This is a genomic window from Candidatus Chloroploca asiatica, assembly GCF_002532075.1.
In the GTDB taxonomy this organism is placed as follows: Bacteria; Chloroflexota; Chloroflexia; order Chloroflexales; family Chloroflexaceae; genus Chloroploca; species Chloroploca asiatica.
Genome location: NZ_LYXE01000110.1, coordinates 115,344 through 225,198, shown reverse-complemented (window position 1 = coordinate 225,198; position 109,855 = coordinate 115,344). Strand labels below are relative to the sequence as shown.

Sequence of the window (109,855 nt, the reverse complement as noted above, 5' to 3'; positions counted from 1 at the left end):
ACCGGATGCGGCCCTCGGCCCGGTAGGGGCACCCGCAAGGGCACCCGCAAGGGGTGCCCGTACACCGGATGCGGCCCTCGGCCCGGTAGGGGCACCCGCAAGGGCACCCGCAAGGGGTGCCCGTACACCGGATGCGGCCCCCGGCCCGGTAGGGGCACCCGCAAGGGCACCCGTAAGGGCACCCGCAAGGGGTGCCCGTACACCGGATGCGGCCCCCGGCCCGGTAGGGGCACCCGTAAGGGCACCCGCAAGGGGTGCCCGTACACCGGATGCGGCCCTCGGCCCGGTAGGGGCACCCCTTGCGGGTGCCCCGTTGTATCCGATTTCGTATGATGCAATCGCCCTGGTGGCAGGGGCACGCGGCAAGCTGTGCTTGCCGCGTGCCCCTGCCACAGCTAGGGTTTCACGCATAAGCAGCGCCAAAAGACCCGGCGTCTGATTTGGTATAATGGGGCGATGCAAGCCGAATCATTCACTTCCTGGCGCACGACTGGTGTTGCGCTATTCGTTGCCCTTGTCTTGACGACGCTCTGGTGTGGCTTGGTGTATCGTGAGCCACGTGCGCTTCATGTCCCTAGCGAGGCTTTGACCGAGACAATGGGTCTGCATAGCGTTGAACAGTTTACCGATCGCGATGAACGCTTTCGCTGGACAAAGAGTACCCTAAACCTGATCCTCCCCAATCCTGGGGGGCAGGTGCATCTTCGGATGCAGCTTTCGTCTGGCTTCCCCGAGCGCTTTGTGCCCGTACAACTTGCGACGACGCCGGTTACCGCATTTACGGTTGGGCCTGCGTTGCGCACGTACCATCTCTTGCTTGGCCCTGATCCCCGCGAACCGCTCGTGTTGGGGCTGACGACACCGCCTTTTTCACCGGCGAACGATCCACGTGAACTGGGCCTTGTGTTTGCGGATGTGCGCCTCGATGGGGGCGCGTCGCCTGCGTTGGTGATCTGGCTAGCGGCCCTTGCGACAACCGCGGGCCTTTTTTTCGCTGGACGGATGCTGGTCAAGCCGCTTCCTGCTGCGCTCGCGGCAACACTCGGTACAGGCGCACTGCTCTTGTGGCACGCCAATGGCGGGTGGCTGATCACACCCCTGGCCCCGGTAGCCGCTGTCACCGTGATGGCCGTTGCGCTCTTGAGCCTAACTGGGTTCCTTGGGCGAATGCTGTTTGCCGACGAGCGCCTGCTGGGGCAGCGTAAGCCTCGCACGAGCACAATACGTCAGCCGGCACGCTCATGGCACGCTGGTGAGCCAGGCTACCGCTTTGGTGAGAAGGTCAAGCGACCAACGTTCAGCGGGGACGCGGCTGCACAACGGGTCTTGCCCATCGTTGCCGGTGGACTCATCGTGCTGGTGATGCTGCCCATCGTCATCTGGAACGTCACGACCGTCAATCCCGAGTTCACGTCAGACCTGGGCATCTATCTAGCGGCAACTCGCGATGCGCTCGCGGGCGGCAATCCCTACGAGCCGTTCGTTATCGGTGTCTCGTATATCTATCCGCCGGCCTCGCTGCCGGTCTTTCTCCCCTTTGCGCTCTTGCCTCCCCCAACCTACGATCTGCTCTGGCGAACATTGAGCCTAGTGGCAGCCCTGGCCGCGCTGCTGGCACTCTGGCGTACCTTTGGTCAAGCAGAGCGGGTGGCGTGGATCGGGGCGAGCTTTGTTGCGCTCTGGGCGGTCTCTGGTTCACTCTGGGAGACGTTGAGCGTCGGGCAGGTCAATGCGGTGGTGTTGCTTGGCATTGCGCTCTTTCTGCTCGGGTATCGCTATCCGCAGTTGGCATGGGTCGGCGACCTGGGTCTGGCACTGGCGATTGTGCTGAAGCTGTCGCCTGCGTTGCTCCTGGCGGTGCCCTTGGTGCGCGGTGAGATCGGGCGTCTGGTGCGCGTTGCGGTAGGGGCCGTTGCCCTGGGCGTACTTGCGCTCATCTGGTTTCCGGCGCACCTCTGGGTTGATTTTGCGACCATTGCGCCAATGTTGCTGGGTGGGGCCGATGCTAATCCCTATAACTATGCGCTGGGGGCCTTTGCCGAGCGGGTCATCCCCGGGTTTGGCTGGATTGGCAGGCTCGTGGCAATAGCCTTGATCGCGGCCTGGCTCGTTTTCATCGTGATGCGTCGCCGTGCTGAACCAACCTTGCTGCTTGCGCTGGGGGTACTGGTGATGACTATCGCTCCCGGGCTTGTCTGGTATCATCATCTGATTTTTCTCGCGGTGCCGACCGCGCTGGTCATCCTGAACGGCACCTCACGGGCGGGTTGGCTCGCCCTCGGTTCAGTGGGCTTGCTCCAGTTGCTACGCCCACTCGACGTGTTGCTTGGCTTGCCACCATGGATTGTGCTTGTGGCCTATCTGTGCTTGCTCTGGGCTGTTGTCGAGACGATGGCAGAGCTTGCATCTTCAGATGTGGGGGCACAGTTCCATACGCATGGGAGATAGGGCTTGGATCTGATCTTTTTAGCTGGTCTTTTGTTGCTCCCACTGCTCTACCTGCCAGGGTGGGCGGTTAGTTTTCTTGCGGGGAGTCCGGCTGATCCGCTGAAGCGCCATTTCGAGCGTGTTCTGGTCGGGTCGCTTTGGCATGGCTGGCTGGCGCTTGTGCTCGCCTCGCTTGGTATCTTTTCGCTTTGGCTGCAACTCGGGGTGAGCCTGGTCGTCGGGGTGCTCGTGGTGCTGTGGGGTGTGCAGGTGCGACGGGGCCGCGAACCCCTGCGACGGCAACGTGCGTCGCGTGACGAGCGCAGGCGGCAGTTGTACGAGGGGCTTGCCTATGGCGCAGTGTTGCTGGTGACGCTGGCAACCGTCGTGCGCCCCTTCGAGACCGTGGTCGGCGTACGCGACGCCGGGGTCTATGCGACGACAGGGCTGGCAATTGCACGCACAGGCACACTGGTACAGGACGACGCAGTTGTCGCCGGGTGGGGCCAGGATGCGGCTAGTCCCGACGAGACTGTGGCCGGCCCGGCGCGACAGGCCATTACCAACTACATGATCAGTCAGCCCCGCGAACGCTTCATTGCCTCGCGCCTACGGGCCGCTGGCTTCTTTATCTACGAAGGCGCGCTCGAAGAGGGCCGTGTGGTGCCGCAGGGATTGCACCTGTTGCCTGCATGGATTGCGCTGCTCGCCAGCATCGGCGGACCGTACCTGGGTATGTTTGCCCCAGGATTGCTCGGTCTGCTGGCCGTCTGGAGTGTCGGCATGCTCGGACGCCACCTGGCAGGCTTCTGGGTTGGGCTGCTGGCGATGGCGTTGCTGGCCCTGAACGGAGTGCAGGTCTGGTTTGCACGCTACTCGACCGCCGAGACAAGTGCGCAACTCTTGATCTGGGCCGGGCTCTATTTCTTCGCCACCATGCAGACGGCCAGGGCAAATGCTGTGACCGGGCTGCGCACCAATTATGAACCAACCCCGGTCTTCTACGGGTTGCTCGCCGGCCTGGCCATCGGCCAGGTTGCGTTGACCCGCATTGACTTCTTTCTGCTGGGGCCAGTTGTGCTCTACCTGCTCTACTGCTGGCTCAGCCAGCGCTGGACGCGGGCGCAGACGGCGCTGGCGGTTGGGCTGGGACTCATGTTGCTACACGCCGGATTGCATATTGGCCTGATCGCCCGGGCCTATTTCTTTGACACCGGACACGACCGATTCAAAGATTCGGCCCTGATCGCCCTGTTTAGTTTGCCCTTTTTGAGTGAGCCGGTGCGCGAGACGTTTCTTACCAGCAGTGCGCTCGCCCGTCCGTGGCGCATCTGGATCGAACTTGGTCTCGCCCTGGCTGGCGCTGCACTCCTGATTGCTCTGCGCCTCTATCCAGCGCCACTGCATCGCTTTGAGGCCTGGCTGATCAAACGGCGCAAGGGGCTCTTGCAAGGCGTGATGATTGGCGTCTTGCTGCTCGGGGCTTATGGGTATCTGATCCGCCCGCAGATCATCACTGCCGATCTGCTCTTCAACACCAATGGTGGCTGGAACGATCCCCTGACGCGCGACCCCGAACTGGTTGCCGAAGATATCCGCGCTGGCCGTCTGACCCACAACGAGGCGCGCACGCTGGCCGGGGTGGTGATGGAGCCGCATCCTCAGTGGTGGATCGTGACGCCCAACCTTGACGCAACTGCCGCCACCCGCGAGCGCCTGGCGGCGGAACGTGGGCCGTGGGCTGGCCCCTTTAGCAACCAAACGATCAACTGGCTCCGGCTGCAGGGCTATGTTGGCGCCCCGATCCGCCCACCGGTCTCCTACTGGTATGCCGAGTTTGCTGAAATGAACTGGCTTGAACAGAGGCTCGTTGACCGCTCAACGCTCACCTCAGAGCCGGTGCCGCTCAAGGACAAATACACGATCCCGCTTGCCAACATGGTACGCATGGGCTGGTATCTCTCGCCGCTTGGCATCTTGCTTGGCATCATTGGCTACGCGCTCTGGTGGCGCCGCGACCTCAATGCCGCCTCGTGGCTCTGGCTCACCGTGGCCTTCATCGGCACCTTCTTTTTTATCCGGCAGACATATGGCACATCAGATCAGCATTACATCTATATTTTGCGCCGTTTTGTGCCGATTGCCTACCCGGCGTTTAGCCTGAGCATCGCGTATGCGCTGGTAGCCCTGGCAAGTCTAGGAAGAGACATGCTAGGGCGCAGGGTGAGCGTCGCCTTTGCCGGAGGGCTGGCGGGGTTGCTACTCATCTTCCTGATCTGGACAAATCGCCCGATCTTCGCCCATGTGGAGTATCGCGGGGCACTTGCCCAACTCGAAGCCGCAGCCAGCCAGTTTACCCCTGGGCGCGACGTATTGCTGATGCGCGGGGGCGCCCCGATCCACGCCGAGTCACGCGATATCCCTGATATGGTTGCGACGCCATTGCGCTTTATCTACGGGATCGACGCCTTTGCCGTCAAGAGTAGCCAACCCGGCAATTATGCGGAAGATCTGGCCGCAGCGGCGCAGCGCCTGCGCGACCAAGGCCGCGAGGTCTATCTGTTGCTCAGCGCCTCGGGAGGGAGCTTTGTCTTGCCGGGGTTTGCGCTCGAACCGGCAGGCGGATTCAGCCTCGATCTCCCCGAATTCGAGCAACTGAGCGACCAGAAACCACGCAACGTCTCGTCATTGCAGCTACCCTTCAACATCTACCGGCTCGTTCCAGCCGCACCAGGCGTGCTTGGCGTGCAACCGCCGCCCCTTGCCCCCGACGCCTTCAGTGCCCAGGTCGTTGGCTTCTACCGCCCCGAACGCGACCGCGACGGCACCGCGTTTGTCTGGACGAATGGCAAGGCCACACTGCGCATACCGTGGAGCGACGTTGGTTCACCTGGCACGCTTACACTCGACCTGAGCGCTGGCTCGCGCCCGGCGCACCTTGGGCCAGCCGAAGTCTGCCTGAGCGCCGTGCCCGAACGTGCGCCGTGGCCGGTCACAACTGGCGAGCCCGTTGAGCTAGGCTGTCATACGGTGGAAGAACGCCCCGGCACCGTGACAATCCAGCTTGATCCAACGCAACTCCCGCCCGCACCCGATGGCACCCTACTGTTGCACCTCAATAGCCCCGGATGGGTACCTGCCGCCGAAGATCCCCGCCAGAGCGATCAGCGCACCGTGGGCGTGCGGTTCCATCGGGTCTGGATCGCAGGGGCAGCGGTGCCTTGAGTCGCGTTTCGGTGGGGCCGCAGGCCCACGACGGCCAGGGCGCGGTCGATGCAGCGCTCGACGGCACAGCCAAAGGGTAAGTGTACAGGCGCTTATGTTATACTGAGATGGCTTTGTTGCGGATTTCACGAACACAGGAGTTTAACCGCTATGGCGAAGATGATCGCGCCGGGCCACGCCTGGCCGGATCTTTTCGGTGAGCTCAGGGCTGCCGTGCCCGAAGCCTTCGGTGCCGATGGTCACGCGCTCAACCTCATCGAGGGCGACTGGGGCTACCCTGGCCACGGCAAGCACTATGCTACCCCGGTAGACGGCAACGAGCTTGGGCGCATACCGATGATCGACCTCGATCTCGCCAAGCGCGCCGTGCGCTTCGCCGCCCACGAACACGCCCGCTGGTCGCTCATCGACCTCGACGAGCGCAAGGTTCGCGTCGCCGCATGTCTCGATCAACTGCGCGCTCACCGTGAACTGATCGCCCGACTGCTGATGTGGGAGATCGGCAAGCCCTACGCCCTCGCCTGCGACGATATTGACCGCTGTATCTCTGGCGTCGAGTGGTATCTGGGTGCAATTGAACCCATGCTGGCCGGGCGCTCACCACTTGGCGTGATCTCCAATATCGCCTCGTGGAACTACCCCTACTCCGTGCTTATGCACTCCGTACTGGTTCAGGCCCTCGCCGGCAACGCTGTGATCGCCAAGACGCCTACCGACGGCGGCATCTTCTCGCTTACGCTCGGCTTCGCCCTGGCCCGCCGCGTCGGCCTGCCCGTCTCACTGGTCAGCGGTTCGGGCGGCCTGCTCTCCGACGCCCTCGTACGCAATCCTGATGTGGCCTGCCTCGCCTTCGTCGGCGGCAAGTCGAACGGGCGCGATATCGCCGCCAGCCTCTACGACCGTGAAAAACGCTACATGCTCGAGATGGAGGGCGTCAACTGCTACGGGATCTGGGACTTCTCCGACTGGCCGACCCTGGCTGCCCAAATCAAGAAGGGCTTCGCCTACGGCAAGCAGCGCTGCACCGCCTATATCCGCTTCATCGTCCAGCGCCGCCTCTTCCCCAAGTTCCTCGACACCTATCTGCCGGCGGTCAAGGCGCTTAAGATCGGCCACCCGCTGCTGGTGGACGGCCCAGAGGATGCGCTGCCCACGCTGGATTTTGGCCCGCTGATCAATAGCCGCAAAGTCGAGGAACTGCGCGTCATGTACTCCGAAGCGGTCGGCCTAGGCGCAATCAGCCTTTTCGAGGGCGAGCTCGATCCGGCGCGCTTCCTCCCCGGCCAGGATATCTCGGCTTATCTCACGCCAATTGCGCTGCTCAATGTGCCGCGCAACGCCCGCCTGCACCACAACGAGCCCTTCGGCCCGGTGGATACGATCGTCGTCGTTGACCGCATCGAGGAACTGGTCAGCGAGATGAACATCTCTAACGGCAACCTCGTCTCCTCGATCGCCACCGATGACCCTGAGATTGCGCGCATGGTCACCGGCGAGTTGCGCTCCTTCAAGGTCGGCGTCAACCAGGTGCGCTCGCGCGGCGACCGCGAAGAGGTCTTCGGCGGTATGGGCGCCTCCTGGAAGGGCTGCTTCGTCGGCGGCACATATCTGGTTCAGTCAGTTACCCGTGGCGCGGATGGCGAGCGCTTCTTTGGCAATTTCCCCGACTATACGCTCCTGCCAGAGACGCGCTAGAACTCTATCCGAGCATGCTTGAAGAGTTGGGTTGGGTTTTCTTCGATGCCAATCTGCCCACCCAGAAAACGCACCTCCAGGCAAGTAATCCTTGCCTGGAGGTGCGTGCTTTGGCCTTACGGTCAACTTGCTACGGGCACGCTGGCTAGCGTGCCCGTACGAGAGGGAGATAGATCCTTTCTCGCTCTGGCGTCGGGCCTGGCGTCGCGCTCGGGCCTGGCGTCGCGCTCGGGCCTGGCGTCACACTCGGGCCTGGGCTTGGCGTTGTAGTCGCAGTCGCGCTCGGGCCTGGCGTTGCGGTTGCCGTCGCGCTCGGCTCCGGATCAGGCGTCTCTGGCGCAATCGTCAGGGCCAGGTCCGAGGCGAGGTTCGTGATGGTCAAGGTGATTTCGCCATTGGCAGCGCTGGTGACAAGCTCGCGCCGAAGCACGGTGCCGGCATAGGTGTCCCACCAGGCGACTTCGTAGCGCCGATTGGGTTGCAGGGTGAGGCTGAGTGTTCCCGACTGCGGCGTGATTGCAACTGCCCCTGCGCCACCCATCACGTTGCGCCAGGTGTGCAGGCGATTCTGTACCCAGAGATGGGCCTTGCCACGAGCCACGTTGCGCTGCCCATAGGCCCGCAACTGGCTGTTGCTCAGACGTGCTTCGGCATCCACATAGCCGCCACGCTGCACATCCAGGGTTGCAACAAACGCAGCAAATGGAACGGCGTGCGCCTGCGCATCAATCACATTGAAATGTTCACTGAACCAGTAGCCAGGGTCAAAGACCGCCCCAGGGTTGAGTTGCGCCCAGAGCAGGTTGTGGAACCAGATCCCCGGATTAGCCTGTGAAAGCATCGCAAAGACTGGCTCGCCACTCAGGCCAACCTCGCCACGGATGATCGGGCGCCCAATGTTGTCGGCAGCGTAGGCCATGCTGGTCTCGGCCTGGAACCCTGCCACATCATAGACGGCAGGCGAGCCGTCGGCCAAGCGTACATCGAGCGTCGGATATTCGTGAATATCGGCATACGCTACATCAGGGAAACGCACCCGATCGCCCCAGAACGTCGGTTCCCAGCAACACCAGAATGAGGTGCTTGCCATATGCGGATGGGCATTCTGCTCACGGATAAAGCGTGCAAAGTCTTGCGTCATCTGCGCGTGCGTGCCGCTCCCATCATCAGGTGGACCCTCGTTATTCAATTCCCACGAATGCACAGCGGTCGTGTAGCCCCAGCGCGCCACGAGATAACGCCACCACTGCTCGAGCAACCAGCGTGCCCGGGTGCCCTCAGGCTGATAATAGCCATCGCCAGAAGCCACAAAGATGCCATCACGCGACAGGTGGTTCTGAATCCAATCGTTTTTGTCGTGTACAACATAGCGGTAATAGATGCCATCAGCTTCGCCCCGCACCAACTGGTCGTCAAGAAACGCGGCTGGCCGTTGTTCAACGTAGGTGTGCAGATCAGCCCGCGGGTTACGGATCAACTCGGGGCCACGCGTCTCGCCAGGCAGAATCTCGCGCACCGAAAGCTCGTCAACATATGCGCGTCCAGCCGTGACATTGTCGAGATAGAGGCTCAGGTCGCCACGGGCTTGGCCGGCACCTTCATCGCTCCCGGTGCGATAACGGGCCACCACGGTATGCCAATCGCGATCCACCCTGATCGGCGGAATCAGCGAAGCATAGTCACGGTGGGCCTCTGCGAAGCCTGGCTCCTGAGGCCAGCCATGGAATTTCAAAACGAGCCCATACGGATGGGCGGCGTTGCGTGGGCCAGCCAGTTCAACCACCTTGACCCGTAGTTTCACTTCGTAATCGGTATTTGCCTTGAAGCGCGGACAAAACGCTTCATCGCCAAAACAGCCAATCCAGAGTCGATAGCCCTCGGGATAGGTCAATTCCTGGGCGAGCTCGTGACCGGGGTAGTGCTCAAGGAACGTCAGACGCGACGAGAAGCCTTCGTTGCCAAGCGTCTCGGCGGTCGATTTCCAGCGTGCCCAGTTGGTACTGTAGATGCCCAGACCGCCGAGCCAGGGCCGTTCAAAATTGAAGCCCCGGCCCCCCTGGAGATTGACTGCCCAGGCGGGACCAATGGGCCAGAAGAGACTGCCATCACTAAATTGAAAGTAGCGTGAGTCTGCACTGCTGACCCCGATAAACCCAGCACGCCGTGGCGTACCTGCCTCGAAGCTGCCCACATCAACCATCGTCTCACCACTGGCATCGCGAACGCGCAGATAGACCTGGTGGCGACCGGTTTCAAGCGGGGCATACCGCAGCGCCCAGCCACTCGTTGTCCCCGGTGCATACGAAGCCGACGAACCCTGCCCCTGGCGAATGGCACTGGTAAAGAAGAATGCCGGATGCGTCACCGTCGCCCCTGAAGGTGTCGTAATGACCCCTTCGACCGTCACCCCGCTCTCTGGGGCCACCCCTGGTGGCGGCTGGTCGGTATAACTGAAGAGCGGCGAGGAAGCAACGGTATCAACCTGAAACCGCGCCTCATAGCGCTCGTAGACCGCGACTGCCGATGTTTGCACCTGCACATCATAGATGCGCGGTGCCTCAAGTTGACGCTGTACCACCAGGCGCGCACTATGCGCACGGCCACGTGAGTCAACAACGCTGACCTGCAGATCATTGCGCCCGGGGGCAAGCGCGATGGAAGGCGTCGCCCAGTTCATCGTCGCCGCTGTCGGCACCGCCAGATTCCCTGCGGCACCGGTGCGTAGATTATCCCAGGCAAGCATCGCGAGCGTTCCCGCAGGCGTGGACGCTTGCCCTTCGAGCATCAGACTCGCGGCACTCGTCGTCCAGATTTGCTGCGTCGTTGGGGCATTGATCGTGATCGCAGGATTGACCGCATCGGTCACGGTGATCGTCAGCGTCTGGCTCTGTGAGGCCCCATCGTTATCCCAGACGGTCAGCTTCACGGGATAAGATCCGCGGGAACGAAAGATGTGGGTCGGGTCAGGGCTCCGACTCTCCGTCCCATCACCAAACTCCCAGCGATAGCTACGCACTGCGCCATCGGGATCATCGGCGCGCGCCTCAAACGCAACCGTCAGCGGGGCCACCCCCGACAGCGTGCTTGCGACCGGATCAAGCGTCGGGGCAAGATTCGCGTCGCGGGAACGCAATTGCAGATCGTCAAAATAGAGTTCAACATCATCCTGCGGACCATAAAGCCCAAAGCGCACGCGAACACCGCCAGTCGGTGCGGTAAACGTAAGCGCCAGCTTATGCCAACGATCCCGTTCATAGCTCGTCTGCGGATTGATGATCGCCCCAAGCTCGCGATAGGCCGTATCCTCAACCGTCAGATGCGCATAGCCCCACTGATTGCCAGCAAACCTGGACCAGCGAAACCAGGCCGTCAAGACATACTCCTGCCCGGCCTGGACATTAATCCAGCCCTGCGACGCCTCCTGCGACGTAATCCGCACACTAGACTGCCCGGAAGCAGCATAATCCGTGGTCAATTGGGCCGAGGTAATCCCTTGCCACGGAGCCGTTGTGCCTTGCTCGAAATCACCGTTGCTCAAGAGATTAGCGGTGGTAGGTTGGGCAGCGATGGGAAAAATCAGAGGAAAAAGGAACGTGAGGAGAAGAGCAAAGACAGCGAGTAGGGCAAGAGGGCGAAGCCTCTGTGCAACCATGTCGGAGTCCTTTCACGAAGGGGTTGTTATCGATTGCCTATACTATACCATCATTGGTCTATCAACTACATTTTCTGATACTTCGCGCCCTGGGTACGCGGGCGTTGCGCTCGCTTCAGGAGCACAAGCGGGCGTGACGCCCGCGTACCCAGGCGTGCCAGAAAACTTACGGTACCGTTTAGGCTCATCGGAGTGCCGACTTCAGTCGGTTTCCCGCTCAGCCGACTGAAGTCGGCATTCCACGTCGAGGGTCAAACTGATCTGGTCTTGCTGAAACCATGTCCTGCGAGAAAAGTGCGGTACAATAGAAAGAGACCAGGATCAAACTAGAAAGTACATGGCATGTCCGAACTGATCCCATTGACGCCTGTGCAGACGCCGGCCTCGGCAACGCCGGTGCGCCCCCGGCGCCCCGAGTGGCTCAAGGCGCGAGCGCCGTCAGGCGAGAATTATAGCGATGTTCATCGTCTCATGCGCGAAAAGGGCCTCAATACGGTCTGCGAAGAGGCCCGCTGCCCAAATCTGGGCGAGTGCTGGAACAATCGCACGGCAACTTTTTTATTGCTCGGTGATACGTGTACCCGCGGGTGCCGCTATTGCGCGATTGGCAAGGGCAAGCCCCAGCCGATTGATGAAGCTGAACCCGAGCGCGTCGCTGCATCGGTAGCCCATCTCCGCCTGCATTTCGCGGTGCTCACCTCGGTCAACCGCGACGATGCGCCCGATGGCGGGGCGCATATCTTCGCCCGTACGATTGAATTGATCCGCGAGCGTGTGCCCGAATGCAAGATCGAGGTGCTGATTCCTGATTTTGATGGCAATTGGGACGCCCTGCAACTCGTGCTTGAGGCGCGGCCCGATGTGCTCAACCATAATATCGAAACCGTGCCCCGCATCTTTCGCCGCTTCCGCCCCCGCGCCGGGTTCCAGCAGAGCCTCGAATTGCTCGGGCGAGCGCGAGCCTTCGACCCAGACCTGGTCACCAAAAGCGGGATGATGGTCGGGGCCGGTGAGACGAATGGTGAAGTGCTGGAAGTGATGGATGCACTGCGTTCGGTTGATGTGAACGTGATGACCATCGGTCAATATCTTGCGCCCGATAGCAGCTACTGGCCTATTGATCGGTATGTTACCCCTGACGAGTTTGCTACCTTCAAGGCCGAGGGGCTACAGCGCGGTTTTCGCCACGTCGAAAGCGGGCCAATGGTGCGCTCAAGCTATCATGCCCACCTGCACGTCGGTGCGCATCAGCATAGTTAATCCTCCACGTGCCATCACATCACGGCCCGTATTCAGCCGCCACTGCGCGCAACGCATGCACCAGTTCGATCGAGGCTTCGATTTCGTCGTGATGGATCGAGACGCTTTCGATGTTGATGCCCAGGGCCAGGTCTTCGCGGTAGGCCTGGTCGAGAATGGTGCGTAGATTGGCACAACAGATCGCGATCGAGCGCTGGAAAGGGGCCGGATCTTCGCAGAGCATGCGCTCGGTTGCAGGTGGAATCGCGATGCCAAGCCATTTGATGAAGGTGAGCGTCTGCGGGCGACCGCACGGCGAGAAGGTGAGCACCAGCCGCTGCGGGTTGGCATCGGCCCGTCTGCACGCCTCGCGATAATCGCGCAACAGACGAATCGTCGGCGCAGGATCGTAGACAACCTGCGAAATAAAGTAGCGACAGCCTCGCTCAGCCTTGGCGATGAGCCGCTGACTTTCGTCAAAATCAGGACTGTGGCGCTCGGCGATCATGATGCCACCAAGCACAAAGCCTTCGCCATGCCCGGCAGTCAGTTCGAGCGCCCGGTCAACCGGCAAAGCCCTTGGATCGGGTGTTGGCGTTGAAGCCCCGACCAGCGAGAGGTGCTCGATGCCATAGTTGGCCGCCGTCTCATCGAGCCAGGCCAGCCATGCCTCTTCGGTAAAATTGACCACGCACTTGTACGTCACCGCAGGCAATCCCGTCAATTTGCGCAGACGCCGGGCGTGGTCACGCGGATCACGCGTCGGCAAAAACGGGAACGGCCGCGGCTCGCTCGTGCGCTCGTGTTCGTCCTGGACATCATAGACAACGAGGCCATCTAGGTCGAGCCCCGCGACGCGTCCGGCTAACTTCGCCGCCGCCGTCTCCACTCGCTCAAGCGGGCTGTCGGCACGCGGTGGCGTCGTACCATACAGGGTTACAAACTGATGCGAATGGATCAATTTGTCGTTGAAGGGTGTATGATCGTGCATAGATTTTTTCTACTTCAGGGCTAGCGCCCTGTAACCCAACTTCTTTCGCTGGAACAACAGCGAAAAAACAATCGTGGGGGCCTTATGGCCCCCACGATTGTACCATACAGCCTCAACGTGCCGATCAGAGCATAGTGCGCAGCAGGTTGCGCCGGAGTTTCCCTGCGGCCGTACGTGGTAATTCGTTGACCAGGGTGATCCTGCGCGGGATTTTGTAGCCCGCCAGGCTCGCTCGGCAATGCTCAAGCAGTGCGTTTACCTCGGGTGTGCTCCCTTCACGGGCCACCACAAACGCGACCGGCACCTCACCCCAGGTCGCATCGGGCATGCCAACCACGCCTGCCTCGGCCACCGCAGGATGGGCAAGCAACGCCGCCTCGACTTCAGCGGGATAGATATTTTCGCCCCCCGAGATGATCAGGTCGCTCCGACGGTCAACGATATAGAGATAGCCTTCTTCATCGAGATAGCCAAGATCGCCGGTATGCAGCCATCCATCGCGCAGCGCTTTGGCCGTTGCCTCGGGACGATTGTAGTAACCTGGGGTCACCATCGGCCCACGCACGCATATCTCGCCCACCTCGCCCGTTGGCGCCTCCACCCGCAGTTCCATCGGCAACAATGGCTGCCCCGCCGAACCGAGTTTGCGCAGGGCATCGGCAGGCGCCAGCGTTGCGACCTGCGACGCCGTTTCGGTCATGCCGTACGTCTGGGCCACAGGAAGATCACGTGCCGCACACGCTTCAAGCAGCGGGCGCGGCGCTGGCCCACCGCCCAGCAGGACACAGCGCAGCGAAGCAGGCAGAACTCCGGCCTGATCATGGTCAAGCAGCCGTTGCAGCATCACCGCCACCAGCGACACAAGCGTCACTCGTTCTTCCACCAGCGCCTGCAATACCGCCGTCGGCTCGAACCGCTCGTGCAATACCACCGGCATTCCGTAAATGGCACCGCGCATCAGGATCGAGAGGCCACCAACATGAAAGAGGGGCAAAACCGCAAGCCAGCGGTCAGCCTCGTTCAGGCCCAGGTTGAGCATCGAGGCCGTCGCGCTCCACCAATGATTGCCCGCCGTCAGCAAGGCCCCCTTGGGTTGCCCGGTGGTTCCCGAAGTGTAGATCAGCGTATGCGGTGCGGCAAGATCAATCTGTTGATCTGAAGAGCTTGTTGGAGAAGTAGGAGAATCAAAAGTGGGAGAGCGAGCCATGCCCAGGTTTTCCAGGGCGACCGAGCGTACCGGCAGTGAGGCCACTTGCGCGGCGTACGCTTCATCATAGATAAGCAGACGAGGCCGGCAATCCGCAAGTTGCCAGGCGAGTTCCTGCTCGCTCAAGCGCGTATTCAAGGGCACAAGCACCATCCCGCAGCGCGGGGTTGCGTGCAGGATTGCCGCATACCCAGGACTATTCCGCGCCAGCAGCGCCACCCGATCACCGGGTTGCACGCCAAGCTCACGCAAGCACAACGCAACCAAGTCAGCGTCACGATGCAACGACGCAAACGACCACGTTTGCCCTGCGCAGATCAACGCCGGGCGTTCGGGATGCAGCGCGGCACGGCGCGCCAGCCAATCGGGAAGATGCATATTCTTTGCGGCTACAACAATAATCCGACTGCAAGCAAAAGACCAAAAACCATATGCAGACGACCGGTACCACGCAGGGCGAGGTTCAACTCACGTCCGTGACCACGGCTCATCAGGCGCAGCATTGGCACGGCAAGCGGCAGACTCAACCAGGCGAGCAGCACAAAAGGCGAGGCCCCGCCCACGACCCACAACAAGGGCACCAGCAGATAGGCCCCGATCACCAGTACCGCATACTCAATCCGCGCAAACCGCTCACCAAAAATGACCGCCAGCGTCCGCTTACCTGCTTTGCGATCAGTTGGTGCATCACGCAGATTATTGACCACAATGATCGCCGTCACCAGCATCGCCACGGGCAAACTCGCCAGCAAAGCTAGTGCTCCCCAGGTTCCGGTATGCACATAATCGGTACCCATCACCGCGACCAGGCCAAAGAAGACAAAGGTAAAGAGATCGCCCAGGCCATTGTAGCCAAGCGGAAACGGCCCCCCCGTATAGAGGATGCCCGAGGCAATCGAGAGCACGCCAATTAGCAGGATCGGCCAACCGCCTACCAGAATCAAATAGGCCCCACAGAGCGCAGCCAACCCAAAACAGATCAGCATCGCCGTGCGCACCGTTGCCGCAGGTACCAGGCCACTCTGGGTGACCCGTGTTGGCCCGAGCCGCTCGGCGGTATCGGCCCCCTTCTTGTAATCAAAATAATCATTCGCAAGATTGGTGCCAATCTGGATCAACAACGACGCCAGCAGCGCCGCAAGAAAGACCAGCGGTTGAAAAAGACCACTCGCAAACGCGGTTGCCGAACCAACCAGCACAGGTACCACCGCCGCCGGCAGGGTCGGCACCCTGATCGCCATCAACCAGACTTTAAGCGGCCCCGGAGGAGCCGATGAGAGATCAGTCGTCATACCATCTTCTTTTATAACTCGGAAGGGTCAATGCCCAGTTCACGCAGTTTCGCCCAGGCTGCCTCTTTTGCCGCTCGCTCCGCCTCTTTTGCCGCCCGTTCCGCCTCTTTTGCCGCCCGTTCCGCCTCTTTCGCCGCCCGTTCCGCCTCAGCCTGGGTGAGCCGACGCATCCCGTCACGGTCATAGAAGCGCAGCCACGCCCCATCAGCGACGAGATAACTCGCTAACTCGGCACTCCAGATCCGTCCTGTCGCATCAGGCGCTAGCGGCACCGCCTTGCCATGCTCGATCCGCCACCCATACAGGCGGCCCCCCAGGCGGCGCGTATATGGCGGGTCATTCGGGTCATAGACAAAGTACTCGCGCACCCCCAGCGCCGCATACTGACGCGGTTTCTGCTGCAGATCATCGCGCCAGGTCGACTCTGAACAGAACTCAAAGACCACCTGAGGCGGCGGACGATCCGGGAGATAAAGCCGCCAACTTCGGAAGCGGTGCCGGTTATGCCCCTCAAGCACCACGCCCTTAAAGACCGCCACATCAGGGGCGACCGGATACTCATACCGCGAGCGGGTGCGATAAATATTCAGATCATTCACCACAAACCAGCGCTCGGCCCCATACAACCACGCGAGCACCTGCTGCACATAAGCAATCAACCACGAATGGGCCACACTCTCACCCATCAGATCCTCCCGTGTCGGGTGGTGGTCATAGTAATGCAACGACGCCTCGTCGGGATCATCGAGCGGCGCATCCGTGTAGACCACATCGGCCTTCACCTCTGCCATCGGTACCTCCTCAGCGCTCACTTTCGGTCACCTGTCACCTGGTCTGCGCCAGGGTTCTGCTGGCGAACGAGACCAACGTTGCCGACCTCGTTCGCCAGAGCAACCTTTGCGCCTTTGCGCCTTTGCGTCAAAACAACCAGTCTCTTACGGGAAGCGCCGGAAACGTCGGAAGTTGGGGCGTCGCTTCTCAAGATACGCCTGCTTGCCCTCTTTTGCCTCTTCGCTCAGATAGTAGAGCAGCGTCGCATCACCGGCAAGTTGTTGCAACCCGGCATGCCCGTCGGCGGCCGCATTGATCGCTGCCTTGAGAAAACGGAGCGCCATCGGGCTCTTTTCGAGCATCTCACGCGCCCATTGCACCGCCTCATCTTCCAGGCGCTCAAGGGGGACGACAGTATTGACCAGGCCCATCTCAAGCGCCTGCTGCGCATTGTACTGGCGGCAGAGGTACCAGATTTCGCGGGCTTTTTTGTCACCTACCATGCGGGCAAGTAGGTTCGAGCCATAGCCACCATCAAAACTACCGACCCGCGGCCCCGTCTGCCCAAAGATGGCATTCTCGGCGGCAATCGTCAGGTCACACACAATGTGCAGCACATGCCCGCCACCAATCGCGTACCCCGCAACCATGGCGACCACGGGCTTGGGAATGATGCGGATCAGCCGTTGCAGATCGAGTACGTTGAGCCGCGGCACCGTGTCTTTGCCAACATAGCCACCATCGCCGCGCACCGCCTGATCACCGCCCGAGCAAAAGGCCATCTCGCCTGCCCCAGTAAAGAGAATGACACCAACCCGTTCGTCATCGCGCGCCCGGCCAAACGCGTCAATCAACTCCTGTACCGTCTCGGGGCGAAAGGCATTGCGCTTTTCGGGGCGGTTAATGGTAATCTTGGCAATGCCCTCACCGGCGGCATCGTGCTCATAAATAATATCGGTATACTCAGCAACCCGTACCCATTCAATGGGCATAGCTCCTCCTTCTTCAACAAACTCAAGCACCTCAATGGTTCTTGTTGCGTCCTTGGTCTAAGAATCGTACCACAACTTCGCAAAAGGCTTGCGGCTGCTCAAGATGTACCGTATGACCAGCCTCAGCGATACGCACATGCGCAACATTGGGCAAGGCCTCCGCCATTTGCGTGTTGAGCGCCACAAACTTCTGGTCGAGGGCACCCGTGATCAGCAACGTGGGCATCGTCAGACGGGGCAATTCTTGCCAGAGACTGCGCTGATGCCCCGTGCCCATACCACGTAGACTCTGGGCGTAGCCATGGGCGGTGCCGCGCATTCTGCGTGTTCGCAACGCTGCCTTGGTAGCAGGCGGCAACCAGGCTTGGCTCGCAAAGAGCGGTATGCTTGCCCAGTAATCAACAAACCAGGCCAGGCCTTGCTGCTCAATGCGTTCAGCGAGCGCCTCGTCGCTGGCACGGCGGGCAGCGCGTTCCTGCGGATCAGCGAGGCCCGGCGAGGCGCTTGCGAGGATCAGGGCGGTGATCCGCTCGGGGGCCGCCGCCGCCAGATGCAACGCGACACGTCCGCCCATCGAGTAGCCAAGCAGGGCGACCCGCTCAAGCTGGTAGCGGTCAAGGAGAGCGAGCAGATCAGTCACGGCCTGCTCCATCCGGTATGCGTCAAGCTCGGCGGGGGCTGGCGAGCGCCCATGACCAAGCAGATCAACCTTGAGCAGCGTCGCGTGGGGCATCAGCAGAGGTGCCACCTCATCCCATTCGGCGGTGCTTCCCGTGAAACCATGCAAGATCAGCAAGGGCGGGCCGTGGCCCACCTGTTCAACATAGAGCTCATGAGGATAGCGGGGGGCGGCATGTGCTTCCCCACGATCATCACCAAACGACATCATCTCACCTCCAACACAAGCCGCCGGGCCGGCATCGCTGAGCCATTGTTGCTGTCACGCCAGCACGCCCCACTTTCAACTCAACGCGCCGGGCCGCTATCGCTGAGCCATTGTTACTACCGCGCCAGCAGGCCTCACCCTCAAAGGGGTTTCACCTTGCTTGGTCAAGGGTCGCAAAATCTACAACTCAACCCGCCGGGCCGCCATCGCCGCGAGTTCGCTGACCGACGGATGGGGGCCGTAGATCGCCGCCAGATCGCGGAGTTGCATCCCGGCACGCATCGCCATCGCGACTGGCGCAAGGATCTCGGCGGCGGCGGGGGCCACCGCCAGCGCACCGGCAACATAGCCCCCATGATCCCAGGCCAGAGTCAAAAAGCCCTCGGTTGCGCCATCGGCATGGGCGGCCATGCTCTCGTTAAGCGCAATCGTCACACTCCCGTGCGCACCTTCGGTCGTGAGCCGCCCAACCTTTGCCACCTGAGGCTGATACATAAAGGTGAGCACAATGTCGCGAATATCAGCAGGCGCACTCGACCGGCGCACGGCATGCAACGCGGCAGCTCGCCCCTGCGCCATCGCAATGCTCGCCGCATGGGGGGCCAGGATATCGCCGACCAGATAGACCCCACGCAACTTGGTCTGCCCATAGATATCAGTGTCAAGCAGATCGAGCGAGAGTCCGACCGCCATCGGATCAGGCCGACGCTCGAAGGCGAGGAGAGCGATCTCGCCACCATACCGGGTACCATCAGCAAGGGTAGCCGTCACATCCTCACCCTTATGCGCAAGGCGTTGCACCGTCGCATGCGGCACCACGCGCACCCCTTGACGCTCGAGCATCCTCGTCAGATAGCCATCAACCTCAGGTGCAACATGCGTACGAGGCGATGCCTCAGGAATGAGCCAGGAGACCTCAGCGCCAAGCAGGCTAAAGAGATGGCACAATTCAAAACCAGCGCGCCCATCACCAAGCACCATCACCCGTTCAGGACACGTCTGCAACACCCCAAGATCGCCACTCGTCAACATACGCTCGCCGTCTGGCGCAACCGCTTCAGGAAAAGCAACCTGCGCCCCAGCCGCCAGAATGATCGCATCGGCGTTGAGACTCTGCGTGGGGCCACCATCCAACGGCTCAACCAGTACTTCACCGGGCTTACCGAGGCGACCACGCCCGGCGATCGTCTCGACCTCAAGGGTTGCCAGTTCATCGGCACATCGGGTCTGCCAATCGGTAGCGACTTGCTTGGCACGGGCAACAATCTTTGCCACATCGCGTTCGCCAGCCGCTGCCGCCGCCAGCCAGACGCGCATCGTCATCGGGCGCCACTCGCCCACTGCCCCGGCTGTCACCACTTTCACCGTTGCATGCGGCGCTGCGGTACGCGCCGCCTCTATACCTGCGGGGCCTCCCCCGATAATCACAACTTGCATCATGCACGCCCTTTCCGTATCATCTTCTCGCACAATGCCCTATCGCTACTTTGTTTATAGTATTATACCTGTTTAGCATAGCGTGGCTCAGCACGAGAGCCAATGCCTTTCAATCAAGCTACGCCTCCGGTTGGGGGTTTGGGGGCCTGCGGCCCCCAAGAATCTCTGCTTTGCTCGCAAAGCAACGGGTTTTAAGGATGGGCCGCAGGCCTCCAAAAAAGTATGCCAATGACAAAGCAGCGTCCACACATTTCAGCAGTAATCCCAACCTGGCAAGGCCTGCGTTATCTGCCGGCGTGTCTCAGCGCCTTGCGTGCGCAACTTGGACCCGATGACGAGATCATTCTGGTTGACAATGCTTCCCGCGATCAGGCGGGGGCCTGGGCGCAACGATATGCGCCCGATGTACGCGTGGTCGCGTTGCCCACCAACCTCGGCTTTGCCGGCGGAACTAATGCCGGGCTCGCCGTGGCGCGGGGCGAACTTTTGCTCCTGATCAACGACGATGCCCTGGCCGAACCAGGCTGCATTGCGGCCTTATGGCACGCCCTCAGCGAACACCCGCACGCGGGGGCCGCCGCTGGGGTCCTCACCTTCAGCCGCCACCCCAAACGGATCGCATCAGCGGGGATCACCGTACGGCGCGACGGCGTCGCCACCGACCGGCATCCGGGGTTGCCCATCAACGCCCTGCCCGCCGCGACCCAGCCCATCTTTGGAGCCAGCGGTGGTCTCGCCCTCCTACGGCGAGCGATGCTCGACGATATCGGGCCATTCGAGGCCAGTTTCTTCAACTACCTGGAGGATGTCGATCTCGCCTGGCGGGCGCAACTACGTAACTGGACATGCGTACTCGCCCCGCACGCCCGGGCGCGCCACGTCTACTCAGCCACGTCGGGGCAAGGCAGCCCATTCAAACAACGCTTGCTCGGACGCAACCGCATCCGTGTACTAATCCGCTGCCTCCCGACAGCACTGCTCCGCGAATGTCTACCAGCGATCCTACGCTACGACCTGCTCGCAGCAGCCTACGCCCTGGCACGCCGCCAACCCGCAATTATCGCAGGCCGCGTGGAAGCCCTGCGCGAACTACCCGCGCTACGCCAGCAACGCCAGGCGATCCAGGCACGCCGCACAGCCTCCATCAATGACCTTGCAACCTGGATTACCCCTGCCCCCTCGCCTCTCAGCGACCTACGGATCGCCCGACAGATCCAGCGGTTGAGCGCAGCAACGTAGGGGCACGGCGGCGCCGTGCCCCTACACCCATCCCCGCGGACACATCGGTGGGCAGGGGCCATCGGGGTGCGGGCCGCGTCACCGGGGGGGCCGGTGGGCGCAGCAGCGATGACCGGGGCGTTCGGGCAACGGGCGGGCCATGGGTTGCTGCGCCCCTACACGCGGCAACGCTGCCTCTGGGCACGGCACGGCGGCACCATCTCCGTACGGGGGCACGGCGTCGCCGTGCCCCCGTATCTTTCACCCCCCTCGTGCGGTACAACACCACGAACCCGTTTTGCACGAGGAATCCCCATGGAACTCCCGTCGGCTGATTTTGATGGCGCGTGGAAATATGCGCTCGATCACTACGTCGCCCCGTTGCTCGAACTGCTCTTCCCAGAGGTGTGGCGCACCGTGGATTGGCGGCAACCCGTCATTTTCCGGGATACCGAACTACAGCAGCTTGACCCAGATGTTAATCGTGGCAAGCATCGCATTGACAAGCTTGTGCAGGTGCAGGCCCTCGATGGCACGCCGCGCACGATCTTCATGCACCTGGAAGTCCAGTCCCAGCGTGATCCTACCTTCGCCGAGCGGATGTTCTGTTACCACGCCCAGATCTTCGTCCGCGAACGCCACCCGGTCATTAGCCTCGCCGTCTTGAGCGATGACCAACCGGGCTGGCACCCGCGCTCCTTTGGTTACGCCGAGGCCGGGTGCGTGGTGCGGCTCGACTTCCCTACGGTCAAGCTGCTCGAGCTTGACCTAGCAATGCTCGAAGCAAGCCGCAATCCCATCGCGATGGTCATCTTGATCCACCGCGACGCGCAGGCAACCCGTGGGCAACCCGAGGAGCGGCTGCGGCGCAAATTGGCCCGCTTTCGCTCGTTCTTCCGTTACGGGTACGGGGCGGCCGATATGCGCCGACTCTATCGCATCCTCGATCAACTATTGCGCCTCGACCCCAGCATGCACGCGACAGTTCGTGCTACAATGCGCCTCATTGAACAGGAGGAGACCCAGATGGACACCTTTGTCACCAGTATCGAAGAGCTTGCGTTCGCCGAAGGGCTTGAGCAAGGCATCGAACAGGGCATCGAACAAGGGCGTCACCAGACGCTCCAAGAAGTCGTGCTGCGCCAACTGGCTCGGCAGTGTGGCTCACTATCCGAGCAGGTGCAGCATCAACTCCTTGCCCTGAGTCCCGCACACCTCTTGGAGTTGAGCGAGACCCTGCTCGATTTCACGAGCCTGGACGATCTCCAGGCATGGTTGGTGCGTACGTGCGCGTCGGTATAAGCGGATCTGCTGCGCGAAAGGGTCATTGCTTCATAGTTAAGCCAGAAGGAAACCCCTCTCCTTCTACAGCTTGACCCCTACCCGCTGCTTGAGCCCTACTTTCACCAGCGCAAGAACGCCAAATGAGATGACGAGCAGGATGACCGCAAGGGTCAGCGCTTGATTGAGATTTCGTTCGAAGCCGAGATAGATTGCCAGTGGCATGGTCTGGGTACGCCCCGGCAGATTGCCTGCAAAGATGATGGTCGCCCCAAACTCACCGAGTGCCCGTGCCCACGTCATCACGACGCCGCTGAAGAGCACCGGCCATGCCAGCGGTACCGTAATCAGGGCGAATACTTGCCACCCACTTGCCCCGTCGAGGGCCGCAGCTTGCTCTAATTCGCGATCCACTCCACTCAAACCAGCCGTCGCTGCCTTGACAAAATAGGGTGCGGCCACAAAACACTGCGCCATGATCACCGCGATTTCTGTGAACGAAAGCGTAATGCCGAGCGTTGCAAGGGGCGCACCTACTAGTCCCCGGCGCCCAAAGGTGATCAACAGCGCTATGCCCGCCACCGCTGGCGGTAAGACGATGGGTAGGTCGATCAGCGTGTCAATTAGGTTTCGCCCTCGAAATTGGTGCCGCGCCAGCACGTAGGCGAGCGGCGTGCCCAGTAACACGGCCAGCGTTGTTGCAATCAGCGTTGTTACCATGCTGATGCGCAAGGCCTGCGTCACCCCCGGGCTGCCCACGGTTTCCCCGAGCTGCATCCAGTCGATGCGCACGATGAGAGCCCCCAGGGGTAGCAGCAGGAAGATGAGCAAGGGCGCAGCCAGGAGCCACAGGAGGATCAGTCGCTTGCGTTGATGTAAACGGAAATGTATGTGAATTACATGTTTGTAAAGAGATGATATCATTTTTCACAGACTACTCAAGCGGAAGAAAGCCGTGATCGGCGAGGATGGCCTGCCCCTCTGCCGTGCGTGCAAAGGCTACAAATGCTTCGGCCAGCGCAAGGTTTCGACTATCCGCGACAGGCGCAATGAGGTAGTTCGCAAACACATTCAACTCGTCGGGAATGGGGATCGATTGCACCTTCTCGGCTTCGGCAGCGGCATCGGTGGTGAAAACGATGGCCGCATCACCTTCACCAAGGACGATTTTGGCGAGTACGATGCGCGCCGAGTCTTCGTAACTGACCACATTTGCGAGGACGCGCTCACGAAAATCTGCACCAAAGGCGGGCTGCGCACTCGCTTGGTCGAGAAAGTCCAGGCTGTGTTGACCAATAGGCGCGACGGGATCAGCTAGGATTAGGCGCAAACCTGGTTGTGCAAGCTCAGCTAGTTCCATCACCTTCGCCGGGTTGTCATAAGGTGTAATGACCACGAGGTTGTTACGGATAAACAAGCGTTGGTCGTTGTCGTTGAGCCGCCCACCCTCAACCGCCACACGCATCTGGGTAGCGTTCGCCGAAGCAAATACATCGGCAGGAGCACCTTCATTGATCTGTGCCGCCAGTTGCGCAGAGTTGGCAAAATTGAAGGTGACGACCGCCTCGGGATGTGCCGCCATAAAGGCTGTTCCTAGCGCTTCAAAGGCGTCGCTCAGTGAAGAGGCGGCAAACACCGTGATCTGACCACGTAGCGTTGCTCCCGCACCGACCGTCGCTGGTACGGTTGCCTCGGGTGCTCGACTACAGCCAGTAAAAACCACACAGAGCATCACCCCAGCCAGAGTGCGGATCGCACGTTGCATAAGGGTTCCCTTTGCTAAGCACCGCCCCTGTCCGTGCTCAACAACCCACCGCGACTCACGGGTGCTCGCTCCGATCATCCATGCGCAATTGGCTCATACCCGGGAACGACGGCCCGCAGGCGCTCGATCATCGGTGGCAGAACTTCGAGCACATAGTCAATCTCTTCGCGCGAGTTGCTGGCTCCAAGCGAAAAACGTACCGAGCCATTTGCCTCGTCGGGACTCATCCCCAGGGCTACCAGGACGTGCGATGGCTCCAGTGAGCCCGAAGTACACGCCGAGCCACTGCTGGCGGCGATGCCGACCTGGTCGAGCAGCAAGAGGATGCTCTCGCCCTCGACCCCGGCAAAGCCGAGGTTCGCGTTATTGGGGAGCCGCTGGTTGCGGTCGCCATTGAGCCAGCTCTGCGGTACCCGGTCGAGCACCCCCTCAATGAGGCGCTCTCGGAGCATGTGCATCTGTGCCGCATAGCTGATGCGCCGTTCTTCGGCCCGGGTGAGCGCCGCTGCCAACCCGACGATGCCTGGCACATTCTCGGTGCCTGCTCGCCGCCGTCGCTCCTGCGCTCCACCGTTGATCTGCGGGAGCAACGGTGTGCCCCGGCGTACATAGAGCAGCCCTGCCCCTTTGGGGCCATAACATTTGTGCGCTGTCAGGCTGAGCAGATCAACCTTGAGTGCCTCAACATCGAGCGGCAATGACCCCGGGGCCTGCACCGCATCGGTATGCACAAGTACCCCACGCTCACGACAGAGCGCCCCGATGGCGGCGATGGGCTGGATGGTGCCAATTTCGTTGTTCGCATACATCACCGAGACCAGGATGGTTTCGGGACGAAGTGCCTGTGCAAGCGCTTCAGGTTCAACCAGGCCGGCTGCATTGACGGGCAAGACGGTCACGTCAAAGCCATCGTGGGCCAGATACTCGGCGGCGTGCAGCACTGCGTGATGCTCAATCGCACTGACGATCACGTGAGCCCCTTTGCCACGCGCACGCTGAGCCAGGGCCGCGCCCTTGACCGCCAGATTTGCCCCCTCACTGCCCCCGCCCGTAAAGACGATCTCGCGACGGGTACATCCAAGCACCAGCGCCACCTGTTCGCGCGCATCATCAAGCGCTTGCAGCGCCATGCGCCCGGCATGATGGATGCTCGAAGGATTGCCGGCATACTGCGTAAAATAGGGCAACATCGCCTCGAGAACCTCGGGATCAACCGGGGTCGTTGAGGCATGATCGAGATATATCTGGCGCTCGCGCATAGGTTGAGTTGTCCCTTGCTATGGAGGGCTGACGCCCTAAAAACCTATGCTTATGCGAGGGTAAACGACCAGCGTCGCTGGTCGTTTACCCTCGCATAAGCGAGATTCCTGGGGGCCGTAGGCCCCAAACACCCGCCGGAAGCCTTCCTTTTCTAGTATACCATATCAATAAATCGAACACTCGTTCGTTAAATGCTTGACAATAGAACAGATGGACGTATGACGGGTCTCGTCTCCCCGATGAGGCTTTTATCCCACACAAACGAGGGATTCATGTGGGATAGTGTGGGATAGTGTGGGTATATCGGGCTGATGAGTGTAAAACGATTGTGTGGATGGGTCAGTGCCGCTCTTGCCTCATTCGTATATAATAGACGTGCAACTTACCCTCCTTGCGGCACGTCTTATGCGCAAGAAGTCGGTTGGCTTGGTTGTGAAGGAGACCCCATATGGCTATGATACGACAATCGTCGGTTCCCGAAATGCTCACCCAGAGCACGGATCTTATGACCAATCCGAGTGTTGAGAAGTTCGAGCGTTACGAGCGCTATGGCACCCTCGGTAATGCGGCGGTCTATGTGCTGGTAGCTATTGCTATCTCGGCCGTGCTGGGATTTGTTGGTTCGTTCTTGCCTGGTACGCCTCGTCCCAGTATCATGGGCGTCTTTGATACCATCCTGCGCGGCCTGGCCCAGTTCTTTATCTTTACCGGCATGGTCTACTTTATGGGCAAGAAGCTCTATGCTGGTGATGGTACCTGGGACGAAGTGGCCTATACCTTCTCCCTCTTTATTGCGCCACTGATTGCCCTTGGGGCCGCGATTACGTTCATTGTTACGCTCTTTGCCTGGATCCCGTTCGTTGGTGCCCTCGTCGGTCTCCTTGGCTTGCTGGTGAGCCTGGTCTTGATGGTGGTGCAGATCTACTACGCCTATCTGGGTGTTCAGTCGAGCATGAACCTGCGCAATTCCACTCAGACGTTGATTGTGCTTGTCTTGTCGTTTCTTGCGTCGGGTCTGATCATGGGCATTATCTCCTGGTTCTTGTAGACCTATGAAATTTCTCCATCTGGCTGATCTTCATCTTGGCGTTGAGAATTACGGGCGTGTCGATCCGGCAACGGGTCTGCACACCCGTTTCCTTGATTATCTTGATCGGCTTGATGATGCGCTTGCCTTCGGCCTTGCCGAGCAGGTCGATCTGGTCTTGATCGCCGGTGATATCTATAAAACACGCGCCCCTAATCCGACCCATCAGCGTGAGTTTGCCCGTCGGATCAATCGTGTCCGCTCAGCCGGGGTGCCGGTCTTTATTCTGACGGGCAATCACGATATCTCGCCGGCACTGGGCAAAGCCCATTCGGTTGCGATCTTCGATGCGTTGGGGGTCGAGGGGGTCACGATTGCCGATCGGCTGGCGTTGCATGTGATCCCGACGGCCTCAGGCCCGCTGCAGATTATGGCGATCCCCTGGGTGACGCGCCATATGTTGATGACCCGCGAAGAGATGCGCAATGCGTCGTTTGTCCAGATTGATTATGAACTGCGTCGTCGCCTCGAGCGCTTTGTGATCGAGACGGCCGCGAAACTCGATCCGGCTTTGCCTGCGATCATTGCCTTCCACGGGAGTCTCGATGGCGCTGAGGTTGGCGCCGAACGTGCGATGACCCTTGGGCAGGATCTTGTCTTGCCGCGCTCGGTGATGGCGCAGCCTGGCGTTGCTTATGTTGCGCTCGGCCATATCCATAAGCATCAGGCCCTCGCGCAGGATCCGCCGATGGTCTACCCTGGTAGTCTCGAACGGGTTGACTTTGGTGAATATGCCGATCCCAAGGGTTGTGTCCTCGTGACGATCGAAGGCAAGCAGGCCCGCTGGCAGTTTCATCAGTTGCCGGCCCGCCCCTTTGTCAGCATACAACACGATGTGCGCACCAGTAGCGACCCGATGGGCTTGATCCAGACGCTGATCGCCCGCCACGATCTGCGTGAAGCCGTCGTTCGCCTCAACCTCCAGGCTACCCGTGAACAGGTGCCGCTGCTCCGCGAGGATGTGCTGCGTACGATGCTCTCCGACGCGGGGGCCTTTGTCATTGCTGCGATCACCATTGATGTTGAACGCACGGGGCGGCGCCGCATCGCTGGCCTTGAGCAAGAATTGGTGGGGAGTTTGACGCCCCGTCGTGCCCTTGAACTCTACCTCAAGAGTAAGCAGCCCCCCCTTGACCCCGCACGTATTGCTGCTTTACTGGCGGCTGCTGACGAATTGATGGCTGGTGAACAGTAGATCGCCCTGAAGATCCTGCGTAAAGCGCCGCAAACCCCTTGCATTTCGCTTGTGCGCAAACAGAGCTAGCGCAGCTGCCCCTGTTTGCGCGCAACTATAGGGTTGTCAGGGCGGTAGCAGTCCGAAAGGAGGCCCGGTGCCATCCAAGAAAGCCTCTTTTGATCCCCAACAGGCGCGCCAACTCCACGCTGATCTGGTCGAACTTCTGACCCGTGATGGTCTGCTTGCTGATCCGGCGCTTGCCCGCGCCTTTCGCCTGGTGCCGCGCCACCATTTTCTGCCCGACCATACGCTTGAACAGATCTACAGTGACCAGGCACTTGCCGTCAAACGCAAAGCCGGGGCCTGGGTCAGTTCCTCGTCGCAGCCTGGCATGATGGCAATTATGCTGGCCCAACTCGGCCTGCAACCGGGACATCGTGTCCTCGAAATTGGCACCGGTACGGGGTACAATGCGGCCCTGATCGCGGCCATTGTCGGCCCGGCCGGGCAGGTACTCAGCCTTGATCTGGAAGCTGATCTGGTTAAATCCGCCCGCGTCCACCTCGACCAAGCCGGCTACCCCGAGGTTGACCTCCGTCACGCCGATGGTGCCCTGGGTGCCCCCGATGCCGCTCCTTTTGACCGGATCATCGTCACCGCCGGGGCCTGGGATCTCTTGCCGGCCTGGCGCACGCAGCTTGCCCCTGGCGGACGCATTGTTGTCCCGATGACGATCTTTCCCTCTTTGATGCTCTCACTTGCCTTCGAGCAACGCGGATCGGTCTGGGAAGCGATCTCGGCCCATCCCTGCGGTTTCGTCTTGCTCCGCGGCAGCGAAGCCCATCCCGGACGCGATTGGACCTCCCCGCGGCTCATTCTGCACCCGCGTGACGAACGCACCACCGTGACGCGCTCACACGCCACCATCGAAAAAGAGTGGAGTCAGATCGTCGTTGTCTGGGACGACAACGGGTGATCTGCGTGGCCCGGGAGTGCGGGCGTTCCGCCCGCGCTCCCGGGCCACGCAGATCATCAGAAAATGCAGTTCACAGCCGAATCACCATGCCTGCTATGGGTTCGAGCTCAGTACCTCTAATCCATAGCGGGCATGGTGATTGAGCGGATTGATCGCCAGCACGTTTTGCAGCGCAGTCCGTTGATCATCGATGTCGTCAACGGCCCCACTGAGCCAGAGCCATCCCTCTTCGTTGGTTTCATCGGCTTCAACAACGCGCAAGAGCAATTCTAGTGCTTGTTCACGGTTGCCCTCCTGCAAGGCGACCGCCCCTTCGTAGAGCCATGTGGCAATTTGATCTTGATCCATTGGAGCATTCACCCCTTTCGTAGTAGTGACAGTACTTGGCAAAAAGGTATTGGCTTTAGCTCTTTGCGCCTTTGCGTCACATTATCGACTTATTTCCCACACCAATAAGCTCGGCCAGAATGCTGACCGCAATCTCTTCCGGGGTCTTTGCCCCAATGGGAAGTCCGATCGGGCCTTTGATCCGGCCGAGATTCGCTTCATCGAAGCCTTCAGCACGCAGCCGTTCGAGCCGCCGGGCATGGGTTTTGGTGCTGCCAAGCGCACCGATATAGCGTGCCGGCGATTGCAGCGCCACCCGTAGGGCCGGGTCGTCAAGTTTGGGATCGTGGGTCAAAACGGCGACATAGCTGCGCGCATCGAGGCGTCCGGTCAGGGCTTCATCCGGCCACGCGACGATCAGTTCATCAACATCGGCAAAGCGCTCGGGGCTGGCAAAAGCTGCTCGTGCGTCAATGATGATGGTGCGCATCCCAAGCAGGCGCGCCATCGCGGCGAGCCCTACGGCAATATGTACGCCCCCTACCAGAAAAAGCTTGGCCGGGGGATTGAAGCTTGCTACAAAGACCCGTGTTGCACCCTGTGCTGCTTCAATGACCCGGCTTGTTCCGTGGGCAAGCAGCTCAGTTGTCGCCGTGATGATCGCCTGATCAAGCGTCGCCTTGCCCAGGGTGCCGTGGCTTTTTCCACCTGCTTCTACCACCAGATGCGCCCCAACATGCTCGTTCCCCGCGATGACGGTCGCTATGGCAATGGCTCGTTCTTCCAGCAGCGCGGCACGAACCAAAGGATAGACGCTCGTGGTGTCTAGTGGGGCCACAAAGACCTCGATCGTGCCCCCACACGCCAACCCGACCTCCCAGGCTGTCTCGTCGCTGACGCCAAACGTAAGCAATCGCGCCTCACCGCTCGCTAGCACCGCCTGGCACTGTTCGACCACCGCCCCCTCGACGCACCCGCCGCTCACCGAGCCAGCCATGCGCCCACGTGCCGTGACGGCCATCGTCGCGCCGACTTGGCGCGGCGACGAACCCATCGTTTGTACGACCGTCGCCAGGGCTACCTGCTCGCCGTCTGCCAGCCATTGATCAAGCGTTGGGATCAATTCACGCATAACCTGGTTGCCCTCTTGTTACCCTGTTCAGGCTGCTGTCTCGAAAACCCCTGGGAGCCGCAAATCGCCAGCATAAAACCCCTGGGGGCCGCAAATCGCCAGCAGCCTCACAGAGCGGGCGTTAGCCCGCTCTGTGAGGCTCGATCAACTCAAGCATCTTCTTCACCAGGGCTTGATCAAGCTCATCGAGATGCTGGCTTAGCATGTCCAGGTTCCGTTCGCCCTGCCAGATCTGACTCACGGCCTGGCGCAGTTGCCACCCTTTGCGTTCCAGTTCAACCAGGGCCGTCTCGATATCGCCGCGTTCGCTCTCATCACCGGTTGCGACCGCAGCAATGCCCTGCAGCAACGGCTCAAACTGGCGTAGTGCCTCGGTCACATCATCATTGCTCCGGGCCGTACTGACTACCCCCGCCGTCATGAGTCGTTCAAGGATCAGCTCGCGTTCGGCCAGGGGCAGGGCATCCAGCGCAAATTGCAGGCCCTCGACATCACCGCGCTCGAGCGCACCGCGCACCGCCGGCGGTAGGCTCGTGAGCAGATCGTCGGTCAAGCCGGTATGAGCATCTTCGGCGGCAAAACGATGGCGTTCGGCAAAATCGGTCAGGCCAAGCTGCGTAAAGAGCGAGGCCGCTTCTTCGAGATAGGGCCGCGCAAGATCGGGCCGCCCGCGACGGCGCAAGGCCCACCCGTAATTGCCAATCTGAGCCGCCGCCGCATACTGTTCCCCCGCAGCCCAGTAGAGCTTGACCGCTTGATTGAGCAGATCAGTTGCCTGCGGCAAGTCACCCTGCTCAAGCAACGTATGCCCGCGCTTGATCAAGGCATCCGCTTGGGCTTTTGGATCATTCATCTCCATAACCTATGACTCGCTACCGCTGATCGGTGTATACTGAATACGAATAGTTGCATTATATATCAATCAGATGATACAACAACGGCTCTTTCTTTTGCTCACAACCTTCGTGATGATCGGTATGGTTGCGTTTGCGGTCACGCGGAGTAGCTGGGCCAATCGTCCGCAGGCGTATACGCCCCAAGGTCCAGGCGACGTCTATTTGGCTCTGGGTGATTCGTTGCCCTGGGGCTTTCGGCTCGATGATCGTCAGCAGGATGGCTTTCCTGGCTTGATTGCGGCTGACCTGGGCGCTTCTGGTCTCCCCGAACTGGTGAATCTGGCGGTGCCGGGCGAGACGAGTAGCTCGTTTGTCGCCGGTCAATTGCCGCGTGCGTTGGCCTATCTCCGCGATACGCGCCAACAGGGCCGTCGCGTGAGTCCGATTACGCTGACGATTGGGGGCAATGACCTGATCAGAGTCGAGCGTGCTCCTGCGGCTGAGCGTGAAGCGGCAATCCAGATCTTTCAGCGCAATCTTGTTGAGGCGCTGGAGGCGCTTCGTGCGGCGGTTGGTCCGCAGGCTGATCTCGCGGTGATGACCTACTATAACCCGTATGGGGGCGATCCTACCATTGAGGGTAGCGATGCTTACTGGGTTGAGCGCCTCAATCAGGTGATCCGCGCCGAGGCAGGCCGCCGTGGCGTTGCCGTGGCCGAGGTCTATACTGCCTTTGTCGGTGGCCGTGAGTATACCCATACCTTTGCCCTCTTTGATGATGTCCATGCCAATGCTCAGGGCCATCGCCTGATTGCCGAGACCTTTTTGCAGGCGCTCAGCTACGAGACCGTTCAGCGCTAAACCGTTCTTTTTCATCCCACGAGTGGTCAACGAGACTGACGAAGTCAGTCTCGTTGACCACTCGTAGCACCCTTCTGTTGCCATATGCTCAGCTACAGTTAATATTCTATTACTGCACAAAACGCTCGCTCAGCGTACAGTCAGCGTATATTGGCCCGCGAGCCTTTTCGTGGGCTCTTGGTGGCTATCTTCTTCCACTGTTGCGTGTGAGCGAGGCTGTCTATGGCAAATTCCGATGCTTTTCTGATCTATCCGCGTCAGGAGTTCCCTGCCCGTCCGGTTGCCGAGCGTCTGCAGGATTATCACGAGATCTACCAGCATGTTGAACCGGGGACGTTGATGCAGCAGGGCGAGCGTTGTCTCGACTGTGGCATTCCCTATTGTCACGTGGCCTGTCCCCTGGGTAACTATATTCCTGGCTGGAATAGTCTGGTGGCCGAGGGCGATTGGCAACGAGCGTGCGCTCAGGTGCATGCCGATAATAACTTTCCCGAGTTCACCGGCCATCTCTGCCCTGCTTTGTGCGAAGGTTCATGTACCCTCGGGCTCAACTTTGCCCCGGTCTCGATCCGGATGCTTGAGCTTGAAGCGGTTGAGCGCGGGTTTGCCGAAGGTTGGATCAAACCGCAACCCCCTCGTTTCCTCACGGGCAAGCGCGTTGCCGTGGTTGGCTCAGGGCCTGCGGGTCTGGCGGCAGCGCAGCAATTGCGGCGGATGGGTCACGAGGTGACGGTCTTTGAGCGTGACGATCGCCTTGGTGGTCTCTTGCGCTATGGGATTCCCGATTTCAAACTCGAAAAGCAGACCCTCGATCGCCGTCTGGCTCAGCTTGAAGCCGAGGGTGTGGTCTTTTGCACTGGGGTCAATGTTGGGGTTGATGTCGAGGGTGCGCAGTTGTGCCACGATTTTGATGCGATCTTGCTTGCCGGCGGTGCCCAGCAGCCACGCGATCTGATGGTTGAAGGCCGCGAGCTCAAGGGTGTCCATTTTGCGATGGAGTTTTTGAGCCAGCAGAATCGGCGCTGTGCGGGTGATGAGATTGATCCTGCCAGTGAACTGACCGCCCGGGGCAAGCACGTCCTCGTGATTGGTGGCGGCGATACAGGGGCCGATTGTGTGGGCACCTCGCTGCGCCAGGGTGCGCTTTCGGTTACCTCGTTTGAACTGTTGCCCCAACCACCAGCGCAGCGCTCGGCAAACAATCCCTGGCCCGAATGGCCGCGGGTGCAGCGAGCCTCTTCTTCGCATGAAGAGGGCGGCGAACGCCGTTATTGCGTGCTGACCCAACGCCTCCTTGGCAATGCTCAGGGCCACGTCGAGGCCGTCGAGGCCGTTGAGGTACGTTGGGTGTCGGATGCTCAAGGCGGCCAGCGCATGGAAATTGTGCCTGACTCGCAGTTTACGCTGCCCTGCGATCTTGTGTTGTTGGCGATGGGCTTTACCGGGCCTGTCCGCGGCGGTCTGCTTGAGCAACTCGGCGTTGCCCTCAACGAGCGTGGCGCCCTTGCCACCAATGCCCAGAAGATGACGTCGCGCCCCGGTGTCTTTGCTGCCGGCGATATGAGCCGTGGTCAATCGCTCGTCGTCTGGGCGATTGCTGAAGGCCGCGCCGCCGCCGAAGGGGTCAATCAGTTTCTGGCTGGGTAGTTGGCTGCTGACATTCGGCTTGAAACACAAACGCCAGCAACGCTGGCGTTTGTGTTTCAAGCGGGGGTGCTGGGCTCTTTGACGGCAGCCTGATCCGCTTCCCCCAGTTTCTCAAGACGATAGCCCCGCGAAGGGCTGAAGTTCGTCAACAATGATCTGCCACACATCGGCATAGGTTTCGTTGAGCAAGCTTGGTGCGATGATAATCATGAGCAGACAGACGCCGCCGAAGCCCAGCGAGGCATAGTCGCCGCGGCTATAGGGTTGTTGCCACGAGGTGCGCAGTGGCTCTGGTGGCTGGGTGTTCGTTGCGTTCATCGCCTCGGGTGTTGCTGGTGTTGCCACCACAAGCCCCGCCGTCACCTCGGGTTGGGCTGGTGCCACTGGTGTGGTTTTGCCACGAAGCCGCCCGGCAAACGCACGTATCGCCAGCGCGATATCATCAAGCGAAAGAAAGAAGCCCCGGATTAGGCGCTGCCACAACACCACCCGGCTGCCTGCGCGTGAGGCCTGGCCGGCTGTCTGCGCGACGGCCCGACCACCTGCCGACAAGCCTGCAATCCCAAAGATATAATCGAGATAGACCGCCAGAACGAACGCAAAGACAATGAGCGCTAGATCGAGCTTGAGCTCCCAGATCGTTTCCGCTATGGCAAATCCCCAACGCGAACTGAGGTAGTATTGGCGTGCGATTTCCAGCACCGCGTGGACGCCCACGACTGCGATCAACCAGAAGAGCCCCAGCGTCATACTGAGGATCAGGGCCAGGCCAAGATAGAGAAGATTAAAGATCAGGCTGTCATCATGTTCGAGAATCCATTTTTGTACTTGATTATAGGCCATCCTTTGCTCCATCATGTGCATGTGTAAGGACAATAGCTCATTGGTCTGTCAACGAAGCTTCCTGATACCTCTGGCACAGCTATCCGTCGCACGCTTGGCATCCAGATGCGTTCTGAACACCCTTTACGCTGTTGCGTCTTTGCGTCAAATCATCAGAAACCGCACTTCACCGACGACTCATGCCTTCTTCTGCACACGCTGCTTCATATAGGCTCGCGCCGCCAGTACCGCCAGGGTCACAGCGGTCAAGGGCAAGACAAACGCGATCATGACGCTGCTGTAGGCAGGCAATGCTTCGTGATGGGTTGCTGCGAGAATGAGATAGGTCGTATACGCAATGTAGTAGCCCAGAAAGAGGAACCCCTCCCAGCGGGCAATCATCATCCGGGTAAAAAAGATCGGCAGGCATGCCACGGCAACCGCAATCATCACCGGAATGTCAAAGACAATCGCTGATTGCGGTACCCCGATCCCATCTGGTGTTACCAGGGCCGCCACCCCCAGGATGCCCAGGATGTTGAAGATATTGCTGCCGACCACATTGCCGACCGCGAGATCACGCTGATTGCGGATCGTCGCAATTACCGAGGTGACTACTTCGGGCAGCGATGTCCCTACGGCGACAATCGTGAGCCCGATGACCACATCGCTGACCCCCAGGGCCTGCGCAAGCTCAACGGCCCCATCAACGAGCCAGCCTGCGCCCAGCACAAGCACGATGAGACCTCCGAGAACGAGCCCGATATTGATCAGGATTTGCGTTCTACTGCTCTTCGGTACCGACGGTTGGGCTTGTCCCAGTTTTTCTGCGGCAGCCTGGTTCTGGGCCGTCTCCCGGCGGCTACTGATGACAGACCAGGTGACATAACTCAGAATGCCAATGAAGAGGCCCAAGCCTTCGAGGCGCGAAATGCGTCCATCCAGCGCCAGGAAGCCAAGCAAGAAGGAAACGCCGATCATAATCGGCACATCGCGCCGCACGACTTGGAGCGACACAATCAGCGGGGCAATGAGTGCGCAGAGCCCCAGGATGAACAGGACATTGAAGATATTGCTGCCCACGACATTGCCTAGCGCAATGTCGGCGTTGCCACTGAGACCTGCCTGAAGACTGACGGCCAATTCAGGTGAACTGGTTCCAAACGAGACGACAGTTAGCCCAATCACGAGTGGTGAGATGCCTGCGACGGCGGCTAAGGCCGACGCGCCACGCACCAGCAATTCGCCCCCGATTACCAGACAAACCAGACCGACCGCAATGAGCCCGAGCGAAATCCAATCCATAGGGATGCACAACCTTTATGGTATGTACCGCGATGCTTCCAGTGTATCCAGAGGATGATACCACACATTGTTGGGTGAGCTTTGCTGCGCACATGCCCTGCCTTTGATGCTCCTATGTCTGTGGCCCAATCTGCTTGCAGGGTGCCAAGCCGAGATTTTTACGGTATTTCAATACTATCCCCTTGTGAAACGGTGTACTATGACAAGTACCGTTCAGGGTACACCCGGTCTTCTGCATTGAACTCAAAGGAGTAGTCTGTGCATCGTTTTGTTCATCTCGTCTGGCGTCGCTTTCTGCCGCTCTTGTTGCTGTTCGGTCTGCTTGCCACCGTTTCTATTCCTGCTGCTCGTGCCAATGACGAGCCTTCGCTGGCGGTGTCGCAAGCGTTGTTTACCCGCGATACTTCAGCCAATGAGGCAACACAACTCGATGAACTGGTGCCTGGCATCCGGGCCGAGCTTCGTACCACCGTTACGAATCTCACCGATGCGCCAATCTTTGTGAAGATCAGTTGGCAGGAGGTGACCTTTGGGGCGCGTACTGCCACCGAGCAAGATCCTGATGAAGACCAGGTGCTCCGCCTGACCAGTGGTGAAAGCCGCAGCTTTGCGCGTCCTGTGCCGCCGATGCCGCTGATGGAGCCGACGTTTCAGGCGACACTGGTTGATCAAGTGTTGAGCAGTACGGTTACCGCCTGTGTTTTGGCGAATCCCAATGCGGTTGATGATCCCTGTCCTGCCCCCGAGTTGGCGCCTGCTAGTTCGGTGCGTCATGTGTTGAATATTCCGCTTCGCATCAATGATCTCGGCGACGCGCCCGATAGCACCAATCACGCTGGTGTGCCTATGCTGGCGTATCCTACTATTCAGGCGAATTTTCCGACGGTCTTTGCTCCTGCGACCGGCACTCCCTCTGGGCCGTTGCATGTTGATCCTCGTCCGTTCCACCTTGGCCCACGGGTCAGCCTTGAGGCTGAAGCAGATCTTGGCCCAGATCAGGATCCGCGCAATAATCTGGTGCCATCCGCTAATCGGCCCGATAACGATCGCGCCGATGATGGCATCCGTCTTGATCCCGCTACCCTCAAGCATTGCGAGCCAGCCAGGGTTGGCGCACTGGTCTCTGTGACACCTGCGTTCAAGGCTGCTGCGCTTGAAGCTGGTGTGACCCAGGGCTACCTGAATATCTGGCTCGATGGCAATCGTGATGGCGATTGGGCTGATGCGGTCGAGTGCCCCGAGGGGAGCAGTGCCGCTGTTGCGGTTGAGCATATCCTGATTGATGCACCCATCGATCTCGCGAGCCTCAACCCCGGCCTCAATCCGTTGACTTTCACGACCGGTGCGGTGCCGTGGCCTGATGCGTTGCAAGAGCGCCCGGCCTGGCTGCGGGCAACCTTGAGTCTTGAGCCTTCCACCAAACCGTTGACGTTCGGCGAGGTGCGTTATGGCGATGGCCGTGGCCTCGAAGATGCCCAGGGTAATGCGTTGCGCTTCCGTCATGGGGAGACCGAGGATTATCTCATCAATCGCCGCGGCGCAGCGACTCAACCCGAGTTGCAGGTGCGCAAGGTGGGACGCGTTGTCTTCGATGCGGATCTTGGTGAACGCATTGCGGTCTGGCTGATCGAGTATCGCAATACGGGCAGCGCGGTTGCCGAAAATGTGGTGATCACTGATGCCATCACCGGCCAGAATATCAACGAGTTGCTCATTGATGTGCAGAGCAACCCTGAAGTTGAGCCAACTGCCGAAGAGAATCGGCTCAGTTTTGCCGTTGGCAAGCTTGATCCCGATACCGGTGGGCGCATTGTCGTCCGTACACGCCTTCCCGCGACGACCGGGCGTGCCGCGCTGATCAATACGGTCACGATGCGGGCTGACGCCACGAGCAATGCGAATGCGTCTGCGACGATCCGCATTGGCCTGCCCGCGCCAATCATTGTTGCCCCTGGCTCGGGGGTGACGTGCAATGCTGAGGTGACGGTGCGCGGCCTTGCGACTCCGGGGGCCGAGGTGCGCCTCTTCAATGCGGGCGGGGCCACCGTTGGTTCGCCGACGACGGCAGGGCCAAATGGGCGCTGGCAAATTGCTGTCACCCTGAACCAGGGGCGCAATCAACTCTATGCGCAGGCCCGGCTTGGCGAGCAAATAAGCCCTCGTTCGGCACCCCTGGCGATCTTTGTGAATCCGAATCTGCCCTTCGATCCGCTTAGCATGGTCTTTAGCGAAGAAGGCACGAATACACGGACGCGTCCGGAGGATCGGCGTGGGATTACTTCGCCCGATGGCTGGTTTGTCCATTTGCGCCCCAATACCACCTATACCTTCAGTGTCCGTTCGTGCTGCGACGCCGCCGAAGCGTCCTTGACCTTGCAAATACGGGGGCTTGATCCGATCGTGTTGACCGATGCAACCGGCAATGGCATCTATACCGGTACCTTTACCACCGGGGATCTGGCTGAGGATGTGGCGTTCCGGTTGACGGTTGTCTGTGGTGCGCAAAACACTGAAAGTAATGGGCTGCTGACGTCCTTCGAGGACGTGCAGATCCTCGATGGCCGTACCGATACGCCAATCGTCACCGCCACCGTGACGTTCTATCGCATGACGACGGATGGTTTCAGCGACGTGCCGCTCGACTATCAGGATGACGAATTCCAGAACCCGATCAATCCTGATGCCAATGGGCGCTTTGGCTTTACCGTTAACCCCCGCAGCCTTCTGGTACGTGTTCAGGCCGATGGCTTCCAACCCGTAATCATTCGGAGTAGCAATGGGTTGGGCAACTTTGAGATCCAGGATCTGCTGAGCGTGCCGCGGGTTGCCCCTTCGGGTGAGCCGGAAGATGGCCTAGGCACGATCACGCCTGCCATACACTGGCGAGAGCCATTGACGGCAACGCTCCGTCTCTCGCCCTCGTTCGGTGGGGGGGGCCGCTATCGCAAGATCATCGGTTCAGGTGGCTTTGAGGGTTCGTCACTCACTATTCAACCTGGCTCGGTCGTCGAGTTTGTCAACAGCGATATCTGGGAAAACGAGCTTTTGGTGCCGCGTCAACCCGAAGGCTCGCCCGATCCTCGCCCCCGTGTGGCGCCCCAGCACGGCGACCATGATCATGATCACGAGCAAGGAGCGTTGTTTACCACGGGCTTGATTGCCCCTGGCGGCAGCTTCTTTGCCACCTTTGACGAACCCGGCGTCTATACGATCAGTGACGCCGAAAATGGCTTCAATACGCTCACTGTGCTTGTTGAAGCCTCGGCACCCCCACCCGGAGGCCGTTTCCAGGTCTTCTTGCCCGTGCTCCAACGCTAACGTGCTTTTTCCGGCAATTCCCAGTTTTTGGTTCGTTGTGGCGGCTTCGCCGCCACAACGAACCAAAAAAATCTCGTGACGCGGCGCAGCCGCGCCACACCCTCCCGCCGGAGGCGACCTTGCCAAAGCTTTGTTACAATAAGAAAAGGTTGTAGGGCGATAGCCCTATGCGTATGCTGGCGCAAACAGCCAGCAAAGCTGGACGTTTGCGCCATAAGGGAAAAGTACATGTCAGATTTTGATGGGTTGCGCCAGAATTTGTCGCGAATGTTTGGACAGGTTTTGTCGCATGTGCCCGCTCTGGCTCAGACGTGGGGCCGCACGTTTGAGTCGGTGATCAGTGAAGAGGTGCCGTTTACCCGGTTGCCGAAGCCGTTGCGTGAGGTGCGCCTCGCCCTCGCGACGACAGGCGGTGTCCATCTGCGCAATCAGACGCCGTTTGATATGGCTGATTCGCGGGGCGATGCGACCTTTCGCCCGCTACCCGCCGCAACCCCGCGTGAGGATCTGATGATCACGCATGACTATTACGATCATACCAATGCCGTCCGTGATCTCAATATTCTCTTTCCGCTGGAACATCTACGCGATCTTGTTGCTGCCGGCCATATCGGCAGCCTGGGTACATGCTATGGTTTTATGGGCCATATCGAGCCACCCCATCTTGAGGCTTTGATCAATGAGACGGCTCCCGAGGCGGCGCGTTTGATGCGCGAGGAAGGCGTCGATGCGCTGCTGCTCACCCCTGGCTGAGGACTCTGCAATCAGTCCGTGGGACTGATCGCACGGGCCGCTGAGGCGGCTGGCATCGCAACGGTGAGCATTGTCGGGCTGCGCGAGATCGCCGAGCGGGTGCGCCCGCCGCGTACGGTGCATCTCAAGTGGCCGTTTGGGCATCCGCTCGGCGAACCAGGCAATGCCGCGCAACAGTTAAACGTGATCCACTACGCGCTCGAAAAGCTCTATACCGCCGAAGAACCGGGCCTCATTTTTGAGCCGGACTGGCGCTGGCGCCGCGAAAGATATGCGTTGCCTGAGGGCTGGGATTTTTAACTTCAACTGGAGACCGGCACCTGGCCGGTCTCCAGTTGGGATGCGTGCTCGTTCGTCACCAATTCAATCGTCTGCACTCCCCCGTCACGCAGGTGAACAATGCGGTCGGCATAACGCGCTACGCCCATGTCGTGAGTGACAAGCAACAGGGTTCGACCTTCGTTGCGGACAAGCTGGCGCAACAAGTGCATAATATCGGTGCCTGTTTTGCTGTCGAGGTTGCCGGTCGGCTCGTCGGCCAGGATCAGCCGGGGATTGTTGGCGAGGGCACGGGCAATGGCAACCCGCTGCTGCTCGCCGCCACTCAATTCGGCTGGACGATGGTCGCCGCGAGGTCCTAGCCCGAGTTGCTCCAGTAAGCCGAGGGCGCGTGTCTTGCGCTGTGATGTGGGCATGCCCGCGAGCATCAACGGCACGGCCACGTTTTCCCAGGCTGTCTTGATCGGCAACAGGTTGAAGCTCTGAAAAATAAACCCGAGCGTGTCGCGCCGGTAGGCCACGAGTTGCTCGTCGCTACTGCGGCCCAGTTCTAGCCCTGCGACCCAGACCTCGCCGCCGGTGGGGCGCACCAACCCGCCGATCAGGTGCAGTAACGTCGATTTGCCACTGCCACTTGGGCCGACAAGCGCGACAAATTCGCCGGGCGCAATCGTTAGGTCAACCCCACGGAGCGCGTCTACCGATGTTTTACCCATCTGATAACGCCGCGCCAGCGCAATTGTCTTGATCAACGGTTCCTGCATAGTAATCCTCGAAGGTTTTTTGCTGACCCACGACGCCAACAAAGTTGGCGTCGTGGGTCAGCAAGACTCTTTTACTCTAGCCCTTCGCCTACCGCGATAGCCTCATCTCCGCTCAGCGTCCCAGCAATGACATAACGAATCCCGTCTACCTCCCAGCGCAACAAGCTCCCCTGGCCGTTGTTGCCACTGATCAAGGTCGCCGGTACACCGTCAACGGTGACTTCTTCGACCACACTGCCTGTCGGCGGTTCACGGTCACGCCCGACATCTTCATTGCTTTGCACCACGCTCATGCTGCCGGTATCGCCGCTATAGTTCAGAATGACGGTTGAAGTGCCAACCACGCGTACTTCGATCAGTGTCATCCCGGCGGGAATGTAGGTCGGCTCACGCAGGACAAAACTGACGGACGTACGTGCCTCTTCGATCGTTGCTGCCGTAGGTGCCCGCTGGCTCATCTGCGCCATCAGTTCCTCGGCCTGAATGATCGTCGTGCCAGCCGGCGGGGTAAAGGCAAAGATCTCGGCATTCAGCCCGCTGTTGGTCTCAATGCTCTGCACTTCCATCGTTCCCTGCCCAAAGTCACGCGCATCCACGGCGAGCTTGAGTGGCAGGGCGAGCTCGGTATCAACCCACATTGTGCCCTCAATGATACCATCAAGTTGCAACTGGGCGGTGGTTTCGCTCTTGGGCGTCACCAAAACTTTCCAGGTCTCGTTGCCAGCGACCTGTTCGGTGCCAAGCACTTCCAGGTTTACGGCATCAAGGCCCTGCGCAATGATATCCGTCAACATCGTGGCCGCGCCAGCCGGGGTGGCTTGCATGGCATCTTTCATCTGGCCGGCTTCACCGGTGATCGCGGTATTCTCGGCGGGATTGTAGAGCCAGAACGTCGCCCCGTCGCTCACCGCGATGGTGCCAACCATGGCTGCCTCGCTTGCCTCAAGCACCTCGACGCGCATCCGGCCAACCGGCTTCCCGGCGGCATCGGTCTCCCCGGTCTTCTGCATCCAACCTTCCACCACAATCCGACCTGACTGCTCGGGCGAGGTGAAATCAAACGCCACGGTCGCGTGGGCATCATTCATCCCCTCGCGCGCCGTCTCCATCCGTTCAACAATCTCTTCAGCAGTGGGCAGCGCCTCGGTACAGGCGGCAAGGCTCAGCACACTGATCAACAAAACAAGAAACAAGCTTATCCGTCGCATGGGTATCCTCCAATGATCATATCGTCTCTTTCTGTTGTACCACCAGACGTGATCACAAGCTAGACCCAGCCTGTGATCAAATTGTTACCAAGTATGACAGCGCAAGCCAGGTTTATCAATTTGGGCAAAGCATGCTACCATAAGCCGTCATTTCTTTGGGCTCGTTTGCAATGTGTTGGGGGAAGGCTATGGAATGGTATCGGGATGGCGAGGCGCATCGCCCAGCCTACTGGCGCCGCATGATTGCATTCTATCTGTGAAGTTATTGGGTTAAAACCCAGCCCTCCGCATCACGCCCCTCCCCGCTGATGGACGCAGCAGCGATCGATCCTTCGCCCATTCACTCAAACCCATGCTACAATTGACCCACCAGAGGGGGAAAAGGGAGAAGGATCATCGCGTGGGCAAACCATTTTTCTCGATCTATCGTCATGGGTTCGCCAGAGTTGCCGTTGGGGTGCCGGCGGTGCGCGTGGCCGATCCGCTCTTCCATGCGCAGCAGACGCTTGCGCTGGCGCAGCGCGCCCACGCGGCTGGCGCTGTGGTGGTCATCTTTCCCGAACTTGGGCTCTCGGCCTATAGCAACGAGGATCTCTTTCATCAGGATGCCCTGCTCGATGCTTCCCGTGACGCGTTAGCGCAGGTGGTCGCGGCGAGTCTGGCGTTGCCGCTGCTGATCATCGTTGGTGTGCCGCTGCGTACCGAAGGACGCCTCTTCAATTGTGCGGTCGCCATCCATGCCGGGCGCATTCTTGGCGTGACCCCCAAGAGCTTTCTGCCCAATTATCGCGAGTTCTACGAGAAGCGTCAGTTTGCCGCCGCCCGCGATGCCCTTGGCACGACCATCGAAATTGGTGGCGCGTCGGTTCCTTTTGGTACCGACCTGATCTATGTCGCGCAGGGTTTGCCGGGCCTGTTGGTACATTCCGAGATCTGTGAGGATGTTTGGACCCCCATTCCGCCGAGTACCTATGCTGCCTTGGCGGGGGCGACGGTGCTCTGCAATCTGTCGGCGAGCAATATTACGATTGGCAAAGCCGATTATCGGCATGCGCTCTGTGCCGGTCAGTCGGGCCGCTGTGTGGCGGCGTACCTCTACTCGGCGGCTGGCCCTGGTGAGAGTACGACCGATCTGGCCTGGGACGGCCACGCGTTGATCTATGAAAATGGCGAATTGCTGGCCGAGTCCGAGCGCTTTGCCGATGATGAGCAACTGATCCTGGCGGATGTTGATCTCGAGCGGCTCGCCCAGGATCGCATGCGTCTCGGCAGTTTTACCGACACGGTTCACGATCACCGCGAAGCCTTGCGCCAGTTCCGCCAGATTCCCTTCGAGCTTGATCTGCCCGTAGGTGGACTCGCCCTGATCCGTACGGTCGAGCGCTTTCCCTTTGTGCCCAACGATCCGGCGACCCGCGACGCCCGTTGTTACGAAGCGTACAATATTCAGGTCCACGGTCTGATCAAGCGGCTCAAAGCCACTGGCATCAAGCATCTGGTCATCGGCGTCTCGGGAGGGCTCGACAGCACCCAGGCGCTGATTGTGGCGGCCCGGACAATGGATCGCCTGGGCTTGCCCCGCCGCAATATCCTCGCCTATACGATGCCGGGCTTTGCGACCTCTGAGCATACTCGTTCCAATGCCCATGCCTTGATGGAGGCGCTGGGCGTAACGGCGAACGAAATTGACATTCGCCCGTCGGCCTTGCAGATGCTCAACGATCTTGGACACCCTTATGCAGTAGGCGAGCCGGTCTATGACATTACCTTTGAAAATGTCCAGGCTGGCGAACGCACCTCGCACCTCTTTCGGCTCGCCAACTTCCACAACGGGCTGGTGCTTGGCACCGGCGACCTGAGCGAACTGGCCCTGGGTTGGGCCACCTATGGCGTTGGCGATCAGATGTCGCACTACAACGTCAACGCCTCGGTGCCCAAGACGCTGATTCAACACCTGATCCGCTGGGTAATCAGGTCCGGTGATTTTGACCCGGCGGCAGGCGTCATCCTGCAATCGATCCTCGATACCGAAATCTCGCCCGAGCTTGTCCCGGCGAGCGACGGCTCGACCCATGCACCAGCGCAGAGCACCGAGGCGAAGATCGGGCCATACGCGCTGCAAGATTTCAACCTCTACTACATCACGCGCTATGGCTTTCGCCCCAGCAAAGTCGCCTTTCTCTGCCATCACGCCTGGTCGGACGCCACGCGGGGTGCGTGGCCCGACGGCTTGCCTATTGCCCAGCAGATCGCCTATGATCTGCCAAGTATCAAACAGTGGCTCAACGTCTTTTTATACCGCTTTTTCCAGATCAGCCAGTTCAAACGCTCGGCCATGCCCAACGGCCCGAAAGTCGGCTCGGGCGGCTCACTTTCACCGCGTGGCGACTGGCGAGCCCCAAGCGACTCTGAGGCACGCGTCTGGTTAGATGAATTACGCGCCAACGTACCATAAGGAGCAACAATACGCCTATGCGAAGCATTCCCATTGTACAGATTGGACTCGGCGGCGTTGGCCGCGAGCTTGTTCGGCAGGTGCTTGCCACCCGTGAGGCGCTGGCAAAACACTATCGGTTGAGCCTGGTCTACCTTGCCCTGGCTGATAGTGGCGGTGTGCGTGCTACCGGTGCGGCGCTCACCAGGGATGAGATCGAGGCAGCGCTGGCGGCCAAAGCTGAAGGGCGCTCGATTGCGACCATCGCAGGCAAAAGTTCGGGCATGCCCTGGTCTTCGTTGGCCCTGCGCGAGGCGGCGATCTTCGTTGATGTCTCGGCGGCCCCTGGTCACGAGATGATGCTGGCTGAGCGCGTTGCCGCAGGGAGCCGCGTGGTGCTGGCGAATAAATTGCCGCTCAGCGCCGGGCTTGCGCAGTTTCAAGCCCTGATGTTTGATGCTGCGACGCGCTATGAGGCCACGGTTGGCGCTGGCTTGCCGATCATTGCCACCCTGCAAGCCCTGCTTGACAGCGGTGATACCGTGACGCGCATCGAGGCCGCGATGAGTGGCACGCTCGGCTACCTGTGCAGCCAACTCGAAGCGGGCGAATCGCTCTCGACCGCGCTGCGGGCCGCCCATGCCCTCGGCTATACCGAGCCTGATCCCCGCGATGATCTTAGTGGGGCCGACGTTGCCCGCAAAGCACTTATTCTTGCCCGTACCTGTGGCCTGCCGTGGAGCATCAACGACATCCCTGCCGAGCCGTGGTTCCCCCCGGCGATGGCCGGGCTCAGTCGCGATGAATTCCTGGCCCGTGCTGAAGAGCTCGATGCATCCTTTGCCGCCCGCGTCGCCGAAGCCCGCGCCGTCGGCGGGGCCCTCCGCTATGTCGCAACCGTGACCCCCCAGGGAGCAAGTGTTGGTCTGCGCATCGTCCCCGCCGAGCACCCGCTTGCCAGCCTGCGCGGGGCTGATAATCTCTTTAGTTTCACCACGGCCCGCTACGCCGAACGCCCCCTCGTGGTGCGTGGGCCCGGGGCCGGGCAGGCGTTGACTGCCGCCGGTGTCCTGGCGGATATTGTTGCCACCGCCCGGGAGATGTGAGCAGTTTTACGTAGCTTTGCGCCTTTCTAATTATCTGTGCCAGGGCTTGTGATTGATGACGCATTGTGTTATCATGACGCATAGCGGCATACAAGAAAAATCATAAGGAGTAAAGCGATGACGCTTGAGCCAGCAGAGGGTGATGTGCCCTATCATCCGTTGTATATCAATGGTGAATGGTGTGATGCCCAGGAGGAGCGCAGGTTCTTAGTGACTGAGCCTGCTACGGGTGAGCCGCTGGCTCGTGTTGCGCAGGCGAGCCATGCTGATGTTGATCGGGCGGTTGCCGCTGCGCGTCACGCATTTGATAAGGGGCCATGGCCGCATACCCCCCATTATGAGCGTGCGCATATTATTCATCAGTTGGCTCAACTCGTTCAAGAGCGCAGCTCAGAACTGGCCGAGCTTGAGTCCCGCGACGGCGGTGTGCCCATCCGCAAGACGACCTTCAACGACATCCCGCTTGGCCTCCATATGATCCACGTCTTTGGCGAACTCGCGCGCCGTTCGCCCTACGAGCCCTTGCCGTGGAATGATTTTCCAACCGTCTCGTGGAACTTTGTCTGGCGTGATCCGTTTGGGGTGTGTGCCCAGATTATTCCCTGGAATTATGCGTTTTGTATGGCCGTCTGGAAGATCTTCCCGGCCCTGGCAACCGGCAATACGGTGGTCTTCAAACCGTCGTCGCTGGCCCCGTTGAGCGCGATTGAACTGGTGCGCATTATTGATGAGTCGGGCCTCTTGCCTCGCGGTACGGTCAACCTGATCACCGGGCCTGGCGGTGACGTTGGCGAATATCTGGTCGGCCACCCCAAGATTGATAAGGTTGCCTTTACCGGCTCGACCGAGGTCGGGCGCAAGATTATGGGCATTGCCGCACCCCATATCAAGAAGGTGACGCTTGAACTTGGGGGCAAGTCACCAAGCATTATTTTGCCTGATGCCGATCTCGATAAAGCGATTGATGGCGTGCTCTTTGGTATGTTTTATCACGCCGGCCAGCTCTGTGAAGCTGGAACACGCTGCTTTGTGCCGAACTCGATGTATGATGAGGTGATTGAGCGCCTCGTGCATCGGACGCGGCAACTGCGTGTTGGTGATCCACTTGATCTCGCGACTGATATTGGCCCCTTGATTAGTTTCAAGCAGCGTGATACGGTTGAGCGTTATATTGCGCTTGGCCGTGAAGAGGGCGCAAATGTCGTGATTGGCGGTGGCCGCCCCATCGGTGAAGAGTACGAGCGCGGGCCATTCGTTGAGCCGACGATCTTTGCCAATGTTAAAAATCGATCCCGTTTGGCTCAGGAAGAGATCTTTGGCCCGGTCTTTGCGATCATTCGCTATGACGAGATCGGTGACGCCATTGAAATGGCAAATGACTCGATCTACGGTCTCGCCGCCTCGGTCTGGTCGGAAGATATTCAACAGGCGATCGAAGTTGCGAAACGGCTGCGTACTGGTACGGTTGGGATCAACGAGCACCACGTGCTCAATCCCTATGCCCCGTTTGGCGGCCATAAAGAGAGTGGCATTGGCCGCGAAATGGGTGTCGCTGGCATGCTTGAATATACCGAGCCAAAGCATATCCACGTTGATTTCCAACGCCACCGCTCGGGCAAAATCTGGTGGGATGCGTTGCTCCCACCACTCGATGAAGAAGCGTAATGCTTTTTGCTTGACAGAACAAAACGGCCAGCATTGCTGGCCGTTTTGCTATGCCAGGCGAAACCATGGTCGAGAAAGATGTGACCAGATTCCTACTCACAACGCACCTACCAACATAGTACAATGAAATGTGAACGAATCTACGTTATAAGTCTGTGAAGACTTTCATACAAGTAAGGTCAGGTCTCACCATGAAACAATGGCGTATCCCTACGGTGATCGGGGCGTTTGTGATCGCAATCCTGGGCTCCGCGCTCGCCTTCGTGCTCTGGCAGGTGCCTCAGGGGGTTGCCCAAGAGCAGCAACCTATGTTGACCTATCCTCCTCAGGACCCCACCCCGACGGTCGGGCCAAATCCTACCGTCATGCCCGCGCTGGCGAGCGTGATCCTCGCCGAGGCGACCTTTGATACCCCCGAGGCGCTGGATGCCTGGGAGGTGGTTGATCTCGAATTTGTGCTTGCGGATAACCGGGCCAACTGGCAGGTGAGCGATGGTCGCCTGGTGCAGAACCGGGCCGGTCTAGCCTTTAGCCCGTCGATCCATCAGACCGCCGCGTTGATCGGTGACGAGACGTGGCGTGATTATACCGTGCAGGTCAGCTTCTATGACCAACTCAATGGCACGGCAGGTCTGATTGCTCGCTACCAGGGTGACGATCCGCTTACCGCGACCTACTATCGCTATCGCATTATCAAAAATAGTTTCCGCGACACGCCGCGTCAGGTGCTCGAACGGGTCGAACGAGGGGTGGCTGTGCCGCTGGCGGAAGTGCAGCAGGTTGGCTTTGAGGAGCGCATGTGGCACGTCTTGAGTATGCAGGTCGTGGGCAATGCGATCGAAGTTCGCATGAATGGCGAAGTGATGCTCCAGGCGGTTGATGCTAATCCGTTGCCAGCAGGCAAAGCCGGGATCGCGACCAGGGCGGTAGGGACGATCCTCTTTGATGATGTTGTGGTGGTGACGCCATAGCGTAGGCCATGTTGCTGCGATAACCACCGTTCTTGCGTAACTTGGCTTACGCGTACCTTGTTGGAGGACACCACGATGCGACGTTTTTATCTCGTGTTAAGTGGCTTGCTCATGCTCAGTCTGCTGAGTGTGAGTAGCCCTGTTTTTGCGCAAAATCCACCGGTGCCAAACTTTGCCTTCCAATTCGAAATACCTGGCATCTCAGAACCGAAGTTTCCGAGTGTGGCCGGATTTGACCGGCAGATTCACGTCGTGACCAATTCAGGCCGTCGGGATCTGGTCTATCTGACCAAACAGGATACCGCCCAAGTCTTTTCGCCGCTCCAGGTCATCGGTCGTGCTCAAGGTACGCCTGACTATTCGCCTGGTGCTGTTGCCACGGGTGTCGATGGCACCGTCCACGTTGCGTGGATCAATGGGCCTGAACGGACGATTTACTATACCCAGAAGCCGCTCGGTGGGGTGTTTGGCCCGATCCGTACGGCTTATGTCTCACGCATTTTTCCGGCTAATTTGCACATGAATGTCGCCAGTGATGGGGGCATCTTTATTGGCTGGCGTGAAGTTGATGCTCCGATCCATGTTGTCCGCTCAGGCGATAATGGGATCAATTGGAGTTCAGCCTATCGCCTTGGTGCTTCGACGGCCCTTGGTGCCCCCACGATTGCCAGGGGTTTGCAGGGCCAGATTGCCGTTGCCTATGCTGCCGGCTTCGCTGATGGCTTACGCATCTTTGCGGCGTTTTGGAATGGCAATGGCTTTGATGCGCAACTCGTGAGTCCTTTTGATGGCGATTATGCCGATCCCGGTGCGACCTTTGCCCCAGATGGTCAACTCTATCTGCTCTGGCGGGGGATCGAAAATTCACCCAACTCGGGAATCTGGCTCGGTACGTACCAGGGCGGCACGCAATGGCAAATCAATCGCTTGACCGACCGTGTCAATTCGATCAGTATCTCGAATATCTTTGCTGATACCCGGGGCAATCTTCACGCGGCCTGGATTGCCGATTTCAATCGTACGCAACACCTCTTCTATTCAATCCGTCCTCGTGGAGGTGTCTTTGGCAATCCTTTGATGGTGCCGAGCCCTGGTGGTAGTATCTTTAATGGGCGCATTGCGACGACCCTTGGCGATGGTCAGGCCTTTACCCATACGGTTCACGAGGTCTTTGGCGGCAGTGGCCTCGCCGTCAATTATGCGCTCGTGTCGGCGAATATTGCCCAGGATGTCAATGCTTCGCCCGTTATTGAGGGTGGTGCCCCCATCGCGCGGTTTGATACGACCTCAAAGCTGGTGCAGGTGCGTTTCGATAATATTCAGGGGACGCCCGTCGAGATGCGCTGGCGTTGGGATGCGTCACTTGATGCCGCGAATGATGACTCGGGAGGCTGGCAACCTTTTGCGAATCCTGCCTTGATCGAGGTGCCCGAGCGCATTATCAATGCCCTTGCCTGTGCGCCTGTCACCCTCTATACCCAGGTGCGTGGCGATGATGGCTCGGTGAGCCCGGTGCAGAGCGATGAGATTATCCTTGATGGCGCGATTGATGCCAGTGTCTATGTGGGCAATCCCTATGGTGGCAACAAAGCGCCGATCTTTACCGCGCTGAGTGGCCTTCCGACCCTGGCTGACGATGGACGAGGCGGGGCGAGCAAGGGCCATCCGGCCTATACCCGTGCGCCGCTGGTTTATTTGGAATTGCGTGGCCTCAATGATTGCAGTCAGTTGCATTCGGTTGCTATTGGGCGTGATGCGAATAGCCTTGGTGCACCAACTGAACTGACCAATGAACGCTTTGCCAATGTGGTCGCTTATCCGGGGACGATGTCTCAGGGTGCAAACGCGCTGGTTGTGCGGGTCACCGATAAGGTTGGCAATCTCCTCGACTATCCAGCGACGATGTTCTATGATACCGTCAAACCGGTGCTGGCCTCGAGTACCGCCGAGTCGCTGACGGCGACCGTCGATCTTTCTGCTACAATTGTGACCAGTCTTACCGTGCGTGATGTCGCGGTGACGGATAATCTCTATCCGGGCCGTGGCTTCTGGGGGGTGTGGGTCGCCAATAGTCGGACACCCGTTGCTTCACCTGCAACGTCGTCGGCGCTCAACTGGATTCCGATTGAAGTGCCGGGTGGCGCAAGTAACTTTGATGTACCAGGCTGGAGCCTTGCCAACGGCCTTGAGGTGAGCGCTGTGTCGCCTGGTGATTACTATATCTATCTGCGTTTCCTTGATGGTGCCGGCAATGCGACTGATGGGGTGATCTCGACGATGATCACCGTTGAAACGATTACGCAGCCAAAGGTGCATCTGCCACTGATCCGGCGTTAAGTGGTGTGTGAAGGTTACTGGGAGCGAGGGCGTCCCGCCTTCGCTCCCAGCGCGCGAAGTTTTCGGGCATTCTGGAGGGCCGGCTTTAGCCGGCTGAAGCCGGCCCTCCCTTCGGCAGCAGAGCAGAAAACGTAGGTTACACTCTACTGAGTAAACATCCAAAAAACGTTGTTGACAGAACTGTGTTGGGGATAAGATCTGTGTTTCGTCGTGAAGCCTTGTTGACGCGCCTGAAAGATCGGGACTATGGCCCCTGGATCATTCTGGCGGTTTGTCTGTTGCTGCTCCCAATCAGTTTGCCCCGCGTCGCGTTGAGTGATGAGGTGCAATATTACGCGTACCTACGCTCGGTCTATTTTGATCGCGATCTCGATTTTCAGAATGAGTATCACTATTTTGCCGAGCAGGGGCGGCAGTTTGGTGATGAAGCCGTCGCGAATGCGTTACTCCGTGAGGATGCCGTCAATCCCAATCCAACCACCGGTCTGCTCCGCAATGTAGCGCCGGTCGGGTCGGCGATCATGTGGGCACCGGGGTTTGTGCTCGCTGATCTTGTGGTTGGTCTGGCTAACGCCTTGGGCGCATCCATTCCCCGTGATGGCTTTTCGCGCCCGTATATCGTGGCGGTCTCCCTGATGACTGTCCTCTATACCTGCCTCGGGTTGCAACTGACCTATCGGTTGGCGCGACGGTATAGCGATGATATGGTGGCAACGATCGCGACGCTGACGGTCTTCCTGGCATCGCCACTGGTCTTCTATACCTATATCGCGATGGTCTGGTCGCACGGGCCAGGCTTTTTTCTCTGGGCGCTCTTTCTCTATCTCTGGATTGATGATTGGGGTAAGGGCGAGCAGCGTAGCCTCGGGCGCTGGCTGATCCTCGGGGTGATCGGTGGGTTGATGGTGATCACCCGCGAGCAACTCGGTTTGTTGCTGATCGTACCTGCCCTTGAAGCCCTCGGACTCTACTGGCGTTTGCTGCGTGAACGCCGTTTCGCTGCTGTGCCAGGGCTTCTGGGCCGTCATGTTGCGTTTCTCCTCACGCTGGTACTGACCGTGACGCCACAGCTCGTTGCCTATCAGATCCTCAACGGTCGCCCCGGGCCGTCGGCAACCGTGGCGGGCAAACTTGACTGGACAAGTCCCAATTTCTTCAATACCCTCTTTGACCCTGGGCGGGGGGCGTTTCTTTGGGCACCTGTGCTCGCCCTTGGTCTGTTGGGCTTGATCTGGTTGGCTCGTCATGACCGGGGGTTGGCGTTACTCCTGCTGGCCGGTTTTCTCGCGCAGACCTATATCAACGGGGCGTTTGGGACAACCTGGCATTTGCGGGGGGCGTTTGGCTTTCGCCGCTTGATCGAGATGACCCCCATCTTTGTGCTGGGGTTGGCTGCGTTGTTGATGTGGCTGCGCCCACGCATCGGGCTTGGGCCGATCCTGCTTGGCGCGGCCTTGTTGATCTATTGGAATATCGGCCTGATCGCCCAGTGGACAATTATTCGTCCCGCGCTGCGGCGCGAGTTGATCTGGTCTGATATGCTCTACTACCAGTTTGTCGAGGTGCCCCGCCAGATCGTTGACCGGATCGGGGCGTTGCTCTTTGATCGCTGCCGTCTGACCACCAATCAAACCTGTTGAGGGTGGGGCCTTCTGGTGCTTGCGCGTATGCTGGCGTACGAGGCCAGCGAAGCTGGCCTCGTACGCTGGTGTTTACAACGCCTTCTGGCCTTCGCGGGTGCTGGCGAGCGTGCCAAGATGGCAGGCTTCGCTGAGGCTGACCAGGTAGGGCAGGTCGTTGCCGTATTCGATCACCGAAATGCTGGCGTTGGTGACCCAGATCCGGTTGATGCGATCCATGTTCATCCCCAGCGCATCGGCCACGAGAATTTTGACCACGACATCGTGCGTGCTGATCAAAACGGTCTGATCCATATGGGTCGCCGTGATCTGCTCACGGAAATCGAGGGTGCGCTTCAGCACATTCGAGAAACTCTCGCCCCCCGGCATCTGCGAGCGGGTTGGGTGTTCACGCCATTCACGGAGGCCATCGGCGTATTTGCTGGTGATTTCGTCAGCGTATTTGCCTTCCCACTCTCCATGATTGATCTCAAGCAAGGCTTCAGAATAGGCAAAGGGGGTGTTGGGATGGAAGCCGGCAATAGCTTCGGCTGTACGCGCAGCGCGTTGCAGGCGGCTACTGTAGATCTGATCGATCTGCTCAGCCTTGAGGCGTTCGGCAAGCGCGGCTGCCTGGCGCATACCTAGTTCTGAGAGGGCTGCATCAAGCTGGCCCTGATACCGATGAATCCGATTCCATTCGCTTTCGCCGTGACGAACAATGATGAGACGCATATCGAGCTTACCCTTTATGTTACATAGAGATCACTAAGTCTCCAGGTGCCCATTATAAAGCAATCGCGCACCTCTGTGGCTACCTGGTGTATAATTTATCACGTTATGCAACAGCCACGCAATCAGCAAGAGCAGTCGATGCCGCCCCGAGGGAATGCCTATCGTCTGAGTAGACTGATAGCGTCGTTTAAGTATGCCTTTCACGGGCTCGGGTATCTGCTGCGCACGCAGCGCAATGCGCAGATCCATTGCTTTGCTGCGCTAGTGGCGACGCTGCTCGGCGCGTTGCTGCGCATCGAGCGCTGGGAATGGCTGATTCTGGTGTTGACAATAACCCTCGTCCTTGCCGCCGAGGGGGTCAATACGGCCGTTGAGGCCACCGTTGATCTCGCCACAACGAGCTATCATCCGCTGGCGAAAATTGCCAAGGATGTTGCGGCAGGAACGGTCTTGCTCTGTGCGTGTGGGAGCATTGTTGTTGGGTGTTTGATCTTTTTGCCCCGGCTGATTGCCTGGTTTTGATAGTAAGTTACGATCATGTGGCCTCTGGTTCGCCAGGCTCGTTATCTTGGGCGCTACCGTGAAATTACCCAGGTGCTTGTTGGGCATGGGTTTGGGGCGCTGGTCGAGCAACTCGGTCTGATCTCGTTGTTGTCGCTGCCCCGCCGTGCGGTGCTGCGCGTGCCACCGACTCCGCCGCTTGGCACGGCTGGCCGCCTGCGTGAGGCGCTGGTGGCGCTGGGGCCGACCTTTGTCAAGTTGGGGCAGGCCCTTAGTACGCGCCCCGATCTTTTGCCCCCCGAGTTTGTTACCGAACTTGGCAAACTCCAGGATACTGTACCCTCGTTTCCGGCTGAGGTAGCCATTGCAACAATTGAAGAGTGCCTCGGCCGCCCGGTTGATCAGATCTTTGCCAGTTTCGATCCGGTTCCCCTGGCCGCTGCTTCGCTTGGTCAGGTTCATGCCGCGCAGTTGCATACCGGCGAAAAGGTCGTCGTCAAGGTGCAACGCCCTGATATTGCCGGGCGCATCAATACCGACCTCGCGATTCTCGCTGATCTCGCAGCCCTCGCGCAGGAACGCTTGCCCCTCGGTCAACAGTATAATTTAATTGAATTGACCTGGGAATTTACCGCGACACTCCGGGCTGAACTTGATTATCGGCGTGAGGGACGCAATGCCGATCGGTTCCGGCGTCTCTTTGCTGACCATGACTCGATCTATATTCCTCAGATCTATTGGGATTACAGTGGCAGCAAGGTTCTGACCAGTGAGCGTCTCTATGGGGTCAAGGTGACGGATCACGCCGGCCTTGACGCCGCTGGGATTGATCGGGTCGAGTTGGCACGCAATTGTCTCGCCTTGATTCTGCGCGAAATTTTTACCCTGGGCTTTTTCCATAGCGATCCGCATCCTGGCAATTTTTTCGCCATGCCCGGTGAAGTGCTTGGCGTCGTTGATTATGGGCAGATGGGGAGCCTTGATGCCCAGACGACCCACGCGCTGCTTTTGTTATTGACGGCCATCGTTAACCAGGATACCGACGGGACGATTCGCTCGCTCGAGCGCCTGGGCTTGATTACCCGGCGGGATGTCACTTCTCAGTTGCAGCGCGATCTTGAACGCTTTACCCAGGGCTTTGTTGATCGCCCGCTCTGTGAAATTTCAGCTCAAGAGACGATTAATGAATTGCTGAGCCTGCTGCGGCGCCATCACATCCGCCTCCCCGGTCCACTGGCCCTCTTGATGAAGGCGCTGGTGATGATGGAGGGCGTCGGTTTGCAGCTCGATCCGCAACTGGATGTCTTTGGCATTGCGCGCCCGTATGTCGAGCAGGCCATTCTGGAAGACTTCGCCCCGGCAAACCTGAGCAATCAAGCGCTGCGCGGAGTGCGTGATCTCGGCGAAGTTGCGGTGGAATTGCCCTACCAGGCGAGCGATCTGATCCATCGGTTGAATAGCGGTGAATTGCGCATTCAGACTGAAGAACGCGAATTGCGCCGGGTGTCTAGTGCGCTCGTTGGGGCCGCCAATCGGCTGGCGGTGGCGGTGGTGCTGGCTGCCCTCATCCTCGGTATTGGCATGCTTGCGGTCGCCATTGGCATTGGTGGGTGGACGGGTGTCTTGCCCAACCTGTTGCTTGGCTTTAGTGTGGCGGCGTTCCTCTTGACCGGGGTTGCCCTCGTTTTTGCGCTGCTGCGTCGTTGGGAATGAGATCGATTCGCCTTAACATTAGGGCACCAGCCCTAATGTTAAGGCTTGTGCTGGCGAAAATAGCTATTAGACCTGAATTTTTTGCCAGGTGCCTGCGTTGAAGCGCCACAGTACGAGGATTGCTTGCAACGTGAAATCACTGCACATCGCGAGCCAGATGCCGGCAAGCCCAAGGTTTAACCCGCCAACCAGCAGGAAGGTCAAGGGCAGACGGACGAGCCAGGTCGTCACAAGGCGGCTGTAGAGCGGCCACCGTGTATCGCCAGCCCCTCGCAACGCCCCGAGCAGGATAAAGCTCACGGCCAGCGCTGGCTGCACCAGTCCTGCGGCACGGAGCACGGGAATCGCGGCTTCGATCACAGTCGGATCGTTGGTAAAGAAGGCCAGCAGTTGTTGCGGAAAGAGGATCATCAGCCCACCGACGGCACTCATCATCAAGCCACCCTGGAGCAGCGCTTCGTAGGCAAACCGTTTCGCTTGCTGTGGCTGGCGTGCGCCGAGTGATTGCCCAACGAGGGCACTGGTTGCGGCTGCATAGCCCATCCCAGGGAGAAACGAGAGTGACTCGATCGTGATCGAGATCGTATGCGCAGCATAGGCGGCAGTGCCCAGGCCCGTCACAAAACGAACAAAGATCAACAGAGCGGCTTGAAAGACAAACTGCTCGCCTGCCGTGGGGAGCCCGACGTTGAGCAGTCGCCGCATTGTTTCAGGGTCAGGCCGGTGGTCAAAGACAAAGCGCAGACCGGCATGCCCACGGAAGAGCAGGCCTAGCATTATGAGACCCCCTAGCCCGCGGGCCAGTGCGGTGCCAACGGCGGCCCCATGGACCCCGAGGGCAGGCGCACCGAGTTGCCCATTGACCAGCAACCACGAGACCCCGATGTTCAACGCATTGACCCCCAGCATCACGAGTAACGGGGTGCGTGTATCGCCCGCCCCGCGCAAACAGGCCGTGCCAACCAGGAGCAACGTCGCGGGCAGAAAGGTGGCAGCATTGATGTGAATGTAACTCGCGCCGAGACTCTGAACCTCTGCTGGTGCTCCGACCAGCCGCAGGAACGGCTCGGCAACCAAAAAGCCCAGCAGGGTCGCTGCCAGTCCCACCAGTGAAGCGAGAAAGATCGTCTGGCGGATGATCCGTACCAGACTGGCCTCGTCTTTGGCCCCAATGGCGCGTGAGACCAGGGCCGTCGCCCCGATGCCGACCGCCATAAACAGAACCATCATAAGCCAGGTGAATTGATTGCCTAGCCCGGCTGCTGTCAACGCGGTCGCACTGCCATAGCCAAGCTGTGCGGTTGCTTCGGCGCTCAGGTTACCGACAAGATAGATATCAACCAGACCGACCAGGGTATTGAGCAGTTGTTCACCGACGGCTGGTAGGGCCAGGAGCAAGACGCGTTTGCGGATCTTGATGGTAGGAATGCGAACTTCGCCTTGAGCGGTGGTTGTTACATGCATAAAACGATCTGACCATCTCTTATCTACTCAGGCGATCTTCGCGCCAGCGGAAGACAAACTGCTTTTCGCCGGCCCGATCACGGCGGAAGCGCCAGAGTCGGGTTGGGCGTCCGCGCCCTTCGCGGGTCAACTGGGTCTCTTCGAGCAGGCCCGACTCTTTGATCTTGCGGTAAAAATTGCCTTTATCAAGCTCTTCGCCAAGAATCTGTTCATAGATATGCTTCAGTTCAAGGATCGAAAAGAGCTCGGGCAACAATTGAAACGCCAGCGTTGTATACTCCAGCTTTGAACGCAGGCGCGAGATGGCATAGGCCAGGATCTGGTCGTGGTCAAACGCAAGCTGTTCGGGTAACCCGCTGACCGGGAACCAGCGCACGTCGGTGCTCTCGTCACTTGCACGAATCTTCTGGGCATCGGCGCTGATCAAGGCAATGTAGGCGACACTGATCACCCGCGAACGCGGATCGCGGCCTACTTCGCCAAAGGTGTAGAGTTGCTCGAGGTAGACATCGCGTACCCCGGTCTCTTCGGCTAGCTCGCGGCGCGCCGACTCGACGAGCGACTCGTCCATATTGATAAATCCACCAGGGATTGCCCAGTAGCCCTCAAAAGGCCAGTGGCGCCGCTGCACAAGCAAGACGTGTAGCTCCTGGTTGATCAGGGTAAAGATTACCACATCAACTGTCACCGAGGGGCGCTGGTAGTGGGTCGGGTCATATGTGGCAGCAGACTCCTCCATAATGTGCTCCTCATGATAGTGTTACTTATACACTATGATAGGATACTCTGCGATGAGTGTCAAGCCGGGACAGAGTGTGTGCTGCGTGTTACAATGGTGCGCATGTATGCTGTCATTGTTGCCAATGCCCCTGCCTTTATGATCGAGCCATTTTATGGCTTGTTGAGTCATGCTGATCTTTTGATTGCTGCAGATGGTGGTGGCAATAGCTTGCATCGCGCTGGTTTGACCCCTGATCTGCTGGTGGGCGACCTTGACTCACTCAAGCCGCAGGCGTTACATGCGTTTCGTCAGGCCGGGGTTGTGATCCGCCAGTATCCACCCGCCAAAGACGAGACTGATCTGGAACTGGCCTTGCTCCAGGCCGTTGACGCTCACGCAACCCGCATTGATATTCTGGGTGCGCTTGGCGGGCGCTTCGATCAGAGCCTGGCGAATGTCGCGCTGCTTGCCCTGCCCGAGCTCGCCTCGTGTCGGGTTCGTCTGCTTGATGCCGAGCAAGAGGTCTATCTGGCCCATCGGTCGGTGGTGATCAATGGTGCTATCGGCGATGTTGTCTCGCTCTTGCCGCTGGGGGGGCCTGCCCGTGGCATTACGACCCGTGGTCTTGAGTATAGCCTGCATGAAGCCGACCTCTACTTTGAACACTCCCGTGGCATCAGCAATACCATCATCACAACGCCTGCGCACGTGAGTGTGCGCGAGGGTTTGTTGGTGGTTGTGCATCGTTTTACCCGCTAGAAATAAAACTCGCCTGAGACCTCACAGGCCCTTCAAGGCCTGTGAGGTCTGAAGATTCTTGGGGGTCGCAGGCCTCGTTGTATGCAATACAAGTCGCCAAAAGCGTTGTATACTTAGGCTGAAGATGTCCAGGTCGTCCTGCTTCCTGTAGGCACAAAGGTCTGGCGTTGATGGGATCTCCCCGGTGCTCCCCTCACCCTCTCCTCAACCGCTCACATGTTATCTGGTCGACCAGAAGACAGCCAGAGTTGGAGATGTTGTAGTCCGCTTTTTCTTTCTGCAAGGCCCTGATAGGAGGTTGTGATGAAGTTGAGCAGATGGTGTGTTGGGCGAAAGGTAGGGACATTCGGCTGGCTGCTTCTCGTGATCGCTATGGTAGCGCTGAGTGGATGTGGGGCTGCGATCCCTGGTGCTACCGGGCCAACCGCTGTGCCCACCGAGGCCGCAACAAGCGAACCCCCAACAGCTGAGCCGACCCCCGAGCCTGCCCGTGGCCTTGGCTCGCTGGCCGATGCGCAGCAAGCAGTCATTCAGATTGAAGCCCAAGGAACATTTGTTTCACCCGATGAAGGGATGCTCTTCAATGTTGCCGGACGCGGCTCTGGTTTCATTATTGATGAGAGTGGGATTGCGGTTACGAATAACCACGTGGTTACGGGTGCGGCGTTGCTCAAGGTCTTTGTCAATGGTGAGAGTCGTCCACGCAATGCGCGTGTCCTTGGCGTCTCGGAATGCTCCGATCTGGCCGTGATCGATATTGAGGGCGACGGTTTCGCTTATCTCGATTGGTATGACGACAATTTGCAGGTCGGGCTGGATGTCTTTGCCGCTGGTTATCCGCTTGGTGATCCTGAGTTCACCTTGACCCGTGGCATTATCTCGAAGGCTCGTACTGATGGCGAAACAAGCTGGGCCTCGGTTGATAATGTGCTCGAACACGATGCGACGATCAACCCCGGCAATTCTGGCGGGCCATTGTTGAGCAATGATGGCGCGGTCATTGGCGTCAACTATGCTGGTCGCTCGGATACGAAACAGTACTATGCGATCTCGCGTGACGAGGCGCTGCCGCTGATCGAGAAGATGCGCGATGGACAGGATGTTACCTCGATTGGGATTAACGGTGAAGCCTTTAGCAATGGTTTCGACTCGGGCATCTGGGTCTGGTCGGTCAAGTCGGGCTCACCGGCTGATAATGCTGGGGTGAAACCGGGTGATATCATCACCAAGCTCGAGCGGCTCGTGCTGGCGACGGACGGTACGATGACCGACTACTGCGATATTCTCCGCAGCCGTAACCCGAGCGATACCCTGGCAATTGAAGTTGTCCGTGGCGATACCCAGCAGGTGCTGGAGGGCCAGATCAATGGGCGTGAACTCGAAGAGACCTTCTCGTTTGCGCGCGATGAGAATATCCCTGGTTTTCAGGACGGTGGCTCGGCCACTTATGATGGCTACGAGCAGATCACCGATGTCAACGAGCTTTTGATCGTTGAAGTGCCTACCTCCTGGAGTGATGTTTCGTCGGGCACCTGGAACTTTGCTGGCCGTGAAATGGAGCGTAGCGTTGGTATGACGGCAGCCCCTGATATTGATGCGTTCATCAATACCTGGGATAGCCCCGGCGTCTTTATTGGGGCCTCGCAGCAACTCGCGCAAGAGATGAGTGTCACCGATCTACTTGATCAGAACTCCTTCAGTCAGAGTTGTACCTACGAAGGCCGTGACGATTATAGCGATGGCCTCTATACCGGGTTCTTCGACACCTGGACAAACTGTGGTGGCACCGATACGGTTTTGATCGTGGTCGCCTTTGCACCAGAAGATGGTTCGTTCCTCGGCCTGGTGCAGGTACAGGTGGTGACGGAAGCGGATCTCGAAGCACTTGATCGTATCCTCGATACGTTTATCGTGGTTGGCGAATTGTAAATTTCACTCCTTATTTCACGAAAGCGGGAACCAACGGCCAGCATCCGCTGACCGTTGGTTCCCGCTTTCGCATGAGACTTTCAGCGCCTTACCACAGTTGCCTGGACGTGTGCTACAATCTAGCCGTGGTGGTGCGCTCTGTGGCGTAATGAAATGGACAAAGGAGCCCGACAGTATGAATGGTTTCCGCATTGAGAAGGATTCGCTCGGTGAGATGCAAGTTCCGGCTGATGCGCTCTATGGGGCGCAGACGCAACGCGCCGTGCTCAATTTTCCGGTAAGTGGGCAGCGCCCCTATCCAGCGTTTGTCTGGTCGCAGGCCATGCTCAAGCGGGCGGCGGCTGAAGTCAACCGTGATCTCGGCTTGCTCGAGCCGGAATTGGCTGCGGCAATTATCCAGGCTGCCGATGAGGTGCTTGCCGGTACATGGCAGAATCAGTTTGTCGTTGATCCTTTCCAGGCCGGGGCCGGTACGTCCCACAATATGAATGTCAACGAGGTGATTGCCAATCGGGCCAATCAGATCCTCGGGTTTACGCTCGATGATCCCAAGAAGCCAGTCAATCCGAATGACCACGTCAATATGGCGCAGTCAACCAACGATACGATCCCGAGCGCAATCCGCCTCGGGTGCCTCTGGCGCTTGCCCGAGTTGCTCGCCGCGATTGATGATCTGGCCAATGCGCTGGAGGCCAAGGCCGCCGAGTTCGACGATGTGGTCAAGTCGGGCCGTACCCACTTGCAGGATGCCGTACCGGTGCGCCTTGGGCAAGAGTTTGGGGCCTATGCGCTGGCGGTGCGTAATGATATGGAGCGGATAGTGACCGCGGCTGAGCGGATGCGCCGTCTGGGCATTGGCGGTACGGCAACCGGTACCGGGCTGAATGCCCATGACGAGTACCATCAGCGCATGGTTGACAAGTTGAGTGAGTTGACCGGGCAGGGTCTACGTTCCTCGGGCAACCTCTTTGAGTCGATGCAGAGTATGGCTGATCCGGCTGATTTCTCGGCGAGTATGCGCACGTTGTGTGGGACGCTCGTGCGGATCGCCAATGATTTCCGGATGCTTAGCTCGGGTCCGGCGACGGGCTTTGACGAGATCCGCCTGCCTGCGGTGCAGCCTGGCTCTAGCATCATGCCGGGCAAGGTCAATCCCGTGCTGGCCGAGATGCTCAATATGGCCTCTTTCCACGTGCAGGGCTGTGACCTGACGGTCAATCTTGCTGCGCAGGCCGGGCAACTCGAACTCAACGTGATGATGCCGATCATTGCCCACAATCTCTTTGAGATGATGCATGTCTTGATTGGTGCGATCAATGCCTTTACGACCAAGTGTGTGGTCGGGATCACCGCCAACCGCGAAAAGGCCGAGGGTTGGTTGGCCAAGAATGCCATCCTGGTGACGGCACTCAATCCGGTGATTGGCTACAACAACGGTGCGGCGGTCGCCAAGGAGGCGATGGCTTCGGGCAGGACGATCAAAGAAGTTGTTGTCGAGAAGGGTTTGCTTTCGGGCGAAGAGGTTGACAAGCTGATTGATGCGCGTAAACTGACCGAAGGTGGCATCCAGGGGATTGCTGCCGCGGGTTAACGCCGGGGGCTGAAGCACTTGCTGGGGCCGAAGCACCCGCACCGACAACCTCGCGCTACGGCGCGAGGTTGTCGGTGCGGGTGCTTCGGCTCTGCTAGCGTCGTTTGCTGAACAGATAGACGAAAAACCCCCCGACGACAATGCTCCAGAAGTTGATCAGGCGGTCGAGCAGCGTAATCGCGATCCCCAGGCTCTGTTCAATGCCAAAGAAGAGCAGCACGACCGTGATCGCCCCCTCCACCACCCCGAGCCCGGCAGGCGTAATCGGCAGGGCCGTCAAGAGCGATGAAGCGAGCGCGACAAAGATGATCGCCGAGAGCGAGAGTTCCGAGACGGCTGGGCCAAAGGCTTCGATCACAAAAAAGAGCCGGAACCCCTCAAGCATCCAGATCATCCCAGTGAAGGCGATCAGGCGTGGCAAGACGGTTGGCTTGAACGAACTGAGGGCAGCGTGCTCGAAACGGTCATAAAACTGGTGCATGCGCTGCGGGATGATCTTGCGCACCACTGGCCCGAGCCAACGCATCCCGGCGAGCCCAGTCAGAATGGCGACCACCAGGATGGCCCCGAAGCCAAAGATGAGTTGCGTGCCTTCGGGCATGTGGACGCCAAAGGTAAACCAGGCCGAAATAAGGAGGAGCAAGAACAGGCCCAACATATCGAGCAACCGCTCGGCAAAGATGGTGCCAAAGGCCGACGAGAACGAGACGCGCCCATTATGCTTGAGCAGATACCCTCGATACGCATCGCCGAGTTTGGCCGGTACGATGCAGTTGGCAAACCACGAGAGATAGATATATTCCATCAACGCAGGAAGTGAGGCCCAGTCATGTCGTCCTTCGTGGACAGGAACCCCCGCATTGCCCAGCAAGAGCCGCCAGCGCAAGGCACGCATAGGGAAGGTTAGATAGAAGATCAGAAAGCCGAGCACGAGCATCCATGGATTGACCTGTCGGATATATTGCCAGGTCTGGCGAATGTCAATATTCAGCCCCGAAAAGACAAAGACCACGATAGCAATCGCGAGGCCAAATGAAATCAGGGTGCGTGGACTGCGTAGCCGATCCCAAAGGACAAAGCCCTTCTGCTCGACTTCTGCTTCGTCGGGCAGCGCATCTGATGTAAAATCAGACCCTTCCTCATTGGTGTTGCTCTTATCAATCATCAACTCAATTTACCCCTTGTGCTGTCGCGCTTCGCTGCCACTTCGCCACCTTCATCTCGCGCATCTCAACGCTCATACGACCAGTTTCCGACCGCCGACACCCGATCTGGCGCTGGTTGTGACGTGCCAAGGCCATGCCATTCAACCAGGACAAGCAATGCCCAGATGGAGCCGAGCTGCAGGCCCATATTCAGGACATGCAGATGCTCAAACAGATTATGGGCCGCCACGGCCCCCACGACCCCGACGCTTCCCGCTGCAATTCCCTGCCAAAACCAGCCCTCGGCCGTTTGCACGGCACGCACCGCCTGAACGATCACCGTCCCAATGAGGATCAAGTAGGCGGTTAGACCAATAATACCCGCTTCGGCGGCAATATGTAAATAGTAATTATGGGCATGACCACGTGACTGATACCAGGGCCGAATACTAATCGGTCGCTCGCCTACCCGTGGTGGGGCTTCATACGCAATGCTATAATTGCCTGGCCCAACCCCGGTCAGTGGGTAACGTTCGAGCATATGCCAGGCTGCTTGAAGATGCGCCATGCGTTCGACTACCGCAAAATTTGCCGGGGTAATGGCCACCCCGCGGGCATCAAACAGGCGCAGATTATTGGTCAGACTCGCGATCCGCTGGGTGAAGGTCGTAGGCAGCACTCCTCCCCCGCCGAGGAGGGCCAACCCGATCAGCCCAGCCGCCGCAACCAGGGCCAGTTGCCGCACTAGGCGCCGGAGTTGGGCCGGCAGCATGATCACGGTCGCAACTCCCAGGGCGAGCGTACCCCCGACCGCCCCGATCCAGCCTCCGCGCGAGAAGCTTGCCAGCAACCCGGTCAGCAACAAACCACCGGCAAGCCCCGCCCCTCCCAGGGCTATCAGGGCTGGCAGACGCCTTGCCCCACGCATCAACCCGACCCCGGCAAAGAGCGCCATCCCTACGGCGAGCGGCCATGCCTGGTTCAGATAGCCCGCAAATGAATTGGGTTGTCCTATCGTACCATACGCACGCACTCTTCCGCCACCAATCGCAAAACTTGGTGGCCCGAGACCATACCAGTATTGAACGAGGCCAACGAGCGCCGTTCCCGCAGGGGCGATGAGCAGGGCGGCTACCAGGCCCCAGATGCGCCAACTCACCCCGGCCCAGCCCCGGTCTTCGCGCAGGAGCACCGGATCGAGGATCCGCAGGGCAAAAAGATAGATCAAGGGTACCGTAGCCCAGCGCACGACCTCACGCACCGCCTCGCTACGGTTGTAGGGTGTTCCGACCGCCGATAGCGCGAGGGTCCAGACAAACAGCGCCAGTGGGGGCAAGAGCCGCCCGAAGCGCTGGGGATCATCAGGCCGGATCAGCGTATGTAGGGCAAACGAACCGATCATCAGCACGAGCGAGGCCTGGGTCAACGAAAGCCCGCCCGGCAACACCAGCAATTCTTGCACCGGTACCGAGAGGATCGCCAGGTAGATGATCCAGACCGGATTGACCACCGCCAGGGTGACGGCAACCAAGGTAAAGAGCAACAATGCTGCGGTCGCCAAAGGCAGCAGGGCGAGCGCGAGCGCACTGCTGCCGACCACCGACCAGACTACAACCTTGAACCACGGATGCGTCATACCATCAAAGCCATTGTCCTGCGTGCGCTAGATCTCATTGCGGCGGTGCAGTTCCTCCCGAAACCAGGGGATGGTCAAAGCCAGGCCCTCACTCAACGTTACCTGTGGTTCCCACCCGAGAATGCGTCGCGCCTTGCTAATATCGGGCTGGCGTACCTGTGGATCATCCAGTGTCCGCAGATCTTTCGTCACGGTCCCTGCCTCATTGCCGGTCAGTTCATTGACAATCCCGGCAAACTCCTTGATCGTAAATTCGCCCGGATTGCCAATATTGACCGGTTCGGCCTCATCAGAAAGAAGCAACCGATAGATCCCCTCGACCAGATCGCTCACATACTGAAACGAGCGGGTCTGCATCCCATCACCATAGAGGGTCAGGGGTTGGCGTTTGAGGGCCTGGGCAATGAAATTGGGTACGACTCGTCCATCACGCAGACGCATCCGGGGGCCATAGGTATTAAAGATGCGCACAATGCGTGTCTCGAGGCCGTGGTAGGTATGATAGGCCATCGTGATCGCCTCAGCGAAGCGTTTGGCCTCATCATAGACCCCACGAGGCCCGACCGGATTCACATGACCATAATAGGTTTCGGGTTGCGGATGCACCTGTGGATCGCCATAGACCTCAGAGGTTGACGCGAGCAGGAAACGGGCCCCCTTATCGCGGGCGAGACCGAGGGCTTTATGGGTACCGAGGGCACCGACCTTCAGCGTCTGGATCGGTAATTCCAGATAATCAATCGGTGACGCGGGCGAGGCAAAGTGCAGAATCGCATCAAGCGGGCCGGCGACATAGATGTAGTTGGTAACGTCGTGTTTGATAAAGCTGAAACGAGCATGATTGGCTAGATGGGCAATATTATCAGTTGTTCCGGTGATCAGATTATCCATCCCGATCACCTCATGGCCCTCGCTCAAAAACCGGTCGGATAGATGGGATCCGAGAAAGCCTGCCGCACCGGTAATTAACACACGCATCAGACCCGCTCCTCTCTTAGTAGGCACCACGCCCCCCGATCACTGCCGGGATTACCATCAACATAATACGGATATCCATGCTGACCGACCAGTTTTCGGCGTAATAGATATCGAGCCGCACTTGTTCATCAAACGACATATCGCTGCGCCCGAGGGCCTGCACAATGCCAGCGCAGCCAGGCATTACTTCCAGGCGGCGGCGATGCCACGGTTCATAGCGTGCGACCTCGTCCGGCAGGGCCGGGCGAGGCCCGATCAGGCTCATCTCGCCACGGAGTACATTCCAGAGTTGGGGCAGTTCATCGAGGCTGCTACGGCGCAGGAAGTGTCCGATCCGGGTAATGCGGGGATCGTCGCGCATTTTGAAGAGCGGACCATCGGCATCATTGTGGTGTACCAGTTCTGCTTTGCGTGCTTCGGCATCAGGCACCATGGTACGAAACTTATAGCAATTGAAGATCGTGCCCCCTCGTCCGACGCGTTGCTGACGAAAGATCACTGGCCCACGCGAGTCAAGCCGCACCAGCAGGGCTACAAGCGCCCCGATCATCAGGATCACAGGGGCAAGGACAAGCACAAGCGCGACATCCATCACCCGTTTAATGGTCAGATTAATACCCTGCAACCGGATCTCTTTGGGCCGCAAGAGGGGCACGCCACTGAGTTGATGCAGATCAACCCGATCAAAACTGAGTTGATAAAAATCGGGCGCAAGCAGATACTCGACCCCGAGGCGCTCACAGATCATGACGAACTCGGGCAACCGTCCCTGTTCCCAGAAGGGTAGTGCAAGAATGACCTGTTGCGAGTTACTTGTGCGGATCGCTTGCTCGAGGTCATCAAAATCACCCAGGTGCCGATAGACGCGGGTCGCCCGTCCATTTTCTTCAACGACCGGCCGATCATTGAGATAGCCAGCGAGTGTATAACCAAGCCCCGGCGAACTCACGATCCCATTCATCACATCCTGGCCGAGTCCGCTTCCGCCGACTACGAGTACCCGTTCCTGCCCAATCCCACGTGACCATTGCCAGTGCTGTAATCCGGTACGGATGACCCGCCACACCGCGAGGAGCAGGATGATTGTTGCCCCGGTAAAGGCAAAGATCAGCCGTGAATAGTAAAAGGGCTTATAGAGAAAGACGACCACAATCAGGAAGGCAATCACCGTGAGGGTACTGCTCACAATAATGCCTATTTGATCGAGCAAACTAAGGCGAGGAGATACCTGATAGAGCCCACGCCGACCAAACTGGAAGGCAAGCAACAGCATCATGGGCAAAAAAATCGGCAAAAAAGCCTCAAATTCGACCTGATTCTGGGTTGCTACTTCCGAAACAATGCGGTCAAAAGGTTCAGGCCAATTGGCCGTATAACGCAACCAGTAGGCAAAAACCACACTCGCGAGAATCAGGGCTAGATCCCAAAGCAACATCCCGAGTGCAGTGAAACGTCGGCTGCGACGGATACTCTTTTGTTCAGTCTCCACAACCAGTGTCGGCCCGGTAGGGTGACGGATACTTTGATCCATCCAGGCCTCCTGTCTTCGGGTTTCCACCCGCTCGCTCAACATCTTCGCTGGAAAAAAAGCCAGCATAGCTGGCTCTTTTTCCAGCGAAGGCAAGATTATTGTACCATAGCTTCTCTGGCGCACCAGAGAAGCTATGAAGCGTCGCCTTCGGGTAGATCGGATGCTTGATTGGAACGGGTTGACTCGAGATAGACGGAAATCCCAGGGAGCGCAGCAATACACACCATCAAAGCAAGCAAACCAAGCCAGGCCATACGTGTCCTTCTCTTCTCTACCACATATGAATGCTCTTCCAGGTAGACCCTACGCCAAGTCTACCTTCCCTGGAAGAGCAATCAGCAAATAGACGTGAACCCTGCATTTATACCATACAATCAGCTTCGTGTGATCAGGCTGCGCGTGCCGAGGCTGATTTAATCTCCTCGGTGCCTTCGCTCGCATTCTCGATCTTTGCCACCGCGTCGCGTGGCACGGCAACGCGGAAGAGGCTACGATAGACTTCCCAGCGGGCGAGGACTTCGGCACCCCGCGAACTTCCGGTCACCTCGACGTGGCGACGGATTAACGTCTGCACCTGGGCTTCGTCACGGGTACTCATCGAGCGCAACTCGATCAACTGGGGATTGTAGCGTTGGGCAAAATGACCGGCTTCATCAAGCACATAGGCAATGCCGCCCGTCATCCCGGCCCCAAAGTTGCGTCCGGTACCACCGAGGATGACCACGGTTCCACCCGTCATATACTCACACCCGTGATCGCCAACGCCTTCGACAACCGCAACCGCCCCTGAATTGCGTACGGCAAACCGTTCGCCCACCTGACCAGCGGCATAGAGTTCGCCCCCAGTTGCGCCATAGAGCAGCGTATTGCCTGCGATCACATTTTCGTGCGAGGCAAAGCGAGCCTTGGGGTCAGGGGCAATGACGATGCTTCCTCCGGCCATGCCTTTGCCCACATAATCGTTGGCATCGCCAGTCAGGAGTAGGTCAACCCCAGGGGCATTGAAAGCCCCAAAACTCTGCCCGGCGCTACCACGGAGGTTGATCCTGATGGTGGAGGGAGGCAGCCCTTTGTCGCCATAGATCTGCCCAATAGCCCCGGCCAACCGCGTGCCAACCGAGCGGTCGCGGCTATGGATCTGGTAGGTGAGCGTCACTGGCCCACGCGCAGCGAGGGCTGCACGGGTATCGTGCATAATGCGATCATTGAGGCTCTCGGTGGCTGGCAGGGGGTTGCGCTCGCCCCCATGCTTGAGCTCGGCCCCAGGAACGATGTGGGCGGTGCCAATCACCGGCGTCAGATCAAGCGAGTCGGGGCCAGCATGCCCGACCTGGCGCTGCCGGAGCAGGTTGCTGCGCCCGATGGCCTCATCAAGCGAACGTAACCCCAGGCTCGCGAGCCACTCACGCACCTCTTGGGCGAGATAGCGGAAGAAGGCCATGACCATCTCGGGTTTGCCTGGGAACTTCGAGCGCAGTTCAGCGCGCTGGGTCGCAATGCCTACGGGACACGTATTATTGTGGCAGGCGCGGGCCATAATGCAGCCCTCGGCGACCAGGGCGGCTGTCCCAAACGAATATTCGTCGGCCCCGAGCATTGCGGCGATCACCACATCGCGTCCAGTCTTGAGACCCCCATCGGCCCGGAGGCGCACGCGGCCACGCAACCCGTTGAGTACCAGGGTCTGCTGGGTTTCGGCGAGGCCCAGTTCCCAGGGCAACCCGGCATTCTTGATGCTGCTGAGTGGCGACGCCCCGGTACCACCCGAGTGACCACTAATCAGGATCGTATCGGCATAGCCTTTGGCGACACCGGCGGCAATGGTGCCCACCCCCGAGGTTGCCACCAACTTGACCGAGACGCGTGCGTCCGGATTAACTTGCTTGAGATCATAGATCAACTGGGCCAGGTCTTCGATGCTATAGATGTCGTGGTGGGGTGGGGGCGAAATCAAGGCCACGCCTGGCACCGTATGGCGAATCCGGGCGATCTCCTCATTGACCTTGTGGCCGGGGAGTTGTCCCCCCTCACCGGGTTTAGAACCCTGCGCCATCTTGATCTGCAATTCACTGGCACTTGCGAGGTAGCCAGGGGTTACGCCGAAACGTCCCGAGGCAACCTGCTTGATCTTGGAATTGCGCTCGTCCTTGAGGCGTTCGGCATCCTCTCCACCTTCCCCCGAATTGCTTGCCCCACCGAGGCGATTCATCGCAATCGCCAGCGTTTCGTGGGCCTCACTACTGGTTGACCCGTGGCTCATCGCTGCCGTACTGAAGCGCTGCACAATCGCCTCGATTGACTCTACTTCATCAAGGGGCACCGGCGCACCAGCAGGCACAAACTCGAGCAAATCGCGCGGATCGGTGGCCGGACGACCGTTGACCAGATCGGCATAGGTACGATAGATCGCATAGCCTTCGGCACTCACCCCCGGACCGTGGCTATCGCCGTTCAGGGCATAGGGGTTCTTGGCGGCCTTCTGCAGCGCGTGTACCACGGGCGGGCTAAAGGCGTGGTACTCGCCATCCTTCTTGTACTTGTAAAAGCCCGGATGCGGCAAAATCGTCACGCCGTCATGCTCTTCAGCCGTAAACGCCTTACGATGGCGAGCACGCACATCTTGCTCAAGGCGGGCGAAGCCAATGCCCCCAATGCGTGTTGGTGTCCCGGTAAAACAGCGATCAACCAGGGCTTGTTCAATGCCGAGCGCCTCGAAGATCTGGGCACCGCAGTAGCTATCGAGGGTCGAAATGCCCATCTTGGACATAATTTTGAGCAGGCCTTTTTCGAGGGCTTTGATCACATTGCGTTCGGCTTCGAGGCCCAGCGAATGGGCACGCGGCGCTGCAATCAGCGGATCATCGGCCCCAATGGGGGCACTGGCGCGCTGCTTGACCGCATCGCGCTCGAGGGCGAGTTGGCGCACACTGGCCAGGGCGAGATACGGATTGACTGCCTCGGCCCCATACCCAACGAGACAAGCCAGATGATGCACCTCGCGCATTTCACCGGTCTCAGCCAACAGACTACAGAGGGTACGCAACCCCGTCCGGATCAGGTGATGATGGACGGCACTCACGGCGAGCAGGGCCGGAAGCGGTGCATGCTCGGCATCGACGCCCTGATCGCTGACAATCACGACGGCGGCCCCGTCGCGCACCGCTTTTTCGGCGCTGGCACAAAGGTGCTCGACGGCCTGTTGCAACGATGCCCCAAGGGGCATCAGGGCTGACACTGTAGCCACGGGCAGCAGCGGATCGCCATTTGCCCGCAGTGCAGCGAGTTCGCGATCAGTCAGGATCGGCGAATTGAGTTCGAGGAGATGAGCGTGTTCAGGAGTGGCTTCGAGCAGATTGCGCCGACGACCAACCGCGACACTCAGCGACATCACGAGTTCTTCGCGGAGCGAGTCGATGGGTGGGTTGGTCACTTCCGCAAAACGCTGCTTGAAATACTGGAAGAGCGGGCGACCCAACTCAAACTCTGACAGCACCGCCGCAGGGGTATCATCACCCATTGAACCAACCGGCTCTTGCCCGGTGATGCCCATCGGCTTGAGCACGACATTCAACTCTTCGCTCGTATAGCCAAAGGCCTGTTGCAAGGGCTGGAGGGTTGCCGCCGAGGGATAGGGCAGCGCAGGCGTATCGCCTCCCGCATTGCGAACCTCTTCGGCCACCTGGGCCATCCGGCGCAAATGCTGCCCGACCCAGGCCTCGTACGGCTGCTGCTGGGCCAGATATTCCTTGACCTCCTCATCGGTAAAGAAGCGCCCGGTGGCTGTGTCGACGGCAATCATCTGCCCAGGGCCAAGCTTGCCCTTATGGACAACGCGCGCCTCATCAATGGCAACCGCGCCCACCTCAGATCCCGAGATCACCAGGCCATCATCGGTGATGATATAGCGGGCCGGACGCAGACCATTGCGGTCGAGGGAGGTTCCCACAATCCGCCCATCCGAGAAGGTCAGTGCCGCCGGACCGTCCCAGGGTTCAACAAGACAAGCGTGATACTGATAAAAGGCACGGAGGGCCGGGCTCATATCAGGAATCTTCTCCCAGGCCTCGGGCACAAGCATTGCCAACGCGTGGCGAACATCGCGCCCGGCGAGCACCAGCAACTCGAGCGTATTATCAAGCATCCCCGAGTCAGAGCCATTATCATCAAGCACAGGATTGAGGGCTGACGGCCCATCGACGGCTACTTCAAGAAAATCGGCGGGTAGGTGCAACACCGCCTGACGAGCGCGCATCCAGTTGGCATTGCCCTGCACCGTATTGATCTCGCCGTTATGCGAAAGCATGCGAAAGGGCTGCGCACGATCCCAGGTCGGGAAGGTATTGGTCGAATAGCGCTGATGATAGACGGCCAGGGCCGTCTTTATGCTTGGGTCGCTCAGATCGGGATAAAACTGCTTTAGCGTCGTTCCCAGCAACAGACCCTTATAGACCACAGTACGACACGAGAGAGAAGGGACATAGGCTGCGAGCCCCTCGCGGGCAAAACTCTGCTCCATTGCCTTGCGGGCAATAAAGAGGGTCCGTTCAAAAGCCAGTTCATCGAGCCCATTGGTCGGAGCGATCAACGCCTGATCAATGGCAGGCATTGCCTCGCGGGCGCGCTCACCAAGTGCCTCGGGGTCAACGGGCACCTCACGCCACCCGAGCAAGCGCAGATTATGGGCCTCGAGTTCGTGGGCAACCACCGCTCGTGCTGCTGCGTGGGCCTCAACGTCAGCCGGGAAAAAAAACATCCCCAGGGCAACTGTGGATGGATCCGCCCCGATATTCAGGCGTTGCAACTCACGTTGCACAAATTCGCGTGGAATCTGAATCAATACCCCTGCACCATCACCTGTCTTGGCATCATCTGCGACTGCCCCGCGATGCTCAAGATTACCCAACGCCTCAAGGGCCATCGCTAGAATCTCGTGACCAGGATGCCCATTAATCCGGGCAACAAAGCCGATCCCACAGGCATCACGCTCAAAGCGTGGGTCATACAGACTCTCAGTCACTCGTGCAGGGAGATTGTTCACGCTATTCACCTTACTAGTAGAGTGTCGAACCGTTGAAACGTTGAACCGAGGAAAAACCTACAAACAGGCGCTCGCCAAACTCAGATCACTGAGCAATTGACGAGCGCCATTGTCGCACTAGGATGTGGTAGTTTTGCCGGATAGTATTGTTGGCTACTATACAATGTATGCCAAAAGTTGTCAAGTCGTTTTGTACCTTTTGCACAACTCCCGTACAGGGGGTATGCAAAAGGGGGGCGGCTCCAAAAATCTTGCTTGTGCTGGCGAAATCGGCTAGCACAAGCATGGGTTTTGAGGGCGACCGCCCTTAAAAACCGTATGGTACAATGGCAACGCCATGAACATCCCACGAATTGCCTATTGCTCACCAGTCAACCCCGCCCCGTCGGGGATTTCTGATTATAGTGAAGAGTTGCTGCCCTATCTTGGGCAGTATGCTGATGTCACCCTTTTTGTTGAAGATGGGCTCAAGCCAACCAATCCGGCCTTGAACAGCCATCTCGAGGTATTGCCGATCCGTCGTCTTGAACGTGAGGCACGCCGCCGCCCGTTTGATGCGCTGGTCTATCATATGGGGAACAGTCCGGCTCACGCCGCGATCTGGCGACAGGCGCGCCGCTTGCCGGGGGTGATTGTGCTCCATGATCTTGTCTTGCACCATTTTATGCTCTGGTATGCGGCGAATGTGGGCCGTGATATTCAGCAGTATGTGCGGGCGATGGAGGCGCGCTATGGCGATGCGGGCGCACACATGGCGCAACTGATGATTCGTTCGCGGTTTACTGATGCGGCTTTTGATTTTCCTTTGTGTGAGTCCGTCCTCGCTGCGGCCCGTGGTTTGCTTGCGCATAGTCGCTATGTCCAGGAACACGTTGCCGCCTTGCGGCCCAATCTCCCGGTGGCGATTGTGCCGATGGGTGTGCCGCTGCTGCCACCGGTAGAGCGGGCTGCGGCCCGTGCGTTTCTTGGCTTGCCGCCTGATGCGCTTCTCCTGGCGAGTTTTGGGCATATCAATGCCTGGAAGCGGGTCGAGCCGACGCTGCGTGTGCTCGGTGATCTGCGTGCCCAGGGGCTTGATGTGCGGTATCTTCTGGTGGGCAGTGTTTCGCCAAACTACGATCTGATGAGCTTGATCGACCGTTTGCGCCTTGGCGATGCAGTCATTGTGACCGGTCATGTGCCACGTGAACAATTTGAGGCCTATGTGGCTGCGGCTGACCTCTGTGTGAATCTGCGCTACCCAACTGGCGGTGAGACGAGCGCAAGCCTCTTGCGCCTGCTTGGTGCGGGGCGCCCGACCCTGGTGAGTGCCGTGGGTTCGTTTGCCGAACTGCCTGCGGGCGTGGTCGCGCAGGTTGACCCCGGGCCTGCCGAATATGCTCAGATCTTCGCCTATTGCCAACTCTTGCTGGGCCAGCCGGATCTGGCGCAGGCCCTTGGTGCCCAGGCCCGTGCGTATGTTGCGACTGACCATACCTTAGAAGCTGCGGCCCTCGGCTATATCCGTACACTCGCACGCTGGTATCGGTGGCCGGTCATTCAACGCTATCGTCCCACGCCGCTCTGGGATGTGATCCCCGAGTCGGTTGATCTTTCTGGGGACCTCGCCCCTGCTGCCCCGCGCCACCCTCATCCTCCTGCCGAGGACGACGTCAATCCGCTGATCAAACGGGTTGCCACGGCAATGGCCGAGCTTGGTTTAACCGAAGATGATCAGGTTGTGCTGGCAAGCATTGCCCAACGGATCGGGTAGGGGCACGGGGGTGCCGTGGTAGGGCGATTGCATCATACGAAATCGGATACAACGGGGCACCCGCAAGGGTTGGGCCGTGCCGGGGCGGGGCACCCGCAAGGGGTGCCCGTACCGGGGCGAGGCCGCATCCGGTGTAGGGGCACCCCTTGCGGGTGCCCTTGCGGGTGCCTTGGCGGGGTGCCTACACGGAAGATGCAATCGCCCTAGGTGCCGTGGCCGGAGGGGGGGGCACGGCGGCGCCGTGCTCCTACAGGAAAATGTGATGCACGCAAACTTTTCGTTGCTTGGTGTCCCTGTCACGATACGGCCCACATCTCTCGGGGCCGGTCTCTTGTCCGCACTTGTCGTTGCCCTTGTGACCCGCGAACGCCGCGTTGCGCTGGGCATTGCCGCCGGGGGACTCTGGTATACTGCCGATTTTACCCACGTCGTCGGGCATATTGTCTCTTCCGAGGCGGTGGGCGCACCGATGGATGCAGTTGATTTTGGCTTGTATCCAATGAGTGTGTATGTCAACCATGATGTTTCGCCGCAGCAGCATATTGGCCGTGCTGGTGGTGGGGTTGCGGCCTCTTTGCTTGCCACACTGGTGTTGCTGCTGTTGCGTAGCCGTGTCACCAATTCCCTGGCGAGGCAGTTGCTTGCCATTGCTGCTACTCAGCACGGTTTGCTCTTTGTCCTGAGCATGCTGCCGGTGCAACTCGTGGATGGTGGCGTGATCTATACCAACCTGCGCAAACTCCGGCGTTGAGATGCTGTCTCTTGTGCTCACGGCCAGCGAAGCTGGCCGTGAGCACAAGCATGGGTTTTTAGGGCGACAGCCCCGCGACCACCGTCATCCCTGCTTCAAGCGCCTGTTGGTTGAGCGCTTTGAATTTGCTCGGGACGCTTGCGAGGGTCGAGGCGAGCATCGCTTCACGTGAAACGACGCCGGTCAAGGCAGTCACTGCGCCGAGCATGACGATGTTGGCGACGACGACGTTGCCTAGTTCTTCGGCGATCCTGGTTGAGGGCACCAGGTGTGCATAGGGTGCTGCCTCGTAGGTGATAACCATGTCGGGGTCAATAATGATCGTTGCTCCTGGTCTGATGTCGTTGATGTAGCGGTTGAACGCTTCTTGCGACATAGCGACGAGGATATCGGCAGCGTGAATGCCTGGATAGCCGATTGGTTCGTTGGCAATGATGACCTCGGCGCGCGCTGCGCCGCCGCGTGCTTCGGGGCCGTACGATTGCACCTGGCAGGCGATCAGGCCATCATAGACGGCGGCCGCTTTGCCGAGGATGACGGCTGCGGTGATGACTCCTTGCCCGCCAAACCCACAGATGCGGATCTCTTGTTTCATAATTTCACCTGCTCGACCAGCGTGGCCCAGCGTGCCTCGAAGCTTTCGCGTTCGCAGTCCTGGAAGACGCCGATCTTGATCGTGTCGTGCAGCGCGGCTCGTTCTTCGGGTGAGCCAAAGTGCATAATGTGTTCGTAGTCGTCAATCAGGATGGTATGCTCGCGGTACCATTGCCAGATCGTTTCGAGTTGCTTGAGCCCGTTGCGTCGGCCATAGGCGGTTGGGCAGGGAACGAGCATTTCGATCAGCGCAAAGCCGCGTTTCTGGATGCCCTGGGCAATTGATTTGATCGGTGGATAGGGCTGGTTGATCATCCAGCGTGCTACGTAGGGTGCCCCAAGCGTCTGGGCCAATGCGCAGATGTCGAGCGGGTATTCGATGTTGCCATACGGTGTCGTGGTGCTGAAGCTGTCGATCGGTGTGGTCGGGGCAGCCTGACCGCCGGTCATGCCGTAGGTGAAGTTGTTGACCAGGATGACCGTCAGATCCATATTGCGCCGGATCGTGTGCAACAGGTGGTTGCCACCAATGCCCGAGCCGTCGCCGTCGCCGGTAAAGACGATGACGTTCAAGTCGGGCTGCGCGGCTTTGATTCCCGACGCAAATGCCAGCGCCCGGCCATGCGTGGTGTGCATTCCGTCTGCGTTGACATAACCCGAGAGGCGTGATGAGCAGCCGATGCCCGAGACAAAGACGGTGCGGTCGAGGTCGAGTTGCAGTTCGTCGAGCGCCCAGAGGGTGTAGTTGAGCACATTGCCAAGGCCACACCCATCGCAAAAGATGGTTGGGAACATCTCGTGGCGCAGATAGGTTTGGCGCAACTCGGCGGCGGTTTTGAGCTTTAGCAGACCTGACATCGCAGTTCCTCCAGCGCCTCGCTTAGTTCGGTTGGTGTATGCAACTCGCCGCCGATTTTACTCTGCAACATGACCGGGCAGCGCCCGGCGACCGCTTCGCGGATTGGATGCACGATCTGGCCCAGGTTCATTTCGGGTACCAGGATGGCCTGCACCCGTGCGGCCCACCTGGCGACGACTTCGTCGGGGAAGGGCCAGATGGTGATCAGGCGCAACAGGCCGACCTTGAGGCCACGTTGGCGGCCTTCTTCAACAACATCACGGCATGCGCGGGCGGTAATGCCATAGGCGATGATCGCGATCTCGCACTCCTCGGCCCCAAACTCTTCATAACGAATGATCTGGTCAGTGTTGCGTAGAATCTTGTCGGCCAGACGGCGCACCAGTTGGTCGTGGATCGGCGCACTCGCCGAGCGAGGCAAGCCCGCTTCGTTGTGGGTTAAGCCGGTGACATAGGTGCGGAACCCGGCCCCGAAGGGGGCAAAGGCCGGCACAAGGTTCTCGCCCGCCGCAAAGGGGCGATAGCCCTCGCGTGAGGTGGCACACGTGCGTTCGACCAGTTCAAATTCGTCGTCCTCGGGAATGACGAGCCGCTCGCGCATATGGCCCAGTTCGCCGTCAATAAAGACCAGCACCGGCGTCCGGTAGGCTTCGGCCAGGTTAAACGCAACAATCGTCAACTCCATCGCCTCTTGCACCGACGCCGGACAGAGCATAATAATCTCGTGGTCGCCGTGGGTGCCCCAGCGCGCCTGCATCATATCGCCGTATGCGCCGAGCGTTGGCTGGCCGGTCGAAGGCCCCGAGCGCTGGACATTGACGATCACGCAGGGTGTCTCGGTCATGATCGCGTAGCCGAGATTCTCTTGCATCAGCGAAAAACCAGGGCCAGAGGTGGCGGTCATCGTTTTGACCCCGGTCCAACTTGCCCCGACGATGGCCCCCATGCTGGCGATCTCGTCTTCCATCTGGATATAGCACCCCTCGATTTTGGGCAAAATCTCGGCCATACGCTCGGCGACTTCGGTCGCCGGGGTAATGGGATAGCCAGCAAAGAAGGTGCAACCCGCCAGGATCGCCCCGTAGGCACAGGCATCGTCGCCCTGAACAAACTGAACCTTGTCGCCCATCGCTTGCCGAAGACGGTCTCTATGCGTTGACACTGACAGCCTCCATGACGGTAATCGCGAAATCTGGGCAGAGCAATTCGCAGAGGCGGCACCCATTGCAGCGTTCTGCCTCGACCAGTTCAGGTGGGTGAATGCCCCGCATAGTAAACCGTGATGCGATACGCAGGCTCCTGGTCGGGCAGTGGAAGACACACACTCGACACCCTTTGCACCAGTGTTCATTTAGTTCGATCACATGCATCGTTCCCTGCCTACTCTATATGCTAGTTTGTTTGTTGAGCTTGGTAGTCTGTAACGTACGTTGCTTGATCCCAGCGGGGGCTTCGACCGGCTCAGCCTGCGTTCGACAGGCTCAGCCTCCGTCCGTTCGCAATGCCCATCGTCCGCCGTTGGCTGAGCTTGTCGAAGCCAATCCCTAGAGCAGCAAACTTTTGTTACAGACTATTTAGCCCAACGAACATGCTCGCCGTGCTTTGCCTATAACGGAATATCAAGGTACCGATCCAGCGCCTCTTTGCCGCGATAGTCGGGCAAGATGCGCGGGGCCGTACGCGTCGTTTTGATGCCTGCGTCGTGCAACATGGCCTCGTAGGCGGCAACGTGGGCAAGACTGAGCTTCCCGGCGGGATGCTCGCGGGCATACGTGGCGGCGGCCATCCCCGCCCGTCGCCCGAAGACATTGAAGTCGAGCAGTGAATTGCCCATTAGCCGGTTCTTTCCATGAACTCCACCCATCACCTCGCCCGCCGCATAGAGCCCGGGCACACTGGTTGCGCCGTGCTCATCAGTTGCAATGCCGCCATTCTGGTAGTGCAGCGTTGGAAAGACGAGGATCGGGTCACGGGTCATATCAATGCCAAAGCGGGCATACATGCGGAACATGGCGGGCAGGGCTTCGCGGATCGTACCTGGCCCATGGATCAGGTCAACCATCGGCGCATCAAGCCAGACGCCACACATGTCCTGTGGCGTCTTGATGCCTTTGCCGCGTTCGGCACACTCGCGAATAAAGGCCGAGGCTTCGACATCGCGTGGTTCGAGCGGAAAGACAAATTGTTCGCCGTCGCAGTTGAGTGGTTGCGCCCCAAGGCCACGCACCTTCTCGGTAATCAGCAGGCCGGCCATTTGGGCGGGAAACGCCGCCCCCGTTGGATGGTACTGTACCGCATCAAGGTCAATCAGCCTGGCCCCGACACGATACGCGAGCACCAACCCATCGGCGGTTGCGCCATAGTGATTGGTCGTCGGGTACTGCTGCATATGCAAGCGTCCGAGGCCGCCCGTAGTAATAATTGTCGCCTTGGCGCGCACAATGTGGTAATGCCTGGTCTCCAGATTGATCAGCACCGCCCCGCTTACGCGCCCCTCGTCATCGCAAAGCAACTCGATCACCGGGGAAAACTCGATCACCGGAATGCCAAGGTTGCGAGCTTCGTCGCGCAAGACGCGCATCATTTCGAGCCCGGTATAGTCGCGGGCCGAATGCATCCGGTTGCGCGACGTGCCGCCGCCGGGGTGTTCGATGAAGTGACCGCTGGCATCTTTGTCGTACATCATCCCGAGGTGTTCGTGCCACTGGATGATCAATGGTGCATCCTGCACCAGCGCACGCACCAGTTCGGGCTGATTAGTAAAGTGGCCGCCCCCCATCACATCAAGAAAGTGTTGCGCCGGCGAGTCTTCGGGGCGGTCGGCGGCCTGAATGCCCCCCTGCGCCATCGTTGAGTTCGAGTCGCCGTGGCGCAACTTGGTGGTCACCAGGATCTTGCGCGGGTCGAGACCGGCTTTCACCGCCCAGATCGCCGCGACCGTGCCCGCACCGCCCCCGCCAATCACAAGCAGGTCAACGTCGTGGTCAATCTTGCTCAGATCGAGACTCGCACGCACTAGCGGTCGCGCCTCGAAGAGATCGGCCAGTTCGTGGTTGAGCGCCATCCCTTGGCCGGATCCAAAAAGCAGCGGGCGTTTTGCGCCGGCTTTGTAATCGGGGTGATGGCTGAGCAACAACGCTTTGCGCTCGTCCAGGCTCATCGCAGGGAAGGTGCGCCCCAGCCGCGCCGAGCGCGTCGCTTCAACCCTGGCGATACTCTGCCGCATAGCGGCGGGGTATCCGTCGCTTATTTCCATCGGAGCTTCTCCTTTTGCCTCTTGTCAGAGTATATGGCATAGTCAGCGGGCGCAGCCCGCTGACTATGCCGTCACCCACTCACCTCGAGCTCGTCCTGGTAGTCAACGGGATCCATGGCCGAGTTGTACGAGCGGGTTGCGCTGTAGGGATCTTCTTGTTCGGCGACAACTTCAAAGGTGCGCTGTTCATAGCGGCTGCGCAGTTCAGTGGCAGACAAGGCCATCAAGGTGTCAAGTTCGGCGGTAACGTCTCCGGTTTCAATGGCGGCAACGCGTTCAGCGAGATCGGGGGCGTTCGGCGTGATATATTTGCCATAGAGCCGTCGGGCGAGCAGGCCCACCGCGTAGTGTTTGATATCCGCCGGGCAACGGCTCGAACAGATGCCGCACGAGATGCAATCGAACGAGAGCAGCGCGGCCCGTTCGATGTCGCCACGCAGACTCGCCTGGATGTAGTCCATCACGGGCAACCCCTGTGGGCACGAACGGGTACAGGTATTACATGCGACGCAGCCCGCAATTTCGGGGAAGTGTTGCAACAGGGTGTTGGCCTGTGGCGTGATGGTATACAGATCGTACGGCCTGGTGATCAGGGGGACAAACGGCATCTGGACGAGGCACATTCCGTCTTCGACCAGGGTTTGGCAAGCCAGGGCAGTGAAGATCCGGTGGTTGCCTTCGCGACGATAGAGCGTTGGACACGAGCCACAGAAGCCGCCGCGACAACCGGCCCCGCGCACCAGTTTGTACCCGGCATACTCGATCGCCGCCATAAGCGTCAGGCCAGCGGGAACACGGTAATTCTTGCCCATCAATTGCATCGTGATCAGGGGGGCTTGTTCGCTCATCACCGTTCTCCTTTCGTACACATAGGCACGGCTTGCGCGTGGTGCGCGGTGGGCAACGCTTCCTCGAAAAGTGCAGTCGCATCTGGTAGCCCGAGCGTTGCGGGGGGCAACCCAAAGGCGAGGCCCATCAATTGCGTGTAGTAGAGCACAGGCAACGCATGGTCGGGGTTGCTCTGGCGGGTCGCCAAGTTGAAATGGCAGAGGGGGCACGAGAGCACGATCGCGTTGGCTCCGTTGGCCCGGGCCTGCGCAACGGTCGCCGCGACGCGCTCTGCCACCAGGTTTTCGCGGTTGACCACGTGGTACGCTCCGCAGCAGCGCGTCTGCAGGTTCCCCTCGACGACGGTCGCTCCCAGCGCTGCCATCAGATCACCGAGCACCGTGGGAACTTCGGGGTCGTCAAGGCCCACCTCGGTCGGGCGCAAGAGCTTGCACCCGTAGTAGGGGTAGACCCGCAGGTTGTGCAGTGGTTGGCGCACCCGCGCCTTGATCGCCGCCATGCCCACCCGGTCACGCAGGATCTGCAGCAGATGTAGCACCTCGGCGCTGCCATCGTAGTTGAGTTCATCGCCGCTGGTCGCCTTGATCGCGTCCATCTGCTCGGGTTGCCGCCGGGCTACTTGGTTGGCCCGCGCCAGCGTATTGAAGCACATATCGCAGAGCGTAACGACCTCGCGTTCGCCTTGCTGCTGCAGGCGGGCAAAGACCCGGACGGGAGCCATATGGCGGATCAGGTTATCGGTGGCGAGCGAATGGACCACGCCACAGCAGTTCCACTCGCGCATCTCGTGCAAGTCGAGGCCAAGCACACGCATCACCGCCAGCGCAGCAATTTCGTGCTCGGGGGCCGAGACTTTTATCGTACATCCAGGATAATATGCGATCTGCATGCCACGGTTCTTTCTTGGACAATGGTTCCGCTTTCCGCTTTCCCTCTCCTAGCCTGAGTTGCGCCGCATACTCGCAACCAGCGCAATCGGCGGCAACGCACCAAGGTCGGCGCGCTCCAACTGGGTCAGTGCGGGATGATCACCGCCTTCACGGAGGCAGATCTGGCGTAGGGCTTCCATGATCCGCGCGATATCCAGCCCCCGCGGGCAGCGGTCACTGCACGTATCGCAACCAGCACAAATCCAGAAGGTTTGTCGCTCAAGGATGCCTGGCAAGCCGAGCCGCAGGTGCTGGATCAGGGCATCAGGTAGCAGATCCATCGCCTGGTGAAACGGACAACCTGCGGCGCAGGTGCCACACTGATAGCAGTTGGCGAGGTGTTGCCCACTCAAGGCCTCGACTTTTTGCAACAACTCGTTGCGCCCACTGCCGATACGGATGCTTGTGGTCATACCTGGCTCCGATCTTGTTCGAGCTTGCGGCAGATCAGGTTCAGCGGGATATCTTCGGGGCAGACCCGGCTACACTCATCGCAGCCGGTGCAACGGTCGGCCAGGTGATAGGCGCGCATCAGATGGTACGCAAAGATGGTCATTGGCTCACGCGCCTGCCGCCGGGGATGGTCGCGTTCGAGCGTCAGGGCACACTCTTTGCAGAAGCAGAGCGGGCAGACCGTCTGACAGGCATAACAGAGCGTGCATCTGCTCAGGTGTTCACTCCAGAAAGCCAGGCGTTCGGGTGGCGCAAGCGTTGCGAGCGCCTGCACCGCCGCAAAGCGTTCGGCGGGAACTGCGGGCGGCGCGGGCGGTGCTTCACCTAGCCACTCGTCACAGAAATCAGTTGGCATCCCGGTACACGTTGCGCATTTTGTCAGGAGCAGAGTACCCCGTTCACGGCGGACAACGTCGTCCGCCGTGGTGAGCACCAGGTCAGGGCCTGCTTCGGCGAGACCAGTGACCCGCCCTGGGGCGGCGTCGGTGATCGCTGCGGGGTCAGCCATGCCTGCGCAGCCGATGCCGATGAGATAGAGGCGACTGCGTTCAAGCTGGTTCAACTTGAGCAACTCGCGGACTGACTGTGCATCACACGCTTTCAGCGCCACCCCGATGCGCTGGCCGGCATGCTTCGCCAGCGTACCCGCCAGATTCGGCACACAGACGGCATTCCAGACGAGCTTGGCCGTTTCGAGCGGCGTACGGGCGACAAAAGGGGCGACCCGCAGCGGGTTGGAACCCTGGCGGTAGCCGAGAAAGAGCTCAACAACGCCCTCGGCCAGCAGGTCGTGGGCACGACTCCGGAGTTGGGTTTCAAGCGCGGTTGTCATCACTGCACCTTCAACTCGAGTGGCCCGAGGGCACGCAATTCCTCGGTCATCTCGGCCACAATTGCGGCAAAACGAGCACCTTCTGATCCCGAGACCCAGGCCAGTTTGAAGCGACGCTGGTCAAGGCCAAAGAAGTCGAGCAACTGGGCAAATTTGGCAAAGCGCTCTTCGGCATAGTTGTTGCCCGAAAGATAGTGGCAATCACCGGGATGGCACCCCGCGACCAGCACCCCATCGGCGCCATGTTCAAACGCACGCGCCACAAAGAGTGGATCGACGCGCCCGCTGCACATCACGCGCACAATGCGAAGGTTGGGTGGGTACTGGACGCGACTGACGCCTGCGGTGTCGGCCCCCGCATACGCGCACCAGCTACAGAGCAACCCCACGATTTTTGGTTCGAACGGCTCACTCATACCAGCGCCCCCTCCCAGGCGGTCTCGATCATGGCCAGCACTTGTGCATCGGCGAAGCCACGTTGCTGCAGCGCCCCCGACGGGCAGGCCGCGACACATGTGCCACAACCCTTGCACAAGACCTCTTCGATCACCAGCACTCCCCGTTCAGGATCGAGCCTCATGGCGCCATACGGGCAGTGCGGCACGCAGAGACCACAGCCCGAGCAGCGTGCTGCCTCAACCTCGGCGACGATTGGCTCAACCTTGACTCGCCCGCGCAACAGCGGGATCGCCGCACGCGACGCAGCGCCGGCGGCCTGCGCCAGCGTATCGGGAATGCTCCGTGGGTAATGGTCGCCCCCGCAGAGGTAGATGCCCTCGGTGGTAAAGTCGAGTGGCCGGATCTTCGCATGCGCCTCGTGATAAAAATCCTGGGCATTGGCGCCAACCTTGAGCATCTGCTTGAGGCGCGGTGTTTCGCCATCGCCGCGTAACGCAGCCGTCAGCACCACCAGATCCGCTTCGACCTCAAGCTCGTCGCGCAGCAGGGTATCGTAGACCGTCACCATGATGCGCCCGTGCTCGAGGCTCACCTGGGGCGGACGCTCGGCGTCGTACCTGATCCGCTGCGGCGCGACTTCAGCGAGCATCTGGGTAAAGGCCTCTTCCTGGCCTTTGCCATAGACGCGCAGATCCTGGTAGAGCAGAAAGACCTGCGTACCGGGGGCGGCCTGGTGTACCAGGCGGGCATTTTTGACGGCGACGCTGCACCCGATGCGGCAGCACGATGGATTCGCGGCATCGAGCGAGCCGGCACAATTGATCATCACCACTGAACGTGGCTTGCCAAGCGTGCCGTCCCGCAGGTGCCGCTCGAGTTCGAGTTGCGTGATAATGCGCGGGTCATCACCGTAGCCATAGCGCCCGCGCAGGTCTACCTCACGGAAGCCTGTGGCCACAATGATCGTGCCGACCTGCACCTGTGTGATCGCCTCGCCGAGCCCGCCGTCGAGCGTCACCTGGAAATTGCCGACATGGCCGCTCACCTCGCCCACCTCGGTGCCCGTAAAGACCTTGATCTGCGGGCGGCGTTGCACCTCGTGAACCAGATGTTCGCGGAACGTACTGGCCGGCAGATCATTGGGGGCCAGTTTGCCAAGCAGATTCAGCTTGCCCCCCAGTACCGTCTCGCGTTCGACCAGAACGACCTCGATGCCCATCTCGGCCAGCGTGATCGCCGCCGTCATGCCAGCCGCGCCGCCGCCAATCACCAGGCATCCCGGGGTCACCTCGATCGTCTGGACAGGCAGTGACTTGACGTAACTAGCACGGGCAACGGCCATGCGCACCAGATCGGCGGCCTTGGTGGTCGCGGGGCCGGGCTCAGACGAATGCACCCACGAACACTGATTGCGGATATTCGCCATCTCAAAGAGGCCGGCGTTGAGCCCAACTTCGGCGCAGGTCTGTTGGAAGACCGGGCCGTGGGTAATGGGCGAGCAGGCCGCCACGACGACCCGATTGAGCCCATTGGCTTCGATGGCCCCCCTGATCTTCCGCTGGGCATCCTCCGAGCACGCGAACGTACAAGCCTCGGCGAAGGCCACCTCGGGCAACGCCCGCGCCGAGGCGGTCACGGCCTCGACATCAACAAACCCGCCAATATTCTTGCCGCAACTACAGACAAAGACGCCGGTACGCGGGGCTTCAGCGGCGACATCGCGCTCGGCGGGCGGCACCGGTTCGGCGGTGCGCTGGCGCTGACTCAGCGGGATCGCCGCGAGCCCGGCGGCACCGCTGGCCTGCGCAACGCAATCGGGGATATCGTTGGGCCCTTGGGCACCCCCGGCGAGGAAAATGCCCTCGCGGGTCGCGTGCAGCGGGGCGCGCAACGCATCACGGGCGACAAAAAAGCCATGTTCATCCACTGCAATGCCGAGCGCCTGCGCCAGTCGCCGATTCTCGGGCGGGGGCACCACGGCAGTCGAGAGCACCAGCAGATCAAACGTCTCGCTCGCCACTTTCCCCGTCAACGTATCCTCATACTCTAGCATTAAGCTCTGATCGGCATTTTCACTCACGCTGGCGGGGCGGCTCCGCACATACCGCACGCCGTGGTCGGCCGCACGGCGATAGTACTGCTGAAAATCTTTGCCATAGGCCCGCAGATCCATATAAAAGATCGTTGTTGCGGTGTCAGGGGCGTGTTCGCGGGTAATGAGCGCCTCTTTGGTCGCATACATGCAACAGATCTTCGAGCAGTAGGGGTGGCCGCCCTGGGTACTGCGCGAGCCGACGCACTGGATCCAGGCGATGCTGCGCGGCGCCTGCCCATCAGAAGGCCGGGTCACATGTCCATCAGTTGGCCCGGAAGCGGCCATCAAACGCTCGTACTGCAGCGCCGTCAACACATTCGCAAAGCGCCCATAGCCATACTCGCGCCGCAACTCGGTTGGCTCGAGCACCTCGAAACCCGTGGCGACCACGATGCTGCCAACCGTGACCGTCAGCGGTTGCGAGCGCCGCAGAAACGAAATCGCCCCGGGGCCACAGGCGCGGTCGCAGGCCCCACAGCCCGTACACTGGGCATAGTCAATCGTATAGACCGCCGGCACCGCCTGGGGAAACTGGAGATAGATCGCCTTGCGTCGCGACAGTCGCCCATTGAACGTATCGGCCACCTCGACGGGACAGGCGCGGGCGCAATCGCCACAGCCTGTACACTTCTCGGGGTCAACATAGGTCGTCTGCCGCCAGATCGTCACCTCGAAATGCCCGACCGACCCCGCGACCCGCTCGACTTGCGCCGAGGTGAGCAGCGTAATGTTGGGGTGGCGGGCCAACTCGACCATCTTGGGGGCAGTGATGCAGATCGCGCAATCATTCGTTGGGAAGGTCTTGTCAAGTTTCGCCATCGTGCCGCCAATGCTTGCCTGGCGTTCTACGACGAGTACCTGATAGCCCTTCTCGGCAAGATCCAGGGCCGCCTGCATCCCGCTAATCCCAGCCCCAATCACCAAGGCATCGTAGGCGTGTGCGTCCATAGAGTTGCAACCCTCCGCAGTGCCATCACGAGCATGGCACACGCGGGCGACGATTCGACACGGAACACAAAAAGACGCAGGGGCATGCCGTGCGTCTTTGCGTCGTGCCCCTGCGTCTATGCAAGCAGTATCAAGTTACCGCAAATGAATGGTAGAGCTGTACTTTGCGGGCTATTCTAGCATTGCCGTGTCCGTTTGCGGGTAGCAAAATCGCCACTTTGGGTGCAAACAGGCGAAAAATTCACAACTTTTAACCGGTGGCGAGCGCCTCGTTAGCCGCCCGCCGCGACCAGTGAACGCTCGACCAGGAAGATGATCGGTGCCGGCACGATGCCAAAGAGCAAGGTCAGCCCGCCTGCAATCGCGATGTCGGCTGAGAGCCCCCGGTCGAGTGTGGGTTCGAGCTCGCCCTGCGGTTCGTGCATAAACATGCGGATGACGACGCGCAGGTAAAAGAAGACGGCCAGCGCACTTGTCAATACGCCAATCAAGACGAGCCAGCCTAGGCCACCTTCGTAGGCTGTGGTGAAGACATAGAATTTCGCCATGAAGCCGGCGGTTGGCGGTACCCCGGCTAGCGAGAACATAAAGACGGCCATCGCTAGCGCGAGCAACGGTTGCCGTTTGTACAACCCCGTAAAATCATCGAGGCTCCAGGTTGCGTTGCTGCGCTGCTCGAGCGCAATCACGACCGCAAAGGCCCCCAGGTTGGTCAGCGTATACGCCAGCGTGTAGAAGAGAAACGCTTGCGCCCCGCGCTCCGAGACGACCATGATGCTCAGCAGAATGTAGCCTGCGTGCCCGACACTCGAATAGGCGAGCATGCGTTTCACGTTGGTCTGGCTCAACGCACCCAGGTTGCCGATGATCATCGTCAGCGCGGCGAGCATGCCGAGTACCGGCAGCCAGAATGGTTCGAGCGCGGGCAGGGCGGTCACCAGGATGCGCAACAGGGCGGCAAAAGACGCGCCTTTGGTGCCGACACTCATAAACGCGGCCACCGGGGTTGGCGAGCCCTCGTAGACATCGGGCGTCCACATGTGGAAGGGTACCAGCGCGACTTTGAAGGCAAAAGTGATCAGAATGAGTGACGCCCCGGCGAGTAGCAGCAACTGATTGGTCTCGGCCGCCGGGTCAGCCAGGCGCTCGGCAATCAGGGCGAGATTGGTCGTCCCCACGGCTCCGTAGGTCAGCGCGATGCCATAAATGAAAAAGCCTGCCGCAAACGCCCCGAGCACCAGATACTTCATCGCCGCCTCTTCCGAGGTGAGGCGTGGATAGGCAAAGCCGGTCAAAATATAGAGCGTGATCGAGAGCAACTCGACGCCGAGGAAGAGCACGATCAGATCGGTACCCTGCGCCATCAGGATCATGCCGGCGACGGCAAACATAATCAGCGGGTAGAACTCGCCCTGTTCGATGCCGTGCCGTGGTAGATAGTCGAGGGCCATTGTGATGGTCAGCGCCCCGATGATCAGGAAGATCCAGGTCAGGATTAGGCTATAGCGGTCAAGCACGACCATGTTACTAAAGGTGCTGCCACTCACATCCCAGAGAGGAATGGCGACCAGGCCCGCGACCACCAGCCCGGCAATGGCAAGGTAGCCCGTCAGCTTTTTGCGGTTGGCGGGAATGGCAAAGACGTCAACAAGCAGCAAGACCATAGCCCAGGTTGTCACCACGAGCAACGGTGCTATTAGTCTGAAATCAATTGGTGGAATCTGAATTGAGTCCATTACGCCTCCCGGCGAGGGTTAAGGGCCATCTGGCCCATGCACATTAACGTCCTGCAACCACAGGCACCAGCCCATTGACCACCTCGGCGACACTGCTCTGCATCGGGCCAAAGAGAAAGCCGGGATAGAGGCCGATGATCACAATCGGGATGCACAGGGCCACCAGCGTGACCAGTTCGCGCTGGTTGAGATCGGGGAGGCCCGCGCTCGCTTCGTTCACTTCGCCCATAAAGACTTCGCGGTAGAGCTTGAGCAGGTAGATCGCCGCCAGCACGACGCCGAGCACGGCAAACGCCAGAAAGGGCCAACCAAGCTCAGGCGCGAGAAATGCCCCCTGCATAATCACAAACTCGCCGATGAAACCATTGAGCCCAGGCAAACCTGCCGACGAGAGGGCCACCAGCAAGGTGATGCCCGCATAGATCGGCATCACCGTCCAGATGCCGCTGTACGCCGCCATTTCGCGGGTATGCCGTCGCTCGTAGAGCACGCCGACAATCAAGAAGAGCGCGCCGGTCGAGAGGCCGTGGTTGATCATCTGGATGATGGCGCCGGTGATGCCCTCGCTGTTGAGCGCGAAGATGCCAAGCACAATGAAGCCCATATGGCTCACCGATGAATAGGCCACCAGTTTCTTCATATCGGTCTGGGCAAAAGCAACAATTGCGCCATAGATGATGCCAATCACCGCCAGTACCCCGATCGCCGGGGCCGCCCAGCGCGACGCCTCGGGAAAGAGTGTCAGGCAGTAGCGGATCATGCCGTAGCCACCAAGTTTCAGCAGCACCCCCGCCAGCACCACCGAGCCAGCCGTGGGTGCTTCGACGTGCGCATCGGGCAACCAGGTGTGGAACGGCCAGAGCGGCACCTTGATCGCGAAGGCAAGGAAGAACGCCCCAAAGAGCAACCGCTCGGTCGCTGTCTCCAGCACGAATGCCCCGCTCCGCAGATCGGCCACAATCTCGCCAAAGTTGAGCGTACCCTGATAGCCGGGCTGACTCACAGCGATGCTCTCGCGGTGCAAGACATAGAGCCCGATCACGGCAAGCAGCATCAGTACTGACCCGGCAAAGGTATAGAGGAAAAACTTGCGGGCCGCATAGACCCGGTTGCTGCCACCCCAGATCCCGATCAAAAAGGTCATCGGAATCAGCGTGAATTCCCAGAAGATATAGAAGAGCAAGAGATCCTGGGCCATAAAGACCCCGAGCATCGCCGTGGTCAAGAGCAACAGCAGGATCTGGAAATTGCGAACTTCTTTGTGTACCGAATCCCAGGTCGAGAGCACCACAATCGGCGTCAGGAACGTGGTCAACATCACCAGCCAGAGACTGATGCCATCAATGGCAAGGCTATAGCTGATGCCCCACGACGGCAACCAGGGCAGCGTCTCGGCAAACTGCATCGTCACCGGCCCCGCGCCGAGCGCACTCGCGGGCACAAACCTGAGCGGCAGGGTCAACGAGACGAGAAAGGTGACAACAGCGACGACCAGGGCAATCCGGCGCGCTAGTTCGTCACTCCTCCGCGGCACCGTGAGCAACAAGAGTGCTCCGAGTGCGGGGAGCCAGAGCACAAGTGACAGGATCGGAACTTGCATGCGGCTTCCTTTTATCCTACCAGGCGATCATCAGCATAAAGCTGAGTACCAGCACGACACCGACCGTAAAGACGAGGGCATACATCCGGACATAGCCACTCTGGAGTTGGCGTACTCCCGTTGCGACCCAGCCAAAGAAGCGACCAGTGCCAACGACGAGGCCGTCGATGCCCTGCGGATCAAAGACTTGCGCCAGGAAATTGCCGATACTGCGGAATGGCCCGACGACGGCACGCTGATAGAGGGTATCAACATACCAGGCTGCTTCGAGTGTGTCCCAGATATCACCGGTGTAGTAGTACGCCGGATCTTGCCCGCCGACCTTGACTTTCGCGGCATTCCGGGTATAGACCGACCAGCCCAGATAGCCCATCCCCACGGCACCAAGCGTTGCAAAGAGTGCCAGCAGCGGATTGAACTTGCCCGCCTCTTCGTGCAACACCGGCTTGAGCCAGTCGGTCAGCAGGTGGGCGGCAGGCATCCCGCTAAAGAGGGTCGGCAGGTTCATCAGGCCAGCGATGGCGGCCCCGACGGCGAGGATCACCAGGGGCACCGTCATCGCCTGCCCACTCTCGTGCGCGTGGTAGTGTGGGTCGCGCTGGGTGCCAAAAAAGATCAGCGAGACCTGGCGGCCCATATAGAATGCGGTCAGTAGCGAGGCAATGAAGAGCCCGATCAGTTGCGGCCAGTACCCCGCGCTGACCGCGTGGGCCAGGATCTCATCTTTGCTCCAGAACCCCGAGAGTGGCACAATGCCGGCGAGTGCTCCCGCCCCGACCAGATAGGTCCAGTAGGTGGTCGGCATCGCCGTGCGCAGGCCCCCCATCTTGCGCATATCCTGGGTGTCGTGGGTCCCGTGGATGACCGACCCCGAACCGAGGAACAGCAGTGCTTTGAAGATACCGTGGGTAAGCAGGTGGAAGATCGCGGCGGCATAGGCCCCCATGCCACAGGCGGCAACCATAAAGCCGAGTTGCGACACGGTCGAATAGGCGAGCACGCGCTTGATATCCCACTGCGCCAGCGCCGCTGTTCCCGCAATCAGTGCCGTCAGCACCCCGATCCAGGCCACCCAGCTCTGCGTGGCTGGCGACGCCACAAAGATCGGCTCGGTGCGGGCCATCATATAGACGCCAGCGGTCACCATCGTTGCCGCGTGGATCAGGGCCGACACTGGGGTCGGGCCGGCCATCGCATCAGGCAGCCAGACAAAGAGCGGGAACTGCGCTGATTTGCCGGTTGCGCCGATCAGCAAAAGAAACGAAATGCCTGTTGCCACCGCAATCGTTTGCCACTCGGGGCCAAAGGTTTGCCCCAGGAGGTTGGGCACCTGCGCCAAAAAGCCCGGAATGATCTGCCCATCCACCTCGACATCATAGAAGGTCAGCGTCCCGAAATGCGAAAAGATCGCCAGCATCGCCAGAATAAAGGCGGCATCGCCGATCCGGTTGACCACAAACGCCTTGACCGCCGCTGCCGACGCCACCTTGCGCTCGAACCAGAAACCGATCAGCAAAAACGAACAGAGCCCCACGCCCTCCCAGCCAAGAAAGAGCAGCAGCATATTGTTCGCCATCACCAGCATCAGCATCATGGTCACAAAGAGATTCAGGTAGGCAAAATAGCGGACGACCCGCGGATCGCCGTGCATATAGCCAATCGAGTAGACATGGATCAGGCCGCCGACCCCGGTGACGAGCAGTACCATCACGGACGTCAACGGATCAAAGAGCAACCCGAAGGGAATACTCAGCGTGCCTGTGCCGATCCATTCCCAGGCGATTGTCTGCACGCGGCGCTCTTCTTCGGGCATTCCGCCGAGCATGACCGTCGCGACCACGGCCAGCAGAAACGAGCCCCCAACCAGGGCGCTCGCCACCAGACCGGCCTGGCGCTCCTGGCGGATGACAAACACATTGAGCAGAAAGCCGAGCAGCGGCAACAGCGGGATGAGCCAGATAAGCCAGTTCAGCATCACACAACCTCAATGGGCAAAGCCAAAGGAAGGGCTCTTGCGCCTCCCTTATCCTCGGAGCATACTGACCTCGTCGATATCGGCGGTTCGTTTCGATTTGAAGATCGCCACCAGCAGCGCGAGACCGACGGCCACCTCAGCCGCGGCTACCGTAATCACAAAAAAGACGAGCACCTGACCATCAACCGCGAGCCGTTCGCGTGCATAGGCAACCAGGGCTAGGTTGGCCGCATTGAGCATCAACTCAACCGACATAAAGACCACAATCGCGTTGCGGCGAATCAAGACCCCGAGCACGCCAATCGTGAATAAGGCGGCACTCAACAGAACATAAAAGGTCGTGGGAACCATGCAAGATCCTTGTACGATTGCATCAGACGACTACGGTTGCACGCTCGAACTCGGTCGCTCGCCCGGCGTCTCTTCGCTCTGGGCCTGGGTGCGCTGCTGGTTGAGCACCACGACGCCGATGACCGCGACCAGCAGAATGATCCCGGTAATCTGAAAGGGCAACAGATACTCGGTAAAGAGCAGTTCGCCCAGGCTCGCCGGGTCACCAAAGGCTTCGGCGGCTTCGCCCCCCGGCGGCGCATCGTTGGAACCACCACGTACCGCCGTGATCACCGCAATCACCAGCAAGCCCGCCCCCATTACTAGCGCTAGCGGCTGTTGCCACGGCAACTTGTCCTGTGCCGCCTCTACCTGTTCGGCCCCGAGCAGCATCACCACAAAGAGAAAGAGCACCATGATCGCGCCAGCATAGATTGAGAGCTGGATCGTAAAGAGAAATGGTGATTGCAGCAACAAAAAGAGGACGGCGATTGCCCCGAAATTCAACAACAAAAAGAGAGCGCTATGAATGGCATTGCGTGCGACGAGCATGGCAATGGCCCCTGCGAGGGCGATGGCTGCCGTAAGAAAAAAGAGCACAAAATCCATGGTCACTCCCCTACAGGTCGATCTGTGCTGGTGGGCTTGGGCGGCGCTCGAGCTGAGTCAGAATGGGTGGCGCATCGCCGTGGCCTTGATCCTCGGGAACCAGCAGCATCTCTTTGGTATAGATCGAGTCGCGCCGATCATAGAACGAAAGCTCGTACTGATGCTCAAGCACAATCGCATTGGTTGGGCAGGCATCTTCGCAATAGCCACAGAAGATGCAGCGCAGCATATTGATCTCGTAGGTAGCGGCATAGCGTTCACCGTACGAGACCTGATGATCGGGCGTATTCTCGGCGGGTACGACCAGGATCGCATCAGCCGGGCACGCCGCCGCGCAGAGCGAACAGCCAATGCAGCGCTCTTTGCCATCGGCAAACCGCTTGAGCTCGTGCCGCCCACGAAACCGCTCACGTACCGGGCGCTTGACCTCGGGGTACTGAACGGTCACCGGCTGCGTGAAGATATAGCCAAAGGTTGTGCGCAACCCCTTCAACAATTGTCCGATCATCAACTACTCCTTATCGCTCGCCCGCATCGGGGCGTTGTTGCTGCTACTGACCTGTCTCGGCCCGACTGCGTACATCACTCACATAGGTGACATTGTCAATCGGTTTGGGCACACGATTGATGCCTGCCGCAATAGCGAGGCTGAGCAGGCTAAAGGCGAGCAGCATAAACGACGCCAGCACAAAGCTCTCAATGAGCACAAAGGCCACGGCCGTCGCTGCAAGATTGATCAGTCCGAGCGGAAGCAGCCACTTCCACCCCAGATCCATCAGGCGGTCGTAGCGAATACGCGGCCACGAGGCCCGAATCCAGACCGAGAGAAAAAGAAAGCCAACGAGTTTCAACAGGAACGACCCGAGTGAGGCCAGGCCGACTGCAATGCTGGCGACCACTGGCCCCGCCAGTTCTTCCATCCCTGCCCCGAGCATTTCGAGCCCCGGAAAGCGCCAGCCACCAAAAAAGAAGGTGACGGCCATCGCGCTGACCGCAATCAGTTTGATGTATTCGGTCATAAAGAAGAGCGCGAATTTCATCGAGCCATATTCGGTATTGTAGCCACCGACCAGTTCCTGTTCGGCTTCGACCAGGTCAAACGGCGCACGCACCACCTCGGCGGTCGAGGCAATCATAAAGATTACAAAGGCGAGGAATTGCGGCACGATGCCCCAGAGCACCCCTTGATGATAGACCAGTTCGTGCGTGCTGAGTGTGCTGAAGGTCATCACCACCGCCAGCACGGCCGTGCCGAGCGCGAGTTCGTAGCTAATCAACTGCGCCGTCGACCGAATGCCGCCCATCATCGAGTATTTGTTATTGCTTGCCCAGCCTGCCAGCGTAATGCCATAGACCCCGATGCTGGTGATGGCGAGCAGATAGAGCACGCCCACATTGATGTCGGCAATCTGCAGAATATTATTGACCCCACTCGACGACTCGGCAAAGCAGGCCTGGTAGTTCCAGTCAATATTCAGACAACCAAAGGGGATCACGGCCCAGATGATGATCGCCGGGATCACCGCGATTGCCGGCGCGAGCAGATAAACCGCCTTGTCGGCTGCCGAGGGCACAATATCCTCTTTGAAAAAGAGCTTGACCGCGTCGGCGACGGGCTGGAGAAAGCCGTTCGGCCCGGCCCGATTTGGCCCCACCCGGTTCTGAAAGCGCGCCAGGAGACGCCGTTCAAAGAGGGTCAAATAGGCGAAGGCCGTGGTGACCGCCAGGGCGATCACAAAAGACTGGATAATGATGATCAAAAGGCCCAGCCAGTTCATAGCTACCCCTATCCCGTTACAACCTTCACCAGATTGACCCGTGTGCGCGGCCCGGTCTGCACGGCTGCCGCACTGAAGTTTGGCAAGTTCGCCGGGATCAGCGCTACCCCGGCGGGCACATCGTCCACAACGCGTGCGCTGAGCGTCAGTTCGCCCGCCGCCGAGTCGAGCCGTACCGTATCACCCGGTTTGATGTTGAGTTTGTCCGCATCAGTTTGGCTGAGTGCGACGTAAGGCTGCGGGATCTGGCGTTCCAGCAATGATCCGCGCAGTAGCAGATCGCCATCATAGGCCAGGCTCTGGCTGACCAACAGCAGGCTGCGCTCGTGAGCCGGTTTGCTCAATGGCCGCAAGCCGAGGCTCACCGCGGTCTTTTGTCCCTCGATCAGATTCGGCAGTTGGATCCCGATGCCTTCGCTATTTTCGTAGTTGGTACCATCATAGAAGATCGCCTCGTTGGTCTGGCGTCCCCAGTCCCCACCCTGGCCTGTGGCAGCAAGCGCACTGTAGGTGATCCCGGCATAGCCTGGTACCCGTTCGGCAATCTCGGCGGCGATCTCACTGGGGGTCAGGTAATCCCAGGTTGACGGCTCGGCCACGGTGACTGCCGTGGTCTTGCCTGGGCCTTTGCTTTTGCCTTTGCCACCGACGGGTTGGCTACTCTCTTCGACACGCTGCGTCGGCACGGCCACAGGGACACTCAGTTCGCTCAGGTGCTGGGCGACACCCTGAATGATCTGCCAGTCGGGGCGGGCCTCGCCGTGGGCCTGGCGGGCCTGGCGCGACCGTTGCACCCGGCGCTCGGCATTGGTATAGGTGCCTTCGCGTTCGGCGACGCTGGCGGCTGGCAAGACCACATCGGCCAGTTTCGCGGTTGCGGTCAAGAAGAGTTCCTGCACCACCACAAAGTCAGCCGCTTCCAGGGCCGCACGGGCCGCTGGCAACTGTGCCGCCGGATCAAGCCCGGCGATCCAGACCGCCTTGACGCGCCCTTCGCGCAGCGCCGGCCAGACTTCGCGTGCCCCCAGGCCGCGCTGCGAAAGCACGGCATAGCCGGGGCGGGCATCGGGCCGCACCCCCATATCAAGCGCCCCGCGACTGTTGCCTCCTGGCAGCAACGCGATCAATCCGCTGCCTGGCTTGCCGACTTTCCCCGTCAGCGCCGCCAGCACTCCAAGACTCTCGCTCATCCCCGCGCCAGCGCTCCGGGCCTCGGCCCCGTACATAATGAGGCCCTGTTTCGCCTCAAGCAACGCCTGCGCTACCGCCCGGATCGTTTCGGCAGGCACGCCACACAACTCGGCGGCCTGCTCAACGCTCAGGTCACTCAACGTCTTGCGCAACTGCTCAAGCCCACTATGCTTGAGGTGCAAGCGCTCGTGACCAACGCGATCAAAGACCGCCCGCAGCAACCCGCGCACAAACGCAAGTTCGCTCCCTGGTTGATAATAGAGCCTGGTTGTCGCCGAGCGATCCAGTTTGGTCGGGCGCATATTTGCCACCACCAGTTTCGCCCCGCGCTCGAGCATCGCCCGCAAGCGCAGCACATAGAGCGGGGCCTCTTCTTCGGGATCGGCCCCGATCACCAGCACCAGACTCTCGGCTCCCATCTCCATCAAATTGGTACCCTTGCCCACCCCCATCAACGCCCCGTGCTCGTCGTAATCAACATCAGCAGCACTGCCAGGCATATGGTCAAGGTTGTGGCTCCCAAAATATTCACGGAAGAGTTTCTGGAAGAGGTAAAGATCCTCATTGCTCAGGCGTGGTGAAGCAAGGCCCGCGATCGCACTGCCCCCACGACTACTCTGCACAGCCGCGAGTTTCTCGGCGACGAGAGCCAGTGCCTCGTCCCAACTTGCTTCGACCAGGTGCCCACCCTTGCGGATCAGCGGCGTCGTCAAGCGACTCTCGTGCTCGATAAAGCGATGCCCAAAGCGGCCCTTATCGCAGATCCAGATATCGTTGACCGCCCCATTCTCACGCGGCATCACCCGCATCAACTGGTCGTAGCGCATATCGAGGCTGAGATTGCAGCCTACGGGACAGAGCGTACAGACCACCGGCTTGGAACTGAGTTCCCAGACGCGGGCCTTAAAGCGGAAGTCGGCACTGGTCAGGGCGCCAACCGGGCAGATATCGGTCGTATTGCCCGAAAACTTGCTATCGAACGGCGGATCGCTCTTCGAGATAATCATCCAGTTGCGGCCACGGTTATCGAAGCCAAGCACCGGATCATCGGCGAGCTCGTCCTGGAAGCGCACACACCGCGCACAGAGGATACAGCGCTCGCGGTCGAGCAGAATCAGGTCGCCGAGATGCACTGGCTTCTCGAAGTGAACCTTGTCGTTGTAGTCAAAACGACTGTTGCCGGGCCCCCATGCCATCGTCAGGTTTTGCAACGGGCACTCGCCGCCCTTATCGCAGACCGGGCAATCGAGTGGATGCGAGGTCAGCAAAAACTCAAGCACACCCTTCTGGGCAAACTGCACCTCATCGCTCTCCGTATTGATCACCATGCCCTCACTGACCGGCGTCGTACACCCGGTCTGCAACTTGGGCATCATCGCAATCACGGGACGGCCATCCTCACCCAGCATCGGCTGGCGCGTCGCGGGATCGAGGCGGGGCGTGCCAACCTGCACCAGACACATCCGGCACATGCCGACCGGCTTCATCCGCGGGTGATAGCAAAAGACCGGGATCGAAATACCGCCTATGCGTGCGGCATCAACCACATTCGTACCCGCAGGTACCCTAAAGGTGACACCGTTCACTGTGATCGTAACATCGGCCATAGATAGCTCTTTCCAGCAAGCTTATGCCAGGGCAAACAACCGCTCAAGCGCACATGCAAAACCTGGTAACAAAGGTGACGTAATAGTCTCAGCTCACTCTCAACGGGATCGCGTGGGCGCCATTGCGCTGGTGTCGTTCGTTACTCGCCTTGATAATTGCCTCAAACTCCTCGGGGAAGAGTTCAAGCGCCGATTTGATCGGCATCACGGCGCTTTCGCCGAGCAGACAGAAGCAATTCCCTGCCATCTGGCGATAGATGCCGTGCAACGTCGGGATATCATCGGGCTCGGCGTGGCCCTCTTCGGCGAGGCGATGCAGCACCTTGACCAGCCAGTGCGTACCTTCGCGGCACGGCGTGCATTTGCCGCAACTCTCGTGCTTGAAGAATTCGTCCATCTTGTAGGCGACATGGGGTGCTTTGACCGTATCATTGAGCACAATCACTGCCCCCGAGCCAAGCATCGAACCCGCCGCCGCCACGCCTTCATAGTCGAGCGGCACATCCAGGTGTTTGGCGGTCAGCCATGGTGCCGAGGCGCCGCCGGGGATGATAATCTTGATTGGCCGACTACCCTTCATGCCGCCACCATACTCGGGGCTCTCGATCAACTCGCGCAGCGGCACGCCAAACGGCAGTTCATAGTTGCCGGGGCGATTCACATGCCCCGAGAGCGAAAAACATTTGGTGCCCGGACTCTTCTCGGTGCCGTGCGAACGGTACCAGGCCACACCCTTCTCGACAATGCGCGGCACATTGGCCAGCGTCTCCACATTATTGATGATCGTCGGCTTGCCATAGAGCCCAGCGACCGCCGGGAAGGGAGGCTTGAGGCGCGGCTGCCCGATCTTGCCTTCGAGCGACTCCATCAGCGCCGTCTCTTCGCCACAGATGTACGCCCCGGCCCCACGATGCACATAGATATCGAGGTCGTAGCCTGTCCCGAGAATATTCTTGCCCAGCAGACCAGCGCGGTACGCCTCGTCAATGGCCTGCTCGAGGGTCAACGCCGCAGCGGCAAACTCGCCCCGCATATAAATATAGGCCGTATGGCACTCAATCGCATACGCCGAGAGCGCCACACCTTCAATGAGTTGATGTGGATTACGATCAATAATCTGATGATTATTAAAAGTGCCAGGCTCAGACTCATCGCAATTGCAGAGCAGATAGCGTGGAAAGACATCCTTGGGCAAAAAGCTCCACTTGATACCAGTTGGAAAGCCTGCGCCACCGCGCCCGCGCAACCCGGCCTCTTTCACCATCTGCACAATCGTGGCTGGCGTCTGCTCTTTCACCGCCGTACGATAGGCCTCCCAGCCACCAACCTGGCAGTAGCGTTCAAAGCGATTAATATCGGGGAAGTTCAACTCCCGCATAATAATATAGTCACTCAATCCCATATATATGTTCCTGCTAGTGTACGCATCTCTTCTCTGAGCGCTCGGCTCCCTCCCCCAGCGGGGGAGGGCTGGGGAGGGGGGGGGAATGCCCCCTACAGAGGCGACCCCCGTCGCGTCTCGGCTCGATCTTGCCCTGACTCAACCTCGGGAGGTGGAAGCGGCTCGGGTGGCGGGGGCGGGCCTTGCACCTCGAACTGACGGGACTGATAGGGGGCATCACGGGCGACCAATTCGACCGCACCCTGCTCAGTCACCGCAAAATCTTCGGCAAAACGTCCTGAAACCCCGCGGCGTCGCGCGTCAGCGGCGCGGCTCTGCAGATCCTTGAGCAGCGCCTCGACCTTATCTGGCGTCACATCATAGACATAATCAAGGTTCGCCTGAAGCACGGGCGCCCGGTCGCAGGCCGCGAGGCACTTCACCCGTTGCAGGGTAAACATCCCATCGGCACTCGTCTCTTCTTCCTTGATCTGCAAACTATCTTTAAGTGCCGTGATCAACTCTTCGGCACCCAGGTAACAACAAGGCACATCATCACAGACCTGCAGCATCCAGGTGCCAACGGGCCGACTATAAAAGAGCGTATAGAAGCCAACCACCTCAAAGACCGCCGTCTCGGGCAAGGCCAGGATGTCCGCCACCTCGCGGATCGCCGCGTTGCTCAGATGCCCATAGACATCCTGGGCCAGGTAAAGCAACGGCAGCACCGCACTGCGCGGCGAGGCATAACGCCCAACAATCGTCTCAATCGCTTCGCGATGTGTCTCAAGCAGCATATGCTTACCGATCTACCTCACCCAGCACGGGGTCAAGGCTGGCAATCAGGGCCACAAGATCGGCGACCAGGCGACCTTTCGCCATATGGTGCAGGCCCTGCAAATTGATCAGAGAAGGACTACGGAAATGCACCCGCCATGGCTTGGGGCCACCGTCGCTGACCACATAACAGCCCAGGCTACCCCGTGGGCTCTCGATGCTCACATACGCATCACCGACCGGCGGCTTGAAGCCCTCGGTCCAGAGCTTAAAGTGATGAATGAGTGACTCCATGCTATGGGTGATCTCGCTCTTGGGGGGTGGGGCGACTTTGCGGTCGGGCGTCACATACGGCCCGGGGCCGATGGCCCGCAGGCGTTCAACGGCCTGCCGACAGATTAACACACTCTGGCGCATCTCGGCCATGCGCACGCGATAGCGGTCATAGATATCGCCATTCTTGCCAATCGGCACCTGAAACTCATAGGTCTCATAGCCCGAATAGGGCTGTGCCTTGCGCACATCGTAGGGCACCCCAGTCGCACGCAGATTCGCACCCGTCAGCCCATAGGCAACCGCCGAGGTGCCATCAATGGCCCCAACGCCAACTGTCCGTTCAAGCCAGATCGGATTACCGGTCAGCAGATCTTCATACTCATCAATGCGGCTCGGCATCACCTCAACCAGCGCATCAACCGTTGGCAAGAAATCAGCCGTGATATCATAGGCGAGCCCACCGATCCGAATATAACTGGTCATCATCCGTGCACCCGAGACCAGTTCAAAAATATCGAGGATCTGCTCGCGCTCGCGCATCGCATAGAGAAAGACACTCATTGCCGCCAGGTCAAGCGCGTGCGTCCCGAGCCAGACCAGGTGCGACGAAATGCGTTGCAACTCGACCAGCAACACCCGGATCACCTGCACCCGTTCGGGGATCTCGACCTGCATCAACTTCTCAACGGCCAGCGCATAACAGAGATTATTCGAAAGCGGGGCAAGATAATCCATCCGGTCAGTCATGACCAGCGCCTTCTGATAGGTCTTGCTCTCCATATTCTTTTCGATACCCGTATGGAGGAAGCCGACATCAGGGGCAGCGCTAATCACAATCTCGCCGTCGAGCTCAAGCACCAAGCGCAGCACCCCGTGGGTACTCGGGTGGTGCGGCCCCATATTGAGCACCATCGTCTCGGTGGTGCCAGCGAGGGCGGGCTCGGTAATATCGTGAGGAGTTGGAACCTCAAGAATCGTCATAGACTTACTCTTTTGCAAAAGGCTTCTGGGCGTAGATACGTTCCTGATTAAAGGTAAACGCAACCTCTTCTTCGCCGAGCGGATGATCCTTGCGTTGCGGATGGCCGATCCAGTCATCGGGCATCAGAATGCGTTGCAACGAAGGATGGCCGTCAAAGACAATGCCAAGCAGATCCCAGGTCTCGCGCTCTTGATAATTGGCCGTTGGATAGAGCGGCGTCAGTGAGGGCACGTGAGGATCATCCTCGGGTGCTGTGACCTTCAGGCAGATCCGATGGAGATAGCGGAGGCTCATAAGATGGATCACCACCTCGAAGCGCGGCGTACGCCCAAGGTAATCAACCCCCGAGAGGTGTTCAAGAAAATCGTAGGGCACCTCGGGATGATCGCGCAACCAGGTCACAACGGCGAGCAGATCCTCACGGCGGAGCGTCACACTCAGATCACCGAACCGTTCACTAACGGCCAGGATCGCCTGAGGAAACTGCGCCTGAAGCCGATCACGAATTGTCTGATTATCCATACTTCTTCACATCCACCTGCTGGATCAGCGGCTGCTCGAGGCGCAGCGGCTGCTCTTTGATGCCACTAATCTTCTCACGCTTCACCTTCTCGTGCAGCATCATAATGCCATCAATAAGCGCCTCGGGGCGCGGGGGACAGCCGGCCACATAGACATCCACCGGCACAATCTCATCAACCCCCTGGACAATCGCATAATTATTGAAAATGCCCCCACACGAAGCGCAATCGCCCATCGCGACCACCCACTTAGGCTCACTCATCTGATCGTAGAGGCGGCGCACCACGGGAGCCATCTTGCGGCTCACGCGGCCCGCCACGATCATCAGATCAGCCTGACGGGGCGAAGCCCGATTAATCTCCATGCCAAAGCGTGACATATCATAATTAGGACTCTGCGCACCCATCATCTCGATCGCGCAGCAGGCCAGACCAAAGAGCAGCGGCCACATCGCATTGGTACGACCCCAATTGACCACATATTCGAGCGAAGTCGTCACGACCCCCAGATCGCCAGCCTTCGTTTCTAATCCCATTTCAGCGCCCCTTTCTTCCACTCATACACAAAGCCCACCACCAGCACCAGGAAGAAGAAGCCCATCGCCATCAACCCCGGCACCCCCAGTTCGCGAAAGACGAGCGCATAGGGATAGAAGAAGATGACCTCGATATCGAAGACGATAAAGAGCATTGCCACCACATAGAACTTGACCGGAATACGACGAATCGCCGCCCCAATCGGCTCCATGCCCGACTCATAGGGTGCGAGTTTGCGTGGGGTACTCTTACGCGGGCCAAGCAGCGACGAAACCGTAATCACAAAAACAGCGATAAACGCAGCGATGAGGAAGAGAACAAGAATGGGTAGAAATGAACCGAGCATAGGACCCTCTCCAGGCGACGTGACGCCAAGCGATGCGTCGCAGCGTGCAGTGGTGCGACTGTGTCAGCCTACCCAAGTGAATAGGCAAAAAATAACACAATACGCGGGCGGTGTGCTCAGATGTGCATTGGAATTATACCAATGATCAAACTTGTGTCAACGGGAACGAAGAGTGAACAAGAGCATTGCATTCTATTGATTTGCCTTGAGCGAGGGTGGGGGCACGGCGTGGGGGCACGGCGGCGCCGTGCCCCCACCTTTTTCCTCTCTCCTCTCTCCTAAATCCTCCCTCTTAGGCTATAATGGCTCCAATGTACCCAGGCTTTGACGAATATGAGGAGAGGAAGAAACAACGCATGCCCACGCGAACAACCCCAACCGGTGAGCGCATTACGCTCAAGGATGGCACGCTGATTGTTCCGGACAACCCGATCATTCCCTTTGTGGAGGGTGACGGGACAGGCCCTGACATCTGGCGTGCCAGTGTGCGGGTCTTTGACGCTGCGGTCGCCAAGGCCTACGGCGGCGCCCGCAAAATTGCCTGGCACGAAGTTTTGGCTGGTGAAAAGGCTTTCCGTGAGACGGGTAACTGGCTTCCTGACGAGACGGTTGAGGACTTCAAACACTACCTTGTTGGCATCAAAGGACCGCTGACCACGCCGATCGGTGGGGGCATTCGCTCACTCAACGTGGCGCTTCGCCAGATGCTCGACCTTTATGTCTGTCTGCGCCCGGTGCGCTACTTTACCGGCGTCCCCTCACCGGTATTTCATCCCGAACGGGTGGACATGGTCATCTTTCGGGAGAATACCGAGGACATCTACACCGGTATCGAGTATCGGGCGGGCACACCCGAAGCCAGCCGGGTGCTCGAATTCATTGAGCAGAGCTATCCCAAAGATTTTGCCAAGATCCGTTTTGGCACTGTCGAAAAGGTTGACGAATTCCTGGGCATGATTGGTGCGCCTCTGGATGGCCGGGTTGACATGGGCATTGGCATCAAACCGGTCAGCCGTGTTGGTACGGAACGGCTCGTGCGGGCCGCGATCCAATACGCCATCGCCTTCAAGCGCAAGAGCGTCACCCTGGTTCACAAAGGCAACATCCAGAAATTCACCGAAGGTGCCTTTCGCGACTGGGGCTACGAATATGCCGAACGCACCTTTGGCGACTACGTCTACACCTGGGCCCAGTGGGAGCGCACCCGTTCGATGTACCGCGAATCGGCGGCGAACGACGAGCAGAAAGCCGCGCTCGCCAGTGGCAAAATCCTGGTCAAAGACGCCATCGCCGACATCACACTCCAGCAAATCCTGACCCGCCCCGATGAATTTGACGTCATCGCCACGCTCAACCTCAACGGCGACTACCTCTCTGACGCCTTGGCAGCGCAGGTAGGCGGCATCGGCATCGCCCCTGGCGGCAACATCAACTACGTCACCGGGCATGCCATCTTCGAAGCGACGCACGGCACAGCTCCGAAATACGCCAATCTCGACAAAGTCAACCCCGGCTCAGTGATCCTGTCGGGCGACATGATGTTGCGGTACATGGGCTGGACCGAAGCGGCGGATCTGATCATCGGCTCACTTGAGCGCACCATTGGGCAGAAAATCGTTACCTACGACTTTGCGCGCATGATGCCCGACGCCAAAGAGGTCAAAACCTCAGAATTTGCCGACGCCATGATCGCCAACATGGATCGCTTGCTGGGAGACGAACAGCGCATTCACCCCGCCTTCGGCCCAGAACTCGTCCGCCCCATCGAAACCGCCACCTACCCACGCGACACCGTCGGTGCCCTGATGACCCGTGGCGTCGTCTCAGTCGCAGGGTCAGCCCCGCTGCACGACACCACGCACCTGATGCGCTCACGGGGCATCACCAGCGTCGTCGTCGAACCCGACGCCGCCGGCAGGTGGGGCATCATGACCATGCGCGACGTCCTCAAAAAGATCGTCCGCGAAGACCGGTCACTCGACGGCATCACCGTCGATCACATCGCCACCCGACCCCTGATCACCATCGCGCCTGAACTCAGCCTCAAAGAATGTGCGCGGCTGATGCTCGAAAAGAACATCCGGCGCATCGTCGTCGCCCGCGACAACCACCCCATCGGCATCATCAGCGAAACCGACATCTTCCGCTCGGTTGAAGAGCAGGCGTAAATGAAGGCGCACCTCGTGTACCAGCTATGCTGGCACACGAGGTGCGAGTGGGGCTTTTCACTTCTCTCTGGCAATTGACGACTATCCGCTTTGCAAAATCAAGACAAGCACGATCACCAGAAGAATCATGCCAATGCCTGTCCCGATGCCAACGATCCACCCCCAGGATATTTGTTGTGTGCGGGTTGTCACTGGTTCGTTGACCTTGCTTGGCAAGGCATACCCCTTGTGGGCTGCTAAACTCCGTAAATCCTGCGCAACGTGGTGCATTGTGCTGTAGCGTTGACTACGGTTTGGTTGAAGACAGCGGTGAATGATTCCGGCAAATTCCCGACTGACATGTGGGGCAATCTGGGTCAAGAGCGGCAGTGGTTGTTGCCGAATCATCTGCACCACCACAATGTCGGGTAGGTTAGGATTGTTGCGAGGTTGGTACCCGCTGAGCATCTCATAGAGGACAAGGCCAAAGGCATAGATATCGCTTCCGCGGCGGACAAGTCGACGGTCACCGAGAGTCTGTTCTGGGGACATATAGGCCAGGGTGCCAAGCACCCGTTTGCCCTGGGTAATGGTCTCTTCGGCGAGGGGCCGCGCAATGCCAAAATCAGCCAGTACGACCGTATATGGTCCTCGCATCAACAGATTGCTTGGCTTAATATCACGGTGGATGACACCACGATCATGCGCATAGGCGAGTGCATCGGCGATTTGTACAGCTAAGACTAGAACGTAATGTTCACTTAGTTTGCCTTTTTGTAACAGATCCATCAGCGAGCCGTCTGGCAGATACTCAGTCGCAATGAAATATTGTGTCTGTTCATCAGGCAACGTCACAGCCCCTGTCTCAAGCACATGCAAGATATTAGGGTGGTGAAGCCGATGCAAAAGCCGCGCTTCCGTCTGAAACCGTCGCTCTAATTCTCGATTCCGCCTCACCGCTGCCAGGGGTAATTTCAAGGCAACCTGCCCATAGTGAGGGTGACGGGCAAGATAGACGCGTGCAAGCCCCCCTTCACCAATCTGCTGAAGAAGGCGGTATTGCCCAATCTGTGATGGTGGCGATGATGTGCGATGCATGGTTATGATGGATTGTATCTAACGAGATAGATCTTATTGGCTTCAAATGTGTGTGTTGTGCTGTCACTATTTACAGAAATAGTGTTTTCTCCAGATCTCAATGGAAAACACTGATAATTACCACTTTTACGTACAGTGTAATCTGCTTCAATAACGATTGATTCACCTGATGGTACTTTGAAAGTGAGAGGTACACTAATATCACTTGTTGCAGATCGTGATCGTGCAAAAATAATTAACGCCGTCCCAGGCTGGCCCCCTATGATGATACGTGAACATGCGTCATAAACCTCTCTTTCTTCATCTGTCAATTTGGGATCATCCCTACTCTCGATGGGGCCTGCTATTTGGATTGGTGCTGATGTTGTGGCGGTCAGTTCGGTGGTGGCGGTCAGTTCGGTGGTGGCGGTCAGTTCGGTGGTGGCGGTCAGTTCGGTGGTGGCGGTCAGTTCGGTGGTGGCGGTCAGTTCGGTGGTGGCGGTCAGTTCGGTGGTGGCGGTCAGTTCGGTGGTGGCGGTCTGCGTTTCTGTTGGTGGTATAACGGTTGAGGTTGGGGCGGTCGTCGGTTGTTGCGAGGCAACTGCTTCGGTTGCTGCAAGAGGAGTTACAGTCGCAGTGCTCTGTGACGACATTGCGCCCAGCAACTGGATCCCTCCGATCAAAAGAATTGCCAGGATCAGAAGTGTGGCGATGCCTCCGATCCATCCGAGCCAGCGCGCAACGCCGTTGCTTTTGTGCGGTCGCAGCGGGCCATAATATCCCACTGCGACCGTCACATTGTCTGGTGCTCCTCGTTGCAAAGCGAGATTCACGAGGCGCTGAGGTGCGTTCTCGGGGAGTTCTGCGCCGAGGATAGTGGCAATCTCGTGGTCGTGTACCACTTCAAAGAGGCCATCAGTGCAGAGAAGCAGGCGATCACCTGTTTCAAGGGTGAACGCGCTAAGATGTGGATTGACCCCTCGGTCACTGCCCAGGTGCTGAGTGAGCACACTACGATAGGTATGTGCGTTCGCTTGTTCTTCACTCAGGATGCCCTCGCGTACCTGTACTGCGACCCAGCGGTCGTCTACCGAGAGCAGTTGCAAATGGCCGTTCCGCCAGTGATAACACCGGCTATCGCCAATATTGGCGGTATAGATTGTTGACCCCTCAGCCGCAACCAGCACGATCGTAGTGCCCATGCCTGCAAGTTTCGCATCACTCTGGCTCACCAGGAGCATATCCCGATTCGTCTGCTGGATCGCGGCCACAAGGGCCTGATCAGGCGTCAGATCTTCCTGGTTGTAGTAGAACTGACTGATCCGTTGGATCGCCATGCGGCTTGCTTCGCGCCCGCCGCGATGCCCCCCCATGCCATCGGCGACAATGCAGAGCCGTCCACCTGGTGGCTGGAGATAGGGGTGCCGTTTCAGTTCTTCAGCGATCGGATAACTCATGACCGAGTCTTCGTTGACTTCGCGTACCCGACCGCGATGCGTTGCGCTAAACCATTGCAAGAGAGCATCCATGTCGTCTGGTTAGCCTTTCGCCTTTGGCTGTTTGAAGATGATGCTTACCCCACCAATCTCGATGCGGTCACCGTCCTGCAGACGTACGCGCTCGGTGCGTTTTCCATTGATCTGCATACCATTGGTACTGTTCAGGTCGGCGATTACAAATGCGTGCTCTAGAAAACGGATCCGTGCGTGTTCTGCCGAAGCACGTGAGTCGTTCAGCACGAGATCCGCATCAGGCTTGCGCCCAATCACGATATCTTTTCCCGCACGCAAATTGAGTTCGATAGGACTCGCTTTGCCGCGTTCGACAACAAGGCTGGCCCTGCCTGGATCAAGTGCCATTGTCCCGTCAACAACGGTTGCTGCGATGGGTTGGTTGCTGCGCTTTGCTCGCACCGATGGGTTGGGTATGCTCTGTGCGGTCTTTGGTGGCGGACGCTCGGCACCAACAGGACTAGTTAGCCCGCTGTAAGGAAAGGTTGACATAGGGCTGGTCAAGGGCTGACTGGCATAGCTATTCCGTTGCCGGATGAACAATGCGGTGCCCGTCCCGATGGCTCCGACCACAATGACTCCGAGCACGATCCAGAACCACAGCGGGATATTCACGCCTGCCTGCCCCTGGATGAGTTGCAGTGCATCGCTTGCGGTTCCACCGATGTTCCCGCGTTCGTCGGTGATGCGGATCTCAAGCGTATATGCTCCTGCTTCCAAATCTTCGGTTGGTGTCCATACTGGTTCCCAGGATCGGCCCTGCAATGCTTCGCTCAGGACGATTTCACCGTTGAACAATACCTCGCCAAGGATTGGTTGGTACTGTGAGAGAATTTCAATCGGTAGGGTGACAGGTTGCCCACGCTCGACTTCGTCCGGCAACTGTACGCGCAGATAGGGCGTTTCTGGTGGGCGTGTGCGCAGGTTTGCGCGAGTCTCGGCGCTGCCTGCCGGGGCATTCACCGTCAGATCAAGCGGATAGGCCCCACTATCAGCGGGCAAGGCAGAATTATAGGTGAGCATGTACTGTTGACGAAGCTCGGTGGCAAGCTCACGAAAAGCTGTATTGAGTTCATCGGCTTGATCTACCTGGAGCAGACGCCCTTCAGTTGCAATGATCCGGAGTTCTTGCTCAGAGACCTGTGGCCCCACCCCGATGACATAGATCGGAATGCCCCGATCACTGGCTTCGCGTTGCACTGCGGTCAGGGTGAGACTGTCGCTACCAGGAGGGGTTGTATTCTTGCCATCAGTCAATAAGACAACGACGCGTCGTCCACTGATAGCCCCGCTCGAGGCCAGGCGTGTACTCTCAAAGGTGCCATTGTAGAGCGCAGTATAGTCCTCGAGTTGATCTGGTCCAATGCTCAAAATGCTATTCGTGATCATCCCATGATCAGACGTGAAGGCTTGCGCAATCCGTGCGGTGTTGCCAAAGAGCACAAGCGCTACCTCATCGTCAGGGTTCAGCGAACGTACAAATTGGGTGGCCGAGGCCTTGATCCGGTCAAGGTCGGCGGTGATGCTCTTGCTGATATCAAGCGCCAGCACGACTCGTAGTGCGACGTCCTCGGCTGGTACCTGTTCTACGTTCGTGAGCGAAATGGCATTGCCTGCTTCGCGCAAGACAAAGCTGTCAGGTTGCAGATTCGCAATCGTGCGTCCCTGAATGTCCGTAATCGTCGTAAAGAGGCGGATTTCGGGAAACGTGGTATCGTCTACCCGGTCAATGCGAAGGTTGACTTCAGCCTGAGCATGAACTGACGAAGCGATCATTAGGCTGAAGAGACTTAGCCCCAGCACTAGTTTCGTGAGGAACGTGCGCATAGTCGTGTGTCTTTACCTAGCGCACCGCCAGGACGCGGTGCGCCAGGATAGCTAGATTCGATCGGCCTGCATAAAGGTCAGTTGCACATTCGGGCCGAGTTTAATCAGATCACCATCGCGTAGGGCGTGCTTCTGGACTTCTTGATTGTTGACATAGACGTGGTTCGTGCTCGCGAGATCAAACAGAATGTACCGTCCTTGCTCGAAGCGAATGCGTGCGTGTTCGCCCGAGATTTTTGCATCGTCCAGCACGATCTCACAGCGCGAAGGATCGCGTCCAATCGTGATCTGTTGCGCAAGCCGATGCTCTTTGCCAGGCCGTGGCCCATTGCGTTCCACAAGCCATGCAATGACCTGGGGGCTTGTTGGCCCGGCCACTTCGGTACGAGCGACCCCGGCTTTACGTGGCTCGACATAGCTTGTATTTGAGGGCGGCGCTGGTTGCGGTGGGGGCGGGGCGGCCTGGGTTGGTGCTGCTTGCACAAAAGCAAACGAGGTGTTCATCGGCGGCGCGATCTGTGTCTGGCGCCCCATGTTCATATTCATGCCATTGCCTGAATAGATATCGACCGTGCTGCGCAGGAACATGCCGACCAGCAATGTGATGTTGGCAATGATGATCAGAATCGGTAGGATTGAGGTGCCGATGAAACCGATCTGGAGTAATCCAACAACCACGATGAGGTTACTCATTGCGGTGGACAAGTGGATGATGATCGCCATGATCCGCGCCCAGTTACGCCCGGTAAAGAGGCCATAGGCGATGACCATCCGCCACACGCCGTTCAAGATCGAGTAGATGCTCAGGAGAATGGGAAACCAGGTCAGATTGGCCAGTTCTGGCACAAAGGAAAAAAATTCCTGGGCAATGTCTAACAAAGAACTGTAGACAATGAGCACGGCGATACCTATCACGATATCTACCAGTGAAGAGAGGGCATTGTAGATGCCTGAGGCCAGTCCCCATCCGTTGTACTTCATGATCGTCGCTCCTCCTAGATGGCTTGTTGCTTGTGGGTTCTCGTAACCCTGACGGGTTTGGAAAGGCGTTTGTGTGGCTGCGCACGGTTACGCTGTGCGCAGCCAGGCAGCCCGTGTACCAGGATGCACGCTTACACACGTTTGAACATAAGTTCTGTACGACCAATTTTGATCGTATCACCATTCTTTAGTTCGACCGGGGTGGTGGGGTCGCCATTCACGAACGTTCCATTATCAGTTGCCAGGTCGTGCAGCATATAACGAGTTGTTTCATTGCTGCCTTCGAGCCGGACTTTAGCGTGTTGACGTGAAATCGCCCGGTCTTCAAGCTGAATTTCGCAGTCATCGGCACGCCCGATCGTGAGCGATTTGCCGATGAGACGGAACATTTCGCCATGACGTGCGCCGTCACTCACAATGATCAGCCATGCCATGACTGCGGGCGGTGTTTCGTCGCTCAACAATTCGGTGCGTTCAGCCGGGCGTGATGGGCCTGGTGTGGTATAGACCGCATCGTCCAGGATAGTTCGCGGGATGTTTGATGGTTGATAGTTTGGCTCGTTTGGGTCACTCATGGCATGCTCCTTCACGTCTGGTCTTCATAGATCAGAATTGTTTGTCCGACCTGGATCTGTGTGCCGTGTTTTAGCGGATGTGACGTGCCGTTGCGTAGACGGGTTCCGTCTACGACTGTTCCATGACTTGAACTGTCCCAGATCAGGTACCTCCCATTCTGTCGCTCAAGCCGAAAATGCTGGCGTGAAATAGTTCCATCTGATGGGTCGATCTCCAGACGCCCGATGATGGTCTGTCCGGTGATGGCAATGACTTGTCCGCGACGTGGCCCGCTTTGCACGCGCAAGGCGGCCTGACCCTGCCCGGTCATCTGGGGCAATGCGGACGGTGCGCGGGTAGGGAGGTGTGATGCGTTGCTCCGTTCGTTGATCACTGGCGGGGTTTGCCGTGCGATTTCAGTAATAATCTCAGGTGGTAATGGTTTTCCCAAGGGACACCCAAGGGAAGTAGCGAATTCGATCGCACTCTGAAAGCGTAGGTTCTGTTCCTTTTCCAGGGCCCGCATGATGGCTTCATCAATTGATGCAGGGATGTTGGCGTTGAGTTGGCCCGGTGGCATGGGCAAGGCACTCTGGTGCATGCGTACGATGTCGATCGATTGATCGGCGCTAAAGGGGACATTCGCCGTCAGCATTTCGTAGATCACAATGGCTGTTGCGTAGATGTCGC

85 protein-coding genes (1 of these 85 running past the window's edge) are annotated in these 109,855 nt (G+C 59.2%); 28 read left to right on the top strand and 57 right to left on the bottom strand.

Going from position 1 to position 109,855, the window contains the following annotated elements; all coding sequences use genetic code 11:
* Window positions 1-456 precede the first annotated feature (456 nt).
* The 3 genes from A9Q02_RS15060 to A9Q02_RS15050 all read left to right on the top strand — a co-directional run bounded on the left by A9Q02_RS15060 (window position 457) and on the right by A9Q02_RS15050 (window position 7,347).
* Entirely contained in the window at window positions 457-2,448 is a 1,992-nt protein-coding gene (locus A9Q02_RS15060; RefSeq protein WP_097653909.1) for a glycosyltransferase family 87 protein, read from the top strand.
* 3 nt (window positions 2,449-2,451) lie between these two features.
* On the top strand, window positions 2,452-5,652 hold the full coding sequence (locus tag A9Q02_RS15055) for a hypothetical protein (RefSeq protein ID WP_097653908.1): 3,201 nt from the start codon (window positions 2,452-2,454) through the stop codon (window positions 5,650-5,652).
* Window positions 5,653-5,802: 150 nt separating this feature from the next.
* On the top strand, window positions 5,803-7,347 hold the full coding sequence (locus A9Q02_RS15050) for an aldehyde dehydrogenase family protein (RefSeq protein WP_097653907.1): 1,545 nt from the start codon (window positions 5,803-5,805) through the stop codon (window positions 7,345-7,347).
* A gap of 145 nt (window positions 7,348-7,492) precedes the next feature.
* On the opposite strand, the gene A9Q02_RS15045 is transcribed toward A9Q02_RS15050, so the two are convergent.
* A complete protein-coding gene (locus A9Q02_RS15045) occupies window positions 7,493-10,999 on the bottom strand; it encodes a PKD domain-containing protein (protein WP_097653906.1) in 3,507 nt (1,168 codons plus the stop codon).
* Between the two features lie 342 nt (window positions 11,000-11,341).
* On the opposite strand from A9Q02_RS15045, the gene lipA reads away from it, so the two are divergent.
* Window positions 11,342-12,259, top strand: a complete 918-nt coding sequence (gene lipA, locus A9Q02_RS15040; protein ID WP_097653905.1) for a lipoyl synthase — start codon at window positions 11,342-11,344, stop codon at window positions 12,257-12,259.
* Between the two features lie 19 nt (window positions 12,260-12,278).
* Here lipA and A9Q02_RS15035 read toward each other — a convergent pair whose 3' ends face one another.
* The 7 genes from A9Q02_RS15035 to A9Q02_RS15005 form a co-directional block, all read right to left on the bottom strand.
* Window positions 12,279-13,229 carry a methylenetetrahydrofolate reductase gene (locus tag A9Q02_RS15035; protein ID WP_097653904.1) on the bottom strand — a complete coding sequence of 317 codons (951 nt, stop codon included), beginning with the start codon at window positions 13,227-13,229 and terminating at the stop codon, window positions 12,279-12,281.
* A gap of 124 nt (window positions 13,230-13,353) precedes the next feature.
* The gene (locus tag A9Q02_RS15030; protein WP_097653903.1) at window positions 13,354-14,814 is read right to left on the bottom strand and encodes an o-succinylbenzoate--CoA ligase; all 1,461 of its coding nucleotides are present in this window, start codon (window positions 14,812-14,814) and stop codon (window positions 13,354-13,356) included.
* Between the two features lie 11 nt (window positions 14,815-14,825).
* Window positions 14,826-15,728 carry a 1,4-dihydroxy-2-naphthoate polyprenyltransferase gene (locus A9Q02_RS15025; RefSeq protein ID WP_097653902.1) on the bottom strand — a complete coding sequence of 301 codons (903 nt, stop codon included), beginning with the start codon at window positions 15,726-15,728 and terminating at the stop codon, window positions 14,826-14,828.
* A gap of 11 nt (window positions 15,729-15,739) precedes the next feature.
* Window positions 15,740-16,519: a Uma2 family endonuclease gene (locus A9Q02_RS15020; RefSeq protein WP_097653901.1), complete on the bottom strand. Its 780-nt coding sequence runs from the start codon at window positions 16,517-16,519 to the stop codon at window positions 15,740-15,742.
* A 144-nt stretch (window positions 16,520-16,663) separates the two neighbouring features.
* A complete protein-coding gene (menB, locus tag A9Q02_RS15015; RefSeq protein WP_097653900.1) occupies window positions 16,664-17,491 on the bottom strand; it encodes a 1,4-dihydroxy-2-naphthoyl-CoA synthase in 828 nt (275 codons plus the stop codon).
* A gap of 31 nt (window positions 17,492-17,522) precedes the next feature.
* Entirely contained in the window at window positions 17,523-18,380 is an 858-nt protein-coding gene (menH, locus tag A9Q02_RS15010; RefSeq protein ID WP_245860560.1) for a 2-succinyl-6-hydroxy-2,4-cyclohexadiene-1-carboxylate synthase, read from the bottom strand.
* Between the two features lie 177 nt (window positions 18,381-18,557).
* Window positions 18,558-19,817, bottom strand: coding sequence for an FAD-dependent oxidoreductase (locus tag A9Q02_RS15005; protein WP_097653898.1), 1,260 nt, complete (start codon window positions 19,815-19,817; stop codon window positions 18,558-18,560).
* Between the two features lie 225 nt (window positions 19,818-20,042).
* On the opposite strand from A9Q02_RS15005, the gene A9Q02_RS15000 reads away from it, so the two are divergent.
* Together A9Q02_RS15000 and A9Q02_RS14995 are read left to right on the top strand one after the other, a co-directional pair.
* On the top strand, window positions 20,043-21,053 hold the full coding sequence (locus A9Q02_RS15000; RefSeq protein ID WP_097653897.1) for a glycosyltransferase family 2 protein: 1,011 nt from the start codon (window positions 20,043-20,045) through the stop codon (window positions 21,051-21,053).
* 294 nt (window positions 21,054-21,347) lie between these two features.
* Window positions 21,348-22,334 carry a DUF4351 domain-containing protein gene (locus A9Q02_RS14995; RefSeq protein WP_172451007.1) on the top strand — a complete coding sequence of 329 codons (987 nt, stop codon included), beginning with the start codon at window positions 21,348-21,350 and terminating at the stop codon, window positions 22,332-22,334.
* Window positions 22,335-22,397: 63 nt separating this feature from the next.
* On the opposite strand, the gene A9Q02_RS14990 is transcribed toward A9Q02_RS14995, so the two are convergent.
* The 3 genes from A9Q02_RS14990 to A9Q02_RS14980 all read right to left on the bottom strand — a co-directional run bounded on the left by A9Q02_RS14990 (window position 22,398) and on the right by A9Q02_RS14980 (window position 25,337).
* Complete coding sequence (locus A9Q02_RS14990; protein WP_245860559.1) at window positions 22,398-23,105, bottom strand: ABC transporter permease; 708 nt, start codon at window positions 23,103-23,105, stop codon at window positions 22,398-22,400.
* Window positions 23,106-23,247: 142 nt separating this feature from the next.
* The gene (gene modA / locus A9Q02_RS14985) at window positions 23,248-24,078 is read right to left on the bottom strand and encodes a molybdate ABC transporter substrate-binding protein (protein ID WP_172451005.1); all 831 of its coding nucleotides are present in this window, start codon (window positions 24,076-24,078) and stop codon (window positions 23,248-23,250) included.
* A gap of 74 nt (window positions 24,079-24,152) precedes the next feature.
* Complete coding sequence (locus A9Q02_RS14980) at window positions 24,153-25,337, bottom strand: cysteine desulfurase family protein (RefSeq protein ID WP_097653893.1); 1,185 nt, start codon at window positions 25,335-25,337, stop codon at window positions 24,153-24,155.
* A 449-nt stretch (window positions 25,338-25,786) separates the two neighbouring features.
* On the opposite strand from A9Q02_RS14980, the gene A9Q02_RS14975 reads away from it, so the two are divergent.
* The 3 genes from A9Q02_RS14975 to A9Q02_RS14965 all read left to right on the top strand — a co-directional run bounded on the left by A9Q02_RS14975 (window position 25,787) and on the right by A9Q02_RS14965 (window position 28,578).
* Entirely contained in the window at window positions 25,787-26,386 is a 600-nt protein-coding gene (locus A9Q02_RS14975; protein WP_097653892.1) for a YIP1 family protein, read from the top strand.
* A 4-nt stretch (window positions 26,387-26,390) separates the two neighbouring features.
* Window positions 26,391-27,620 (top strand): metallophosphoesterase family protein, encoded by a 1,230-nt coding sequence (locus tag A9Q02_RS14970; RefSeq protein ID WP_097653891.1) that lies wholly within the window; start codon window positions 26,391-26,393, stop codon window positions 27,618-27,620.
* 136 nt (window positions 27,621-27,756) lie between these two features.
* Window positions 27,757-28,578, top strand: coding sequence for a methyltransferase domain-containing protein (locus A9Q02_RS14965; protein ID WP_097653890.1), 822 nt, complete (start codon window positions 27,757-27,759; stop codon window positions 28,576-28,578).
* 93 nt (window positions 28,579-28,671) lie between these two features.
* Here the strand turns inward: A9Q02_RS14965 and A9Q02_RS14960 are convergent, their stop codons facing one another.
* The 3 genes from A9Q02_RS14960 to A9Q02_RS14950 form a co-directional block, all read right to left on the bottom strand.
* Window positions 28,672-28,926: a tetratricopeptide repeat protein gene (locus A9Q02_RS14960; protein ID WP_097653889.1), complete on the bottom strand. Its 255-nt coding sequence runs from the start codon at window positions 28,924-28,926 to the stop codon at window positions 28,672-28,674.
* A gap of 76 nt (window positions 28,927-29,002) precedes the next feature.
* Entirely contained in the window at window positions 29,003-30,037 is a 1,035-nt protein-coding gene (locus A9Q02_RS14955) for an XdhC family protein (RefSeq protein WP_097653888.1), read from the bottom strand.
* A 121-nt stretch (window positions 30,038-30,158) separates the two neighbouring features.
* Window positions 30,159-30,890, bottom strand: coding sequence for a tetratricopeptide repeat protein (locus tag A9Q02_RS14950; RefSeq protein WP_097653887.1), 732 nt, complete (start codon window positions 30,888-30,890; stop codon window positions 30,159-30,161).
* A gap of 73 nt (window positions 30,891-30,963) precedes the next feature.
* Between A9Q02_RS14950 and A9Q02_RS14945 the strand changes: the two genes are divergently transcribed.
* On the top strand, window positions 30,964-31,734 hold the full coding sequence (locus tag A9Q02_RS14945) for an SGNH/GDSL hydrolase family protein (RefSeq protein WP_097653886.1): 771 nt from the start codon (window positions 30,964-30,966) through the stop codon (window positions 31,732-31,734).
* 222 nt (window positions 31,735-31,956) lie between these two features.
* Window positions 31,957-33,381, top strand: a complete 1,425-nt coding sequence (locus A9Q02_RS14940) for a glutamate synthase subunit beta (protein WP_097653885.1) — start codon at window positions 31,957-31,959, stop codon at window positions 33,379-33,381.
* A gap of 111 nt (window positions 33,382-33,492) precedes the next feature.
* Here A9Q02_RS14940 and A9Q02_RS14935 read toward each other — a convergent pair whose 3' ends face one another.
* Complete coding sequence (locus tag A9Q02_RS14935; protein ID WP_097653884.1) at window positions 33,493-34,224, bottom strand: hypothetical protein; 732 nt, start codon at window positions 34,222-34,224, stop codon at window positions 33,493-33,495.
* A 177-nt stretch (window positions 34,225-34,401) separates the two neighbouring features.
* Window positions 34,402-35,508: a calcium/sodium antiporter gene (locus A9Q02_RS14930; RefSeq protein WP_097653883.1), complete on the bottom strand. Its 1,107-nt coding sequence runs from the start codon at window positions 35,506-35,508 to the stop codon at window positions 34,402-34,404.
* 258 nt (window positions 35,509-35,766) lie between these two features.
* Between A9Q02_RS14930 and A9Q02_RS14925 the strand changes: the two genes are divergently transcribed.
* The 3 genes from A9Q02_RS14925 to A9Q02_RS14915 all read left to right on the top strand — a co-directional run bounded on the left by A9Q02_RS14925 (window position 35,767) and on the right by A9Q02_RS14915 (window position 39,879).
* The gene (locus tag A9Q02_RS14925; protein ID WP_097653882.1) at window positions 35,767-38,826 is read left to right on the top strand and encodes a cupredoxin domain-containing protein; all 3,060 of its coding nucleotides are present in this window, start codon (window positions 35,767-35,769) and stop codon (window positions 38,824-38,826) included.
* Between the two features lie 228 nt (window positions 38,827-39,054).
* Window positions 39,055-39,579, top strand: coding sequence for a glycine/sarcosine/betaine reductase selenoprotein B family protein (locus tag A9Q02_RS14920; protein WP_097653881.1), 525 nt, complete (start codon window positions 39,055-39,057; stop codon window positions 39,577-39,579).
* 18 nt (window positions 39,580-39,597) lie between these two features.
* Window positions 39,598-39,879, top strand: a complete 282-nt coding sequence (locus A9Q02_RS14915) for a hypothetical protein (RefSeq protein ID WP_097653880.1) — start codon at window positions 39,598-39,600, stop codon at window positions 39,877-39,879.
* Between the two features lie 2 nt (window positions 39,880-39,881).
* Here A9Q02_RS14915 and A9Q02_RS14910 read toward each other — a convergent pair whose 3' ends face one another.
* On the bottom strand, window positions 39,882-40,622 hold the full coding sequence (locus A9Q02_RS14910; protein WP_097653879.1) for an ABC transporter ATP-binding protein: 741 nt from the start codon (window positions 40,620-40,622) through the stop codon (window positions 39,882-39,884).
* Between the two features lie 71 nt (window positions 40,623-40,693).
* Window positions 40,694-41,830 carry a DUF4367 domain-containing protein gene (locus A9Q02_RS14905; protein WP_097653878.1) on the bottom strand — a complete coding sequence of 379 codons (1,137 nt, stop codon included), beginning with the start codon at window positions 41,828-41,830 and terminating at the stop codon, window positions 40,694-40,696.
* Window positions 41,831-42,230: 400 nt separating this feature from the next.
* On the opposite strand from A9Q02_RS14905, the gene A9Q02_RS14900 reads away from it, so the two are divergent.
* The 6 genes from A9Q02_RS14900 (at window position 42,231) to A9Q02_RS14875 (ending at window position 51,983) form a co-directional block, all read left to right on the top strand.
* Complete coding sequence (locus A9Q02_RS14900) at window positions 42,231-44,285, top strand: NAD(+) synthase (protein ID WP_245860558.1); 2,055 nt, start codon at window positions 42,231-42,233, stop codon at window positions 44,283-44,285.
* Window positions 44,286-44,302: 17 nt separating this feature from the next.
* Complete coding sequence (locus tag A9Q02_RS14895) at window positions 44,303-45,370, top strand: homoserine dehydrogenase family protein (protein ID WP_097653876.1); 1,068 nt, start codon at window positions 44,303-44,305, stop codon at window positions 45,368-45,370.
* Window positions 45,371-45,487: 117 nt separating this feature from the next.
* Complete coding sequence (locus A9Q02_RS14890; protein ID WP_097653875.1) at window positions 45,488-47,035, top strand: aldehyde dehydrogenase family protein; 1,548 nt, start codon at window positions 45,488-45,490, stop codon at window positions 47,033-47,035.
* 191 nt (window positions 47,036-47,226) lie between these two features.
* Entirely contained in the window at window positions 47,227-48,006 is a 780-nt protein-coding gene (locus tag A9Q02_RS14885; RefSeq protein ID WP_141508931.1) for a 3-keto-alpha-glucoside-1,2-lyase-like domain-containing protein, read from the top strand.
* Window positions 48,007-48,081: 75 nt separating this feature from the next.
* Window positions 48,082-50,343, top strand: coding sequence for a sialidase family protein (locus tag A9Q02_RS14880; RefSeq protein ID WP_097653874.1), 2,262 nt, complete (start codon window positions 48,082-48,084; stop codon window positions 50,341-50,343).
* A 200-nt stretch (window positions 50,344-50,543) separates the two neighbouring features.
* Complete coding sequence (locus A9Q02_RS14875; protein WP_245860557.1) at window positions 50,544-51,983, top strand: glycosyltransferase family protein; 1,440 nt, start codon at window positions 50,544-50,546, stop codon at window positions 51,981-51,983.
* 72 nt (window positions 51,984-52,055) lie between these two features.
* On the opposite strand, the gene A9Q02_RS14870 is transcribed toward A9Q02_RS14875, so the two are convergent.
* The gene (locus A9Q02_RS14870) at window positions 52,056-52,697 is read right to left on the bottom strand and encodes a histidine phosphatase family protein (protein WP_097653873.1); all 642 of its coding nucleotides are present in this window, start codon (window positions 52,695-52,697) and stop codon (window positions 52,056-52,058) included.
* Window positions 52,698-52,802: 105 nt separating this feature from the next.
* On the opposite strand from A9Q02_RS14870, the gene A9Q02_RS14865 reads away from it, so the two are divergent.
* Together A9Q02_RS14865 and A9Q02_RS14860 are read left to right on the top strand one after the other, a co-directional pair.
* Window positions 52,803-53,219, top strand: coding sequence for a diacylglycerol kinase family protein (locus tag A9Q02_RS14865; protein ID WP_245860556.1), 417 nt, complete (start codon window positions 52,803-52,805; stop codon window positions 53,217-53,219).
* Window positions 53,220-53,234: 15 nt separating this feature from the next.
* A complete protein-coding gene (locus tag A9Q02_RS14860; protein ID WP_097653872.1) occupies window positions 53,235-54,911 on the top strand; it encodes an ABC1 kinase family protein in 1,677 nt (558 codons plus the stop codon).
* A 66-nt stretch (window positions 54,912-54,977) separates the two neighbouring features.
* Here A9Q02_RS14860 and A9Q02_RS14855 read toward each other — a convergent pair whose 3' ends face one another.
* Together A9Q02_RS14855 and A9Q02_RS14850 are read right to left on the bottom strand one after the other, a co-directional pair.
* Complete coding sequence (locus A9Q02_RS14855; RefSeq protein WP_097653871.1) at window positions 54,978-56,375, bottom strand: MATE family efflux transporter; 1,398 nt, start codon at window positions 56,373-56,375, stop codon at window positions 54,978-54,980.
* A 19-nt stretch (window positions 56,376-56,394) separates the two neighbouring features.
* A complete protein-coding gene (locus A9Q02_RS14850; RefSeq protein ID WP_097653870.1) occupies window positions 56,395-57,114 on the bottom strand; it encodes an NUDIX hydrolase in 720 nt (239 codons plus the stop codon).
* 102 nt (window positions 57,115-57,216) lie between these two features.
* Between A9Q02_RS14850 and A9Q02_RS14845 the strand changes: the two genes are divergently transcribed.
* The 3 genes from A9Q02_RS14845 (at window position 57,217) to A9Q02_RS14835 (ending at window position 61,375) form a co-directional block, all read left to right on the top strand.
* Window positions 57,217-57,855 (top strand): thiamine diphosphokinase, encoded by a 639-nt coding sequence (locus tag A9Q02_RS14845; protein WP_097653869.1) that lies wholly within the window; start codon window positions 57,217-57,219, stop codon window positions 57,853-57,855.
* Between the two features lie 303 nt (window positions 57,856-58,158).
* A complete protein-coding gene (locus A9Q02_RS14840; RefSeq protein ID WP_097653868.1) occupies window positions 58,159-59,784 on the top strand; it encodes a S1C family serine protease in 1,626 nt (541 codons plus the stop codon).
* Between the two features lie 175 nt (window positions 59,785-59,959).
* The gene (locus A9Q02_RS14835; protein ID WP_172451003.1) at window positions 59,960-61,375 is read left to right on the top strand and encodes an aspartate ammonia-lyase; all 1,416 of its coding nucleotides are present in this window, start codon (window positions 59,960-59,962) and stop codon (window positions 61,373-61,375) included.
* A 94-nt stretch (window positions 61,376-61,469) separates the two neighbouring features.
* On the opposite strand, the gene A9Q02_RS14830 is transcribed toward A9Q02_RS14835, so the two are convergent.
* From A9Q02_RS14830 to gltB, 5 genes are all read right to left on the bottom strand, one after another.
* Window positions 61,470-62,540: a lysylphosphatidylglycerol synthase transmembrane domain-containing protein gene (locus A9Q02_RS14830; protein WP_097653866.1), complete on the bottom strand. Its 1,071-nt coding sequence runs from the start codon at window positions 62,538-62,540 to the stop codon at window positions 61,470-61,472.
* Window positions 62,541-62,605: 65 nt separating this feature from the next.
* On the bottom strand, window positions 62,606-64,156 hold the full coding sequence (locus tag A9Q02_RS14825; protein ID WP_097653865.1) for an O-antigen ligase family protein: 1,551 nt from the start codon (window positions 64,154-64,156) through the stop codon (window positions 62,606-62,608).
* A 27-nt stretch (window positions 64,157-64,183) separates the two neighbouring features.
* A complete protein-coding gene (locus tag A9Q02_RS14820) occupies window positions 64,184-65,134 on the bottom strand; it encodes a UDP-glucuronic acid decarboxylase family protein (RefSeq protein ID WP_097653864.1) in 951 nt (316 codons plus the stop codon).
* Between the two features lie 16 nt (window positions 65,135-65,150).
* Window positions 65,151-66,665, bottom strand: coding sequence for a sugar transferase (locus A9Q02_RS14815; RefSeq protein ID WP_097653863.1), 1,515 nt, complete (start codon window positions 66,663-66,665; stop codon window positions 65,151-65,153).
* A 388-nt stretch (window positions 66,666-67,053) separates the two neighbouring features.
* On the bottom strand, window positions 67,054-71,703 hold the full coding sequence (gene gltB / locus A9Q02_RS14810; RefSeq protein ID WP_097653862.1) for a glutamate synthase large subunit: 4,650 nt from the start codon (window positions 71,701-71,703) through the stop codon (window positions 67,054-67,056).
* Window positions 71,704-72,040: 337 nt separating this feature from the next.
* Between gltB and A9Q02_RS14805 the strand changes: the two genes are divergently transcribed.
* Both A9Q02_RS14805 and A9Q02_RS14800 read left to right on the top strand, forming a co-directional pair.
* Window positions 72,041-73,456, top strand: coding sequence for a glycosyltransferase family 4 protein (locus tag A9Q02_RS14805; protein WP_172451001.1), 1,416 nt, complete (start codon window positions 72,041-72,043; stop codon window positions 73,454-73,456).
* 262 nt (window positions 73,457-73,718) lie between these two features.
* Complete coding sequence (locus A9Q02_RS14800; protein WP_097653861.1) at window positions 73,719-74,207, top strand: hypothetical protein; 489 nt, start codon at window positions 73,719-73,721, stop codon at window positions 74,205-74,207.
* Window positions 74,208-74,265: 58 nt separating this feature from the next.
* Here A9Q02_RS14800 and A9Q02_RS14795 read toward each other — a convergent pair whose 3' ends face one another.
* The 25 genes from A9Q02_RS14795 to A9Q02_RS14675 form a co-directional block, all read right to left on the bottom strand.
* Entirely contained in the window at window positions 74,266-74,802 is a 537-nt protein-coding gene (locus tag A9Q02_RS14795) for a 2-oxoacid:acceptor oxidoreductase family protein (RefSeq protein WP_097653860.1), read from the bottom strand.
* Window positions 74,799-75,659, bottom strand: coding sequence for a thiamine pyrophosphate-dependent enzyme (locus tag A9Q02_RS14790; RefSeq protein ID WP_097653859.1), 861 nt, complete (start codon window positions 75,657-75,659; stop codon window positions 74,799-74,801). Before A9Q02_RS14790 ends, A9Q02_RS14795 begins: the two co-directional genes overlap by 4 nt.
* Complete coding sequence (locus A9Q02_RS14785) at window positions 75,644-76,822, bottom strand: 2-oxoacid:acceptor oxidoreductase subunit alpha (protein ID WP_216361525.1); 1,179 nt, start codon at window positions 76,820-76,822, stop codon at window positions 75,644-75,646. The genes A9Q02_RS14790 and A9Q02_RS14785 overlap by 16 nt, the downstream gene beginning before the upstream one ends.
* Window positions 76,809-77,024, bottom strand: a complete 216-nt coding sequence (locus A9Q02_RS14780; protein WP_172450999.1) for a 4Fe-4S binding protein — start codon at window positions 77,022-77,024, stop codon at window positions 76,809-76,811. The genes A9Q02_RS14785 and A9Q02_RS14780 overlap by 14 nt, the downstream gene beginning before the upstream one ends.
* Window positions 77,025-77,266: 242 nt before the next feature.
* Window positions 77,267-78,916 (bottom strand): FAD-binding protein, encoded by a 1,650-nt coding sequence (locus A9Q02_RS14775; RefSeq protein ID WP_097653856.1) that lies wholly within the window; start codon window positions 78,914-78,916, stop codon window positions 77,267-77,269.
* 71 nt (window positions 78,917-78,987) lie between these two features.
* On the bottom strand, window positions 78,988-79,764 hold the full coding sequence (locus A9Q02_RS14770; RefSeq protein ID WP_097653855.1) for a 4Fe-4S dicluster domain-containing protein: 777 nt from the start codon (window positions 79,762-79,764) through the stop codon (window positions 78,988-78,990).
* Window positions 79,764-80,654: a CoB--CoM heterodisulfide reductase iron-sulfur subunit B family protein gene (locus A9Q02_RS14765; protein ID WP_097653854.1), complete on the bottom strand. Its 891-nt coding sequence runs from the start codon at window positions 80,652-80,654 to the stop codon at window positions 79,764-79,766. The genes A9Q02_RS14770 and A9Q02_RS14765 overlap by 1 nt, the downstream gene beginning before the upstream one ends.
* Before the next feature lie 48 nt (window positions 80,655-80,702).
* Complete coding sequence (locus A9Q02_RS14760; protein WP_097653853.1) at window positions 80,703-81,107, bottom strand: 4Fe-4S dicluster domain-containing protein; 405 nt, start codon at window positions 81,105-81,107, stop codon at window positions 80,703-80,705.
* Window positions 81,104-81,979 (bottom strand): 4Fe-4S dicluster domain-containing protein, encoded by an 876-nt coding sequence (locus A9Q02_RS14755; RefSeq protein WP_097653852.1) that lies wholly within the window; start codon window positions 81,977-81,979, stop codon window positions 81,104-81,106. The genes A9Q02_RS14760 and A9Q02_RS14755 overlap by 4 nt, the downstream gene beginning before the upstream one ends.
* Window positions 81,979-82,395, bottom strand: a complete 417-nt coding sequence (locus A9Q02_RS14750; protein WP_097653851.1) for a hydrogenase iron-sulfur subunit — start codon at window positions 82,393-82,395, stop codon at window positions 81,979-81,981. Before A9Q02_RS14750 ends, A9Q02_RS14755 begins: the two co-directional genes overlap by 1 nt.
* On the bottom strand, window positions 82,392-85,421 hold the full coding sequence (locus A9Q02_RS14745; RefSeq protein ID WP_097653850.1) for an FAD-dependent oxidoreductase: 3,030 nt from the start codon (window positions 85,419-85,421) through the stop codon (window positions 82,392-82,394). Before A9Q02_RS14745 ends, A9Q02_RS14750 begins: the two co-directional genes overlap by 4 nt.
* Window positions 85,422-85,693: 272 nt before the next feature.
* Window positions 85,694-87,157 (bottom strand): NADH-quinone oxidoreductase subunit N, encoded by a 1,464-nt coding sequence (locus tag A9Q02_RS14740; protein WP_097653849.1) that lies wholly within the window; start codon window positions 87,155-87,157, stop codon window positions 85,694-85,696.
* A 43-nt stretch (window positions 87,158-87,200) separates the two neighbouring features.
* Complete coding sequence (locus A9Q02_RS14735; RefSeq protein WP_097653848.1) at window positions 87,201-88,757, bottom strand: complex I subunit 4 family protein; 1,557 nt, start codon at window positions 88,755-88,757, stop codon at window positions 87,201-87,203.
* Window positions 88,758-88,773: 16 nt separating this feature from the next.
* On the bottom strand, window positions 88,774-90,732 hold the full coding sequence (gene nuoL / locus A9Q02_RS14730) for an NADH-quinone oxidoreductase subunit L (RefSeq protein ID WP_245860555.1): 1,959 nt from the start codon (window positions 90,730-90,732) through the stop codon (window positions 88,774-88,776).
* 48 nt (window positions 90,733-90,780) lie between these two features.
* Window positions 90,781-91,083: an NADH-quinone oxidoreductase subunit NuoK gene (nuoK, locus tag A9Q02_RS14725; RefSeq protein WP_097653847.1), complete on the bottom strand. Its 303-nt coding sequence runs from the start codon at window positions 91,081-91,083 to the stop codon at window positions 90,781-90,783.
* Window positions 91,084-91,113: 30 nt separating this feature from the next.
* Window positions 91,114-91,671, bottom strand: coding sequence for an NADH-quinone oxidoreductase subunit J family protein (locus tag A9Q02_RS14720; protein ID WP_097653846.1), 558 nt, complete (start codon window positions 91,669-91,671; stop codon window positions 91,114-91,116).
* Between the two features lie 10 nt (window positions 91,672-91,681).
* Window positions 91,682-92,179, bottom strand: a complete 498-nt coding sequence (nuoI, locus tag A9Q02_RS14715) for an NADH-quinone oxidoreductase subunit NuoI (protein WP_097653845.1) — start codon at window positions 92,177-92,179, stop codon at window positions 91,682-91,684.
* Window positions 92,180-92,222: 43 nt separating this feature from the next.
* Window positions 92,223-93,449, bottom strand: a complete 1,227-nt coding sequence (gene nuoH / locus A9Q02_RS14710) for an NADH-quinone oxidoreductase subunit NuoH (protein WP_097653844.1) — start codon at window positions 93,447-93,449, stop codon at window positions 92,223-92,225.
* A gap of 8 nt (window positions 93,450-93,457) precedes the next feature.
* On the bottom strand, window positions 93,458-96,247 hold the full coding sequence (gene nuoG, locus A9Q02_RS14705) for an NADH-quinone oxidoreductase subunit NuoG (protein ID WP_097653843.1): 2,790 nt from the start codon (window positions 96,245-96,247) through the stop codon (window positions 93,458-93,460).
* A gap of 88 nt (window positions 96,248-96,335) precedes the next feature.
* Window positions 96,336-97,649 (bottom strand): NADH-quinone oxidoreductase subunit NuoF, encoded by a 1,314-nt coding sequence (gene nuoF, locus A9Q02_RS14700; RefSeq protein ID WP_097653842.1) that lies wholly within the window; start codon window positions 97,647-97,649, stop codon window positions 96,336-96,338.
* Window positions 97,650-97,741: 92 nt separating this feature from the next.
* Window positions 97,742-98,425, bottom strand: coding sequence for a complex I 24 kDa subunit family protein (locus A9Q02_RS14695; RefSeq protein WP_097653841.1), 684 nt, complete (start codon window positions 98,423-98,425; stop codon window positions 97,742-97,744).
* 4 nt (window positions 98,426-98,429) lie between these two features.
* A complete protein-coding gene (gene nuoD / locus A9Q02_RS14690) occupies window positions 98,430-99,662 on the bottom strand; it encodes an NADH dehydrogenase (quinone) subunit D (RefSeq protein WP_097653840.1) in 1,233 nt (410 codons plus the stop codon).
* Between the two features lie 4 nt (window positions 99,663-99,666).
* The gene (locus A9Q02_RS14685; RefSeq protein ID WP_097653839.1) at window positions 99,667-100,185 is read right to left on the bottom strand and encodes an NADH-quinone oxidoreductase subunit C; all 519 of its coding nucleotides are present in this window, start codon (window positions 100,183-100,185) and stop codon (window positions 99,667-99,669) included.
* A complete protein-coding gene (locus tag A9Q02_RS14680; RefSeq protein ID WP_097653838.1) occupies window positions 100,178-100,720 on the bottom strand; it encodes an NADH-quinone oxidoreductase subunit B in 543 nt (180 codons plus the stop codon). Before A9Q02_RS14680 ends, A9Q02_RS14685 begins: the two co-directional genes overlap by 8 nt.
* Window positions 100,711-101,067, bottom strand: a complete 357-nt coding sequence (locus A9Q02_RS14675; protein WP_097653837.1) for an NADH-quinone oxidoreductase subunit A — start codon at window positions 101,065-101,067, stop codon at window positions 100,711-100,713. Before A9Q02_RS14675 ends, A9Q02_RS14680 begins: the two co-directional genes overlap by 10 nt.
* 356 nt (window positions 101,068-101,423) lie before the next feature.
* Between A9Q02_RS14675 and icd the strand changes: the two genes are divergently transcribed.
* The gene (gene icd, locus A9Q02_RS14670) at window positions 101,424-103,235 is read left to right on the top strand and encodes an NADP-dependent isocitrate dehydrogenase (RefSeq protein ID WP_097653836.1); all 1,812 of its coding nucleotides are present in this window, start codon (window positions 101,424-101,426) and stop codon (window positions 103,233-103,235) included.
* Window positions 103,236-103,316: 81 nt separating this feature from the next.
* On the opposite strand, the gene A9Q02_RS14665 is transcribed toward icd, so the two are convergent.
* From A9Q02_RS14665 to A9Q02_RS14640, 6 genes are all read right to left on the bottom strand, one after another.
* A complete protein-coding gene (locus A9Q02_RS14665; RefSeq protein WP_097653835.1) occupies window positions 103,317-104,312 on the bottom strand; it encodes a serine/threonine-protein kinase in 996 nt (331 codons plus the stop codon).
* Window positions 104,313-104,314: 2 nt separating this feature from the next.
* A complete protein-coding gene (locus A9Q02_RS14660; protein WP_097653834.1) occupies window positions 104,315-105,820 on the bottom strand; it encodes a PP2C family protein-serine/threonine phosphatase in 1,506 nt (501 codons plus the stop codon).
* A 9-nt stretch (window positions 105,821-105,829) separates the two neighbouring features.
* On the bottom strand, window positions 105,830-107,629 hold the full coding sequence (locus tag A9Q02_RS14655; protein ID WP_097653833.1) for a VWA domain-containing protein: 1,800 nt from the start codon (window positions 107,627-107,629) through the stop codon (window positions 105,830-105,832).
* A gap of 51 nt (window positions 107,630-107,680) precedes the next feature.
* Window positions 107,681-108,610, bottom strand: coding sequence for an FHA domain-containing protein (locus A9Q02_RS14650; protein ID WP_097653832.1), 930 nt, complete (start codon window positions 108,608-108,610; stop codon window positions 107,681-107,683).
* Between the two features lie 131 nt (window positions 108,611-108,741).
* Window positions 108,742-109,185 carry an FHA domain-containing protein gene (locus A9Q02_RS14645; RefSeq protein ID WP_097653831.1) on the bottom strand — a complete coding sequence of 148 codons (444 nt, stop codon included), beginning with the start codon at window positions 109,183-109,185 and terminating at the stop codon, window positions 108,742-108,744.
* Window positions 109,186-109,196: 11 nt separating this feature from the next.
* Window positions 109,197-109,855 carry the final stretch of a protein kinase domain-containing protein gene (locus A9Q02_RS14640; protein ID WP_097653830.1) on the bottom strand. Its footprint extends 1,036 nt past the window's final position, so 659 of the gene's 1,695 nt are visible here — the last part of the coding sequence; the start codon falls outside the window, past its right edge; its stop codon occupies window positions 109,197-109,199.

Coding starts and splice junctions, on each gene's coding strand:
- A9Q02_RS15060 (WP_097653909.1), top strand. CDS start 457: ATGCAAGCCGAATCATTCACTTCCTGGCGCACGACTGGTGTTGCGCTA.
- A9Q02_RS15050 (WP_097653907.1), top strand. CDS start 5,803: ATGGCGAAGATGATCGCGCCGGGCCACGCCTGGCCGGATCTTTTCGGT.
- A9Q02_RS15045 (WP_097653906.1), bottom strand. CDS start 10,999: ATGGTTGCACAGAGGCTTCGCCCTCTTGCCCTACTCGCTGTCTTTGCT.
- lipA (WP_097653905.1), top strand. CDS start 11,342: ATGTCCGAACTGATCCCATTGACGCCTGTGCAGACGCCGGCCTCGGCA.
- A9Q02_RS15035 (WP_097653904.1), bottom strand. CDS start 13,229: ATGCACGATCATACACCCTTCAACGACAAATTGATCCATTCGCATCAG.
- A9Q02_RS15030 (WP_097653903.1), bottom strand. CDS start 14,814: ATGCATCTTCCCGATTGGCTGGCGCGCCGTGCCGCGCTGCATCCCGAA.
- A9Q02_RS15025 (WP_097653902.1), bottom strand. CDS start 15,728: ATGACGACTGATCTCTCATCGGCTCCTCCGGGGCCGCTTAAAGTCTGG.
- A9Q02_RS15020 (WP_097653901.1), bottom strand. CDS start 16,519: ATGGCAGAGGTGAAGGCCGATGTGGTCTACACGGATGCGCCGCTCGAT.
- menB (WP_097653900.1), bottom strand. CDS start 17,491: ATGCCCATTGAATGGGTACGGGTTGCTGAGTATACCGATATTATTTAT.
- menH (WP_245860560.1), bottom strand. CDS start 18,380: ATGATGTCGTTTGGTGATGATCGTGGGGAAGCACATGCCGCCCCCCGC.
- A9Q02_RS15005 (WP_097653898.1), bottom strand. CDS start 19,817: ATGATGCAAGTTGTGATTATCGGGGGAGGCCCCGCAGGTATAGAGGCG.
- A9Q02_RS15000 (WP_097653897.1), top strand. CDS start 20,043: ATGACAAAGCAGCGTCCACACATTTCAGCAGTAATCCCAACCTGGCAA.
- A9Q02_RS14995 (WP_172451007.1), top strand. CDS start 21,348: ATGGAACTCCCGTCGGCTGATTTTGATGGCGCGTGGAAATATGCGCTC.
- modA (WP_172451005.1), bottom strand. CDS start 24,078: ATGCAACGTGCGATCCGCACTCTGGCTGGGGTGATGCTCTGTGTGGTT.
- A9Q02_RS14980 (WP_097653893.1), bottom strand. CDS start 25,337: ATGCGCGAGCGCCAGATATATCTCGATCATGCCTCAACGACCCCGGTT.
- A9Q02_RS14975 (WP_097653892.1), top strand. CDS start 25,787: ATGGCTATGATACGACAATCGTCGGTTCCCGAAATGCTCACCCAGAGC.
- A9Q02_RS14970 (WP_097653891.1), top strand. CDS start 26,391: ATGAAATTTCTCCATCTGGCTGATCTTCATCTTGGCGTTGAGAATTAC.
- A9Q02_RS14960 (WP_097653889.1), bottom strand. CDS start 28,926: ATGGATCAAGATCAAATTGCCACATGGCTCTACGAAGGGGCGGTCGCC.
- A9Q02_RS14955 (WP_097653888.1), bottom strand. CDS start 30,037: ATGCGTGAATTGATCCCAACGCTTGATCAATGGCTGGCAGACGGCGAG.
- A9Q02_RS14950 (WP_097653887.1), bottom strand. CDS start 30,890: ATGAATGATCCAAAAGCCCAAGCGGATGCCTTGATCAAGCGCGGGCAT.
- A9Q02_RS14945 (WP_097653886.1), top strand. CDS start 30,964: ATGATACAACAACGGCTCTTTCTTTTGCTCACAACCTTCGTGATGATC.
- A9Q02_RS14940 (WP_097653885.1), top strand. CDS start 31,957: ATGGCAAATTCCGATGCTTTTCTGATCTATCCGCGTCAGGAGTTCCCT.
- A9Q02_RS14935 (WP_097653884.1), bottom strand. CDS start 34,224: ATGGCCTATAATCAAGTACAAAAATGGATTCTCGAACATGATGACAGC.
- A9Q02_RS14930 (WP_097653883.1), bottom strand. CDS start 35,508: ATGGATTGGATTTCGCTCGGGCTCATTGCGGTCGGTCTGGTTTGTCTG.
- A9Q02_RS14920 (WP_097653881.1), top strand. CDS start 39,055: ATGTCAGATTTTGATGGGTTGCGCCAGAATTTGTCGCGAATGTTTGGA.
- A9Q02_RS14910 (WP_097653879.1), bottom strand. CDS start 40,622: ATGCAGGAACCGTTGATCAAGACAATTGCGCTGGCGCGGCGTTATCAG.
- A9Q02_RS14905 (WP_097653878.1), bottom strand. CDS start 41,830: ATGCGACGGATAAGCTTGTTTCTTGTTTTGTTGATCAGTGTGCTGAGC.
- A9Q02_RS14895 (WP_097653876.1), top strand. CDS start 44,303: ATGCGAAGCATTCCCATTGTACAGATTGGACTCGGCGGCGTTGGCCGC.
- A9Q02_RS14890 (WP_097653875.1), top strand. CDS start 45,488: ATGACGCTTGAGCCAGCAGAGGGTGATGTGCCCTATCATCCGTTGTAT.
- A9Q02_RS14885 (WP_141508931.1), top strand. CDS start 47,227: ATGAAACAATGGCGTATCCCTACGGTGATCGGGGCGTTTGTGATCGCA.
- A9Q02_RS14880 (WP_097653874.1), top strand. CDS start 48,082: ATGCGACGTTTTTATCTCGTGTTAAGTGGCTTGCTCATGCTCAGTCTG.
- A9Q02_RS14870 (WP_097653873.1), bottom strand. CDS start 52,697: ATGCGTCTCATCATTGTTCGTCACGGCGAAAGCGAATGGAATCGGATT.
- A9Q02_RS14865 (WP_245860556.1), top strand. CDS start 52,803: ATGCAACAGCCACGCAATCAGCAAGAGCAGTCGATGCCGCCCCGAGGG.
- A9Q02_RS14860 (WP_097653872.1), top strand. CDS start 53,235: ATGTGGCCTCTGGTTCGCCAGGCTCGTTATCTTGGGCGCTACCGTGAA.
- A9Q02_RS14855 (WP_097653871.1), bottom strand. CDS start 56,375: ATGCATGTAACAACCACCGCTCAAGGCGAAGTTCGCATTCCTACCATC.
- A9Q02_RS14850 (WP_097653870.1), bottom strand. CDS start 57,114: ATGGAGGAGTCTGCTGCCACATATGACCCGACCCACTACCAGCGCCCC.
- A9Q02_RS14845 (WP_097653869.1), top strand. CDS start 57,217: ATGTATGCTGTCATTGTTGCCAATGCCCCTGCCTTTATGATCGAGCCA.
- A9Q02_RS14840 (WP_097653868.1), top strand. CDS start 58,159: ATGAAGTTGAGCAGATGGTGTGTTGGGCGAAAGGTAGGGACATTCGGC.
- A9Q02_RS14835 (WP_172451003.1), top strand. CDS start 59,960: ATGAATGGTTTCCGCATTGAGAAGGATTCGCTCGGTGAGATGCAAGTT.
- A9Q02_RS14830 (WP_097653866.1), bottom strand. CDS start 62,540: ATGATTGATAAGAGCAACACCAATGAGGAAGGGTCTGATTTTACATCA.
- A9Q02_RS14825 (WP_097653865.1), bottom strand. CDS start 64,156: ATGACGCATCCGTGGTTCAAGGTTGTAGTCTGGTCGGTGGTCGGCAGC.
- A9Q02_RS14820 (WP_097653864.1), bottom strand. CDS start 65,134: ATGCGTGTGTTAATTACCGGTGCGGCAGGCTTTCTCGGATCCCATCTA.
- A9Q02_RS14815 (WP_097653863.1), bottom strand. CDS start 66,665: ATGGATCAAAGTATCCGTCACCCTACCGGGCCGACACTGGTTGTGGAG.
- A9Q02_RS14805 (WP_172451001.1), top strand. CDS start 72,041: ATGAACATCCCACGAATTGCCTATTGCTCACCAGTCAACCCCGCCCCG.
- A9Q02_RS14800 (WP_097653861.1), top strand. CDS start 73,719: ATGCACGCAAACTTTTCGTTGCTTGGTGTCCCTGTCACGATACGGCCC.
- A9Q02_RS14795 (WP_097653860.1), bottom strand. CDS start 74,802: ATGAAACAAGAGATCCGCATCTGTGGGTTTGGCGGGCAAGGAGTCATC.
- A9Q02_RS14790 (WP_097653859.1), bottom strand. CDS start 75,659: ATGTCAGGTCTGCTAAAGCTCAAAACCGCCGCCGAGTTGCGCCAAACC.
- A9Q02_RS14775 (WP_097653856.1), bottom strand. CDS start 78,916: ATGGAAATAAGCGACGGATACCCCGCCGCTATGCGGCAGAGTATCGCC.
- A9Q02_RS14770 (WP_097653855.1), bottom strand. CDS start 79,764: ATGAGCGAACAAGCCCCCCTGATCACGATGCAATTGATGGGCAAGAAT.
- A9Q02_RS14765 (WP_097653854.1), bottom strand. CDS start 80,654: ATGCAGATCGCATATTATCCTGGATGTACGATAAAAGTCTCGGCCCCC.
- A9Q02_RS14760 (WP_097653853.1), bottom strand. CDS start 81,107: ATGACCACAAGCATCCGTATCGGCAGTGGGCGCAACGAGTTGTTGCAA.
- A9Q02_RS14755 (WP_097653852.1), bottom strand. CDS start 81,979: ATGACAACCGCGCTTGAAACCCAACTCCGGAGTCGTGCCCACGACCTG.
- A9Q02_RS14750 (WP_097653851.1), bottom strand. CDS start 82,395: ATGAGTGAGCCGTTCGAACCAAAAATCGTGGGGTTGCTCTGTAGCTGG.
- A9Q02_RS14745 (WP_097653850.1), bottom strand. CDS start 85,421: ATGGACGCACACGCCTACGATGCCTTGGTGATTGGGGCTGGGATTAGC.
- A9Q02_RS14740 (WP_097653849.1), bottom strand. CDS start 87,157: ATGGACTCAATTCAGATTCCACCAATTGATTTCAGACTAATAGCACCG.
- A9Q02_RS14735 (WP_097653848.1), bottom strand. CDS start 88,757: ATGCAAGTTCCGATCCTGTCACTTGTGCTCTGGCTCCCCGCACTCGGA.
- nuoL (WP_245860555.1), bottom strand. CDS start 90,732: ATGCTGAACTGGCTTATCTGGCTCATCCCGCTGTTGCCGCTGCTCGGC.
- nuoK (WP_097653847.1), bottom strand. CDS start 91,083: ATGGTTCCCACGACCTTTTATGTTCTGTTGAGTGCCGCCTTATTCACG.
- A9Q02_RS14720 (WP_097653846.1), bottom strand. CDS start 91,671: ATGGATTTTGTGCTCTTTTTTCTTACGGCAGCCATCGCCCTCGCAGGG.
- nuoI (WP_097653845.1), bottom strand. CDS start 92,179: ATGATCGGACAATTGTTGAAGGGGTTGCGCACAACCTTTGGCTATATC.
- nuoH (WP_097653844.1), bottom strand. CDS start 93,449: ATGAACTGGCTGGGCCTTTTGATCATCATTATCCAGTCTTTTGTGATC.
- nuoG (WP_097653843.1), bottom strand. CDS start 96,247: ATGGCCGATGTTACGATCACAGTGAACGGTGTCACCTTTAGGGTACCT.
- nuoF (WP_097653842.1), bottom strand. CDS start 97,649: ATGGGATTGAGTGACTATATTATTATGCGGGAGTTGAACTTCCCCGAT.
- A9Q02_RS14695 (WP_097653841.1), bottom strand. CDS start 98,425: ATGCTGCTTGAGACACATCGCGAAGCGATTGAGACGATTGTTGGGCGT.
- nuoD (WP_097653840.1), bottom strand. CDS start 99,662: ATGACGATTCTTGAGGTTCCAACTCCTCACGATATTACCGAGCCCGCC.
- A9Q02_RS14685 (WP_097653839.1), bottom strand. CDS start 100,185: ATGGATAATCAGACAATTCGTGATCGGCTTCAGGCGCAGTTTCCTCAG.
- A9Q02_RS14680 (WP_097653838.1), bottom strand. CDS start 100,720: ATGGGATTAGAAACGAAGGCTGGCGATCTGGGGGTCGTGACGACTTCG.
- A9Q02_RS14675 (WP_097653837.1), bottom strand. CDS start 101,067: ATGCTCGGTTCATTTCTACCCATTCTTGTTCTCTTCCTCATCGCTGCG.
- icd (WP_097653836.1), top strand. CDS start 101,424: ATGCCCACGCGAACAACCCCAACCGGTGAGCGCATTACGCTCAAGGAT.
- A9Q02_RS14665 (WP_097653835.1), bottom strand. CDS start 104,312: ATGCATCGCACATCATCGCCACCATCACAGATTGGGCAATACCGCCTT.
- A9Q02_RS14660 (WP_097653834.1), bottom strand. CDS start 105,820: ATGGATGCTCTCTTGCAATGGTTTAGCGCAACGCATCGCGGTCGGGTA.
- A9Q02_RS14655 (WP_097653833.1), bottom strand. CDS start 107,629: ATGCGCACGTTCCTCACGAAACTAGTGCTGGGGCTAAGTCTCTTCAGC.
- A9Q02_RS14650 (WP_097653832.1), bottom strand. CDS start 108,610: ATGAAGTACAACGGATGGGGACTGGCCTCAGGCATCTACAATGCCCTC.
- A9Q02_RS14645 (WP_097653831.1), bottom strand. CDS start 109,185: ATGAGTGACCCAAACGAGCCAAACTATCAACCATCAAACATCCCGCGA.